The following is a 115343-nucleotide window of genomic DNA, read 5'->3' as shown; positions in this document are numbered from 1 at the left end:
GGAACGACAGCACGTCGCAGTTATGAAAGATCGCCGGCAGCGCCGCGGCGCAGTCGGCCTGCAGGCGCGCCATGCGGCCGACGGCCGGCAGCAGGCTGGCCATGCGGTCGTTGGCGCGCAAGAAGTCGGTGGCGGCGTGCGAGGTCTGCCGGGTGCTGGTCCCGAAAATATGGAAGGGACGCTTGGGAGGAGATTGCTGCATGCTTGGAACATACCACAGCGCCCGCGCTTTGGGCGGACCGGGTGGCGGATCCGCCGCCGTGGGAGCGCCATCGAAGCCAGTTTGATAACATTTCTGGCTCGGCAGGACTTGTTATCCTGCCTACCATCCCCAAGTGTGGCCGGATCGCATGATAAAATCAGTGGTTATTTGCCTAACGCGGTCTTTGGTGCTTATCGCTTTGATATCATCTTGGCTTCTCTTTGCGGCGTATTTTTCTAGAACACAGCATGTCATTCCTGACCCAGATTTTCGGCAGCCGTAACTCGCGTCTGCTCAAGCAGTACCAAAAGACCGTGCGTCAGATCAACGCGCTCGAGCCACAAATGGAGCAGCTTTCGGATACCGAGCTGCAAGCCAAGACCCCTGAATTCAAGGATCGCCTCGCCAAGGGCCAGACCCTGGACGACATCCTGCCAGAGGCCTTCGCCGTCTGCCGCGAAGCGGCCAAGCGCGTCCTCAAGATGCGCCACTTCGACGTCCAGCTGATCGGCGGCATGGTCCTGCACCAGGGCAAGATCGCCGAGATGGGCACCGGTGAGGGTAAAACCCTGATGGCGACCCTGCCGGTCTACCTGAACGGTCTGTCGGGCAAGGGCGTGCACGTCATTACCGTCAACGATTACCTGGCCCAGCGCGATGCGGACCAGATGGGCCAGCTGTACGGCTGGCTGGGCCTGACCACCGGCGTCAACCTGTCGCAGCTCGACCACGACAGCAAGCAGAAGGCCTACGGTTCCGACATCACCTACGGCACCAATAACGAATTCGGCTTCGACTACCTGCGCGACAATATGGTCTACGAGGCGCGCGAACGCGTGCAGCGCACCCTGAACTTTTCGGTGGTCGACGAGGTCGACTCGATCCTGATCGACGAGGCGCGCACCCCGCTGATCATTTCGGGCCAGGCCGAGAACCACACCGACCTGTACCACCGCCTGAACGAAGTCCCGCTCAAGCTGACCCAGCAGATCGGTGAAGAAACCCCGGACGGCAAGGGCAAGATCGAAGTCCCGGGCGACTACCTGAAGGACGAGAAGGCGCACACCGTGCTGCTGACCGAGGCCGGCCACGAGCATGCCGAAGCGATCCTGACCGAGATGGGCCTGCTGCCCGAAGGCGCCTCGCTGTACGACGCCGCCAACATCACCCTGATCCACCACCTGTATGCGGCGCTGCGCGCCCACGTCCTGTACCACAAGGACCAGCACTATGTGGTGCAGAACAACGAAGTCGTGATCGTCGACGAATTCACCGGCCGCCTGATGACGGGCCGCCGCTGGTCGGATGGCCTGCACCAGGCGGTCGAGGCCAAGGAAGGCGTGCGCATCCAGAACGAGAACCAGACCCTGGCCTCGATCACCTTCCAGAACTACTTCCGCATGTACGCCAAGCTGGCGGGCATGACCGGTACCGCCGACACCGAAGCCTTCGAATTCCAGGATATCTACAAGCTGGAAACCGTGGTGGTGCCGCCGAACCGCCCATCGCAGCGCAAGGACCGCCAGGATCAGGTCTACAAGACCTCGGACGAGAAGTACAACGCGATGGTCAACGACATCCGCGATTGCTACGAGCGCGGCCAGCCGGTACTGGTCGGCACCACCTCGATCGAGAACTCCGAGATGCTGTCCGGAATCCTGACCAAGGCCGGCCTGCAGCACAATGTCCTGAACGCGAAACAGCATGCCCGCGAAGCGGAGATCATCGCCCAGGCCGGCCGGCCGAAGATGATCACCATCGCCACCAATATGGCCGGTCGCGGTACCGACATCGTCTTGGGCGGCAATGTCGGCAAGCAGATCCAGCTGATCGAAGCCGACAGCAGCCTGTCGCCCGAGCAGAAGGCCGCCAAGGCGCAGCAGCTGCGCGACGAATGGCAGTCGCTGCACGACCACGTGGTCAATGCCGGCGGCCTGCACATCATCGGCACCGAGCGCCACGAATCGCGCCGGGTCGACAACCAGCTGCGCGGCCGTTCGGGCCGCCAGGGCGACCCGGGTTCCTCGCGCTTCTACCTGTGCCTGGACGACGCGCTGCTGCGCATCTTCGCCGGCGACCGCGTGCGCGCCATCATGGACCGCCTCAAGATGCCGGAAGGCGAACCGATCGAGGCGGGCATCGTGTCGCGCTCGATCGAGTCGGCCCAGCGCAAGGTCGAGGCCCGCAACTTCGACATCCGCAAGCAGCTGCTGGAATACGACGACGTCGCCAACGACCAGCGCAAGGTGATCTACACCCAGCGTAACGAACTGCTGGAGTCGACCGACATCAGCGAGATGATCAACTCGCTGCGCGTGGGCGTGTTCACCGACCTGGTGCGCGACTACGTGCCGGCCGAATCGGTCGAGGAACAGTGGGACGTCAAGGGCCTGGAAACCGCGCTCTCTTCCGAATGGAGCCTGGACGTGCCGCTGCAGCAGATGCTGCAGGACGAACCGAACCTGAACGACGACGACATCCTCGAGCGCGTGCTGGCCGCGGCCGACGCGTCCTATGGCGCCAAGGTCGGCGTGGTGGGCAAGGAATCGTTCGGCGGCTTCGAGCGCAACGTCATGCTGCAGAGCGTGGACACTCACTGGCGCGAACACCTCGCGGCGCTGGACCACCTGCGCCAGGGTATTCACCTGCGCGGCTATGCGCAGAAGAACCCGAAGCAGGAATACAAGCGCGAAGCCTTCCAGCTGTTCAGCAATATGCTGGACCTGATCAAGAACGAAGTGATCCGCACCGTGATGACCGTGCGCATCCAGTCGCGCGAAGAAGTCGAGGCGGCCGAGGCGGCGATGGCGGCCCAGGCTGCGCAGCTGGAAAACGTCAATTACCAGCACGCCGACTTCAACCCGTCGGCGGCGCCGGAAGAACTGCTCAATCCGAACCCGAACCGCAGCGGCGAAGGCGAGGCCGTATCGGCCGAAGACCACAGCAGCTATATGGGCGTGAAGGTCGGCCGCAACGATCCATGCCCTTGCGGCAGCGGCAAGAAGTTCAAGCAGTGCCACGGCAAGCTGGCGTAAGCGAGCGATCCGCAGCATGAAAAACGGCCAGGGAAACCTGGCCGTTTGCTTTTGTAGGGTGGATGGCTTCGCCATCCACGCGTTCAGCCAGCGCCGGAGCCCTCGATCATCCGTTTGTACCTCTCCCAATCCCAGCCCGCGCCCGGATCGGTGTGCGTCTGCCCGGCATGGTTCACATGCCCATTCACGTTGTAGTCGGCCTCCGCCAGCACTGCGTTCCAGCCACGGCTGCCGTCATACACGCGCGGCGGGATGCCGCGCGCCGCCAGGATGGCGCGCGCCACGCCGCTCGAGGCCAGCAGCATCGCCTCCGAATACCAGGCGTCCGGCTGCTCGACGAAGCCTTCGTGTTCGATCCCGACCGTGTGGCCGTTGGCGCTGCCCGCATGCCAGGCCTTGTCGCTTTCCCTCACCATCTGCGTGATCTGGCCGTCCGACGAACGCACCAGGTAGTGGGCGCTCACGCCGGCGCTGCAGTTGCGGAACCACGAGATGGCTCCCGCATACGAACCCTGGGTCGTGTGCACGGTCACGTGGCTGACCGCCAGCGTGCGGCCCGAATAATTGCAGCTGGCCGCCGGCAGCCATACCGCGTCCGGATAGTCGGCCAGCTGCAGCACCCGCGCCGACAGCACGTCGAGCCGCGCCTGGCCATAGATGCGCGCCAGGTCGACCGGCTGGTGTGTGACCGCGAAGTCCGGGCCCCGGCGTCCTTCGCGGACCGCCATATAGATGTCATAGGTGTGGATCTGCGCGATGTCGCGTTGCGCGATGCCGGACAGGCGCGCCAGCGCGGCTTCCCAGGCTTCCAGCGGCGACGTCCGGGTCAGTCCCGGGCCATACAGCGCGAGCAGGGCGGCCGCGCCGCGGATATTGCTGGGCGTGTCGAGCGCCAGTTGGCGCGACGGCATGCCGAGCAGGGCGGCGGCCAGGCGCAGCGAACGGCCGAAATGGGGATCGTCGCGCAAGCCCATGATGCCGTGGGGCAGCGGCATGCCATGGTGCGATTCGGACTGCGGCGATGGCGAATGCCAGCGCGTTTCGGCCCAGGCGACTGCTTCGAGCAGCGCGCGGGGGACGTCAAACTCGCGCGCGGCGTCCTCGAATATCTGGCGGTGGCGCCGGGCGGTGGCATTCAATTCGGTCGGCATCGCCCATGTTTTCCTAAAGGCATCCGCACGCGTTGATGTGTAGCAGAATCCTCGCAACATCGCCTTGGCGCTGGCGTTACAATAACGAATTCGACAATTTTTCCAACGAGATCACCATGGCCGTCAATTCCCCCCTGCCAGTCGCCGCCGACTTGAAGCCCGTCAACGGTGTCGAGATCGGCTTTGCCGAAGCCGGCATCAAGAAGCCGAACCGCAAGGACATCCTGATCATGAAGCTGGCCGAAGGCGCAACCGTCTCCGGCGTGTTCACCCTGAACCGCTTCTGCGCCGCGCCGGTGCAGGTGAGCAAGGCCAACCTGGAAGCCGTCAAGAACGGTGGCGCGCCGATCCGCACGCTGGTGGTCAACACGGGTAACGCCAATGCCGGCACCGGCGAGCAGGGCCTGGCCAACGCCAACGCCACCTGTGCCGAAGTGGCCAAGTTACTGGGCCTCGAGGCCAGCCAGGTGCTGCCATTCTCGACCGGCGTGATCCTGGAACAGCTGCCGATGCCCAAGCTGCTGGCCGGCCTACCTGCCGCCGCCACGAGCCTGAAGGCGGACAACTGGTTCAACGCCGCCGAGGCGATCATGACCACCGACACCCAGCCAAAGGCAGCTTCGCGCACCGTCACCATCGGCGGCCACGCCGTGACGATGACCGGCATCAGCAAGGGCGCCGGCATGATCAAGCCGAATATGGCGACCATGCTCGGCTACTTGGCGATCGACGCCAAGGTCGCCCAGCCGGTGCTGGACGAACTGGTCAAGCACGCGGCCGACCACTCGTTCAATGCGATCACCATCGATGGCGATACCTCGACCAACGATTCCTTCATCGTGATCGCCACCGGCACCGGCGGCCTGTCGATCGACGCCGCCAGCGGCGCCGACTACGAAGCGCTCAAGGATGCCGTCACCGACATCTCGCGCAACCTGGCGCAGCAGATCATCCGCGACGGCGAAGGCGCGACCAAGTTCATGACCATCACGGTCGACGAAGGCAATGACGTGGCCGAGTGCCGCAAGATCGCCTACGCGATCGCCCACTCGCCGCTGGTCAAGACCGCCTTCTTCGCGTCCGACCCGAACCTGGGCCGCATCCTGGCCGCGGTCGGCTACGCCGGCGTGGACGACCTCGACGTGACGAAGCTCGACCTCTACCTGGACGACGTCTGGGTCGCCAAGAGCGGCGGCCGTAATCCGGACTACAAGGAAGAAGATGGCCAGCGCGTGATGAAGCAGTCCGAGATCACGGTGCGCGTCAAGCTGGCCCGCGGCGAGGCCACGGCCACCGTCTGGACCTGCGACCTGTCGCACGACTACGTCTCGATCAACGCCGACTACCGTTCCTGATCGATGACGCCGCTCGATCAGTTTCTGCGCCGCGCCGAAGGCCTGCTCGAGCGCCTGGAGGCGGTGCTGCCGCTGGCCACCGCGCGCGAGCCGGACTGGAAGCGCAGTTTCGCCTTCCGCTGGCGCCGGCGTCCGGCTGGAGGCGGCAACTACCTGCAGCCGGTGCTGCACGCCTCGACCATCAAGCTCGAAGACTTGCACCACGTCGCGGCCCAGAAGCGCCAGATCGAGCAGAACACGCGCCAGTTCGTGGCGCGCCGCCCGGCCAATAATGTGCTGCTGACCGGCGCGCGCGGCACCGGCAAGTCTTCCTTGATCAAGGCCTGCCTGAACGCCTTCGCCGACCAGGGCCTGCGCCTGATCGAGGTCGACAAGGCGGATCTTGCCGACCTGCCCGACATCATCGACCTGGTCGCGGGCCGGCCCGAGCGCTTCGTGGTCTTTTGCGACGACCTGTCGTTCGAAGAGGGCGAGGCCGGCTACAAGGCGCTGAAGGTGGCGCTCGACGGCAGCATCACGGCGCAATCGGACAATGTGCTGATCTACGCCACCTCGAACCGGCGTCACCTGATGCCCGAGAAAATGTCGGACAACGCCAGCTATCGCCACGGCGAGGATGGCGACCTGCACCCGGGCGAGACGGTCGAAGAGAAAATCTCGCTGTCCGAGCGCTTCGGCCTGTGGCTGTCGTTCTACCCGTTCCGCCAGGACGACTACCTGGACATCGTCGGCCACTGGCTGACGGACTTCGGCTGCACGCAGCAACAGATCGAGGCCGCGCGGCCGGAAGCCCTGCAGTGGGCCTTGCAGCGCGGCTCGCGCTCGGGCCGCGTGGCCTGGCAATTCGCGAAGGACTATGCCGGCAAGCTGCCGGATGCATCATCGAATGACTGAAACGCATACCAATAAACCACCGGTCGACGTCGCCGTCGGCGTCCTGATGCGGCCCGACGGCGACGTCTTGCTCGGCCAGCGTCCCGACGGCAAGCCGTATGCCGGCTACTGGGAATTCCCGGGTGGGAAAGTCGAAGCGGGCGAAGACATCTTCGCCGCCCTGCAGCGCGAGTTCATGGAAGAACTGGGCGTGCAGGTGGTGAGCGGCGAGGCCTGGTGCTGCGTCGAGCACGTGTACGAACACGCCCACGTGCGCCTGTATTTCTATATCTGCCGCGAGTGGCTGGGGGAGCCGCAAAGCCTGGAAGGCCAGGCCTTCGCCTGGCAGGGCGCCTTCGGCGTCAGTCCGCTGCTGCCGGCCACCATCCCGCTGCTCGAGTGGCTCGACCGGGTCCGCTATCCAGAACGTCAAGCGGACCGTCTATCTTAAGGAGAACGTGTGAAGGTCATCATCCTCGGCAGTGGCGTCATCGGAACCGCATCGGCGTATTTCCTGGCCAAGGCCGGGCATGACGTCACCGTGATCGAGCGCCAGCCGGGCGCGGGGATGGAGACCAGTTTCGGCAATGCCGGCGAGATCTCGCCCGGCTATGCGACGCCCTGGGCCGGCCCCGGCGTGCCGCTCAAGGCCGTCAAATGGCTGGCGATGCAGCACAGCCCCCTGGTGATCCGGCCGCGGATGGATCCGCAGCAGTGGCGCTGGATCCTGCAGATGCTGGCCAACTGCAATACCCGCAGCTACCAGGTCAACAAGGGCCGCATGGTGCGCCTGGCCGAGTACAGCCGCGACGTGCTGGTCCAGCTGCGGCTTGACACCGGCATCGCCTACGACGAGCGCAGCAAGGGCACCCTGCAGCTGTTCCGCACCCAGAAGCAGTTCGATGGCGCGCACACCGATACCGAGGTGCTGGAGCGTTCCGGCGTGCCCTATCAACTGCTCGACCGGCAAGGCTGCACGCAGTACGAACCGGCGCTGGCGCGCGTGCCCGGCAACTACCTGGGCGGCCTGCTGCTGCCCAACGACGAAACCGGCGACTGCTTCAAGTTCACGCAGGCGCTGGCAGGGCTGGCCAAGGGCCTGGGTGTCAAGTTCCGGCACGAGGTCAAGATCGAACGCCTTAACGTCGAGGGCGACCGCGTGACCGGCGTCGTCACGGATAAAGGTGAACTGAAGTCCGAGGCGTTCGTGCTGGCGCTGGGCAGCTACTCGCCGCTGATGCTCAGGCAGATCGGCATCCACATCCCGGTCTATCCGGTGAAGGGCTATTCGATCACGGTGCCGATCACCGATGCGTCGGGCGCGCCCGAATCGACCGTGATGGACGAAACCTATAAGGTGGCGATCACGCGCCTGGGCGACCGCATCCGCGTCGGCGGCACGGCGGAGCTGTGCGGCTACGACCTGCGCCTGCACCAGGCGCGGCGCGATACGCTCGAGCATTCGGTGACGAACCTGTTCCCCGACGGCGGCGACGTGCGCAAGGCTTCGTTCTGGTGCGGCCTGCGGCCGATGACGCCGGACGGCACGCCGGTGATCGGGCCGACGCCGTATCGCAACCTGTTCCTGAACACGGGGCACGGCACGCTGGGCTGGACCATGTCGTGCGGGTCGGGCCGGGTGCTGGCCGATATCCTGTCGGGACGCCAGCCCGAGATCGGGCTGGAAGGGCTGTTCATGGACCGCTATGGGCGGCGCAACAGGCCGGTTGTGGTGCCGGCGGGGATCAGCCGTTAAGCTCGATGCCGGCCAATAGATTAAGCACGTCGTTCCCGCGCAGGCGGGAACCCAAGTTTGCCGGCGCTACGGTGTAGTTTGAAGGAGTGGCAGCGCGAAGGACTTGGGTTCCCGCCTCCGCGGGAACGACGTATGTGGTGAATCAGCGTTCCGGAGGCGGTTCGTCGAGAGGATCCGCGGGCGCGGCGCCGGGGATCACGAATTTCTCTTCGGCCCAGGCGCCCAGGTCGATCTTCTTGCAACGCTCGGAACAGAACGGGCGAAACTTGTTCGCTTCGATCCATTCGACTTGTTTGCCGCAGGTGGGGCAGGCGACTACGGTCATCGGTACTACCAATCAAAAATCAGAAATTGCAGAGGGTCAGGTCGAACGGCACGTCTTCTTCCAGCGGCTTGGGCTTGCAATCGCCATCCTGCGTAGTGAAGCGTACCCACAGCATGTACTTGTTGGCCGAGATCTCGGGGATCGCTCCCGTCGACTCGTCCAGGGTCAAGCGCAGCATCTGGTAGATTTTACCCTGTAACATCTGTTGATAGCTGCCCGCCACGGCGATCATCTTGACCGGAGCGCCCGAATTGCGCAGCAGGCGCAGCACCAGGGACAGCGCCTCGAGCAGCGGAGCGAGCGGCCCGAACCAGCCCATGATGTCGGCATGGCGCTGCTCGGCCGGGCGTTTTTGCCAGGCGTAGTAGGAGGGCAGGTCGAACTCGCAGGCGCCGCCCGGGATGATGGTGCGGCCGCGGATGCTCATCAGCCATTCGTTTTCGCGCACGTTCTGGCCGGTCTTGCCCTGGCTGGTCACCAGCGCGCTGCTGGCCTTGTCGAGTTCCGCCAGGACGGCGTCGAGCGTGTCGGCCGCGACCGCGGGATTGCTGCGGTAGGCCAGCAGCGATTGCTTCTGCCGTTCGAGTTCCTGCAGCAGGTCGGATTTCAGGTCGGCGCGGCCGGCCACTTCCAGCATGTCGAAGATCGTCGCGAGGGCGACATGATGCTGCATTGGGTGTTCCTGCTGCACGAAGAACTTGAACTTCTCGTACAGGTCCTCCAGCCGCAACAACGTGCGAATCCTCTCGTTGAAAGGGTATTCGTAGACGATCAAAATGACATTCCTCTGAATGTAGGCTGGGGAGCAACTAGGTGATTCTGAACCATACGAAGCAAAATTACAAACACTGCATCAATCTTGTTACATACTCAATGACAGATACCGCTCGTGCAAGCGTTTTACCTGGGGGAACAGGGCTTCTAGGCCATCGTCGTTGTCGATCACGTCGTCGGCCGCGGCCAGGCGCTGGGCCCGCGTGACCTGGGTCGCCATGATGGCGCGCACCTGGTCGGCGGACAGGCTGCTGCGCTGCATGACACGCGCGACCTGGGTCTCTTCCGAGCAGTCCACGGCCAGCACGCGCGACACTCGCTCTGCCCATGTCCCCGACTCGATCAGCAGCGGCACCGCATAGACCACGTAAGGGCCAGTGGCGATGGCCGCCGCCGCCGCGGTGGCGTCGCGGATGCGCGGATGCAGGATCGCTTCCAGCCGGCCGCGCGCCCCGGCATCGGCAAACACCAGGCTGCGCATGCGCGCGCGGTCCAGGGCGCCGTCCGGCGTGGCGAAGTCGGGTCCGAATTCGGCCAGGATGGCCGGCATCGCCGCGCCATGCGGGGCGGTCAGGGAATGGGCGATGGCGTCGGTGTCGACGATCGTGGCGCCCAGGCTGGCGAACAGCTCGGCCACGGTGCTCTTGCCGCAGCCGATGCCGCCGGTGAGGCCGACCGAGAACGCCGCGCCGCGCGCCGTGTTCATGCGCCGCCCAGCAGGCCGGCGCTGAAGCGGCCCAGCTGCTCGCCATACAGCATGGCGATCAGGCCGGCCGCCGCCAGGTAGGGCCCGAAGGGAATCGGCTTGTCGCGGCCGCGTTTGGCGAACACGATCAGGCTGATGCCGACGATCGCCCCCACCACCGACGACAGCAGGATGATGGTCGGCAGGGCGGTCCAGCCCAGCCAGGCGCCGAGCGCCGCCAGCAGCTTGAAGTCGCCATATCCCATGCCCTCCTTGCCGGTGGCTAGCTTGAACAGCCAATAGACGGCCCACAGCACCAGGTAGCCGGCGGCGGCGCCGATTACGGCGTCCTGCAGCGGCACGAAGGTGGCGTCGATGTTCATGAGCAGGCCGGCCCACAGCAGCGGATAGGTCAGGTCATCCGGCAGCAGCTGGGTATCGAAGTCGATGAAGGTCATCGCGATCAGCAGCCAGGCGAACAGCAGGCTGCTCATGCCTGCCGCGCCGCTGCCGAAGGTCCACACCAGCAGGCCCGAAACGATGGCGGTGAACAGCTCGATCGCCGGATAGCGCGCCGAGATGCGCGTCTTGCACTTGTGGCACTTGCCGCCCAGGGCGAGCCAGCTGATGACCGGGATGTTTTCGATGGCCGTGATCTGGTGGCCGCAGCAGGGGCAGGCCGAGCGCGGCACCATCAGGTTGAAGCGGTCGGTATGCGGCGGCTCCTTGCCGCTTTCCTGCGCCACGTAATTGTCGGACTCGCGCTGCATCATCTTCGGGATGCGGTAGATGACCACGTTCAGGAAGCTGCCGACCAGGAGGCCAAGCAGGGCGGCCACGAGGGTAGGGCCCAGCAGGGCGGGTGGCGCAAACAACAACGATTCCAGGGGCATGTCGATCCGGTCCGAGACGAAAAGGCGGCGCCATCCGGGTACCGACGGCCTGCCGCAGAGTGATTCCTTACATCAACCTCATTGTAGGGGTTTTCCTCGCATTTGGCGAAGGCGTTCTCCTGACACTGCTGCATCGCAAAAATCATACGCATATATGTTATATCGAAAGATTTCGAAAGTTATTTGATATTTCGAAAGCCTTCCATTACTATCTGCTTATAACGAAGAAACCTGAGGAGGACGACGACGATGAAATCCCACTGGCTTGGCTATGCCCTGGTGACCACCCTGCTGTGGGGCGTGTGGGGCGCCTTCGCCGGGCGTCCGGTGCAGAACGGCTTTCCCGAGACCCTGGTGTATGTGGTGTGGGCGCTGACCATGATTCCGCCGGCGCTGTTCGCGCTGGCGCGCATCGACTGGCGCGTGCGGCGCGACGGCCCGGCAATCGCCCATGGCCTGGCCATTGGCCTCCTGGGCGCGGGCGGACAGATGATCCTGTTCCACGCGGTCAAGGAAGGCCCCACTTACCTGATCTTCCCCCTGATCTCGCTGTCGCCGGTGATCACGATCGCCCTGTCGTATGCCTTCCTGCGCGAACGCACCGGCGCCATGGGCGTGGCCGGCATCGTGCTGGCGCTGTGCGCGCTGCCGCTGTTCGACTACGCGCCGGAACAGGGCGGCGTGGCCTATGGCTGGTGGTTCGTGCTGGCGCTGGGCGTGCTGGTGGCCTGGGGCCTGCAGGCCTACTTTATCAAGCGCGCCAACGCCATCATGGATGCCGAAAGCATCTTCTTCTACATGACCGTCAGCGCACTGGCTTTCATTCCGGTCGCGCTGGTCATGACCGACTTCTCGCAGCCGATCAACTATGGCCTGGATGGCCCGTGGCTGGCCGCGATCACGCAGGTGCTCAATGCTGTCGGCGCGCTGACCCTGGTGTACGCGTTCCGGCATGGCAAGGCGCTGGTGGTGTCGCCCCTGGTCAATGCCGGCGCGCCGCTCTTGACCACCATCATTTCGGTGGCGATGGCGGCGACCCTGCCGAACGGTTTCAAACTGGCCGGCATCGGCCTGTCGCTGGCGGCGGCGCTGTTCCTGGCGCTGCAGCCCGACGAACCGAGCGCCGCCTGAAGTCCCTCTATCTGGAGTCAACGACAATGCAAGTGCTTCTCGACCTCGTCCAACGCCATCACGCCGGTCAGCCTGCGGGCATCCATTCAGTGTGTTCGGCGCACCCGCTGGTGATCGAGGCCGCCTTCGAGACCGGCCTGGAATCTGGCCAGGGCGGCGACGGCCCGGTGCTGATCGAGGCCACCTCGAACCAGGTCAACCAGGATGGCGGCTATACCGGCATGACGCCCATCGCCTTCCGCGACTTCGTGTTCGGCATCGCCGACAAGGTAGGTTTTCCACGCGAACGCATCCTGCTGGGGGGCGACCACCTGGGCCCGAACTGCTGGCAGGGCGAGCCCGCCGCCAGCGCGATGGCCAAGTCCGAGGTGCTGATCGACCAGTACGTAACCGCGGGCTTCCGCAAGATCCACCTCGATTGCTCGATGTCGTGCGCGGGCGACCCGGTGCCGCTGCCGGACGAAGTCGTGGCCGAACGCGCCGCACGCCTGGCCGTGGTGGCCGAGCGCGCCTGGCAGCGCGCGGGCGGCGAGGCGCCGGTGTATATCGTCGGCACCGAGGTGCCGGTGCCGGGCGGCGCCCACGAAGAGCTGGCCGAGCTGGCCGTGACCACGCCCGAAGCGGCGGCGCTGACCATCGCCGCCCATCGTGCTGCGTTCAATGCGGCCGGCCTGGAAGCCGCGTGGCCGCGCGTGATCGGCCTGGTGGTGCAGCCGGGCGTGGAATTCGACCATCACAAGGTGATCGACTACCGCCCGGAAAAGGCGCAGGCGCTGAGTCGCTTCATCGAGGGCGAGCCGACCATGGTGTTCGAGGCCCACTCGACCGACTACCAGACGCCCGGCCTGCTGCAGGCGCTGGTGCGCGACCACTTCGCCATATTGAAGGTCGGCCCCGGCCTGACCTTCGCGCTGCGCGAGACCTTGTGGGCGCTGGCCGACATCGAGACTGAAATGGGCATGCAAGGCGAGAGCGGCTTCAAGGAAGTCGTGCTGGACGTGATGCGCAGCGAGCCGGATTACTGGCGCAAGTACTACCACGACGCCGGCAGCCTGCTGTTCGACCAGCAGTACAGCCTCTCCGACCGGATCCGCTACTACTGGCCGCATCCGCGCATCCAGGCCGCCCAGGCGGCGCTGGTCGCGAACCTGGAACGCCGGCCGGCGCCGCTCACCTTGTTGAGCCAGTACCTGCCATTCCATTACGAAGCGGTGCGCGAGGGCCGGGTGCGCAATGCGCCGCTCGCGATATTGAAAGAAGGGGTAGCCCGCGTGCTGCGCCAGTATATGCGCGCCTGCCAGCCGGGCGCCGAACCTAGGGAGCAGTGAACATGCAAGCAGTACAGGATGCCGTGCAAGGCGGCAGTGAATTATTTGGACAGGATCTGGCCCGCCTCGATGCGCTGGGCGGCGGCGTGACGGCGCGCGAGATCGCGCAGCAGCCGGCCGTGTGGCCGCAGATCGATGCGCTGGTGAGCGCGCAGCGCGCGCAGATCGACGCCTTCCTGGCGCCGCTGCTGGCGCGCCCGGATCTGCGCATCGTGATGGCCGGCGCCGGCACCTCGGCCTTCATCGGCGAGTGCCTGGCGCCCGGCCTGCTGCGCCAGGGCCGGCGCGCCGACGCCGTGCCGACCACCGACCTGGTGTCGGGCCCGGACCGCTATTTCCAGCGCGGCGCGCCGACCCTGGTGGTGTCGTTCGGCCGGTCCGGCAGCAGCCCGGAAAGCGTGGCGGCGGTGCAGCTGGCCGACCAGCTGGTGGACGACGTCTACCACCTGGTCATCACCTGTAATGAAGAGGGCCAGCTGTACCGCATGACCCAGGACCGCGCCAATGCGCTGGCGATCCTGCTGCCCGACGCCACCCACGACCGTGGCTTCGCGATGACGACCAGCTTCACTTCGATGCTGCTGGCCGCGGCGCTGGCGTTCCGGGTGCTGGCGCCGGGCGTCGGTGCCCGCGTGGCGCCGGCGGCGACGCAGGTGGGCGAGCGCGCGCTGCCGCTGCTGACCCAGCTGGTGGCGCAGGACTTCAAGCGCGTGGTCTACCTGGGCAGCAATGAACTGCGCGGCCTGGCGCGCGAAGCCTCGCTCAAGCTGCTGGAGCTGACCGACGGCCAGGTGGTGGCGATCCACGATTCGCCGCTGGGCTTCCGCCACGGTCCCAAGACCATCGTCGACGACCAGACCCTGGTGGTGGTGCTGCTGTCGAACGATCCGCAGGCGCGCCGCTACGATCTCGACTTGCTGCGCGAGCTGCGCGGCGACCGCCGCGCCGGCCGCGTGCTGGCCTTGAGCGCCCAGGGCGATGCGGCGCCCGACGACGACACGTTCGTGTTCACGGGGGCGGACACTGCGCAAGACCTCGAACTCGCGCTTCCCTTTATCGTGTTCTGCCAGGGATTCGCCTTCCTGCGCTCGCTGTCGATGGGCGTGCGCCCGGATACGCCGAGCATGTCCGGCACCGTCAACCGGGTGGTGCGCGGCGTGACCATCTATCCCTTCATGTCCCCCGTCGATAGCGAGGCCGTCCATGTTCCTCGGGGTTGACGGCGGCGGCACCAAGACCGCTTTCGCGTTGATCGACGCGCACGGCAGCGTGCTGGCGCGCCATGAAGAAGGCAGCACCTACCACGTCGACCACGGCATGCCCGCCGTGGCGGCGACCCTGCAGCGCGGTGTCCAGGCGCTGCTGTCCACGGCCGGCGTCGATGGCGGCGCGGTCACCTACGCCTTCTTCGGCCTGCCGGCCTATGGCGAGGACCGCGCGGCCCAGCGCGAACTCGATGCGGCGGCCGGCGCCATCCTCGGCCCTGACCGCACGCTGTGCGGCAACGACATGGTGTGCAGCTGGGCCGGTTCGCTGGCCTGCATGGACGGCATCAGCGTGATCGCCGGCACCGGCTCGATGGCGTATGGCGAAGTCGCCGGCCGCCAGGCGCGCGCCGGCGGCTGGGGAGAGCTGTTCAGCGACGAGGGCTCGGCCCATTGGATCGCGCGCGCCGGCCTGACCTTGTTCTCGCGCATGAGCGACGGCCGCGCGCCCAAGGGCGCCCTGTACGGCCTGGTGCGCGAGCGGCTGGCGCTGGAGGACGATCTCGACCTGTGCGCCGTGGTGTATGGCGAGCTTGGCGGCGATCGCAGCCGCATCGCCCAGCTGGCGCGCCTGGTGTCCGAGGCGGTGGCCCTGGGCGACGAACAGGCGCGCGCCATCTTCGTCGATGCCGCGCGCGAACTGGCCGCGATGGTCGATGCGGTGCGCGACCGGCTCGACGTCGATCCGACCTTCTCGCTACCGGTGTCCTATACGGGCGGCCTGTTCGGCGACGGCAGCCTGCTGCGCGCGCCATTCGAGCAGGCGCTGGCGGCCTGCGCCAGGCCGTATCGGCTGCAGGCGCCGCGGCTGGCGCCGGTGCTCGGCGCCGCCCTGTACGCCGCCCGCAGCGCCAGGCAGCCATTGAGCGAGGCCGCGCTGGAGCGCCTCGCCTCCCAGACCCGATAGACAGGAGCACACATGCGCATCCGTTTTCTTTGCACCATCTTCCTTGCCGCGCTGGCAGCGCCAATCGGCGCGCTGGCCGCCGACAGCTACACCATGCAGGATTACGAGAGCGTGGCCAAGATCGACGCCCACCTGCACTTGCACGGCCTCGAGCAGGGCCCGTTCCTGGAGCTGGCGCGCAAGGCCAACTTCCGTGCGCTGACGATCAACGTCGATTATCCGGTGTTCCCGGCGCTGGAGCAGCAGCAGCGCGTGGCCAGCAAACTGCACCACGAGCATCCGGCCACCGTCGGCTGGATCGCCAGCTTCAGCGCCAATAACCTCATGCAGCCGGCCTGGATCCCGGCGACCCTGCACCGGCTGGATGCGGCGCTGCAGGATGGCGCGGTGGGCGTCAAGGTGTGGAAGAACATCGGCATGTCGGAACGCGATGCGCAGGGCAAGCTGGTGATGGTCGACGACGCCCGCATCAAGCCGCTGTTCGACGCTTTTGAAGAGCGCGACGTGCTGCTGGTGGGGCACCAGGGCGAGCCGCACAACTGCTGGCTGCCGCTCGAGAAGATGACGACCAAGAACGACCGCGAATACTTCAAGAACCACCCGCAGTACCACATGTACAAGCAGCCGACGATGCCGAGCTACGAAGACCAGATGGGCGCGCGCGACCGCCTGCTGGCCAGCCATCCGCGCCTGCGCTTCGTCGGCGTGCACATGGCCTCGCTGGAGTGGAACGTGGACGAGCTGGCGCGCTTCCTGGACCGCAATCCGACGGCCAATGTGGACATCGCGGCGCGCATCGGCCAGATCCAGTACCAGTCGCAGCGCGACCGCGAGCGGGTGCGGCAGTTCTTCATCGCCTATCAGGACCGCCTGATGTACGGCTCGGACCTGGCCCAGTCGGCACAGCAGAGCCAGGCCGACTTCGTCTCCGATCTGGACGGCGTGTGGCGGCGCGACTGGCGCTACTTCAATACCGAGGACGAACTCACCACGCCGGACCTGGACGGCGTCGTACGCGGCCTGGCGCTGCCGAAGGCGGTGGCCGACAAGCTGTTCCGCCTGAACGCCGAGCGCGTATTCCAGGGCGCCTGGAAGGCATGATCATGCTGGCTTCATACCGGGCTTCCGACCGGGCTTCCTACGTAAGTGAGATGGGGAGCAAAAAATAGTCTGAACTTTCGTTTCTTGCATTTTCATCCTGTATCATCGATCCGTTAATGAAGCAATGATCACGTATATAACGGAGCCGCGGCGGGGAACCGGCGCGGAGGGATGAAAATGAAGCAGACAAAAAAAACAGAAACGAAAGTTTCGAACGATAACGAAGGCAAGCCCCCGGAAGCGGTGGCCGATCAGGATCTGCTGGTGGCGGAACGGCGCCGCAAGATCCGCGAAATGGTGGCCGAGCGCGGGCGGGTGACGGTGGCCGAGCTGTCCGAGATGTTCGGCATCTCGCTGGTGACGGTGCGCGCCGACCTGAACGTGCTGGCCGAGATCGGCGCGGTGGTGCGCACCCGCGGTGGGGCCCTGGCCCAGCGCGCCGACGAGGACTTGCCGATCGGCGTCAAGCAGTCGCTGCACCGCGCCGAGAAGGTGCGCATCGCGGAAGAAGCGGTCAAGCTGATCGGGGAAGGGCAGACCATTGTGCTCGACTCGGGCACGACGACCGCCGAAATCGCCAAGCAGATCCGCGGCCTGAAGCTGCAGTCGGTGAACGTGATCACCAATGCGCTGAACATCGCCGTGCTGCTGGCCGGCGCGCCGCACGTGACCCTGATCATGCTCGGCGGGGTGCTGCGTCCCAGCTCGTATTCGCTGGGCGGCCCGCAGGCCGAGCAGGGGCTGGAAGGACTGCACGCCGACATCCTGTTCCTGGGCTTCGACGGCCTGGATCCGGAGATCGGCGTGATGACGCCGCACCTGCTCGAAGCGCGCCTGAATTCGCGCATGCTGGGCATCGCGCGCCGCGTGGTTGCGGTGGGCGACTCGTCGAAGATCGGACGGCGCAGCCTGTCCATGATCGCGACGATCGAACAGATCGACCAGATCATCACCGATGCCGGCGTGCCGGCGGAGATGGTCGAGGCGCTGCGCTCGCGCGGCGCGCAAGTGGTGCTGGTGTAGGGCGGCTCGGCCGGCCGGCGCCGGCTGTGTAGTCCTACCAAGCAAGGAGACAAGATGACCGAAGTGCATAGCGAGCGTCGCCGCACCCTGTTGCAGTGGCTGGCCGGATCGGCCGTGGCAAGCGGCATGGGCGCCGGCGCCGGCGTGGCGATGGCCGCACCTCAGGGGAAAGAAGCGGGTAAAAACGTGGCGCGCATCGGCGACGCCGCCCTGGGACTCGAATTCGACGGCCAGATGCGTAGCCGCCTGCTGGCGCGCAAGGGCGGCGCGACGGTCGCGGTCACGGGCTTTCACGCCAGCGAACGGCTGCGCGTGACGGGTGGGCGCTGGATCGACAGCTTTGCGCTCGGCGCGCAGGCGGTCGACCGCGTCGATGGCCCGCACGGCGCGGGCGTGCGCCATCGCCTGACGGGAGCGTCGAAGGACGGCGTGGAGAAGACCGTGATGGTTACCTTCTACGAGCGCCACCCTGGCCTGGCCCTGCTGCGCGTGAGCTACCGTAACAATGGCCAGACCGCGCTGCCGGTCGAGGCCTGGTCGAACAGCGGCTATACGCTGCTGCCGGCCAAGCGCGCGCCAGGCCGCGGCTTCTGGACTTTCTCGGGCTCGTCGCACGCCGACCGGCGCGACTGGGTGCAGCCGCTCAAGGACGGCTTCGAGCAGCGCAACTTCATGGGCATGAACTCGTCCGACTACGGCGGCGGCACGCCGGTGGCCGACGTCTGGCAGCCCGAGCACGGCATCGCCGTGGGCCATCTCGACACCGTGCCGCGCCTGGTGGCGCTGCCGGTGCAGCAGGTGAAAGCCGGCGCCGCGCTGGCGATCGAGTTCGACCAAGCCGTCGTGCTGCAACCGGGCCAGGAGCTGACCACCCTGGACACCTTCGTCACCGTGCACACGGGCGACTACTTCGCAGCCCTGGACCGCTACCGCCTGGTGATGGCCGAGCGTGGCCTGGCGGCGCCGCAGGCGGGCGATGAATCGTACGAGCCGATCTGGTGCGCCTGGGGCTATGAGCGCGACTTCACGATCCCCCTGATGACCGGCACCCTGGCCAAGGCCAAGGAACTGGGCCTGGAATGGGCGGTGCTGGACGATGGCTGGCAAACCAATGAAGGCGACTGGAAGATCGACCGCAAGAAGTTCGCGCGCGGCGAAGAAGACATGAAGAAGCTGGTGGACGATATCCACGGCGCCGGCCTGAAGGCGCGCCTGTGGCTGGCGCCGCTGGCGGCCGATCCGGGCACCGACCTGCTGCACCAGCACACCGACCAGCTGCTGCTGGACGCGAACGGCGCGCCGCAATTCGTCACCTGGTGGAACGCCCTGACCCTGTGCCCGGCCTACGAACCGGTGATCGAGCAGACCCGCGCGCTGGTGCGCAAGATCATCGGCGAGTGGGGCTACGAGGGCCTGAAGCTGGACGGCCAGCACCTGAACGGCGTGGCGCCTTGCTACAACCCGGCGCACAATCACGCGCGTCCTGAAGAATCCTTCGAAAAACTGCAGGACTACTGGAAGATGGTGTACGACACCGCGCGCGAGATCAATCCCAAGGCCGTGGTCGAGTTCTGCCCCTGCGGCACCTCGTATGCCTTCCATACGCTGCCTTACACCAACCAGGCGCCATCGTCCGACCCGCTGTCCTCGTGGCAGGTGCGGCACAAGGGCAAGACCCTGAAAGCCCTGATGGGGCCGACCGCGGCCTACGCCGGCGACCACGTCGAGCTCAGCGACGGCGGCGACGATTTCGCGTCGTCGGTGGGCATCGGCGCGGTGGTCTCGACCAAGTTTACCTGGCCCGAAGACCCGAAGCCGAAGGATAGCTACCTGCTCACGGCAGTGAAGGAAGCGAAGTGGCGCAAGTGGATCGGCATCTACAAGGACAAGATGCTGCCCAAAGGCCAGTATCGCGGGGAACTGTACGACATCGGCTTCGACAAGCCGGAAACCCATGCGGTCGAAAAGGATGGCCGGCTGTACTTTGCCTTCTATGCGAAGGAGTGGTCGGGCCAGGTCGAGCTGCGCGGCTTGAAGGAAGGCCGCTATCGGGTGCGCGACTATGTGGAAGACCGCGATCTGGGCGAAGTGAGCGCGTCCAGCAACAAGCTCAAGATCGGGTTTGAACAGGCGCTCTTGCTCGAGGCAATTCCGGTCTGATCCGGCATGGACGGCATCGCAACACGATTGCGGTGCCTCATGGATAGCGCATGGCGAGGGACTAGGCTGAAGCCGAGTCTACCCCTGCCATGCCGCCATGCCGAGTCCGACCTTCACATTCCTGAACCACGCCGGCTTCCTGCTGCGCACCGATAATGCGCTGCTGCTGGCCGACCCCTGGCTGGACGGCACGGTGCTGAACGATGCATGGAGCCTGCTCGACCGTTCCACCAGCAGCGCCCGGCTGATCGCGGAGCTGAATGCGAGCGGCTTGCCGGTGTTTATCTGGTGCTCGCGCGCCCAGCCCGACCGCCTGTCGACGCCTTTCCTGCGCCGCTTTCGCGCCGAGTTCCGCGGCATCGCCACCTTCCTGTACCGCCAGGGCCGCGACTGGCGCCTGCACGGTGAGTTGCGGCGCAATCGCTTCGCCGTCGCCGAGTGCGCCGATGGACAGGCGCGGACCCTGGCGCGCGACCTGCGCCTGACGGCGTTTGCGAACGGCGAAGGCGACTCCTGGTGCCTGATCCGCTGCGGCCGGCGCACGCTGCTGCACCTGGGCGAGTGCGCGCTCGCCACCCGCGCCGCCTGCCACGCCGCCGCCGAGCGCCTGCGCAGGGCCAATATACGCGTCGATGTGTTGTTGACGGGATTCGCCGACATGGCCTGGTGCGGCAATCCCGACAATTTTTCCCGGCGCGAAGCGGCGGCCGAGCAGGGCATCGAGCGCCTGGCCTTGCAAGCCGAAACCTTCAAGCCGCGCCTGATCGTGCCTGTCGCGTCCTTTGCCCGCTTCAGCCGGGTCGACAATGCCTGGCTCAACCACGGCCGCCGCACACCGCTGGGCGTGCTGGAGGCGCCGCGGCTGGAAGCGCAGCGCGGCATCATCCGCTTCTTGCAGCCGGGCGCGCGCTTCGACCTCGAATTCGACAGCCCGGCCAGCCTGGCGGCCCGGCACGAGCAGGCGCTGGCGCACTGGATGGGCTGCTGGCGCGATCGGCCCGAGCCGCTGGCGCGTCCGGCGCAGGCGACGGTGGCGGAGTTGAAGGATGCTTTCCTACGGTATCGCGAGCGGGCGGGGGAGCGGTTGCATGGCTTGCCGCGGCTGCTGGAACGCTTGCGTTTGCTTCGCCCGCTCGTGCTTGCGCTGCCCGATCTGCGGCAGACGCTTGAGTTGTCTTATTTACGCGGCCTGCGACTGCTGGCGCGCGATGCGCAGGCAGACGTGGCGATGTGTTCGGGGACGGCGCTTTATCTGCTGAGGGCGGAGGATGGGTTCGATACGACGTATGCGGGCGGGTGTTTCTGGGTCATGCGGGGGAGTGGACTGTCGGCGTTCGGGCGATTTTTCCTGCCTCAGCGGATGGGGCGGCGGGGGTTGGATCGGCAACGGCCGTGGGCGACAGGAAACATGCTGCTGCGCGCGATGCTGGAGTGGGCAGTGCGAGGAATCAGAACCGCGCTGAGGTAATGCGAACAAATTCTCCCGGCTCAGCGCTGCGCTGTGAGGGCGTCTCGGTCCAGTGCGGGTATTTGTTGGGCGAATGCACTAATGTGGGCGAGACCCGATCAAAAGCGTTTAAATATGCCGGGTCTCGCGTGAAAACGTTTTTGTCAGAGAAAAAACGTTAAAAAACCGTGTTATTGATCAAAAATGATCAGAAATATGCAGGCGCCACACGCGCAGTCAGGTCTACGCGCCCGGATCGCCTTCTGATCACACCACCGACCCCAGCTTGAAGATCGGCAAATACATCGCAATCACCAACCCGCCAATCAACACCCCAAGAATCACCATGATGAGCGGCTCCATCAACGACGACAACGCCGCCACCGCCTCATCGACCTCATCCTCGAAGAAATCCGCCACCTTGCCCAGCATCGCATCGAGCGACCCCGACTCTTCGCCAATCTGCACCATCTGGATCACGAGGTTCGGGAACACGTCCGCATTCTGCATCGACGCAGTCAGGCTGGTGCCCGTGCTCACCTCATTCTGGATCTTGCGCGTGGCCTCAAGATAAACCGCATTGCCCGACGCCCCGCCGACCGAGTCGAGCGCCTCGACCAGCGGCACGCCGGCCGCGAACATGGTGGACAAGGTGCGCGTCCAGCGCGCGATGGTGGCCTTGCGGATCACGCTGCCGAAGATCGGCAGGCGCAGCAGCACCCGGTCCATCACCTGCTGCATCTTGAGCGAGCGGCGCCAGGCCTGGAAGAACAGGTACAGCCCGGCGAACAGCGAGCCGAAGATGATGTACCACCATGCCACGACGAAGTCCGAGATCGCCATCACCACCACGGTCGGGGTCGGCAAGTCGGCGCCGAAGCTCGCGAACACCTGCTTGAAGGCCGGCACCACCCAGATCATGATCACGGCGGTGACGACCAGGGCCACCGCCAGGATCGCGATCGGATAGGTCAGGGCCGACTTGATCTTGCCCTTGAGCGCCAGCGTTTTTTCCTTGTAGATCGCCAGGCGCGTGAGCAGGTCTTCCAGGATGCCGGCCTGTTCGCCGGCGCCGACCAGGTTGCAGAACAGCGGATCGAAGTACAGCGGGAACTTGCGGAAGGCGCGGTTCAGGCTGGTGCCGGTCTCGACGTCGTTGCGCAGGTCCTGGATCAGCTTGGCCATCGACGGGTTGCTGTGGCCCTTGCCGACGATGTCGAACGATTGCAGCAGCGGCACGCCGGCCTTCATCATGGTCGCGAGCTGGCGCGTAAACATGGTCAGGTCCTTGTCGGTGATTTTCTTGCCCCTGCGGTAGACCTTCTTCTTGACCTTGGTGACCATGATGCCCTGGCGGCGCAGGGTCACGTTGACGATTGCCTCGCCGCCGGCGCGCACTTCGCCGCGCACGACGCGGCCGGTCTTGTCCTTGCCTTCCCAGGCGTACACGTTCTCCTTGACCTGTGCGCCACGGCTCTTGGGTTGGGGGGCTGTTGCCATTGTTCGTGTTCCTGTCCGGTCTTATTCGTTGGTGCAGCCAAGCACTTCTTCGAGGCTGGTCAGCCCCTGTTTCACTTTCAGCAGGCCCGAGCGGCGCAAGGAGTTGACGCCTTCCTTCTCGGCCTGGGCCGCGATTTCCATGGAATTGCCGTTGGCCAGGATCAGTGCCTCGATACTAGGGGAGATCGGCATGATCTGGTAAATGCCGACGCGCCCCTTGTAGCCCGAACCCAGGCAGCGGTCGCAGCCGATCGGGCCATAGGGCCGCCAGTCGCCGTCCAGGTCGCTGTCGCGGTAGCCGGCGGCCTGCAGGGCTTCGCGGCTGATCTCGAGCGGCTGCTTGCAGCTGCACAGGCGCCGCGCCAGGCGCTGGGCCGTGATCAAAATGACCGACGAAGCGATATTGAACGGGGCCACGCCCATGTTCATCAGGCGCGTCAGGGTCGATGGCGCATCGTTGGTGTGCAGGGTCGAGAACACCATGTGGCCGGTCTGGGCGGCCTTGATCGCGATGTCGGCCGTTTCCAGGTCGCGGATCTCGCCGACCATGATGATGTCGGGATCCTGGCGCAGGAAGGATTTCAGCGCCACCGGGAAGGTCAGGCCGGCCTTGTCGTTGACATTGACCTGGTTCACGCCCGGCAGGTTGATCTCGGCCGGGTCTTCCGCGGTCGAAATATTAATCCCTGGCTTGTTCAGCAGGTTCAGGCAGCTGTACAGCGACACGGTCTTGCCCGAACCGGTCGGGCCCGTCACCAGCACCATGCCGTAGGGACGGGTGATCGCGTCCAGCAGCAGCGCCTTCTGGTCCGGGTCGTAGCCGAGCGCGTCGATGCCCATCTGGGCCTGGGTCGCGTCCAGGATACGCATCACGGTCTTTTCGCCGAACAGCGTCGGCAAGGTGCTGACACGGAAATCGATGGCGCGCGTGGCCGACAGGATCAGCCGCATGCGGCCGTCCTGCGGCACCCGCTTTTCGGCGATGTCCAGCCGTGCCAGCACCTTGATGCGCGACACCAGCTTTTCGCGGATCGACAGCGGCGGCATCGCGTGGTCGCGCAGCACGCCGTCGACCCGCAGGCGGATCCGGTAATACTTTTCGTAGGGCTCGAAGTGGATGTCCGACGCACCCATCTGCACCGCATCCATCAGGATCTTGTTCAGGAAGCGCACGATCGGCGCGTCCTCGACGTCGCTGGCGGCCTCGGACGGTGTTGCCGACTGCTGGTCTTCCTCGGCGAATTCGATGTCGGCGTCGTCGCCTGCCAGCTCGCTCAAATCCTGTTCGGCGCCCTTGGCGATCGCGGCCAGCAGATTCAATAGTGCGTCGTGCGGCACGATCACCGGCTCGACCGTCGCCTCGCTCTGGAACTTGATCTGGTCCAGGGCCTGGGTATTGGTCGGGTCGGACAGCGCGACCGACAGCTTGTTGCCGCGCTTGGCCAGCGCGATCACGCGCTGGGCCTGCATCAGCCTGGCGTCGATGGCGCTGGTGGGCAGGAACTCCGGCGCGAAGGCCGACAGGTCGAACAGCGGATAGCCGAAGGTTTCGGCGCAGAAGGCGGCCAGTGCGCGCGGCTCGATCGCGCCGCTGGCGAGCACGGCGTCAATGAAGGCGGTCTTCTCCTGGACCGCCTTCTTGTGCAGCATGTCCGCCTGCGCGGCGCTCAGGCGATTGGCCTGTACCAGCGCGCGCGCCAGTCCCGACAATTGCGTGCCGGTGGTCGTGTTGGGGAGGACTGCTGCCATATGCGCCGTGTGTGGGAACCTCAGGGGAAACGACAAGGGCGCCGGGCGGGCCGGCGGACCAACGGATCATGCCTACAGGCACTAACTTTGTAAAGGATTTGGTGCTGTCCAGATGCGTCCATACCACGTGGACGAATTGGCATTCCGGGCAGGATCGCCCGGAATGGATGGGCCGGTATTGCGGTGCTTCGCGTGTTGGGCGTTAAGCTCGATGTAACAGTCTTGGCAAAGCCTTCACGGTCGTGGTCGGTTCGGAAACCTGCAGCCTGAACACCGCCAGCGCGTTGGTCAGTTGTCCGGTCTGGTCGGTCAGCGACTCTGCCGCCGCCGACGCCTCTTCGACCAGGGCCGCGTTCTGCTGGGTCATCTCGTCGATGCTGCCGATCGCGCGGCCGATGTCTTCGATGCCCGCGTGCTGGCGCGCGCCGGCGTCGGCGATCTCGCGCATGATGAGCTGCACCTTGCGCACCGCGTCGACGATCTGTTCCATCGTGGCCCCGGCTTCGCCCACCAGCGCGCTGCCGGCGCCGACCTTCGCCACCGAGTCGCCGATCAGTTCCTTGATTTCCCTGGCGGCCGCCGCCGAGCGCTGGGCCAGGGTGCGCACTTCGCTCGCCACGACCGCGAAGCCGCGGCCCTGCTCGCCGGCCCTGGCCGCTTCCACCGCCGCGTTCAGCGCCAGGATATTGGTCTGGAAGGCGATGCCGTCGATGGTCGCGATGATGTCGACGATCTTCTTTGACGAAGCATCGATGTCGCCCATTGTCGCCACCACATTGCCCACGACCTCGCCGCCGCGGGTGGCGATGCTGGTGGCGCTGGCCACCAGCTCGTTGGCCTGGCCGGCGCTGGCGGCGTTTTCCCGCACGGCGCCGGTCAGCTCTTCCATCGCGCGCGTGGTGCGGTCCAGGTTGGCGGCCTGCGATTCGGTGCGCTGCGCGAGGTCGGCGTTGCCGCTGGCGATCTCGGTGCTGGCGCTGGCGATGGTGTCGGCCGAGCCCTTGATGCCCGCCACCAGCGTCGCCAGGCGTTCGCGCATGTCCTTCAGCGCCACCAGCAGGCTGTCGTTGTCGCCCGCTTCGATCCGGATGTCCATCGACAGGTCGCCGGCGGCAACCGCCTGCGCGATCTCGCGCGCATAGGCCGGCTCGCCGCCCAGCTGGCGCCAGATGGTGCGCACCACGAACCACGACGTGATCGCCAGCGCGGACAGCACCGCCAGGGCGCTGGCGACCATCGCCACCAGCGTGTTGCGCACGCTATCCTGGCTGGCGGCGATGCCGGCCGCGAACTGGCGCTGGGCGCCATCGACGGTCTTGGCCAGGTCGGCGTTCAGGGACGCCAGCGCCGCCTGCATCTTGCCGACCGTCGCTTGCGGGTCGCCCTGTTCCATCTCGAGCATGATGCGGGCCGACGACAGGGCAGGCGCGTAATAGGCGTCGAATTCTTGTTTGAGGCGTGCGCCGGTGGCCGCATGGCCGGGGATCTGGCCGAGCTTGTCGAGGTCGGCGCGCACCTTGGCCGCCTGCGTGCCGATCTGTTCGATACGCGCCTTGTCGCCTTCGGTGACGGCATCGGTCAGGCCTTCGGTGACGGCGGCGATGTCGAGGGTGACCGCCTTGACGGCATCCATCAGCGGATAGTCCACGGTTTCGGTGGTGGTGATCGATGCCAGCGCACCGTTCGCGATCGTCACGCTGGCGCCGGCCCCGAGGCCGAAGATGATGGCGGAAATGACGGGCAGTGCCCAGATCCTGCGCTTGATGCTCATGTTGTTCTTCCGGATATGCGAGACCCGCCGGCGGCGTTTGCCGCGGCGGGTCGACTGGGCAGGCGCGGAAAAGCCGCCTGCCTGGTAAATACCGCTACTGTGCGGTGTGGACGACCTTGACCGTCGCGTCGACCGCGCTCTTGTCGATATAGCCGATCGCTTTCGGGTTGGCGGCGACGGCCGCCTTGACGGCCGCGCTGTCGGCGACTTCCTTCGGCATCGTGGCCTTGCCGGTGAACACCAGCTTGGACCACAGGGCCTTGGCCTGGGCCGCGTCCTTGTCAGCCACCTTCTTGTAGAAGTCCGCGCGGAGCGGCGCGCCATCCGGCTGGTCGATCGGCGTCATGGCCGTCGATTTACCGAGGAAGAACTGGGCGACTTGCTCCTTGGTCATGCTGCTCTCGGCCGCCTTGGGATTGACGACCACGACCACCTGGGCCAGCGCCGGGACGGCGGTGAAGCTTGCTGCCGCGCATGCGGCAAGAATCCATTTATTCATGCTCGCTCCCTCAGAACACGAAGTCGAGGGCCACCGCGCCCACGGTCACGGGACCGGAGAAGCCCGGCTGTGCATTGATGAACAGACCGTTTCCACTTGGCTTGATGCGGTCGACCTGGACCTTGAGCGCCACCGAGCTGGCGAAATCCCAGCGCACGCCGATGGTGTCGGTGGTCTGCTCGCCCTGGCCCACGCCCGAGAACGGGATGCGGCGCACGGCGCCGCCCAGCTGCAGGAGGGTCGGGGTGCAGGCCGCGGGATAGCCCGCCGGGCAGGCCGCAGGCACGGTGTTGTTGATGGCGCCGTCGATCTTCAGTTCAGACCGCGTGTAGTAGGGCAAGAACTTGCCGATGCGGTAACCGCCCATCACGTACCAGGAGGTGGTGTCGTTGATATAGGTCTCGGTCTTGCGCTTGGCGAACTCGGTCTGGAGCACGAAGTTGTTCCAGTCGGCGGTCAGGCCGATCGAATTGAAGGTGCCTTTGGCATCCTTGGCTTCGATCCGGCCGGCCAAATCGGTCAGCTGTGGCAGGCGGTAGCCGGCGCCGGCGGCGCGCAGCGAACCGACCAGGGTGTTGAGCGATGCCAAGTCGTCCACCGTGATCTTGGTGCGGGCGTGGCCGATGCGCAGGGTGAACGGGCCGTTTTCGGCCACGATGTTCAATGCCAGGATGTCCTTGCCGCGCACGTGGAAGTTGCTGACCGGTGTCTTGATCTTGCCAGCCGCCAGTTGCGAGGTGATGCTGGTGTTGCCGTAGTCGTGGCGCCAGGTGATGTCGGCGCCGTCGACGCTGTTGAACGGCACTTGCGAGTACAGCTCGGATGGCGGACGCAGCATGGTGTTGGCGTAGCCGACGTTGCGGTAGTCCGAGATCATGAAGATCGGCAGGCCGACGCGGCCGACGCGCACGCTCAGCTCGTCCGAAATGCGGAACTTGGCGAATGCCCAGCTCAGCTCGGCGCCGTAGTGCTCTTCGGCATCCTGGCGCACCAGGCCCTGGGCGGTCAGGGACAGCCAGTTGTTGACGGTGTAATCGGCTTGCAGGCCGAGGTTGGAATCGACGCCGGTGCGGAAGTTGTCGGCGGCGCCGCTGGCCTGGTTCGGGCGACCGAACTGTGCGCGGTCATCGTCCGACCAGGTGAGGGCGGCGGTGCCGAAACCACTGACTTTGACGGCATTATCTTGCGCCTGGGCCATCGCAGGGACGACCAAGGCGAGCGCCAGCAGACTGGCGAGAATCTTTTTGTTCATTGCGGAGGTGTGACTGAATCTGTTACGTGAGCTGCTAGGGAAGATGCGCTTGCAAGGGCAGCAGGCATGAGCGCTGGAAATTATTCTATCCAGACGGGAATTTTCGCGGCAACAGATTTATGACAATTGGAGAGATTTCCAGATGTAATGACGTATTTTGTGGCTGGATTGACACATAGCGTTGTCAGTATCAGTTCCACCAATGACAAGTCGGTCCCGCTGTCGGCAATCTGGCCTGCACCGCTTCGTGGACGATGCCGGCGCCAACCGCTTCCTCGGCGGTATAGATCCGGGCCTGGCCGGTCAGGTGCGGCCGGATATCGGTTTCATGGCCTGCCTCGCGGGTGGCCTCGCGGTAAATGTTGGCATAGCGTTCGGCATCGAAATCCAGGCACTCGCGCCATTCCGACACGCGCGCATGGTCGGCCGCCACCAGATTGCCGAAACCCCAGTGCATTGGATGGATCAGGAAGCGCGTGCCGGGGCAGGCATAGCGCTTCTGGCCGGCCAAGAAGATCACGACGCCGACCGACTCGACGCTGCCGATATTGTGGGTGGTGAGCGGGATCGGCAGGGACTTCAGGAAGAAATAGAGCGCGAAACCGGCCGTCATATTGCCGCCCTCGGTCGACATGTGCAGCGCGATCTCGGTCGCGCCTTTCTGCAGCGCCTCCAGGCAACAGTTGCGCACCGTGCAAGCGGAGTTATGGTTGATCGGGCCGATGAAATGAACGATGTGCAATGCCATGTGCGCGCCTCTCCTCCAGCGGTAGTATCCGGCACCCAAGCATAGCAATTTTCGTCAGCGTGGCGCGTCTTCCTGAGCATTGGACACCTCGGCCGCTTGTCCGTACATGGCTGCGCAATCGGGCCTGGTAGCGGACCGCTCGAGCGGGACGTGCCGGCCGCCGATGTCGAGGTCGGCCAGCGGTGGCGGCGCCGCGCGCACCCGGCCCGCGCGCAGGGCGTCCAGCATGGGCGCGCAGGCGGTCAGCGATGCGGGCAGGCTGCCGGCGATTTGCCATCCGCCCTGGTCGTCCTGGCGCAGCACGGCATTGCCGTGGTCGGGGGCGCCGACCACGATCACTTCGAGCCTGGCATCGCCGCCGAGATCGATCACGTAGGCGTCGCACGGCGTCTGCTGGCTTCGCAGGCAGAGCGGCAGGTCGTAGTGCGCCTCGACCTTCTTCCAGTCGAATTGCGCGAAGCCGGCGGGCAGGGCGGCGCCGGCCGGCCAGACCTTCAGGTTGCGCTCGATCTGCGCCGGCGTGTCGGCATCGAGTGGGCGCGGCTGGCGCAGGCGCGCCAGTTCGGCGCGCAGCCAGTCGGCGTCGGGGCCGGTGGCGCTTCCCTCCAACTGTACCAGCGCGGCGCGGCCATGGCGTGCGCCATGGTGATGGAGGTAGGCCACGTCCAGCTGGCGCAGCGCGATCTGGCCGGACGCCAGGCGCGCCAGCTGGCTGTTCACCGCGATGCGGCCCGGATCGAGGACGGGCGACAGCAGCAGCGCCAGCACGGCCAGCACCACGAAGGCGGCGGCGATATTGACGCCGGCCAGGGTGCGCAGCCAGCCGCGGCGCAGCGCCGCTGCCGCATAGCCGCCGGCATAGCAGGCCGCTACCAGCAGGCTGGCGGCGGCGATGACGCGGTCGGCCGACCAGCCGTGGTCCGCGACGCGCAGCGCGAGGGCATAGGCGGCGAGCAGGGTCAGCGGCACCAGCAGCAGGCAGGCGATGCGCGCGGCGATGGCCAGCACGCGTGCCGGCGGACTGGCGCCGTCCTGGTAGGCCGCATTGATCAGCACGACGAAGGCGGCCGCCGCGCTGAGCAGGATGCCGCCGGCGCTGCGGGTGGCCCATAGCGGGTCGAGGCCGGTGAAGGGCAGGCTGGCCAGGAAGCCGCCCACCAGCAGCGTCAGCACCGGCAAGATCCAGGACAGCAGCACGTGCAGCAGGTTGCGGATACCGCGCACGATGGCGGGCTTGACGTCGGTCAGGTGCATTGCCACCGAAAACGCGAAGGCGGTGACGGGGATGAAGAACCAGGCCTTGCCGATGGCCTGGCTCAGAAAATTCAGTTTTACCAGGTCGAACAGCGCGGCGCCCAGCTGCAGCACCATCCAGGTGGCGCCCACGAACACGAGGCAGAACAGGATCTGCAGGTTGAGCTTCCAGGCGACCTCGAAGTAGCTGGCGTAGGCCGCGATGCGGCGCCCTTCGCGGCTGGCCGCGAGCACCAGCGCATGGGCGATGAAGAAGCCGACCGCCAGGCAGAAGGTGAGCATGCCGGACGGCTTGCCGCCCTCCCACGAGGTCCCGCCGAGCCGGCGCCACATATCGTAGGCGGCCAGCAGTGCGATGACGGCGGCCGCGCTCAGCGCCCACGCGGTCAGCTGGCGGCGCGACAGGTGGCCCAGGCCGCTGATCAGGATCACCGGCAGCAGCAGGCCGAGCATGGCGAGCGGCCCGAACAGCAGCGGAACGGTGGCCGGCCAGGACTTGTCCTGCGCCGCCGTGTACAGCAGGTAGAGCAGCAGGCCCTGGGCCAGGCCGATGACGATGCGCGTGGGGCCGAGCCAGGTCGGGACGAGGTCGTCGTCCGGCGAAGGTGCGGGAAAAGCGGCGGCGGGCGCGGGCTGCTGCATGGGCGTCAATCCTTGATTGTGGTCTTGACGGGTATCTTACTTCCGATCAACGCACAATGACGCCCACAAGTCTGCTAGCTTCCGCGGTAGGTCGAATACGACCACGGCGTCATCACCAGCGGCACGTGGTAGTTCTGGGCGGGGTCGGCGATGCCGAAGCCGAGTGTGATGCGGTCCAGGAAGCGGGGAGATGGAAGGTCGACGCCGCGCACCGCGTAGTAGTCGCCGGCGTGGAATACCAGTTCGTACTGGCCGGCCTGCAGCGCGGCCGCCTCCAGCAGGGGCGCATCACAGCGGCCGTCGTCGTTCGTCAGCGCGCTCTTGAGCAGCGTGCGGCCGTCGGCGTCGATCGCGTACAGCTCGACCCGGATGCCGGCGCCGGGGCAGCCGTGGGCGGTGTCGAGTACGTGGGTGGTCAGTTTTCCCATCGTGGTCCTTGTCAGCAGATGTGGGTGGAAGCCCATCATAACGCCAGTACGGGCAGATATAAGCGCCAGCTGGTTCTGGATATCACCCGCGTGATTTCGTGATGCGAGGCTCGGCTTCATACTCACGAAATATTGCATCTTTAGGCTATCGGCTTGCCAAATCCGCACCAGCAGGTCGGAAAGTGGCAGCTCTTTCATCCAACCTGAAGACCGCAATGATCATCAAACGACATCAGATCGCCAGCGCCGCCGCGCTGTGCGTGACCCATGCACTGGTTGGCGTGCATGCCCAGAATACTTCCGCCGCAGCGGCGCCCCTGCTGGCCGCCGCCGAACCGCAGGCCGTGATCGTCACCGGCACCCGCGCCAGCAACCGCACCCAGTTCGATACCCTGGCGCCGGTCGACGTCTTCAGCCGCGAAGAGATCGCGGCCGTCGAGTCGGACGACCTGAACGACGTGCTGGCGCAGCTGGTGCCATCCTATGTGGTGCAGCGCCTGCCGATGGCCGACGGCCAGGTCTTCGTGCGGCCCGCCACCTTGCGCGGCTTGTCGCCGGACCAGACCCTGGTCCTGGTCAACGGCAAGCGCTTCCACCGCAGCGCCTTCCTCGGCGCACGCGGCTCGCAGGCGGCCGACATGGCGCAGATCCCGACCAGCGCCATCAAGCGCATCGAGGTGCTGCGCGACGGCGCCTCGGCCCAGTATGGTTCCGACGCAATCGCCGGCGTCATCAACATCATCCTCGACGACACGGCCGGCGGAGAAATCAACGCCCAGCATTCGCAGTACGGCGAAAACGACGGCAAGACGAATACCGTGCGCGCCAAGTATGGCTTCACGTTCGGCGAGTCGGGCCGGATCAACCTGTTCGCCGAAGCGGCGGACGCCGACCCTACCTCGCGTACCCGCCAGCGCCAGGATGCGATAGCCTTCCAGGCGGCTCACCCCGAGCTGCAGGTGCCGAACCCGGTCCAGCGCTGGGGCCAGCCGGAGCTGGAAAGCCAGCGCATCGGCTACAACGCCAGCGTGGGCCTGGGCGGCGAGCTGGAAGCCTACAGCTACGGCCTGTTCGGCCGCAGCGAAGGCGTGTCCGACTTCAACTGGCGCAACCCAGACACCAGCGGCAGCGTCTACAAAAAGACCGCGGCCTTCCCCGGCTGGGATGTGCGCAGCATCTACCCGACCGGCTTCAGCCCGCAGTACACCAACGAGCAGGACGACCTGCAGGTGCTGGCCGGCGTGCGCGGCCGCTTTACCGAGGCGCTGGGGTGGGACCTGTCTGCCTCGTATGGCCGCAACCGCATCGACTACGGCCTGCACAACTCGATTAACGCCTCGCTCGGGCCGAGCAGCCCGACGTCGTTCGACCTGGGCCGCCTGACCCAGGAAGAAAAGCTGGTCAACGCCAATTTCAACTACGAGTGGAACGTGGCCGCGCTGGCGCGGCCGGTCAACGTCGGCTTCGGCCTCGAGTACCGCAACGAACGCTATGGCGTGCGCGCGGGCGAGGCGGCCTCGTATGCGGTCGGTCCCGGCGCCGCGTTCGGCCTCGATCCGAGCGCCAACGGCGCGCCGGGCTTCAGTGACCGCCAGGCCGGCCGCTGGGACCAGGACAGCTACGCTGCCTATGTCGACGTCGAAGCGCCGCTCACCGAGCGCTTCTCGGTCGGCGCCGCGCTGCGCTACGAGGACTTTTCGGAATTTGGCGACAGCGTCAACGGCAAGCTGTCGGCGCGCTATGAGGTCACGCCCGACCTTGCCGTGCGCGGCTCCTTCTCGACGGGCTTCCGTGCCCCGACCCCGGGCCAGCTGAATACCAGCAGCACCAGCCAGGGGCTCGACACCCGCACCCTGCTGGTGTTCACCAGCGGCCGCCTGTCGACCAGCGATCCGATCGCCGTGGCGCTCGGCGCCAAGGCCCTGACGCCAGAGGAATCGAACAACCTGTCGCTGGGCCTGACCTGGAAGGGCGCCATGGGCCTGTCGGGATCGGTCGACCTGTACCAGATCAAGCTGCGCGACCGCTTCAGCACCTCGGCCTCGTTCCCGGTGCCAGCCGGGATGGCCAATCCGCTGCGCTACACCTCGGTCAACTACTTCACCAACGACTTCGACACCACCACACAGGGCATCGATATCGTGGCGAACCACCTGAGCCGCATCGCCGACGGCCGGCTCAACCTGACCCTGGCCTACAACTACAACAAGACGCAGGTCGACGACGGCAGCACCGCGGTCGCATCCAACCTGACCCAGCGCACGATCTTCGAAGACCGCCTGCCGCGCCAGAAGGCCACCATCGGCGCTACCTACGAGCGCGGCGCCTGGAGCGCGCTGGGACGGATGCGTCACTACGGCGCCTGGACCGACAGCACCGGCAACGCGACCGGCGACATCTTCCAGCGCTTTGGCGCGATGCGCTTCTTCGACGCGGCGCTGAGCTACAAGGTCACGCCGAAACAGACCCTGCGCTTTGGCGTCGACAATGTGTTCGACAAGTATCCCGACGAAGCGGTATTCCAGGCCAGCCGCGGCCTGATCTACTCGCGCAACGCGCCGTACGACACCGATGGCCGCAACCTGTATGTCGACTACACGGTGAAGTTTTGAGCCGGCCCGACCCGCAGCGGCGGGCCTGGCTGCGGGCCGGCCTGAGCTTGCCGCTGGTGCCGGGGAGCGCGCTGGCGGCGGCGCCAGCGCTGCCAGCGCTGCGCGACATTGCGCCGCCGGCGCTGACACCGGCCGCGCTGGCGCGTGACAACGCCTATTGGGCCCGCGTGGCCGCGCACTACGACGTCACCGGCGAAGTAGCGATGCTCGACAACGGCTACTGGGGCTCGATGGCGCGTCCCGTGGTCGCGGCCTACCAGCGTCAGGTGGCCGAGGTCAACCACGGCAACGCCTTCTATGGCCGCCTGCGCTTTCCGCCCGAGTACGAGGCGGCGCGCGCAGCGGTCGCCACGGCGCTGGGCGTGGAGCGCGACGAGATCGTGCTGACGCGCGGCGCCACCGAGGCGCTGCAGGCGCTGATCGGCGGCTATAACCGGCTGCGACCGGGCGACACCGTGCTGTGCGCCGACGTCGACTACGACAATATGATCACGACCATGGGCTGGCTCAAGGAGCGGCGCGGCGTCGAGGTAGTCAAGATCGCGGCGCCCGATGCCGCCACGGCAACCGTCGAGTCGCTGATCGACTGCTATGCGCAGGCGATGCAGCGCCATCCGAAGCTCAGGATGATGTTGCTCACCCACGTCAACCACCGCAACGGCATGGTCATGCCGGTGGCCGAGATCACGCGCATGGCGCGCGACCGCGGCATCGGCGTCATCGTCGACACGGCGCACGGCTTCGGCCAGCTCGACATGCGCATCCCCGATCTCGGCTGCGACTACGCCGGCATCAACCTGCACAAGTGGATCGGTGCGCCGGTGGGCGTGGGCGCGATCTACATCCGGCGCGGCAGGGTGGCCGATATCGATCCGTATATGGGCGAGAAGGACGGCGACGACATCCGCACCCGGGTGCATACCGGCACCGTCAACTTCGCCGCCTACCTGGCGCTGCCGCTGGCGCTGGAGATCCACGCGCGGATCGGCGTGGCCAACAAGCAGGCGCGCCTGCACCACCTGCGCAACCGCTGGGTGGAGGCGGCGCGGGGGATTGCCGGCATCGAGGTGCTCGCCTCACCCGACCAGCGTCTGACCAGCGCGATCGCCTCGTTCCGCCTGCGCGGCAAGATCTCGGTGGCCGACAATGTCGCGCTGTCGAAGCGGCTGTTGCAGGAACACGGCGTGTTCGCCGTCATGCGCGACGGGTTGGCGTCCGGCGCCTGCGTGCGGGTCACGCCGGCGATCTTCACCCAAGAGGCGCAGGTCGATCGCCTGGTGTCGGCCTTGCGCGCCTGAGGCCTATATCGGCGCAATGAGCCGGCGTATGCGTCCGGTCATATACTGTTGTGGCCGTTGCAATATATGATCGGACGTATTCTTCCTTGTAAAGGGACGCCATGGCAGCTTCCTATCCGCGCGACCTGGCCGGCTACGGCCGCAATCCGCCGCATGCGCGCTGGCCCGGCGGCGCGCGCATTGCCCTGCAGTTCGTCCTGAACTACGAAGAGGGCGCCGAGAACTGCGTGCTGCACGGCGACCCGGCCTCCGAAACCTTCCTGTCCGAGATCGTCGGCGCCAGCGCCTTCCCGGCGCGCCACATGAGCATGGAGTCGCTCTACGAATACGGTTCGCGCGCCGGCCTGTGGCGTTTGCTGCGGCTGTTCGAGGAGCGCCGGCTGCCCCTGACCGTGTTCGGCGTGGCGCAGGCGCTCGAGCGCCATCCCGAGGCCGTCGCCGCGTTTCGCGAATTGGGGCACGAGATCGCCTGCCACGGCCTGCGCTGGATCTCCTATCAAAACGTCGACGAGGCGACCGAGCGCGCCCACATGAAAGAGGCCGTCGAGATCATGCGCTCCCTGCTTGGTGCCGCGCCGCAGGGCTGGTACACGGGTCGCGACTCGCCCAACACGCGCCGGCTGGTGGTCGAGCATGGCGGTTTCGCCTATGACGCCGACCACTACGGCGACGACCTGCCGTTCTGGCAGCGGGTAGACGCGCGCGATGCGGACGGTTTGATCCGCAGTATGCCGCACCTGGTGGTGCCGTACACGCTCGACACCAACGACATGCGCTTCGCCACCGCCCAGGGCTTCAATTCCGGCACCCAGTTCTTCGACTACCTGAAGGACGCCTTCGACGTGCTCTATGCGGAAGGCGATCCCGCCGGCCTGGACCGGCCCAAGATGCTGTCGGTCGGCCTGCACTGCCGCCTGGTGGGGCGGCCCGGGCGCACGGCGGCGCTGGCGCGCTTCCTCGACTATGTAATGCAGCATGACCGTGTCTGGGTGACGCGCCGCATCGATATCGCCAATCACTGGAAAGCGGTGCATCCTTACGTGGAATGACGAGCGAAAGCGCGCGCCTGAGATATTCGAAATTGATGATAATCAATATCAGAAGTTGATGATATGAGGAGGGCCGCCGGATGGTAGCCTTCCGCCCTTGGCGAACACTAAAGTTTCACTCCGAGACAGGCATGTCAGAACCGATCCGATTCCTCTTCCGTGGCGAAGTGCGCGAACTGCGCGATGCGCCGCCCACGCAAACCATCCTGCAGCACCTGCGGGAGGACTTGCGCTGCACGGGCACCAAGGAAGGCTGCGCCGAAGGCGACTGCGGCGCCTGCACCGTAGTGGTCGGCTCGCTGGAAGACGGCCACCTTGCACTCAAGTCCATTAACGCCTGCATCCAGTTCACCCCGACGCTGGACGGCAAGGCGCTGTTCACGGTCGAAGACCTGGCCGCGGCCGACGGCGCGCTGCATCCGGTGCAGCAGGCGCTGGTCGAGTGCCACGGTTCGCAATGCGGCTTCTGCACGCCGGGCTTCGCCATGTCGCTGTGGGGCATGTACATCAAGCAGGAGGGCCGCGCGCCGGCGCGCTGCGAGATCGACGATGCGCTGTCCGGCAATCTGTGCCGCTGCACCGGCTACCGTCCCATCATCGACGCCGCGCGCCGCATGGTCGAACTCCCGCCTGTTGCTTTCGACAAACCTGCGCTGGCCGAGCGCCTGCGCGGCCTGCAGCGCAGCCACGGCTTCAGCTACACGGCCCACGGCCAGCGCTTCCACGTGCCGCGCACGCTGGACGAGGTGGTGGCCTTGCGCGCCGCGCACCCTGAGGCCGTGCTGCTGGCCGGTTCGACCGACGTCGGCCTGTGGGTCACCAAGCAGCTGCGTACGCTGGACGACGTCATCTACCTCGGCCAGGTCGAGGCGCTCAAGAGCGTGCGTATAGATGCCGGCATGCTGGAGATCGGCGCCGGCGTATCGCTTCAGGATGCCTATGCGGCGCTGTGCGAACGTTATCCGGCCGAATTGTCCGAACTGTGGCAGCGCTTCGCTTCGCTCCCGATCCGCAACGCCGGCACCCTGGGCGGCAATGTCGCCAACGGTTCGCCGATCGGCGACTCGATGCCGTGGCTGATCGCGCTGGGCAGCCAGGTGGTCTTGCGCAGCAGCGAGGGCAGCCGCGTGCTGGCGCTGGAAGATTTTTATCTGGGCTACCAGCAGAAAGACCTGCGCGCGGGCGAATTCGTGCAAGCCGTGCGCGTGCCGCTGCCGGTCGCTGGGCTGCGGTTCCGCACCTATAAGCTGGCCAAGCGCTTCGACCAGGACATCTCGGCGGTGTGCGCGGCCTTTGCCGTGACGCTCGACGGCGACACCATCCTTGATGCGCGCATCGCCTTCGGCGGCATGGCGGCCACGCCGAAACGCGCTCACGAAGCCGAAGCGGTGCTGCGGGGCCAGGCCTGGAGCGAAGCCACGCTGCGCACGGCGATGGCGGCGCTCACGCGCGACTACGCGCCGCTGAGCGACGCGCGCGCCTCCGGCAGCTACCGCATGCGCACCGCGCAAAACCTGTTGCACCGCTTCTGGCTGGAGACGCGTCCGGAAAATCCGCTGCCGGCCAGCGCCGTCAATGCCTTTGCCAGCCTGTGAGGGATTGATCATGAACGATGCCGGCTTGAACCGCGTGGACGCCTGGGCCGAAGTCGGCCGCGCCCGCAAGCACGAATCCGCCGAGCTGCACGTGCGCGGCCAGGCCACCTATACCGACGACATCGCCGAACTGGCCGGCACCCTGCACGCAGCCCTCGGCCTGTCGGCGCGCGCGCATGCGCGCGTCAAAGGGATCGACCTGTCTCCGGTCCGCGCCAGCCGCGGCGTGGTCGCGGTGCTGACGGCGCGCGACATCCCCGGCCTGAACGATTGCGGACCGATCATCCACGACGATCCGATCCTGGCCGATGGCCTGGTCCAGTACGTGGGCCAGCCGATCTTCATCGTCGTCGCCGACAGCCATGACAATGCGCGCCGCGCGGCGCGCCTGGCCGTGGTCGACTACGACGACTTGCCTGCCATTCTGACGCCGCAGGCGGCGCGTGCCGCCGCATCGTACGTGCTGCCGCCGATGCGCCTGGCCCGCGGCGATGCGGCGCAGGCGTTCGCAAGCGCGCGGCACGTCGTCAGGGGCGAACTGCACGTGGGCGGCCAGGAACAGTTCTACCTCGAAGGGCAGATCGCCTATGCGATCCCCGGCGAAGACCGCGGCATGCACGTGTACTGCTCGACCCAGCATCCGAGCGAAATGCAGCACGTGGTGGCGCATGCGCTGGGCCTGCACTCGCATCACGTGACGGTCGAGTGCCGCCGCATGGGCGGCGGCTTCGGCGGCAAGGAATCGCAGTCGGCGCTGTGGGCAGCGGCGGCATCCATCGCTGCGGTGCGCACGGGCCGCCCGGTCAAGCTGCGCGCCGACCGCGACGACGATATGCTGGTCACCGGCAAGCGCCACTGCTTCCACTATGAATACGAAGTCGGCTACGACGACGATGGCCGGATCCTGGCGGCGAAGGTCGACATGGTTACCCGCGCCGGCTACTCGGCCGACCTGTCGGGGCCCGTCGCCACGCGCGCGGTCTGCCACTTCGACAACGCCTATTACCTGTCCGACGTCGAGATCCGCGCCGCCTGCGGCAAGACCAATACCCAGTCGAACACGGCATTTCGCGGCTTCGGCGGACCGCAAGGCGCGATTGCCATCGAATACGTGCTCGACGAGATCGCGCGCAATCTCGGGCGCGATGCGCTCGACATCCGGCGCCTGAACCTGTATGGCAAGACGGAGCGCAACGTCACGCCCTTCGGCCAGGAAATCGTCGACAACGTGCTCCCCGAGCTGTTGGCCGAGCTGGAAGCCGACAGCGATTATCGCGCCCGGCGCGCGGCGATCGGCGAGTACAACCGCGCCAGCCCGGTGCTCAAGAAGGGCCTGGCGCTCACGCCGCTCAAGTTCGGCATCGCCTTCAATGTCACTCACCTGAACCAGGCCGGCGCGCTGGTGCACGTGTACGTAGACGGTTCCATCCTGGTCAACCATGGCGGCACCGAGATGGGGCAGGGCATCAACACCAAGGTGATGCAGGTGGTGGCGCATGAGCTGGGCGTGGAACTGGGGCGGGTGCGCGCCACCGCCACCAATACGTCCAAGGTCGCCAACACCTCCGCCACGGCGGCGTCCACCGGCGCGGACCTGAACGGCAAGGCGGCCCAGGATGCGGCGCGCAAGATCCGTGCGCGCCTGGCCGATTTCGCCGCCAGCCAGTACGGCGGCGCAGCCAGCGAGGTGCGCTTCGCGGCCGGGACCGTGTTCGTCGCCAGCTTGACGCTGCCGTTCGAGGAACTGGTGGCGAAAGCCTACCTGGCGCGGGTGCAGCTGTGGTCCGACGGTTTCTATGCGACGCCCGGCCTGCATTGGGACGCCAAGACGATGACCGGCCGGCCATTCTCCTACTTCGCCTATGGCGCGGCGGTGTCCGAAGTCGTGATCGACACGCTCACCGGCGAATGGAAACTGCTGCGCGTGGATGCGCTGTACGACGCCGGCCGCTCGCTGAACCCCGCGATCGACATCGGCCAGGTCGAAGGCGCCTTCATCCAGGGCATGGGCTGGCTGACGACGGAAGAACTGTGGTGGAACCCGGCCGGCAAATTGATGACGCATGCGCCGTCCACCTACAAGATCCCGGCCGTCTCGGATTGTCCCGAGGATTTTCGCGTGCGCCTGTTCGACAACGCCAACGTCGAGGACAGCATCCACCGCTCGAAGGCGGTCGGCGAGCCACCGCTGCTGCTGCCGTTCTCGGTTTTCTTCGCCATCCGCGACGCCATCTCGAGTGTGGGCGATCACAAAATCAATCCGCCGCTAAATGCGCCGGCGACGTCGGAAGAGATCCTGGATGCGATCGCTTTTGTCGAGGCGGCGCGCGCATGACGAACGACTGGCTGCACCCGCACGCAGGCACGGCCGCCGTCCTGGTCACGGTCGCGGCCGTGAAAGGCTCCGTGCCGCGTGAACCGGGGGCGAAGATGCTGGTGCGGGCCGGGGATTTTGACGGCACCATCGGCGGCGGCCACCTCGAGCATCGCGCCCTGGACATCGCACGTGCGATGTTGCAGCTCGGCGAAGCGCGCCGCTTCGAACGCTTTCCACTTGGCCCAAGCCTGGGCCAGTGCTGCGGCGGCGTGGCCTGGCTCGCATTCGAGCGCATGGAAGTTGAACAGATGGACATCCTGCGCGCGCGCCGCCACCAGGACACGTGGCGCCTGGTCGCCCTCGACGGCGCCAGCGAATGGACGCTGCTCGACGAAGCGGGCCGTCACCTCGCCGGCGCGGTCACGACGCCAGCCCTGGAAGCGCAAGGCGGCACGCGCGTCGTCGAAGGCGAGGGCGGCCGCCGCTGGCTGCTGGACGCCGTCCTCGCTCCGCGCGATCACCTGATGCTGTTCGGCGCCGGCCACGTCGGCGCCGCCATCGTGCGCGCGCTGGCGCCTTTGCCTTGCCGCGTCACCTGGGTCGACGAGCGCGACGACCTGTTTTTGGCCGACATTCCCGCCAATGTGACGGTGGAAGCGACCGACACCCCGGAAGCACTGGTTGAGAAAGCCGCCCCCGGCACCAGCTTCCTGGTCATGACCCACAGCCACGCGCTGGATCTGCGCCTGTGCCACGCAATTTTGTCCCGATCAAGCAAGGATTGGTTCGGCCTGATAGGATCGAGTACCAAACGCAGCCAGTTCGAGGCGCGCCTGCGCGAACGCGGCATCGATGCCGCGCGCATCGACGATATGGTGTGCCCGGTCGGCCTGCCCGGCATCGAGGGCAAGGCCCCGGCCGTGATCGCCGCCTCCGTCGCGGCCCAGCTGCTGTCCGTCTGGGAAGCAGCTCACCACCCTGAAGAACAACCGGAACTCTCGTAATGTCCACCGCATCACCCAATCTGCAAGCCTACCGTGCCAGCTTGCTGCACTTTCGCGCCGACCCGGCTTTCGACGACCAGGCCGCGTTGTGGCACGAAGACGGCCTGCTGGTCGTCGAAGATGGCCGCATCAAGGCCGCCGGCGATTACGCTGCGCTGGCGCCGACCCTGCCGCCCGGCCTGGAGCCGGTCGACTACCGCGGCAAGGTGATCGCCCCCGGCTTCATCGACACCCACCTGCATTACCCGCAGACCGACATGATCGCCTCGCCGGCGCCCGGCCTGCTGCCATGGCTGGAGACCTATACCTTCCCGAGCGAGCGTCGCTTCGAGGACCCGGCGCATGCACGCGCCACCGCCGAGTTCTTCCTGGACGAGCTGCTGCGCTGCGGCACCACCACCGCCGTGGTGTACTGCACCGTGCATCCGCAATCGGTCGATGCCTTCTTCGAGGCGAGCGAAGCGCGTAACCTGCGCATGGTGGCCGGCAAGGTGCTGATGGACCGCAACTGCCCGGACTTCCTGCGCGACCTCGAGGGCGACCTGGGGCAGAGCGAAGACCTGATCAACAAATGGCACAAGCGCGGACGGTCGCTGTACGCGATCACGCCGCGCTTCGCCCCGACCTCGACCGACGTCCAGCTGCGCCTGACCGGCGAACTGGCGGCGCGCTACCCGGACACCTTCATCCAGACCCACGTCTCGGAAAACAAGGACGAGTGCACCTGGGTGAAAGAATTGTTTCCGCAGGCCCGCAGCTACCTCGACGTGTACGAACGCTTCGGCCTGATGCGTCCGCGCGCGTTGTTCGGCCACTGCATCTGGCTCGACGACGAAGACTTCGCGCGCATGGCGGCCACCGGGTCGGCCGCCGCCGTGTGCCCGACCTCGAACCTGTTCCTGGGCAGCGGCCTGTTCGACTTCGAACGCGCCGACAGCGCGCGTGCGCTGCTCTCGCTGGGCACCGACGTCGGCGCCGGCACCTCGTTCTCGATGCTGCAGACCATGAATGAAGCCTACAAGGTGGCGCGCCTGAAGGGCAGCTACCTGCCGGCGCTGCGCATGTTCTATCTCGCCACCCTGGGCGCGGCGCGCAGCATGCGCCTGGAAGACACGATCGGCAGCTTCCAGCCCGGCCTGGAAGCCGACTTCGTGGTGCTCGACCGCGAGGCGACGCCGCTGCTGGCGCGCAGGACGGGGCATTGCGACTCGCTGGAGGAACTGCTGTTCGCGCTGGCACTGCTGGGAGACGACCGTACGATCGCCGCGACGTACTCGGGCGGACGCAAGGTGCACCAACGTTGATTTGGCAATATTGCCAATGGTGAACGAAGCAGTTAGAGTGGCGCGATTCAATATTCACCCAGAAAGCACACCATGCACAAGACATTGACCGGCAGCGCGCTGCTGGCGCTGGCCGTGGCCGGCGCCCCGGCCTGGGCCAAGGAGCCCGCCGCCAACGCCAATGAGGCGGCCACCGCCCGCCACTACGCGAGCCTGATCGCGGGCGAGCAGCCGAAGCTGTCCGAGCTGACGATGTTCTTCACGCAGATGCCGAAGGGCGGCGACCTGCACCACCATTATTCGGGTTCGGTGTATGCCGAGACCTATACCGAATTCGTTGACAAGCAGGGCTTCTGCATCAACACGCAGACGTACCGCATCGAGACCGACAAGGCCGTGGTGGCGCGTGAGCTCGCGCGGCCGGCGGCCCAGCGCACCTGCAAGTCGGGCGCCGAGGTGCGCGCCGACGAAGACACCTGGCGCGAAGTGGCCAAGCGCTGGTCGAACAAGGATTTCCACAACCACACCAATCTGCAGCCGGCGCCCGACCAGCGCTTCTTCCAGACCTTCGGCTACTTCGGCCCGGTGGCCAACGACAACCTGCGCGAAGGCCTGCAAGAGATCAAGCAGCGCGCGATCGCGGAAAACGTCGGCTACATCGAAACGATGTTCCTGCTGTCGCCCTTCATCGCCAACCCGGACTTCGACAGTCAGGCCTGGGCCAATGTGAGCGACGACAAGGCGCTCGACAATGCGTTGCGTGCGAAACTGGCTGCACTGGATAAGGATGCTGCTTTCAACAAGTCGATCGACGATTTCGTCCAGCAGATCCATACTGCCTCCGAAGGCATCGACGACGAGCGCTTCACCATGCGCTACCAGAACTACACGCTGCGCCTGCTGAATCCGTCGCAGGTGTTCTCGGCCATGGTGTCGAGCTTCAAGGCGGCAGCCAAGGGCGGGCGTGTCGTCGGACTGAACATCGTGGGCCAGGAAAGCACCCACGTCTCGATGCGCGACTACACCCTGCACATGAAGATGTTCCGCTTCCTGAAGTCGGTCTATCCGGACGTGAAGGTGGCGATGCACGCGGGCGAACTGGCGCTGGGCGACGTGCCGCCGGAAGGCCTGCAGTTCCACATCGACCAGGCGCTGGCGGTGGCGGGCGCCGACCGCATCGGCCATGGCCTGGACCTGGCGCACGAGGCGAATGCCCTGGGCATCATGAAGACCATGCGCGAGAAGGACATCCCGGTCGAGATCAACCTGACCTCGAATGCCTTCATCAGCGGCGTGTCGACCACGAACCATCCGCTGAACCTGTACCGCAAGTATGGCGTTCCCTACGTGATCTCGACCGACGACACCGGCGTGACCCGCCACACGCTGTCGCATGAATACATGCAGTTCGCCAGCCAGTTCAAGCCGAGCTACGCGGAAGTGAAGAAGGCGTCCTACAACAGCATCCGTTATGCTTTCCTGCCCGTGGCGGAAAAGCAACGACTGACCCGGCAGCTGGACCAACGTTACACGGAATTCGAAGCAAAGATCGCGGCGCTCGGCGCCTCGGCGGTCCGCGGTAAATAAAGTGTGACATCCACGGCCCGGCGCCCGCCGGGCCGCTACCTTGTCATAATTCCCTGGTGACTCTTTGGTAATAAGTTAATGCAAAATTAACTTATGTCGCCTTCTCGCTACAAAAATCTTCGTTCCCTACGCACTTCCACTGAATTTTTATCAAAAAAATTCCGTGGGAGAACGCCGCACATATAATCCCGCCTTGTCATATTCCGGCCGGCAGCACTCCGATTATGTCGCGTACAGACAACACTTGGGCGGTGATTTATACGTAAAAGCTCTGAATAACTAAGCCAAATCGAATTTGTCGGCTTGTTCAAAGCTCATGCATATTGGCGGAATTCCGCTGTATCTCATCACTCCGGCGTGTCACTTTGTTGAAACATTGTAACGATACAATCGCAGCCGCTTGCCGGCTGAAGCGCTGCCGCACCAAGCAAAAAATTCAAGCTGTAAATCGTAGGGGAGGGCGTCCGCCCGGGCGTCCAACAATAAATTGAAGTTCTTTTTGGGGTAATCAATGATCACTCAACAACAGATCCGGCTCACCAAGTTGGCGCTGGCTTTGTCGGTTGCGTTGGCGGCTGCGCCGTCGTTCGCACAGAACACCACTTCGGCCATCGGTGGCCGTATTTCGAACGCTGCCGGCGCACCAGCTGCCGGTGCACAAGTGCAGATCCTGCACGTCGAGTCGGGTTCTGTCAGCAATGTCGTCACTGACGCCGAAGGCCGCTACACCGCGCGCGGCCTGCGCGTGGGTGGTCCTTACACCATTACCATCACCAAGGATGGCGTCACCGAGACGCGCAACGACGTCTTCGTCGAGCTGGCGCAGACCGCGACCGTCGACGCGACCGTCGGCATCCAGACCGTGACCGTGGCCGGCTCGGCCGTTCGCTCGGAGATCTTCTCGAGCAACAACATGGGCGCGGGTACCTCGATCAGCAACACCCAGCTGCAGACCCAGGCGTCGATCAACCGCAACCTGCAGGACTACGCCCGCGCCGACCCGCGCGTGTCGCAGACCGACAAGGACCGCGGCGAAATCTCGGTGGCCGGCCAGAACTCGCGCTACAACTCGATGACCATCGACGGCGTCGCGATCAACGACACCTTCGGCCTCGAGTCGAACGGCAGCCCGACCGCACGCCAGCCGATCTCGATCGAAGCGATCCAGTCGGTGCAGGTCAACGTCGCCAACTACGACGTGACCCAGAAAGGCTATACCGGCGCCAACATCAACGCCGTGACCAAGTCGGGCACCAATACCTACAAGGGCGGCGTCTACTACGTCTTCCGCAACGACACCATGGCCGGCGACCGCTACGACGTGGTCACCGACAAATACAGCGACGCGCCGAAGTCGAAGGAAACCACCAAGGGTATCTGGGCATCGGGTCCGCTGATCCAGGACAAGCTGTTCATCTTCGCCCTGGCCGAAAACTTCGAGAGCTCGCGTTCGAGCCCTGACTTCGGACCGATCGGTTCCGGTGCCGGCACCACCGTCGGCATCACCCAGTCGGCCATCGCCGGCGCGCAGCAGATCGCTCAAGGCTACGGTCTCGACATCGGCACCCCGGCCGTCCCGACCGGCGCCATGCTGACCTCGAAAGAGCGCATGGTGAAGTTCGACTGGAACATCACCGACGACCACCGCGCCAACCTGCGCTACGCCAAGACCACCCAGGGCGAGCCGTTCTTCCCGGGCTTCTCGAACACCGGCGTCGGCCTGTCGTCGAGCTTCTACAACCAGGGCAAGGAAATCGAGACCGTCGTCGCCCAAGTGTTCTCGGACTGGACCCCGAACTTCTCGACCGAGTTCAAGTACTCGACCCGCGACTACGATTCGGCCCCGGTCAACGCAACCCGTACGCCATCGATGGCCCTGCAGTTCTCCGGCGCGCTGCCGGCCGACGCACCGGCCGGCCTGGCCAGCGGCAACCGCTTCCTGAACTTCGGTACCGAGCGTAGCCGTCACAACAACGTGCTGGGCAACAAGACCACCGACCTGTACGCCGGCGCCAACTGGATCAAGGGCGATCACGAGATCAAGTTCGGTGTCGACCACACCAAGACCGAGATCTACAACGCCTTCCTGCAAGGCGTGTTCGGCGAATACACCTTCGCCTGCCTGGATTCGGCCGACGCGAACTTCTACAGCTTCGGCGCGCTGCCGAGCTGCGCCCGCGCCACTAACGCGCAGGTCGAAGCCGCCGTGCTCGAGAACTTCCGTCGTGGCCGTCCGCTGAGCTACAGCGTGCAGCGCGCCCTGCCGGGCGCATCGATCGAGAACGCAATCGCCCAGTTCGAGACCAAGAACACCGGTCTGTTCCTGCAGGACACCTGGGCCGTCAACGACCAGCTGACCCTGACCTACGGCGTGCGTTACGACCGTAACGACATCGGCAACCGTCCGCTGTACAACGCCGCCGCGGCCCAGCCGATGGTTGCTGGCAACCCTGCAACCGGCGCGCGCCAGTCGGGCGGCTTCGGTCTGGACAACACCCGGACCATCGACGGCACCGACCTGATCCAGCCGCGTTTCGGCTTCAACTACCGCTTCGACAAGTCGCCGCGTCCGACCCAGCTGCGCGGCGGTTTCGGCCTGTTCCAGGGCGCTGCTGCTGCCGTCTGGATGTCGAACCCGTTCTCGAATCCGGGCGTCGCCACCGCGACCATCAGCTGCTCGGGCGTCGGCGCAACCCGTTGCCCGACCACCGGTGGCCTGATCAGCACGGATCCGGACAACCAGCCGAACGTGTCGGGCGCCGTGCCTGCCGCGAACGTCGACTTCCTGGATCCGGGCTTCCGCCAGCCGGCGATCTGGAAGACCAACCTGGCCTTCGATACCGAACTGCCTTGGGGCGGTCTCGTGTTCGGTGGTGAGCTGCTGTACACCAAGAACAAGCACGCCATCTATTACGAGCACCTGAACCTGGGTGCACCGACCGCGATCGGCGCCGCCGATGGCCGTCAGCTGTTCTGGAACGCAGCCGGCCTGGCAGCGGCCAGCTACGGTGTGTCGAACAATGCAGCGACCCTGATCAGCAACAGCGGCGCAACCAACCGCGCGCTGAGCAACCGCAGCTACAACAACGTGCTGGTGGCGCGCGATACCGACAAGGGCGACGCGAAAGTGATCACCATGTCGCTGTCGCAGCCAATGCAGAAGGGCCTCGGCTGGTCGGTGTCGTACACCTACACCGATGCCACCGAAGTCTCGCCGCTGACCTCGTCGGTGTCGAACTCGAACTTCAACGGCCGTTCGGTGTTCAACCCGAACGAAGAAGTCGCTGCGAACTCGAGCTACGCCATCAAGAACCGTGTGAACGCGTTGCTGAACTTCCAGAAGAAGTTCTTCGACAACTACAACACCCGTTTCGGCGTGTTCTACGAAGGTCGTGAAGGCCGTCCATACAGCTGGACGTTCAACAACGACATGAACGGCGACAACCTGGCCGGTAACGACCTGATGTACATCCCGACCGCGTTCGGTTCCGGCGAAGTCGTGTTCCACGGCGACACCGCGACCAACCACGCGAACGAGCAGCGTTTCTGGGACGTCGTCAACGCCAACAAGGGCCTGCATGGCGCCGCCGGTGGTGTTGTGAAGCGTAACAACAGCACCTCGGAATGGGTCAACACCTTCGACCTGCGCATCAGCCAGGAAATTCCAGGCCTGTTCAAGCGCAACAAGGCGACCTTCACCCTTGACTTCATGAACTTCGGCAATCTGCTGAACAAGAAGTGGGGCCGTACCGAAGAAGTCGCGTTCCAGTCGAATGGCGGCCAAGCACGTAGCTTCGTCGACTTCGCTGGTACCGATGCACAAGGCCGTTACATCTACGTCGTGCGTAACGACGTCGAGCGTCAAGACCTGAAGCAGTCGAAGGGCGAGTCGCAGTGGGCAATCCAGGCAACCCTCAAGTACGAATTCTAAGTATCGGGAATTCGTAGCGTGAGCTAGTCAAGAACGGCCGGTGGAAACACCGGCCGTTTTTCTTTAAAAAATGCGTAGCCCAGCAGCCGTAAGGATTTCCTGCACACAAGCCGCGTGGGATAATGTTGGCTGTCGAGCTAGCTCGAACTCCGTTTTTCCGGACCCGCCGTTCGCGCCGGTCCGCATCCAGTAAAGGTGTTCCCATGATCGTTTCGCGCCGCGCATGCGCCAGTCTTTCCACCCTCACCATGGCGCTGCTGCTGGCCGGCTGCGTCAGCGCGCCCCAGGGCCCGGTGACCCTCAATCTCGTGTCGCTGAACGACTTCCACGGCAACCTCGAGCCGAGCCGCTACGTCCTCAAGCATGCGGATGGCAAGGAAGAAGTCATGCGCGCCGGCGGCGCCGAAGCGGTGGCCGCGGCCCTGCAGGCCTGGCGCAAGGAAGACAAGGATCTGCTGCTGGTATCCACTGGCGACATCGTCGGCGCCAGTCCGGCGCTGTCGTCGCTGTGGGCCGACGAGCCGACGATCGAAGTGATGAATATGCTGAACCTGCGCGCCAGCGCGGTCGGCAACCATGAATTCGACGGCGGCCGCAAGGAACTGCTGCGCCAGCAGAACGGCGGCTGCGATTCGCCGCATCCGACCAAGGCGTGCAAGTTCACCCCGAACTTCGGCGGCGCCAAGTTCACCTACCTCGGCGCCAACGTGATCGACTCGGCCACCGGCAAACCGGTCATCCCGGGCTTCAGGATCGAAGACGTCAAGGGCATCAAGGTCGGCCTGGTCGGCGTGGTGCTGAAGGACACGCCGAACATGGTCGTGGCGTCGGGCATCGCCGGCCTGCGCTTCGGCGACGAGGCCGAGGCGATCAATGCCGCGCTGCCGGCCATGCGCGCCGCCGGCGCGCAGGTGATCGTGGCCCTGGTGCACCAGGGCGGCCGCACGGTGGAGTCGCCGCTGCAGGCCGGCTGCTCGCAGCTCAAGGGCGATATCGTCGACGTGGTAAAGAAGATCGACCCGTCGGTCAAGCTGGTGCTGACCGGCCACTCGCACCAGGGCTATCTGTGCGACGTCGACGGCCGCACCGTGACCCAGGCCGACACCGCCGGCCACCTGCTCACCCGCGTGTCGATGCAGGTCGAACCGAAGACGGGCGCGGTCAGCAATCTGGTCGTCAAGAACGTGGTGATGAAGCCGGGCGAATACCCGGCGGACGCGAAGATGACGGCATTCGTGGCGCAGGTGAAGGAGCGCAGCAAGGAAGCGCTGAATCGTCCAATCGCCAAGGTGGCCGGCGCGCCGGTGCTGCGCAAGACCAATGACTCCGGCGAGTCAGTGCTGGGCAATATGATCGCCGATGCGGCGCTCGATTCGGTCCGTGACTTGGGCGCGCAACTGGCCTTCATGAACAATGGCGGCATCCGCCGCGACCTCGAGGCCTGCCCTGACGGTATGGTGGCCTTCGGCCAGGTCCAGGTGGTGCTCCCGTTCGGTAATACGACGGTCGTGATGGACCTGACCGGCGCCCAGATCCGCGCCCTGCTCGAGCGCCAGTGGGCCGACGGCGTCGATTCGAATTCGTCGGTGCTGCAGATCTCCGAAGGCTTCAGCTATGCCTGGGACCCGAAACGTCCGGCGGGCAGCCGCCTGGTGCCGGGCAGCCTCAAGCTGAACGGCAAGGAGATGCAGGACAGCGCCACTTACCGCATCGCCACCAATAATTTCCTGGCCGAAGGCAGCGACGGCTATCCGGAATTCGGCAAGGGCACGGCGCGCATCGACACCGGCCTGCGCGACCTGGACGGCTTCATCACTTACCTGAAGAAGATCGAAGGGCAGGGCGCCGCCGTCGCCCCCGGGGTTGCCAACTCGACGCCACGCATCCGCAAGGTCAACTGAATCAACAAGGAATCACCATGAAAAAACTCGTATGCGTGCTGGCGCTGACCGGCGTCTTCGCATCGGTGGCCGCGCCCGACGCCGCCGCCTGGGGCCGCGACGGCCACCGCGCCATCGGCGCCATCGCCGACCGGCTGCTCAAGGGCAGCAACGCGCAAAAGGAAATCGCGCTGCTCTTGCAGCCGGGCGAATCGCTGGCGTCGATGGCCAACTGGGCCGACTGCGTCAAGGGCACCTTCTGCGGCCCGCAGACGCCCGAGATGGTCGAGTACGTGGCCGGCAATCCGCGCCACAGCGAATACCACTACACCAATGTGCCGTTCCAGCTGGACCACTACCATGCGCATGGCGTGGGCACGAGCGACGTCGACATCGTGCAGACGCTGGAGCAGTGCATTGCCGTCCTGCAGGGCAAGACCGACCCTGCGCTGAACCCGCACAAGTTCACCAAGCGCCAGGCCCTGATCCTGCTGGCCCACTTCGCAGGCGACATCCACCAGCCTCTGCACGTGGGTTCGGCCTTCGTTTCCAAGGACGGCAAGTTCGTGGTGCCGAAAAACCGCGCCGAGATCGACGAGACCCTGGTCTTCGATTCGCGCGGCGGCAACAACCTGCTGCTGGATAACGAGCGCCTGTCCACCCTGTCGGCTGGCGTCATCCCGGCCGGCGAGCCGGTCGTCGTCAAGGAAGGCGTGCCGGCGGCGCTGACCAAGCCGTTCCACTCCTATTGGGACACTACCACGGTCGACTACGCCTTCCGCCGCATCAAGACCCGCACGCCGGAGCAGTTCGCCGACGTCGCGGTCGCCAGCCAGCCGCAGCTGAAAAAAGCGCAGGGCGACGTCTCGACCTGGCCGGTGCAGTGGGTCGAAGATGGCCTGGTCTCGGCCAAGCTGGCCTACAAGGACGTGGTGCCGGGCAAGCTGACTCCGCAGACCAGCAAGAAGGGCGAGACCTATTACACCTTCGCGCTGGAAGTGCCGCAGAACTATCCGGTGCCGAGCTCCGAGATCGCCAAGACCCAGCTGATCAAGGGTGGCTACAACCTGGCGGCGATGCTGCAGGCGATCTGGCCGTAAGAGTTAGCTGGAAAACCGTCGTTCCCGCGAAGGCGGGAACCTAAGTTGCTCGAGTCGCCAAAAACCATCACGCTTAGTGGTGCTACGCGCAAACTTGGATTCCCGCCTGCGCGGGAATGACGTATCAAAGGTGCGGGCCTGTGTTGGCGTTAGAATCTGGTCAACCTGTGAACCGATTCCGAGGCCTCATGATCCCTCCCTACAAGGCTGCCGTCAGCGCCTGCTTGTTATTCACCGCTGCTGCGCATGCCAGCGCTCGATCGCCCGAACCGGCCGGCTTGCCGCTCTGGGAATTCGGCGTGGGCGCCTTCGGCCTCACCGCGCCGGCCTATCCCGGCGCCGACGATCGCAACAACCGCGTCCTGCCGCTGCCCTATCTGCTGTACCGCGGCGAAGTGCTGCGCGCCGACCAGTCGGGCATTGGGGCGCGCCTGTTCCGCTCCGACCGGCTCGAGTTCGACGTCGGCCTGGCGGGCGCCTTGCCATCCGATTCGGACGACGTCGAGATCCGCGCCGGCATGCCCGACCTGGGCGCGCTGTTCGAATTCGGCCCGCGCCTGAAGATCCGGGTGGCCGATTTCGACGATCGCAGCCGCCTGCGCGCCGAGTTGCCGCTGCGCGCCGTGATCGAGGCAAGGGGAGGATTGCGGCGCCAGGGCTGGACCTTCGAGCCCAAGCTGGCGTATGAGACCCGCGGCGAGCGCGGCTTGTGGAGCGTCGAGGGGAATGTGTCGGTCGTGTTCGGCGACAAGCGCATCAACCGTTATTTCTACGAGGTGCAGCCGCAGTATGCCAATGTGTCGCGCGCCGCCTATGGCGCCGACGCCGGCCTGATGCTGACGCGCGTCGGGCTGTTCGCCACGCGCCAATTGAATCCCGATGTGCGCCTGTTCGGCTTCGTGCGTTTCGAATCGTATGCCGGTAGCGCCAATCGCGACAGCCCGCTGCACCTCAAGAATACCGGCACCTCGGCCGGCATCGGCTTTGCCTGGACCCTGGCGCGTTCCAGCCGCCGTGCCGCGGGTTACGAGCCGGTCGATCCGGTCACGCCATAAAAAAACGCCGGGACTCGCCCGGCGGTAGGGTGGGCGGCTGTGCCGCCCACGCGGTGATGGTTGGCGGCCAGATCATCCGGCGCGAAATCGGAGCCGGTAACCATCACCGCGTGGACGGCGTAGCCGTCCACCCTACGCGTCAGTCTGTCTGGCGCATCGTCAGTGCCGGACGGCCGGCGTTCTTGAGCGAAGGGCGGCCAGCAACCGCTTCAGGCTCGAAACGGAAGGTCGACACCAGCTGCGACAGCAATTGCGCCTGTTCGCGCATCGAGGTCGACGCGGCCGCCGCTTCTTCCACCAGCGCCGCGTTCTGCTGCGTCACCTGGTCCATCTGGGCGATCGCCTGGTTCACCTGCTCGATGCCGGCCGACTGCTCCTGGCTGGCCATGGCGATGCCCGACATGATCGCGGTGACACGGCCGATGCTGTCCACGATTTCCTGCATGGTGCTGCCGGCGTCCGACACCAGGCGGCTGCCTTCCTCGACCTTGGCGCTCGAGTCGCCGATCAGGGTCTTGATTTCCTTGGCCGCCGCCGCCGAGCGCTGGGCCAGGTTGCGCACTTCGCTTGCCACGACCGCGAAGCCGCGGCCCTGCTCACCGGCGCGCGCCGCTTCCACGGCCGCATTCAGCGCCAGGATATTGGTCTGGAAGGCGATGCCATCGATGACGCCGATGATGTCCGAGATTTTCTTCGACGAATCGGTGATCGCATCCATGGTCTGCACCACGCGGCCGACGGTCTCGCCGCCGCGGCCCGCCACCTGCGAGGCGGTCTGCGCCAGCGCATTGGCTTCACGTGCATTGTCGGCGTTCTGCTTCACGGTCGAGGTCAGTTCTTCCATCGACGACGCGGTCTCTTCCAGCGCGCCGGCCTGCTGCTCGGTGCGCGACGACAGTTCGAGGTTGCCGGCCGAGATCTGGTCGGCGGCTTCGACGATGGTCTCGGTGCCGCTGCGCACCTGGCCGACGATGCCCACCAGGTTGTCGTTCATGTCCTTCAGGGCGCCCATCAGCACGCCGGTTTCATTGCGGCCTTGCGCGACGATGCGGCTGCTCAGGTCACCGGTGGCGACGGTCTGGGCCACGGCGACCGCTTCTTCCAGTGGCGCGGTGATGCGGCGGCCGATCCACCAGGCGAAGACGGCGCCGGCCACCAGGGCGACCACGGCCAGGATCAGCTGCAGGTTCAGGCTGGTCTTGAAGCCGTCGTCGATCGACTGCGCATCGGCTTCGACCACCTTCTTCTGGTACTCGACGATCGCGCGCAGGCTCTCGACGTACGACTTCACGCGCGGCAGCATGTCCTTGGCCAGGAATTCACGCACCGCTTCGTCGTCGCCAGCGGCCTTTTTCTCCAGCACGCTCTTGCGCGCGGCGCGGTAGCCTTCACGCTGCTCGTCGACCTTGTCGAACAAGGCCATCGCCGCGGCGTCGTCCTTCAGGCTTTCGATGAGCCCCTTGTGCAGCACGTCCGAACGCTTGGACGAGGAGGCGATATCGCCAAGGAAGTATTTCTCGTCCGCTGGATCGGCCATCTTGATAGCGGCGATCGTGCGCGCCGCATTGGTCTCGATGATGGCCTGCCATTCCTGCAGCATCGCCAGACGTTCCATGCTCTGGGTGGTCAGCTTGTCGGTCAGGTCTTCGGCCTTCTTGGTCTGGATCAGGCCGATGCCGACCAGGATCAGCATGGCCGCCAGCAGGGTGGCAAAGCCGCCAAACAGAAGACTGCGCAGCTTGATGTTCTCGATTGCCATAAGTTTCCTATAGAGAAAATTTGGACGCCAACGAGGAGAGTCTGTTCGTTGCCGTACGGAAAGTCGGTATTTTCTCAGACTCGACAGCAATTGCAGTACAAGATTGCATTTTGTATGCCAAATTTCTTGATATGTGTGGCAATGCAGTCACGTTCACTTGTCATCACAACAAGTTATAGCTGATTTTGAACAGGGAAGCGGGGAGGGATGAACAGCAAATACCTGCCCGCGAGCGCGGGCAGGTGAAGGTATTGCTTAACGCGACTTGACGAAGGGCTTGCCCAGCGCCTTCGGCGCCACCGACTTGGCCATCAGGCCGGCCAGCACGACCACGGTGACGATGTACGGGATCATCTGGATCAGCGAACCCGGGATGCGGCCCACGACCGGCAGGTCAACGCCTTCGATCTGGATTTGCACGGCCGAGAAGAAGCCGAACATCATGCAGCCCAGCACCGTGTACAGCGGACGCCAGTTGCCGAACACCAGGGCGGTCAGCGCCAAATAGCCGGCGCCGGCCGACATATCGCGCAAGAAGAAGCCGCTCTGGACGATCGACAGGTAGGCGCCCGAGAATGAGCACAGCACGCCGGCGATGATCATCGCCATGTAGCGGGTGCGCTGGACCGGGATGCCGGCGGCGTCGGCCGCGTGCGGGTTTTCTCCGCAGGCGCGCAGGCGCAGGCCGAAGCGGCTGTGGAACAGCACCCAGTGCACGATCGGCAGCAGGGCGAAGGCGAAGTACACCAGCGGCGAATGGCCGCCGATCAGGCGCGTCCAGACCCAGCCCAGGCCGGGAATGTCGGCCACCAGTTCCGAGCCGGGCAGCACCACGGTCGACAGGCGCGCCTCGCCCAGGTCCGGCGTGCGGCCGCCCTGCTGGAAGAAGTACTGGGCCACGACAAACGTCAGGCCGCTCATCGCGATATTGATGGCGATGCCCGCCACCAGCTGGTTGCCCTTCTGGGTGATCGAGACGAAGGCCTGGATCAGGGCCAGGGCGCAGGAGGCGAGGATGCCGGCGGCGATGCCGATCCACGGGTCCTGGTAGGTGTAGGCGACGCCGGCCGAGACAAAGGCCGAGGCCAGGATCTTGCCCTCGAGGCCGATGTCGACCACGCCGCTGCGCTCGGCGAACAGGCCGGCCATGGCCGCGAAGATCAGCACCGGCGCATTGCGGATGGTGGAGACGACGATGCTGGCGAACTGGAAGTCTTCCATGGCTTATCCCTTGCTGCTACGAGTGGCGTTGATCAGTTTCAGCAGCGCCGGTCCGTACATGTTTTCCATGGCGCCGCAGAACAGGATGATCAGGCCCTGGATGAAAATGAAGGTCTCTTGCGGGATGTTCGGCTTTTCCAGCGACAGGTCGAAACCGCCCTGGATCAGCGCGCCGAACAGCACCGACGACAGCAGGATGCCGACCGGATGCTGGCGGCCCATCAGCGCGATCGCGATGCCGATGAAGCCGGCGCCGGCCGGGAAGTTCAGGCTCAGGTAGTGGGTCGAACCGAGGATCGAGTTCACCGCCGCCAAGCCGGCGAGGGCGCCCGAGATCAGCATCGCGACGATGATGGTGCGGCTGATGCGCACGCCCGCGTAGTGGGCGGCGTGGGCATTCAGGCCGGTCGCCTGCAGTTTATAGCCCCAGCTCGAGCGCGACACTGCCACCCAGTAGACCACCAGGGCGATCAGGGCCAGGATGAAGGCGAGATTGAGCGGGGTGTTCTCGCCGAAGAACGGCAGCCAGGTCGACAGCTGCGGGATCATGGCGGCATCCGAGAACACGCGGCTGGCCGGGTTTTGGTCGCCCTCGGGGATCATGTACTTGACGATGATGAAGTTCATCAGGCCGGCGGCGATGAAGTTGAACATGATGGTCGTGACCACCACGTGGCTGCCGCGCTTGGCCTGCAGGTAGCCGGGCAGGAAGGCCCAGCCCGCGCCGAATACGGCGCTGGCGACGATCGCCAGCGGAATCAGGAGCCAGGCGGAGAGCGACGCGTCGAACGCCAGCATGGCCAGGGTCAGGCCCAGGCCGCCCAGGTACATCTGGCCTTCGGCGCCGATGTTGAACAGGCCCGCCTTCATCGCGATCGACACGGCCAGGCCCGTGAATACGAAGGTCGACGCGTAGAACAGTGTATAGGAGAGGCCCTCCGGATTGATGACGGCGCTGTTGACGAGGATCTGCAGCGATTCGACCGGGCTCTCGCCCAGCAGGTGGATGACCAGCGCGGCGACCAGCAGCGCGGACAGCAGGTTCAGGACCGGCAGGACGAAGCCCGAGGCCCAGCGTGGAAGTTCAGTCGTTTTCATGATTTGTGCATCCCGCCCATCAAGAGGCCAATGCGGGTGGTGTCGAATTCGTCAATATGGAGTTCGCCGGTGACGCGGCCGCCCGACATCACGACGATGCGGTCGGCCAGGGCGCGCACTTCTTCCAGCTCGGTCGACACCAGCAGGATGGCCACGCCTTCGTCGCGCAGGCGCAGCAGCTGGGTGTGGATACTCTCGATGGTGCCGATGTCGACGCCGCGGGTCGGCTGGCCGACCAGCATCAGCTTCGGCGCGGCCGACACTTCGCGCGCGATCACGACCTTCTGCTGGTTACCGCCCGAGAGCAGGCCGATGCGCACATTGGGGTCTTTCGGACGCACGTCGAATTGTTCGAGCAGGTGGGCGCAGCGCTGGGCGATGGCGTCGAAGTCGAACAGGCCGCGCTTCGTGACGCGGTCCTGGTAGCCGAACACGGTGTTCTGCATGACCGAGAAATCCTTGATCACGCCATCGCGCAGGCGGTCTTCGGGTACGTGGCCGATGCCGAGGTCACGGAAGGTGGCGGGCAGGCCGTCGGCGTTCGAGCGGCCGGCGAAGGGCAGCGGCGCGCCTTCCATCGTCACCGTGCCGGAGGTCGGGAGGCGCATTCCGGACAGGATTTCCATCAGCTCGCTCTGGCCATTGCCCGAGACGCCGGCGATGGCGACGATCTCGCCGGCGCGCACGTTAAGAAAGATGTCGGCCAGCAGCTGGACGCCGTTGGCGTCCTTCAGTTGCAGGTTCTCGACCTGCAGCACCGGCGCGCCGGGGGCGTGCGGCTTGCGCGGCAGGTTGCCCTCGATCGGGCGGCCCACCATCATGTTGGCCAGCTGCTCTTTCGAGGTGTCGCGGGTGGCGACGGCGCCGGCCACGCGGCCCGCGCGCATCACGGTCACCTGGTCCGTGATCTCCATGATCTCGCCCAGCTTGTGGGTGATCAGGATGATGGTCTTGCCCTGTTCCTTGAACAGCCGCAGGATGTCGAACAGCGAGGCGATTTCTTGCGTGGTCAGCACCGCGGTCGGCTCGTCCAGGATCAGGATCTCGGCGCTGCGGTAGATTTGCTTGAGGATCTCGACGCGCTGCTGGGCGCCGACCGACAGCGTCGAGATGACCGCCAGCGGGTCGACGTCGAGGTGGTAGCGGGCGCAGATCTCGCGCAGCTTCGCTTCCGTCTCAAGGCGCTTCTTCGACAATTTGAAGCCGCCCTCGGCGCCCAGCATCACGTTATCGAGCACGGTCATGTTCTCGACCAGCATGAAGTGCTGGTGGACCATGCCGATGCCCAGGTCGATCGCTTCCTGGCTGGAGCGGATCTTCTGCTCGGCGCCGTTGATGACGAGCTGCCCGCTGTCGGCATGATAGTAGCCGTACAGGATGCTCATCAGGGTGGATTTGCCGGCGCCATTTTCGCCGATCACGCCATGGATCGAGCCCTTGGCGATCGAGAAGCTGACATCGGCATTCGCCTGCACCGGCCCGAAGGCCTTGCTGATATTGCGAAATTCTACGGCTGGCTGCATTGCGATCTGTCGTAAATATGTGTGTGCTTATCATTCAAAAGCGCGCCGGGCCGGGATCAACCGGCGCGGCGCGCTTCGAATGGGAATTGGTCGATCAGACCGGGCAGCTGCTGCCTGCGCGGTAATCGATGACCTTGATCTTGCCGTTGATGATGTCGGTGCGCACGGCGTTGACGCGCTTTTCGATCTCTGGCGTAACGACCTTGCGGTTGTCCTTGTCCAGCACCCAGTCGACACCGCCTTCCTTCAGGCCCTTGTAATGCACGCCGGCTTTCCAGGTGCCGTTCTTGACGCCCATGAAGGAGTCGTACACGGCCACGTCGACGCGCTTGATCATCGAGGTCAGCATCGTGCCCGGGTGCAGGTAGTTCTGGTTCGAATCGACGCCGATCGCCAGCTTGCCTTGTTCCTTGGCCGCCTGCAGCGTGCCCATGCCGCTGCCGCCCGCCACTGCGAACACGACGTCGACGCCGCGCGCGAACTGCGCGCGCGCCAGCTCGCCGCCCTTGGCCGGGTCATTCCAGGCGGCGGCGGTGGTGCCGACCATGTTCTGGACGATCTCGATCTTCGGCGCTTGCGCCTTGGCGCCCTGGTTGTAGCCGCAGGCGAAGGCGCGGATCAGCGGGATATCCATGCCGCCCACGAAGCCGAGCTTCTTGGACTTGGACGCCATGGCGGCGGCGACGCCGACCAGGTAGGAGCCTTCCTGTTCCTTGAACATCACCGATTCGATATTGGCGCCTTGCGCCACGCTGTCGATCAGCACGAAGCGCACGTTCGGGAATTCACGGGCGACTTTTTGCACGGCCTGGGTTTGCGAGAAACCGATGGCGGCGATCATGTCGACCTTCTTGCGCGCCAGGCCGCGCATGACTTGCTCGGCCTGGGTATCGCTATTGGCCTGGACCTCGAACACCTTGACGCCGGTCTCTTTCGAGAAGCGTTGCAGGCCTTCGAAGGCCGACTGATTGAACGATTTGTCGAATTTGCCGCCCGCATCGTAGACCATGCCGAGCTTCGGCTGCGCGATCGGACCTGCTGCCGGCGCGGCGAAAGCACTGCCGGCGACGCACAGCGCCGCAATGGTCATGCTGAGTTGCTTAAATTTCATCAATGGGCTCCTGGAATAGCGGTATTGTACCCGCGGCATGGCGTCCGATGGGTAGGGGCTGCGCAATTGCTACCTCGAGCGGTAAGGCGGGAGAGGACACTTCGCGCTGCGCGATTGTGTCAGCCCGGCGATCCGCTGGGGGTTACGATTTGTTTCTGGCGACTATTTTCTCAGCAGATGGGCTTACGTGTAGCACGGCCACAACATGCTGGGAGGGTCGATTTGGCTGAAGTCAATACGAATTTGGCAAAATCATGAGCAAGCTCACGCCATTCCAGCGCAAGCTGTCAAATATGCATCAACCTACAAGTTGGTGACAAATACGATTTTACTTGCCAATTTATTCGTTGGAAATATAACTGCTGGCAACTTTCAGCAATTATTTTGTCGCGAGGTCGAAATCGGCAGGCGTAGGCACCGCCTCGGCGGGTGGTTCGGCATTGGCCACGGCGTCCGCGACGGCTGCCGCGGCGGCCGGCGTCACCGGCTGGCTGAACTGGCGGGTGAGGAAGCCGGCGATCAGGTCTTGCGTCGCTTCCAGGTAGGGGATGTTCATGTGGTCGGAATCGGGCACGACGTCGTCCGCCACCAGCTGGCCCAGCTTGGCCACCAGCAGGTCGGTATGCGTGTGCGGCACCACGTCGTCGCTGGCCGCGCGCAGCACATAGGTCGGCGCCTTGAGCGAAGGCGCGTACTTGATCGACTCGAAGCGGTGCTGCAGCATGTACTCGATCGGCATCACGCGGAAGCGCCGCTTGGCGATCGCCAGGATCGAATCGTAGGGCGTGATCAGGACCACGGAATGCGCGGGCCGTTCCTTGGCCACCTGCACCGCGACGCCGGAGCCCAGGCTGCGGCCGACCACGGCGATCCGGTGCGGATCGACCTGGCCGCGCGTGGCGAGCCAGTCGTACAGCAGGCAGCCGTCTTCGATCATGTGGATCTCGGCCGGCACGCCCTGCGATTCGCCATAGCCGCGGTAGTTCATCGCCAGCACGGTCATATTGGGGAACAGCTTGCCCGCATCGCGCACCACCCAGGACACTTCTTCGGAACGGCCGCCGAAATACAGCACCGCCGGGCGCGGACCGGGAATGGTCGGGGTCATCAGCCAGCCGGACAGGCGGGTGCCATCGTTGGCGCGCAAGACCACCGGACGGGTGCGGTGACCGCTGCTGCGCGGGCTTTTGACTTCGCGCTCGAGCGTCGGATTGAAGACCAGGCGGCGCTGGTTGGCGGCAACGGCCGCCGTCAGCCCCAGCCACAGCATGCTGGCAAAGCCCGTGATCCCCGCCGCCATTTTCTTCGACATATCCATGACTGATAGTCTACGCCAACCGTTGAGTTTTGTTCTGTGTGACAGCTCTCACTGTTGGGCAGCCCATGCGGAATGGGTTAAAAAGTTGTTTTAAACCAACATCGAGCACTGCCGTTGTGCTGGTGTTCCGATCGTGCAATTGCGGTTACGATGTGGATTCACCTTTAGCCAACGCCCCCCTGGAGACGCCGTGCATTATCTGCTCACCTATGACCTTGCCCCCGACTACCTCGAGCGCCGCGGCGAATTCCGCGATGAACACCTGAAGCTGGCCTGGGAAGCGCAGGAACGCGGTGAGCTAATCCTGGCCGGCGCGCTGACCGACCCGGCCGATCATGCGGTGCTGGTCTTCGATTGCGAGACGGCCGAACCGGTCCAGCTGTTCGCGGCACGCGACCCCTACGTGACGAACGGCCTGGTGCGCGCCTTCCACGTGCGCCAGTGGAATACGGTCGTGGGTGACCTGGCGAGCAATCCCGTCAGGCCGGCCTGAATTCTTGCCGGATTAACACACCAGATCGGGTAACATCCTCGGCTTGTCGAATATTGCCGGGGAATCCATGCAATCTGCTGTCAATCTGTGGCCACTGCTCGGCGTGGTCGTCGTCGTCGCCGGCTTCCTGCTGCGCGCCAATCCGGTGCTGGTCGCCGTTGCCGCCTGCGGCGTGACCGGCGTCGCGGCCGCCATGCCCGTCATGGCCCTGCTCGAGTCGCTCGGCACCGCCTTCGTCAAGACGCGCAACCTTCCCCTGATCCTGCTGCTGCCGCTGGCCGCGATCGGCCTGCTGGAGCGCTTCGGCCTGCGCGAGCAGGCGCAATCGGTGATCGCCAGGGTGCGCTCGGCCACCGCTGGCCGCCTGTTGATCGTCTACCTGTTCGCGCGTGAGAGCACTGCCGCGATGGGCCTGACCAGCCTGGGCGGCCATCCGACGATGGTGCGGCCGCTGGTCGCGCCGATGGCCGAGGCGGCCGCGGAAGCGCAGCACGGCAAGCTGCCCGAGCGCGTGCGCCACCGCATCCGCGCGATGTCGGCAGCCACCGACAATATCGGCCTGTTCTTCGGCGAAGACATCTTTGTCGCCTTCGGCGCCATCGTCCTGATGCACACGATCCTGCAGGCCGAGGGCATCGAGGTCAATCCGTTGCACATCGCGCTGTGGGGCATCCCGACCGCGATCACCGCCTTCGTGATTCATGCCTGGAACCTGCGCCGGCTCGATGCCGAAATCAAGCGTGAAGTGTCGGCAGCGAAGGAGGCGGCATGACCCTCACCATCGACCACTTCTACATCCTGGTCGGCCTGCTGCTCGCAAGCGTGGCCATCATGAGCCTGATGGACCGCAGCAATCCGCGCCGTGTCACCACCGCGCTGTTCTGGGGCCTGTATGCCTTGCTTTACCTGGCCGGCGAGCGCATGCCGCCGGCGGCGGTCGGCGCCCTGATGATCGTCATGGCCTTGCTGGCCGGCTTCGGCGGCGTCAAGGCCGGCGCGCCGAAGGCCCTGGAGCCGGAGGCGCGCCGCGCCAGCGCCGCGCGCCTGGGCAACCGCATCTTCATTCCGGCGCTGCTGCTGCCGCTGGTGACCGTGATCGGCGCCACCGTGCTCAAGGACGTGCAGATCGGCGGACTGCCGATGCTCGATCCGGCCCACCTGACCCTGGTCAGCATGGGTTGCGGCGCGATCGTGGCCCTGATCGCCGCCTGCTGGCTGACGCGCGCGACGCCGCTGCAGGGCGTGCGCGAGGCGCGGCGCCTGATCGACGCCATGAGCTGGGCGGTGGTGTTGCCGCACATCCTGGCGGTGTTGGGACTGCTGTTCTCGGAAGCCGGCGTCGGCAAGGCGGTGGCGCACCTGACGACCACGTATATCGGCCTGGATTCGGCATTCGTCGCGGTAGCGGTGTACTGTATCGGCATGGCGCTGTTCACCATCGTGATGGGTAACGGCTTTGCCGCCTTCCCGGTGATGGCGGGCGGCGTCGGCATCCCGGTGCTGATCGGCGTGTATGGCGCCAATCCGGCGGTGATGGCGGCGATCGGCATGTTCAGCGCGTACTGCGGCACCCTGATGACACCGATGGCGGCGAACTTCAATATCGTGCCGGCGGCGCTGCTCGAGCTGCCCGACAAGAACGCGGTGATCCGCGCCCAGATACCGAGCGCGCTGCCGATCCTGATAGCGAATATCTTCCTGCTGTATTTTTTGATGAACCTGTGAGGCCGCGATGATCAAGACCGTACTGCTTACCGGCTTCGAGCCGTTCAATGGCGCCAGCATCAACCCGGCCTGGGAAGCGGTGCGCGCGCTCGAAGGCTGGCGCGGCGAACACTTCCGGGTCGAGGTGCGCCAGCTGCCCTGCGTGTTCGGGCAGGCGATCGAAGACCTGGTGGCCATGGTCGACGAACTGCATCCGGATGTGGTGATTGCGGTCGGCCAGGCCGGCGGCCGGCCCGATATCTCGGTCGAGCGCGTGGCGATCAACGTCGACGATGCATCGATTCTCGACAACGGCGGCCAGCAGCCGGTGGATGCGGCCATTGCTTCGGATGGTCCCGCCGCCTATTTCTCGACCTTGCCGATCAAGGCCATCGTGCGTGCGCTGCGTGAGAAGGGGCTGGTGGCCGGGGTGTCGCAGACTGCCGGGACCTTCGTGTGCAACCACGTGTTTTATGGGTTGATGCACCACGCGTCTGTACAGCCGCAGCCAATCAAGGCGGGTTTCATCCACGTGCCTTTCTTGCCGGAACAGGCCGCGGCGCGTCCCGATGCGCCGCCGTCGATGGCGCTGGACGACATCATTGCCGGCATCAAGCTGGCGGTGGAAACGACCGTGAGCGTCGACGCCGACGTGCGCGAAACGGGCGGCGCCACGCACTAGTTCAACATCGGCCGGCCATCATGCTCAAGTCGCTCGCACTGACCGCGCTTACTGTATTGACGGCATGGCTGCTCATTCCGGTCTTCATCCTGCCGCCGCTGGCGTTTTATTACGGCTACCAGGGCTATCGGCGGCGCCACGATGGCAGGACACGCACGAGCATTGGCACGAAGCTCCTGTCATCGATCCCGATGCTGCTTGCCGCAGCTGTATTCTGCTTCGGGATATTCCTGATCACGACCCAGTATCGGGCTTGAGAACACCACTTCATGCGCTGTGGGTACGAGAAATCCGACAAGCGGACAGTCTTCGCGCTGGCACTATTGCTGAGCACTCGGTGAATAAAATACGTTCACCATGTGCTCAAGCGAGGGATGATGCCGTTGCGGATACCGAACCAATCGAGAAGGCGGAGGGAAGGCTGTTACTGTGGGCGATGCAGCGCCTCCAGCGGCCGGCGAAAGCACGTGCACAGCAAAACCTGCGTCGGCCATCCTCCCGGGTCGGGAAGCGCCGAGCTGGAGGTGGCCTGCCGGCGCATCCGTCGCGAGCAGGCCGGCTGATGCGGCCCCCCGGTCGTCGGCACTTCAAGGTCGTGGCTGGGCGAGCAGGAACAGCAGCGGGATGTCCAGCCTGGCCGACCAGGCCTTCTCGCTGTGATCGGTGCCCGGGAATACCCGCTCCAGGTAATTCGCATCCGTGTAACCGCGTTCGCGGATGACTTCACCGCCGAACTCGAAGCTGGGGCCATACAGCGCATCCAGTGTCTCGGTACCGCGGTCCAGGTACAGGCGGTGTCCGGCCGGATCCGGCAGGTGCTTGCTCAGGTAGGCGAAGGTGGCCATCGGGATCGCGGCGTTGCGCTCGAACGTGCCGATCCAGTGGACGGACAGCCCGGCAGCACCGCCGAATACCTGAGGATACTCGCTCATGGCATAGACCGACAGGACGGCGCCCCGGCTCGAACCCATGATGAACGTCGACTCCCGCTCGCGCCGGGTGGCATAACGGCTGTCGATCATCGGCTTGAGCTCATCGACGAGATAGCGCAGGTAGTCGTCCGACCGCGCCCCTTGTTTCATATAGCTCTCGAGCGTTGACTTGTATTTTCCCGGAGCCAGGCGCTCCAGCACTTTCCGTGGAAAGTATTCCGCGTCCCGGAACTCGCCCCGGTTCCAGATGCCGACAACGATCGTCGGCGGAATCCGGCCGCTGCGCATCAGCTGATCGAGTGCGATGTCAACGTGCCAGGACTGCTGGTTCATGGTGATCGTGGGGTCGAACAGCATCTGGCCATCATGCATGTACAACACCTGGAAACGCTGGCCCTGGCCGGCACGCTCGGCGTAATCGGCGGGCAGCCATACGTCCACCGGTCGCTGCTCGATATGGCGCGAGGGCAGGTCGATGCGTTCCAGTCGGCCGGTCGAAGGCTTGGGCTGTGGACCTTGTGCCAGGGCGGAAGGCAGCGTCAGGGCGGTGGCCATGCAAACGATCGCGGCGAGGATGAATAGAGGGCGGGACTGCATGAATGTTCTAACCGGTTATCAGGAAGTTCTATGAGGTGCTCATTATGCCGTGGCGCAGCGTCTCCTCTGCCTGGTATCCATGAAGTCCGGCCTGGTTCAAGAAAAAATACTCATCGTTGACCATAGGAAATTTAAGTAGTATTGTATGTGCATGTTTTCGACATCTGCCGAATGCAGCAAGTCGACAGATGTTCAACCTACAGGGAGCCTGAAATGAATGCGCTTGATAAAACAAAGCCCGTGAATGACCATCGCACCGCCCGCAATGTTTCCGACCACGTCGCACTTGGGCTGACGCTGATGCTGCGCTTCTTTGCGGATACATTTTTTGCTAAACGCTACGGCAACCGGGCGATCGTGCTGGAAACCGTGGCCGCCGTGCCAGGCATGGTTGGCGGCATGCTGGTGCACCTGCGTTGTCTGCGCTGGATGGTCGAGGACCAGGGCTGGATCCGCACCCTGCTCGATGAAGCGGAAAATGAACGCATGCACTTGATGACCTTCGTACAGATCGCAAAACCAAACTGGTTCGAGCGTCTGGTCATCCTGATGGTGCAAGCCCTGTTCTTCGTCGCGTTCTTCCTGCTGTACCTGACTTCACCAAAGACCGCGCACCGCCTGGTGGGGTATTTCGAAGAGCAGGCAGTCATCAGCTACACGCTGTATCTGGCGGAGATCGATGCCGGCCGCGTGGAAAATGTCGCGGCGCCAGAGATCGCGATTGCGTACTGGAACCTGCCTGCCAATGCCCGCTTGCGCGACGTGGTGCTGGTCGTGCGCCAGGATGAGATGGGCCATCGCGATGTCAACCACGGATTCGCCGACGCCCTGACTCCGGTAGAGGTCAATCAGAACGCATGAGCATGGCGTCTTGCCCGGTCGCGGCCAGCCGGATCCTGGCGCTGACGCTACCGGAGACGCGCGAAGAACCGCTTCAGCAAGCCGGCTAGCCGTCGCAACATCCGTGCCTCGAAGGCGAGCACGCGCATCAGCCAGGGCGGCAAGGGAACATCCCTGGCCAGCTTGTCCGCGATGTCTTCCGGTGTCGAGTCGGACGTGAACACCGCCTTGTAGAAGCTGAACAGGATTTTCACTTCGAACAGGACGATCACGGCGATGGCCAGCGTGCGCAGCCAGGCGATGGAACCGAGCAGGTGCTGGTGCTCGGCGGGAATCAGGTGGGAAGTCGCCCAGATGCCGAGCGAAGCGAGACCGATCATGGGCAGGATCACCGCCGTACCGCGGGCCCGGTAGCACCAGAGATAGAGCAGCGGCAGGACGATGGTGAAGTCGAACAGGACGGCGCTCTCGAACAGGCGTGGCTGGCTCCAGTCCTGGAAGTGAAGCGCGCCGACGTCACCCAGCGCGATCGCGATCGCCAGCGGGATGAACCAGTGCTGACGCAGCCACCCAACCGTCCTGTGTTCGTGCGAGAGAAAATTCGTCATCGATTCTTTCCTTGACGGGGCATGCCGTAGAGGCCGAAGGTGGCCGTCCAGGCCGCATAGTAGCTCGCGCCGCCGGGGCTGCGAGACTGAAAACAGGATCAGCGCAATTTGATATAGCTGACCGCCTTCTCGTCACGCAGCACGAAGGCCGCATCCTCGAAGCTCGGCGGCCCGAAGCGGCCGCGCGCATCGCGGCTGAACGCATACCGTTCCTTCGGAATGCCCAGCGCGTTGCGGTCGAGCTTTCCATTGTCGTTCTCGTCCTGGAACGACAGCACGGCCCACGTGCCGGGCGGCAGGTCGTCGACGGTGACCACGGTCTCGCCCACGCGCGCCGCGGCCGACGCCGCATACGGACAATCCTTCAGGAAGGTCGCCTTGTCGCAGATCGCGACCCGCACCGTACCCTTGGTACTCGTAATGCCCTGGACCCTCACCTCGATCGAGGCGGCCGAAGCGAGACCGGCGGCGCCCACGCTTGATGCCAGCAAAAGGGAAACACCCAGGGTGCGAAAGATCGACTGCATGAAAACTCCATTAGGTTAAGTGTGAATCGTGTTTGACCGCTTTTGACCGGTCCAGGGCAGCCCCGCGCAACCGTGCGCATGGGCTGCCATGGTAGGCTGCTGGCATCCCGTCAACGCGCTCTCGCAGCCTTCATTATGCTTTCCAACGCGCTCATCGTATTGGCCACCATCGCGTTCATGGAAGTGTTTTCCATCGTCGCGCACAAGTACGTGATGCACGGCTTCGGGTGGGGCTGGCACCGCTCGCACCACGAGCCGCGCACCGGCTGGTTCGAAAAAAACGACCTGTACGCCGTGGTGTTCGCCGGTGTCGCCATCGCCCTGATCTGGTTCGGCACGCGTGGCTACCACCCGCTCGAATGGATCGGCGCCGGCATGACCGCTTACGGGCTTCTCTACTTCATCGCCCACGACGGCCTGGTGCACCAGCGCTGGCCGTTCCGCTACGTCCCCAAAAGCGGCTACCTCAAGCGCCTCTACCAGGCCCACCGCATGCACCATGCGGTGGAAGGTAAAGAGGGCGCCGTGTCCTTCGGCTTCCTGTACGCGCCGCCGGTCGCCCGGCTCAAGCGCCAGTTGCAAGCGCAGCAGGGCCAGGTGCGCCGCCCGCGCGGCCAGGACGCAGCCACAGATCGCGCCGCCGCGGCGCCATCGCTGCCCGACCAGGGCTGAGGCGCGAGGCCAGCGCCTGGATCCCGCCCAGGGCCAGCAGGCGCAGCTTGGTCGCCTTCGAGGTGCCCACCCGTTCGTCCCAGGCATGCGCCCCGCGCCGTTTGACTTCGATCCCGATCTGGCGGTACACATTGCGCGCGGTAGCGATCGCCCAGGCCGAGCGCAGGGGCAGGGCGGCGAGGCCGAGCGTGGCCGATTCATAATACGGCTCGGCGTGATCGACCAGGCGCGCTGCGACGCGCGCCAGCGCCGCGCGGTGGCGCGGCAGGGCCACGTGGTCGGGCGGGATGCCGGCCTCCAGCAGCCATTCGGCCGGCACGTAGCAGCGCCCGATCTTCGCATCGTCGATGATGTCGCGCGCGATATTCGTGAGTTGGAAGGCCAGCCCCAGGTCGCAGGCGCGGTCCAGCACCAGCTCGTCGCGCGCGCCCATGATCGACGCCATCATCAGGCCGACCACGCCGGCCACGTGGTAGCAGTAGCGCATGGTGTCGTCGATGGTGGTGTAGCGCGCCTCGTTGACGTCCATCGCGAAGCCGGCCAGGTGGTCGAAGGCATAGCGCGGCGCGATCGCGTGGCCCAGCGCCACTTCCTGGAAGGCGGCGAAGGCCGGGTCGCGCATCGGCTCGCCCGAATAGGCGCGCCGGGTGTCGTCGTACAGGCGATCGAGCTCGAAACCGGCGCCATAGGCGCTCGGTGCGGCGGCGGCGAAGCCCAGCTCCTGGCCGTCGACCACGTCGTCGCAATGGCGGCACCAGGCGTACAGCATCAAGACGCTGCGCCGGGTCGCCGGCGGGAATAGCCGGGCGGCGGCCGCGAAGCTTTTGGAGCCGACCTCGATGGTCTGGGTCGCGTGCTGCATCAGGTCGGTGCTCACCTGGGTGTTCATGCGTGGACTCCTTCCAGCATCAGGCCGGCGGTCGCCTTGGCCGAGCCGATCACGCCCGGCACGCCGGCGCCGGGATGGGTGCCGGCGCCGACCAGGTACAGGTTGGGCAGCTCGGCGTCGCGGTTGTGCGGGCGGAACCAGGCGCTCTGGGTCAGGATCGGCTCCAGCGAGAAGGCCGAGCCCAGGTGGGCATTGAGCTGGTCGCGGAAGTCGTGCGGCGTGAAGATGCGGCTGGTGACCAGCTGGCTGCGCAGGCCCGGCATATAGCGCCGTTCGAGGTAGTCGAAGATGCGGTCGCGGTAGCGCGGGCCTTCGGTCTCCCAGTCGATCGGTGCGTTGCCCAGGTGCGGCACCGGCGCCAGCACGTAGTGGCTGCCGCAGCCGGGCGGCGCCAGCGAGGGATCGGTGACGCAGGGGGCGTGCAGGTAGAGCGAGAAATCGTCGGCGAGCGTCTGGCCGTTGAAGATGTCCTTGATCAGCTCACGGTAGCGCGGGCCGAAGCAGACCGTATGGTGCTGCAGCTGCTCGTGGTGTTTATTCAGGCCGAAGTACAGGACGAACAGCGAATTGCTGAACCGTTTCTTCTTGAGCGCCTCGCCGTTGCTGCTGCCGCGCCCGTGGTTTTTCAGCAGGTCGGCATAGGTGTGCACTACGTCGGCATTCGACGCCACCGCGTCGGCTGCGAACCAGCGGCCGTCTTCCAGCCGTACGCCGCTGGCGAGATTGCCGGCGGTCTCGATGCGCGCCACCGATGCGTTCAGTTCCAGCTTGCCGCCCATGTCCTCGAACAGCCGCACCAGGCCTTTCACGAGCGCGCCGGTGCCGCCGCGCGGGAACCACACACCCCAGCGCCGCTCCAATGCGTGAATGAGAGTGTAGATCGACGAGGTGGCGAACGGGTTGCCGCCCACCAGCAGCGAGTGGAAGGAGAAGGCCTGGCGCAGCTGCTCGTCCTTGACGAAGCGCGACACCATGCCGTACACGCTCTTCCACGCTTCCAGCCGCGCCAGTTGCGGGCCGGCCTGGATCATGTCGCGAAAGGACAGGAACGGCACGGCGCCCAGCTTCAGGTAACCCTCATCGAACACCGCCTTCGAATACGCCAAAAAGCGCTGGTAGCCGGCGACGTCGGCCGGGTTGCGCGCATGGATCTGGCGGTCCAGCGCCTCCTGGTCGTTGGCGTAGTCGAAGTGGCTGCCGTCTTCCCAGCACAGGCGGTAGAAGGGCGCGACCGGCAGCATCTCGACGTAGTCACTCATCTTCTTGCCGCACAGGGTGAACAGCTCCTCGATCGCCGATGGATCTGTGATCACGGTGGGACCGGCGTCGAACACGAAGCCCTGGTCCTCGTAGACGTAGGCGCGGCCGCCCGGCTTGTCGCGTTTTTCGAGCAGGGTTGTTTGCATGCCGGCGGCCTGCAGGCGGATGGCCAGCGCCAGGCCGCCGAATCCGGCGCCGATCACGACGGCGCGCTTTTGTTCGATTCTCGGCTTGAAATTCATCTGGTTCATTCTGCGGTCCTGATCTGATAGGGGTGGGTCTTGCGTACGGCGTCAAACGCTTCCATGACGGGCACCGGCGGTTTGCCGGTCAACAGGCGTACCTTGTCGCCCAGGGTGGGGCAGCCGGCGTAGAAGCGCGCGATCAAGGGCGCGGGCAGGCCATAAAAACGCTGCATCACGCGCCAGCGGTGATCGGGGCTGCCGGCCAAAAACAGCATGCGGTTGAGCATGCGGAAAAAGCGTTGTTCGTCCCAGGCTTGCCGCGCCTGCTCGCGAATGGCGGCGAACAGCGTCGGGGCCGACAGCTCGGGCAGCGCGGCAATGCGCTCGGCCAGGCGCACCGCATGCGGCAGCGAGTAGCCGGTGGTCGGGTGAAACAGACCGGCGCGCAGGCCGACGCTGGGCTGGCCCTGCAACTCGTCCCAGAAGCCGTCGAAGTCGCCGGCCAGCACGATCGGCAGCGAGCCTTGTTCTTCGCGCAGCATGTCGCGCACGCGCCAGCCGCGCGCGGCCACGTAGGCGGCGATGTTGGCGCGCAGCCGCTCCGGTTCCCAGGCGGCGCTGTCGACGTAGTGCGTATCTTCGACCAGCACGCGGTCGGGCCCGAAGGGCAGCAGGTAGACGAAGCGGTAGCCTCCCTGCTGGGGCACGCTGGCGTCCATGATCACGGGCGCGCTCAAGCCGTGGGCGGCGTCGAGCCGCAATTCCTGGCCAAGAAAGGTCTGGTAGCCGAGCGCGAGATGGCTGCTGGTGCGCATGCCGCGGCCGTCGATGACGGCGCGTGCGCGCAGGGTTTCGCCATCGGCCAGCCGCACGCTGGTGGGTGTGACGTCGTCGATCCAGACGCCGGTGCGCAGCGTCGCGCCCAGCGCCGGTTCGACCACGTGGGCCAGGTCGAGCGCGGCGATGCTGGCGTAGCCTCCCGCCAGGGTACGGGCCAGGTCGGGAAACACCACGTCGTAGCGCGGCCAGCGGTGCGTGACCAGCGGCGCGATCCAGCGCAGCTGCGCGGGATCGAGATCGCTGTCGTGGAACGACCAGGTATGGTTGCCGCCAAGGCGCTTGCCTTGCTCGAGCACCAGGATGCGCAGTTCGGGACGCTCGCTGCGCAGGCGCCACGCGATCAGGCTGTTGGCCAGGCCGCCGCCGGCCAGAATCAGGTCGTAGTCGACCTTGTAGTGCTCATTGCTATGCTCATCCATGGCTGGCCACGCGTCGGGACTCGGGGACCAATCCGAGCGCGGCTTCGATGACGTCGGCCGCGCGCGGCGCGCCACCGGCCTGCCGGATCTGCTCGGCCAGCGGTTCCATGCGCTGCCGGAAGCCTGGCTCGTCCAGCAGGCGGCGCAGCTTGCGCGACAGTTCGGAGACGGTCGCGAAGCGCGGCGAGGCGCGCAGGCCGACGCCGGCATATTCCACCCGGGCGGCGGCGCCCGGATGGTCGAAGGCGATCGGCAGCGCCAGGATCGGCGTACGGGTGGCGATGGCTTCCATCACGGTGTTGGCGCCGGCATGCGAGATGACGGCGTCGGCGCGCGCCAGCACGGCCAGCTGGGGCACGAAGGCATGCACGCGGGTGTCGCCGATGCGTTCGAGCGCGCGCACCTGCCCGTCATCCAGGCCGCCGCAATGGGCGACCAGCAGCTGTGCGTCCTGGTGTTTGCAGGCTTGCGCGATGCGCTTGAACAGGCCGAAGCGCTGGCTGACCAGGGTGCCGAGCGAGGCGTAGACAAAGGGGCGCGTGCTCGATGCGGGCGGCAGCAGCGCGGCTAGTTCGGCTGGGCTCGAGGCTGGCGCTGCGGCCCCGCTATGCAGCGGCCCGACGTGATGAAAATGCGGCGGCAGTGCGCGCCGTGGAAAATCGAAGCCCGGCACGATCTGGCCGACCTGGGCCAGCGGCGACAGGCATTCGTGCAGTTTTGCGCGCGGGCTCAATCCTAGCTGCTGGGCTGCGGCAACAATCGCGCGCTCGTGCGGCCGCATCATCCAGTCGTAGACCATCGTGCTGCCTTCGACCATCTTGAAGGCGCGCTCGCTGTCTTCATACATGAAGGGCATGACGGGCAGCGGGATGCCAGGTTCGCGGTTGACCGGCAGCGCGCAGGCGACCGAGACGAAGGGCATGCCGATGCCTTCTGCCACCAGGCCGCCGGCCGCTTCCATCTGGTCGGCGACAATAAAATCGACCTGCAGCCGGCGCAGCGCGGCCGGCAGTTCGCGGCACAGCATCGTGGTGCTGGCCGCCATGTCGAGGATCACGCGGCGCAGGCCCAGCGGCGAGCCGGGGTTGGCCACGCGAGCCAGCATCGCCGGCAGCGAACCGGCCGGGTGCGAGTCCATGCCGACGGCGTGGAAGCCGATCCGTTCGTCCTTCACATAGGCGGCGGCATCCTTGCGATGCACGAAGGTGACGCGGTGCCCGCGGGCGACCAGTTCGCGCGCGAGCACCGTCAGCGTATTGAAGTGGCTGTAGAGCGCCGGGGCCACGACCGCGAAATGCGCCATGCGAAGCGCCGTCCTCAGGAGAGGCGCAACTCGGCCAGGTGCGCGCCCGAACGCAGCTCGCGCGCCTTGGCCAGCTCGGGCACGAAGCGCTTGCCCTTGGCTTCCTTCGCGAACAGCGCGCCGACGAAGCGGCGTGTGCGGCCGTGGGCGCCGACGGCGGCGCCGAGACAGCGGTCGGCTTCGACCAGGCAGGCCGCCAGGCGGCGCTGGGCTTCGTCGCGGCCCACCGTGTTGATCAGGGTGGCCTTGCCGACGTCCTTGCCAGTGTCCTTGCCCGTGACGGCGCTGTCGTTGCCGGCGCCGTCGAGGAAGTCGTCCTTGATCTGGAAGGCCTGGCCGGCCGCCAGCGCGAAGGCGCGCAGCTGCTGCGCAACCGACTCGTCGGCATGGCAGACGATGCAGGCCATATCAACCGCCACGCCCAGCAGCAGGCCGGTCTTGAGTTCATTGGTGGTGGCGATCGCCTCGGGCGAACGGGCGCCGCCGTGCAGGTCTTCGAACTGGCCGCGCACCAGGCCCTGGTCGCCGACCGTCTGCGCCAGCGTCGCGACCAGGCGCGCGCGGGTAGCGGGGGCAATGTCCTGGGCCTGCGACAGCACGCCAAAGGCGCGGCTGAGCAGGGCCACCGAGGCGAGGATGGCGACGTCTTCGCCATACTGGATGTGGATCGCGGGCTTGCCGCGGCGCAGGCTGGCATCGTCCATGCACGGCAGGTCGTCGAGGATCAGCGAGGCCGCGTGCACCAGTTCGACCGCGCAGGCGACGTCGATCAGGGCGGGCGATTTGCAGCCGAGGTCACGCGCGACCAGCATCAGGAGCAGCGGACGCATGCGCTTGCCGGCGCTGAGCGCGGACGAGCGCATGGCCTTGGTCAGATGGTCGTGGGGACCGCCGGACAGCAACTGGTCGATCCTTTCGTCCACCGCCCGGCGCAGCGATGCGATGTCATCGAAGGCGGCGTCGTCGCCCGTTTCCACGCCGATCCCATCGTACCGCCGCGTCGCTGTAGTCATACGGAATCCTGTAGAAATTGATGAACTTGATAACCATCATACCGGAGACAAAGTTGAGAAATAGTTAATTGAACTCAATCGTGCGGGGGTTTTTTGCTCAAAAAATGCGCAATTTACGCTAGGACTCATGGGAAGGCGGTACAAAAACGGTTCGGCCCGCACATGGCGGGCCGAGCAGGAAAAGATAACCGGAAGTCGTCAGGCCGGCTGCTCTTCGGGGAACAGGATCTTGAGGAAGGCGCGCACCACCGGCGCATCGTCCTGCGCCGGGTAGCTGATGTACAGGTTGGCCGATGGCGCGTGGGCGTGGATCGGCAGGAAGCGCACGCCCGGCCAGCCGATGCGGCTGGTGGTCTCCGGCATCAGGGCCACGCCCAGGCCGGCGCCGACCATGGCCAGCAGGGTCTGCGGCTCGGCCGCCTCCTGGAAGATGGTCGGCTGGAAGCCGGCATTCACGCAGCACTGGATCAGGTAGCGCGGCTCGGCCGACTGGTCCAGGTGCAGGGTCAGCATGGGTTCGCCCGCGATTTCGGGCAGGGCGATGGAGTCGCGTTCGGCCAGCGGATGGCGGGCGTTGACCGCCACACAGAACTGCTCCCTGAAGCAGAGTTCCTGGCGCAGGTTGGCCTGCTTGAGCACGTCCTGCTCGATGCGCGGCTCGCGCCAGAAGCCGACGTCGATCTGCTTGCTGCGCAGCGCTTCCCACTGGTCGTTCGGGCCCAGCTCATGGATGGTCCAGGTCACGCGCGGAAACTGGCTCTGGAACTGCTCCAGCAGGCCGGGGATCGGGCCCCACATCGCCGAGCCGACGATGCCGACCCGCAGCCGCCCGACCTCGCCGCGGTCGATCTGGCGAATCGTGTCGATCGTCATGCGCATCTTGCCCAGCAGCTCGGCCGCCTCCACCATCAGCGCGCGGCCGGCCACGGTCAGCTCGAAGCTGCGCGTGGTGCGGGTGAACAGCTTCACCCCCAGCTCGCTCTCGAGCTTCATGATCTGCTGCGACAGCGGTGGCTGCGAGATGTGCAGGCGCTCGGCGGCGCGGCTGAAGCTTTTTTCTTCGGCTACCGCCAGGAAGTATTTGAGCTGTTTGAGGTCGATCGACATGGCGGCCCGGTCTGGTCAGGCAGCCTTGTGCTGCAGCGCCACGGCCAGGCGCGCGCCGACCAGGGCGTTGTGCTTGACCAGCGCGATATTGGTGGCCAGGCTGCGCCCGCCCGTCAGCTCCTTGATGCGGGCCAGCAGGAAGGGCGTGACCTGCTTGCCGGTCACGGCCTGCTGCTGCGCCTCTTGCAGGGCCTGGTGGATGATGGCGTCGATCTCGTCGGGCGCCATCGCGGACTCGGCCGGCACCGGATTGCTGACCACCACGCCGCCCTTCAGGCCGAGTTGCCACTTGGTGCGGATGAAGGCGGCCTGCTCCTCGGGCGAATCGAGCTGGAAGTCGGCCTTGAAGCCGCTGTCGCGGGTGAAGAAGGCGGGGAAGCCCGGCTGGCCGACGGCCAGCACCGGCACGCCATGGGTCTCGAGGTATTCGAGCGTCAGGCCGATGTCGAGGATCGACTTCACGCCGGCGCACACCACGGCCACGCTGGTCTGGCTGAGCTCCTGCAGGTCGGCCGAGATGTCGAAGCTGGTTTCGGCGCCGCGGTGCACGCCGCCGATGCCGCCGGTGACGAACACCTCGATGCCGGCCAGTTCGGCGCAGATCATGGTGGCGGCGACGGTGGTCGCGCCCAGGCGGCCCTGCGCCAGCACGTAGGGCAGGTCGCGGCGGCTGACCTTGATAGCGTCCGGCGAGGAACCCAGCGTCTCGAGCTGGTCTTCCGACAGGCCGACGCAGATCTTGCCTTTGATGATGGCGATGGTGGCCGGCACGGCGCCGGCGTCGCGGATGACCTGCTCGACTTCGCGCGCGGTGTGCACGTTCTGCGGGTAGGGCATGCCGTGCGAGATGATGGTCGATTCGAGGGCGACGATCGGCTTGCCGGCGGTGCGGGCGGCCGCCACTTCGGGCGAAAACAGGAGGAAGGAATGCATGGTCAAATCTCTATTCAGTCGGTAACGATGTCCTGGACCGGGGCGTCGAACAGCCCCGGCGCCAGTTGCGGGCAGACGGTCTGCGTGCAGGCGATGGTCATGGCGGCCAGCATCTGGCCGCGGCGGCAGGCCGGTTCCAGGTTTGGCTCGGGCTGGCCGCTGTACAGGGTCCAGCAGACGGCGGCGGCGAAGGCGTCGCCGGCGCCGGTGACGTCGACCAGGTCCACGGCATCGACGGCTTGTCCTTCAAGCGCTTGCATGCCGGTGGCGGTCGTGAACATGACGCCCAGCGAGCCGCGCGTGACGATCACGTCCTGGACGCCGGCGCGCCGCAGTTCGGCGCAGGCCGCGGCGATGTCGGCGTCGGTCTCCAGTGGCCGGCCGACGCGCGCCGCCAGTTCGCCCACGTTCAGGATCAGCAGGCGCAGGCCGGTCAGGTCGCGCGGCAGGCGGTCGATCTTGGGTTCCGAGACGGCGACGATCACCATCGGCACGCCGTCGCGCCGGCTGCCTTCCAGCAGGGCGGCGACCGCCTCGCGCGGCAGGTTCAGGTCGGCGACGATCAGGGCGGCGCCGGCGCGCTGCTGTTCGCGGGTCGCGAAGAACTCGGGCGTAAGCGACTCGTTGATCTCCATATCGGCCAGCGCCACGCGCATGTCGCCGTCCTCGTCGAGCACCGCGGTATAGGTGCCGCTGGCGGCGCCGTCCACGCGCAGCGCGCCGCGGGTATCGATGCCGGTTTCGTCGGCGTAGGAGAGCAGGGCGCGCCCGGACGAGTCACCGCCGACCGCCGTGACCAGCGCCGTGGGGACGCCCAGGCGCGCCAGGTTCTCGGCAATGTTACGTGCGACGCCGCCGAAGGATTCGGTCTGGCGCGCCGGGTTCGAGGTGCCGAGCGCCAGCCTGGCCGTCGTGCGCAGCTTGCGATCGAGGTTGGCGGCGCCGATGCACAGCACCGGCCGGTGGTCGGGCAGCACGTAGGCACGGCCGAGGATGCGGCGCTCACGCACCAGGGTGGCGATGTAGTTGGCGACCGCGGAGCGCGACAGGCCGAGATGGCCGGCCAGGTCTTGCTGCGAGATGAAGGGGTTGGAACGGATCAGCTCGTATAACTGTTCTTTTTTCGGCATCGCGTTCGTGTGCGCCGTCAGGCGGCCAGGACAATTGTTTTATCATACTAGACAATTGTTTAAAACCTGTCAACGAATCTTTCCTTCAGTGTAAGCAGCTCTGTAGCACCACGCACAATTTATCTGTAAAAGATATAAATCGGGAAGAAAAAGTGTATTTGCCATACATATCGGCATTCATGCATAGTTATAATATCCAGTTGTCCAAATGCGCTGCACGCGCGCGCGTTGGGCATTTGCCTCTCTCATCCGCGACCCACATCACCCAGTTTTCAACAAGGAATATCATGTCCAGCAATACCCCATTCGAAGCCGCCGACATCATCCGTGCCCGCAAGCCGGGTTTCGCCCCGCGTGTGGCGCTGATCCTCGGTTCCGGACTGGGCGTGCTGGCCGAACAACTGGTCGATGCGGTGTCGATCGGCTATGCCGACCTGCCGGGCTTCCCGATCTCCACCGTGCACGGCCACGCCGGCGAACTGGTGCTGGGCACCCTGGCCGGCGTGCCGGTCGCCTGCATGAAGGGCCGCGGCCACTTCTATGAAGGCTATGGCCCGGGCGTGATGACTTCGGCCATCCGCACGCTCAAGGAAATCGGCTGCGAACTGCTGTTCGTCACCAATGCCGCCGGCTCGCTGCGCGTCGAAGCCGATGCCGGCAGCCTGGTCGCGATCACCGACCACATCAACTTCCTGCCGGGCAGCCCGATGTCCGGCCCGAACGACGAACGCTTCGGCCCGCGCTTCTTCAGCATGTCGAACGCCTATGACGCGGAGACCCGCGAGCAGGTCAAGGCCGTCGCCGCGGAAAAGGGCATCGTTCTGCACGAAGGCGTGTACCTGGCGGCCGCCGGTCCGCACTTCGAGACCGTCGCCGAAATCCGCGCCTTTAAAACGCTGGGCGCCGACGTGGTGGGCATGTCGCTGATCCCGGAAGTGATCGCCGCGCGCCACTGCGGCCTGAAGGTCACCGCCGTCTCGGCCATCACCAACCTGGCCGAAGGCCTGTCGCCGTTCGCGCTGTCGCACGAGCAGACCCTGAAGTACGCGGCGATCGCGGCCAAGGATATGGTCACGCTGATCCACGCCTACATTGAACGCGTCGGTTCGACCCCACGCGCCTGAGCCCTGAATTCCTAGAATCGAAGAAAGCGAAGACCATGTCACGCGCATTCATCCTCCTGCTTGATTCCTTCGGCCTGGGCGCATTGCCCGACGCCGATAAATACGGCGACACGGGCGCCAACACCTTCGGCCACATCGCCGAGTGGGCCGCGAAAGAGGGCAAGCCGATGTCGCTGCCGAACCTCGAGAAACTGGGCCTGGCTGCTGCTGCGCATAAAGCCAGCGGCGAATGGGCGCCCGGCTTCGACCTGCGCGACGGTTTCACCGGCGCCTGGGGCGTCGCCCGCGAACAGTCGACCGGCAAGGACACGCAGAGCGGCCACTGGGAAATCGCCGGCGTGCCGGTGCTGTTCGACTGGGGATACTTCCCCAAGACCGTGCCGTCGTTCCCGCAAGAGCTGACCGACAAGCTGCAGGAATTGACCGGCGTGCCGGGCTGGCTGGGCAACTGCCACGCCTCGGGCACCACCGTCATCAACGAGCTGGGCGACGAGCACGTCGCCACCGGCAAGCCGATCCTGTACACCTCGGCCGACTCGGTGCTGCAGATCGCGGCGCACGAGGAACACTTCGGCCTGGATCGCTTATATCAGGTGTGCGAAGCCGCCTATGAGCTGGTCAAGCCATACAATATCGGCCGCGTGATCGCGCGTCCTTTCGTGGGCGCCAATGGCGACTACAAGCGCACCGCGAACCGTCACGACTACGCCGTGCCGCCGATCGCACCGACCCTGCTCGACCACGTCAAGGACGCGGGCGGCGAGATGATCGCCCTGGGTAAAATCAGCGACATCTTCGCGGCGCAAGGCGTGACCCGCCTGGTCAAGGGCCCGGACAATATGGCGCTGTTCGACCGCCTGCTCGAAGTAGCCGACGAGGCGGGCGACAAGTCGCTCACTTTTGTGAACTTCGTCGACTTCGACATGCACTTCGGCCATCGCCGCGACGTCGCCGGCTATTCGAACGCGCTGCACGAACTCGATGCGCGTCTGCCGGAATTCATGGCCAAGCTGAAGGACGGCGATCTGGTCGTGATCACCGCCGACCACGGCTGCGACCCGACCGCGCCCGGCTCGGACCACACCCGCGAGCACATCCCGATGATCTTCTTCGGCCCGAACGTCAAGGCGCAGGAACTGCCGACCGCCGACACCTTCTCGAGCATCGGCGCCACCCTGGCCAAACACCTCGGCGTCAAACCACTTTCGAACGGAACCGCACTGCTATGACCCAGCCCCTGGATTTCAAACGTAATGCCGGCATGGCGCTGGACCTGGGCCTGGTCAACAGCGTCAAGGTCAACCGCAATGCGGCCGACCGCCGCGCCGCCAGCCTGGCGAACCGCCGCACGGTCAAGAAGGAATACCAGGCCGCCTGGCTGGTGCGTGCGATCGAATGCATCGACCTGACCACCCTCGGCGGCGACGACACCCCGGGCCGCGTCGAGCGCCTGTGCATGAAGGCGATGCGCCCGCTGCGCGCCGACCTGATGCAAGCCCTGGGCCTCGAGACGCTGACGACTGGCGCGGTCTGCGTGTACCACGAGATGATCACCCCGGCCGTCAAGGTGCTGAACGGCCGCCTGCCGATCGCCGCCGTGTCGACCGCTTTCCCGGCCGGCCTGTCGAGTATGGAAACCAAGGTGCGCGAGATCGAATTGTCGGTGGCCGCAGGCGCGACCGAGATCGACATCGTCATCACCCGTCAGCATGTGTTGACCGGTAACTGGCAAGCGCTGTACGACGAAATGGTGGCCTATCGCCAGGCTTGTGGCGAAGCGCACGTCAAGGCCATCCTGGCCACCGGCGACCTGGTGACCCTGGAAAACGTGGCCAAGGCATCAATGGTCTGCATGATGGCCGGCGCGGACTTCATCAAGACCTCGACCGGCAAGGAAGGCGTCAACGCCACTATCCCGGTGTCGCTGGTGATGGTGCGCGCGATTCGCGACTACTACGAGCTGACCGGCTTCCAGGTCGGCTACAAGCCGGCCGGCGGCGTGTCGAGCGCCAAGTCGGCGCTGCAATACCTGACCGTGATGAAGGAAGAACTGGGCAACGACTGGCTGCAGCCGCACCTGTTCCGCATCGGCGCTTCCAGCCTGCTGACCGACATCGAGCGCCAGCTGGAGCACTACGTGACCGGCAACTACTCGGCCGCTCATCGCCACGCGCAACCTTAATTTCGGACTTCGTCATGCCAACTATTAAAGAAATCCTGCAGACCATGGACTACGGCCCCGCAGCAGAAAGCACCAAGGAAGCCCTCGCGTGGCTGGACCAGCACGATCGCCGTTTTGGCCTGTTCATCGATAACGCCTGGTCGGACGCCGCCGAGACCTTCGCCACCAACAATCCTGCCGACGGCAGCGAACTGGCGCAGGTCACGCAGGCGAGCAACGACGACGTCGAACGCGCCGTCGCCGCCGCGCGCCGCGCCCAGCCGGGCTGGGTCGCCCTGGGTGGCCATGGCCGCGCCAAGATCATGTACGCGCTGTCGCGCCTTCTGCAAAAGCATGCACGCCTGTTCGCGGTGCTCGAGACGCTCGATAACGGCAAGACCATCCGCGAAACCCGCGATGCCGACCTGCCGCTGGCCGCGCGTCACTTCTATCATCACGCCGGCTGGGCGCAATTGCAGTCGGAAGAATTCGCCGACTACCGCGCCGTCGGCGTGGTGGGCCAGATCGTGCCGTGGAACTTCCCGCTGCTGATGCTGGCATGGAAAATCGCGCCGGCGCTGGCTGCCGGTAACACCGTTGTGTTCAAGCCGGCCGAGTACACGCCGCTGACCGCCTTGCTGTTCGCCGAGATCTGCCAGCGCGCCGGCGTGCCGGCCGGCGTCGTCAACATCGTGACCGGCGACGGCCGCGTGGGCGAAGCCATCGTGAACCACCCTGGTATCGACAAGATCGCCTTCACCGGCTCGACCGAAGTCGGCCGCCTGATCCGCAAGGCCACCGCGGGCAGCGGCAAGAAGCTGTCGCTGGAGTTGGGCGGCAAGTCGCCGTTCATCGTCTTTGACGATGCCGACCTGGATGCGGCGGTCGAAGGCCTGGTCGATTCGATCTGGTTCAACCAGGGCCAGGTATGCTGCGCCGGTTCGCGCCTGCTGGTGCAGGAATCGGTCTATGAGCGCTTCATCGGTAAAGTGAAGGCACGCATGCAGAACCTGCGCGTCGGCTCGCCGCTGGATAAATCGAACGATATCGGCGCGCTGGTCGATCCGGTGCAGCAGCAGCGCATCCACGGTCTCGTGGAATCGGCGCGCGCCGAAGGTTGCGAAGTGTGGCAGCCGAACGTGGAACTGGCAGCGACCGGTTCGTGGTATCTGCCGACCCTGATCACGGGCGCCTCGACATCAAACGCCGTGGCCCAGGCCGAGATCTTCGGACCGGTGCTGGTGGCGATGAGCTTCCGCACCCCGGCTGAGGCAGTGCAACTGGCCAACAACACCGTGTACGGCCTGGCGGCCTGCGTGTGGAGCGAGTCGATCAGCCTGGCGCTGGACGTGGTCCCGCAGATCAAGGCCGGCGTGGTGTGGATCAACACCGCCAACCAGTTCGACGCGGCCTGCGGCTTCGGTGGCTACAAGGAATCGGGTTATGGCCGCGAGGGCGGCAAAGAGGGCATGTACGAGTACCTGACGCCGCTGGCGGAAGATGCGCGTCCATCGGCGCCGGTCGTGGCCGACAAAGCCAAGGCCAAGCCGGCGCAGGAAGACAGCCCGTTTGCGGTCGACCGCACCGCCAAGCTGTACATCGGCGGCAAGCAGGCCCGCCCCGACGGCGCCTACAGCCGCGCCATCAATGGCGCCAATGGCGACTTCCTGGCCGATATCGGCGAAGGCAGCCGCAAGGACATCCGCAATGCCGTGGAAGCGGCGCACAAGGCCGCCGGCTGGACCAAGGCGACCGCGCACAACCGCGCGCAGGTGCTGTACTACATCGCCGAGAACCTGGCGATCCGCGCCGACGAATTCGCGCAGCGCATTGCGCAGCAGACCGGTTCGAAGGATGCGGCGCGCGAAGTGGCCGCCTCGATCGAGCGCCTGTTCTACTGGGCGGCGTGGGCCGACAAGTACGACGGCGCGGCGCACCAGCCGCCGATGCACGGCATCACCGTGGCGCTGAACGAAGCGGTCGGCGTGATCGGCATCGTGTGCCCGAACGAGAACCCGCTGCTGGGCTTCATCTCGCTGGTGGCGCCGGCGCTGGCGCTGGGCAACCGCGTGGTGGCGGTGCCGTCGGAGCAGCATCCCCTGTCGGCGATCGACCTGTACCAGGTGCTGGATACGTCCGACCTGCCGGGCGGCGCGCTGAATATCGTCACCGGTTCGGCCGACGAGCTGGCGCGCACGCTGGCGACGCATGGCGATATCGATGCTGTGTGGCGTCATGACGGTTCGAAAGAAGGCTGCGCTGAAGTCGAGCGTTTGTCGGCCGAATCGCTCAAGCGCACCTGGACCGGCGGCGCCAAGGGCCGTGATTGGTTCGATGCCAAGCAGGCCTGCGGCCGCACGGTGCTGCAGCATGCGAGCCAGGTCAAGAATGTCTGGATTCCGTACGGCGTGTAATTAAACAGCCCGGAACCTCAAATCCCCGTCATTCCCGCGCAGGCGGGAATCCAAGTCGTTCGCGTTACGCTAGCTCACTTGGATTCCCGCCTCCGCGGGAATGACGTTTTCAAGCTATTAGTGAGAACGGACACAATCATGTTCCTCCCCCAAGAAATCGTCCGCAAGAAGCGCGACGGCGGCGTCCTCTCCGCCGAAGAAATCCAGTTCTTCGTGCGCGGCATCCCTGACGGCAGTGTCACCGAAGGCCAGATCGCGGCGTTCGCGATGGCGGTCTACTTCAATGACATGACGATGGACGAACGCGTTGCCTTCACCCTGGCGATGCGCGACTCGGGCCAGGTCATGGAATGGAAATCCCTGAACCTGCCCGGCCCGGTGGTCGACAAGCATTCGACCGGCGGCGTCGGCGACGTGGTCTCGCTGATGCTGGGACCGATGATCGCGGCCTGCGGCGGCTTCGTGCCGATGATCTCGGGCCGCGGCCTGGGCCACACCGGCGGCACGCTCGACAAGTTCGATTCGATCCCGGGCTACAGCACCGTGCCGGAACCGGAAAAATTCCGCCAGGTGGTGCAGGACGTGGGCGTGGCCATCATCGGCCAGACCGCCCAGCTGGCGCCGGCCGACAAGCGGTTCTACAGCATCCGCGACACCACGGCGACCGTGGAATCGGTGGCCATGATCACCGGCTCGATCCTGTCCAAGAAGCTGTCGGCGGGCCTGGACGCGCTGGTGATGGACGTGAAGGTCGGCAGCGGCGCCTTCATGCCGACCCCGGCGAAATCGCTGGAGCTGGCCGAATCGATCGTCAACGTCGGCAACGGCGCCGGCACCCGTACCTCGGCCATCCTGACCGGCATGGACGAATCGCTGTGCCACGCCGCCGGCAATGCCGTCGAAGTGCGCGTCGCGATCGACTACCTGAGCGGCAAGTCGCGTCCCGCGCGCCTGCACGAGGTGACGATGGCGCTGTGCGCCGAGATGCTCGTCATCTCGGGCCTGGCGTCGAGCGAGCAGGAAGCGCGCGCCAAGCTGCAGGCAGCCCTCGATTCGGGCGAAGCCGCCGAACGTTTCGCACGCATGGTCAGCGCCCTGGGCGGCCCGGCCGACCTGATGGACAAGCCCGACGCGCACCTGGAAACGGCGCCGGTCATCGTGCCCGTGCCTGCGCTGCAGGCCGGCTATGCGAGTGCGGTCGATACCCGCGAACTGGGCTTGGCCGTGGTGGCGCTGGGCGGTGGCCGTGTGCGTCCGCAGGATGCGATCGACTTCGCCGTCGGCCTGACCGGGCTGGTGGAACTGGGCGATGCGATCGTCGTCGGCCAGCCGCTGGCGATGGTGCATGCGCGCAGCCAGGAGGCGGCCGAGCAGGCGATCCGCCAGGTGCAGGCCGCCTATCGCATCGCGTCTGAAAAGCCGGCCGTCGAGCCGATGATCCACCGCACCGTTCGTCCGTGAGCCACACCATGAAATACGCGAAACTGATCGATGAAGCACGCGCCGCGCGCGAACTGGCCTATGCCCCGTACTCGAAATTCAAGGTAGGCGCAGCGCTGGAGTGCAGGGATGGCCGCATCTTCCGCGGCTGTAATGTGGAGAATGCCGCCTATGGCCTGTGCAACTGTGCCGAGCGCACCGCCTTGTTCAGCGCCATCGCCAGCGGCTACCAGCCGGGCGATTTCGCGGTCCTGGCCGTGATCGGCCAGACCGAAGGCCCGATCGCACCCTGCGGCGCCTGCCGCCAGGTGATCCTGGAACTGGGAGGCAACGAATTGCCGGTGGTGCTGACCAACCTGGAGGGCGACGTATTCGAGACCACCGCAGCGGCGCAGTTACCGAATGCCTTCGGGGGCCGTGACCTGGGAGTGTAAGCAGGCCTTGTGATCCGGGATTCGGTCTCCACCATGATGACATCCTTATATGCTTAACCTGGAATTGGAGGTAGTCATGAAGAAAGTCATCGTGCTGTTGAGTGGTGTGATCATCGCGGCGAGTGCTGCGGCCCAGGCGGACAAGACCAGTTCGAATACAACCCAGGCTGAACGGACGGGAACTGTCGATCGGCAGATCCCGGCCAATACCGACCGCGACAAGCGAGAGAACCCGGCAGCGGAAGGGCCGGAAAGCGCGAACATCGTCGACCCTGACTTCCAGGGCAGCAGCAAGCAGGAGACGACCGCATCCGGCATGGGTCAGCCGAAGAAGGAGGGCGAGCGGTCGGACAAGACCCGTTCGGACGTGCAGGACGTTGAAAACAAGACGAAGCAATAAGCTCGTCTGGCGGCCCCGTCTGGATATCGGCGGGGCCGCCTTCTGATTACCACATCAGGTCGTCCGGAATCTTGTAATCCGCGTACGGATCGTCTTCTTCCACTTCCTGCACCTTCTTCTTGATCTGGACCACAATCGAGGCATCGCGCTGGGCGATCTTCTCGCCGATCACGCGCGGCACCAGTTCGAAGCTGCCATTCATGTGGACGATCACCAGGCGTCCCGCCACCAGGTGCTCGACAATCTGCGACGTCACGTGGATGCGCTCGATCTTGGTGCCGAAGGTGAAGTTGTAGGGCACGTCGCCCTTGCCCTTCGATTGCTTGTTCTGCTGCACCAGCTGGGCGATCTGCGCCAGGATGGCTTTCTGGGCGGCGTCGGCGTCGCGCTGGGCGTTCAGCTCGCGCGCCCGCTCCGCGTTCTTGCGCTGCATCTCGAGCGCCGCTTCACGCGACTGGTTGACCTTTTCCACGCCGGTGCGCAACACTTCCTTGTGTTGCTTGCTCTTGTCCTGGTTGACCTGCTTGACCTTCTTCTTGTCGACCAGGCCGGCTTTTAGTAACTGCTCTTGCAGCGAGACCATGTTGTGCTTCCTTGAAATGATGAATGCCGCTCGCGGCAAATAGTGAGCGGCGACCGGTCGCTAGCATAGCAAACTAGGAGTCCACCGGCGAGCATCAGGCCTGCCATGGATTATATGTGCCGACCTGCCACACATGGCCTTCCGGGTCCCGGCACGCAAAGGCCCGGCCACCCTGGGGCACGTCGTCGATCTGCATGATGATCGTCGCGCCGCTCTCTACCACACGCGAATAGACGTCGTCGGCACTGTCGACGTGGATCCAAATGGTCTGGGTCTGCAGGCCGCCGGACTGCTCTGGCGTTGTCAGCAGTTGACCGTAAGAATCATCTGCGTGGCTACCGATCATGACCATGCCGTCACCGAGGGTGAGTTCGGCGTGGCTGATCTCTGCATTCTTGCCAGGTATCACCAGTCGTTTTTCGAAACCTAGATTTCTGCAGAGCCATTCTATGATTGCGGGCGTATCGCGGTAGCGCAGGCAGGGCACAACGGTCGAGCTCATTGCAATCTCCTGGAGGTGGCAGACCTCCGATGGTAACGCAGGTGGAGCTGGCGCTTGAAATTTGGATAACTGATCCACAACATAAGGGATAGCAATTCTTCAAACAGGAGCCCGTTATGAATCCGTCAGACGAAAAAACCTTGCAGGACTTCCTCGGCCAGCTCGTCCAGGCCAGGGGCGTCACCAAGGACCCCGATGCCGACGCGCTGATCCAGCGCGCCGTGGCCCAGCAGCCGGACGCCGCCTACCTGCTCGTGCAGCGCGCGCTGCTGGTGGAGCAGGCGCTGGGCAATGCCAAGGCGCGCATTTCGGAATTGGAGAACCAGGGCAGTAAAGGTGGTGGGGGCTTCCTCGACGCCAATCAATGGGGCAACTCCGCGCAAGGCCAGCCATCGAATCCCGTCCCGGGCATTGGCCAGGGGGCGTACCAGCAAAACGGACCGACCGGTTCCGCACCGCAAGCCCAGCCGGCGAAAAGCGGCGGCTTCCTGGGCGGCGCTGGCGGCAGCATGCTGGGCACGGTGGCGGCCACGGCGGCCGGCGTGGCGGCCGGCAGCTTCCTGTTCCACGGCATTGGCAACCTGCTGGGCAATGACGGGCAGGGCGCCTCGAATCACTTGTTGGCGGACAATGCCGCAGAAGGCGGGGCAGCCGAGGCCGCGGACGGTGGTGCGCTGGCGGACCAGGCTGGCATCGGCGCGATCGACGAACCGGGCGGCGGCGACAGCCTGGCCGACAACAACAACGACGACAGCCTGGGTGGTTTCTTCGACGGCGACGGCTCGGACGAGGGATTATTCGGCTAAGCGCCTGCCAGCATGACCCCTGCCGCCGCCGCCAGAATTACGACGATCCATGGCGGCGCTTTCCAGACCACCAGCAGCAGGAAGCCGGCCAGCGCGATGCCGGCATCGCGCATGTCGAATACGGCGCCCGTCCACACCGGATCGGCCAGCGCGGCGGCGAGGATGCCGACCACGGCGGCGTTGGCACCCATCATCGCGTGGCGCGTGGCGGCATGACCGCGCAGGCGGTCCCAGAACGGCAGCATCCCGTAGACGAGCAGCAGGCCGGGCAGGAATAGCGCCAGCAGGGCAATCGCGGCGCCAGCGAGCGTGCTCGCCGTCATGCCGGCCTGAGCGCCGAGGAAAGCGGCAAACGCGAACAGGGGCCCGGGCAGCGCTTGGGCAAGTCCATAGCCGGCCAGGAAAGTCTCGTTCGGGATCCAGCCGCTGGCGACTGCCTCGGCCTGCAGCAGTGGTAGCACCACGTGGCCGCCGCCAAAGACCAGCGCGCCGGAGCGGTAGAACGCATCGAACAGCGCCAGCGGAGAATATGCCGCCACGCCGGCCGCCAGCGGCAGCCCAAGCAGCAGGACGCCGAACAGCACGAGCGCCGCGATGCCGGCATGGCGGCCGATCGGCATCGACAGTTCCGCACCGGGCTGCGCGACCGGACCCCGGCACAGCCAGTATCCGGCGCCAGCGCCCGCGGTGATGGCGGCCAGTTGCCCGGCCGGCCCGTCGACCAGGACCACGATCGCGATGGCGGCGAGCGCGATCGCAATGCGCCGGCGGTCCGGCGTGAGCGTGCGCGCCATGCCCCACACCGCCTGCGCCACCACGGCCACCGCCACCAGCTTGAGGCCGTGCACGACGCCCGCCGCAGTCGGTCCTGCAAGCGTTGCGGCGCCCAGCGCGAAAGCGAACATCAGCAGCGCTGAAGGCAGCGTGAAGCCGATCCATGCCGCGAGGCCGCCACGCAGCCCGCCGCCGCGCAGGACGCCCAGTGCAAAGCCGACCTGGCTCGACGCCGGCCCGGGCAGGAACTGGCACAGCGCCACCAGGTCGCCATAGCGCGCATCGTCGAGCCACTGGCGGCGCAGGACGAACTCGTTGCGAAAGTAAGCTAAATGGGCGATCGGACCGCCGAATGATGTCAGGCCGAGTTTCAGGAAGATCCAGAAGATGGGCCACACGGAGGAGGCAGGAGCTGCTGGGTGTGGTGGCATGGGCGGACCGAGGGCAGGAGCGGCCCAGCATAGCAGCAAACGATGTCGCGCCCATGACGCGGCCGAGGGATTGCCCAAGCCCGCGCAAACTGGATAAGATGGCGGCCATCATGCCAATCGCTCCCTACCTCGACGCCCTCCCGCAACTCGCCGACGGCGTCTATCTCCACCCATCGGCCCAGGTCATCGGCAACGTACGCATCGGCGCCGATTCCTCCATCTGGTGCAACGCCGTGCTGCGCGGCGACGTCAACGACATCGTCATCGGCAGCTGCACCAATATCCAGGACCTGACGATGGGCCACGTGGCCCACCGCACGCCGCACAAGCCGCAGGGTTCGCCCCTGCTCATCGGCGACTACGTCACGGTCGGCCATTCGGTCATCCTGCACGGCTGCCGCATCGGCAACGACTGCCTGATCGGCATGGGCAGCATCGTGATGGACGATGTGGTGGTCGAAGACCTGGTGATCCTGGGCGCAGGCAGCCTGGTCCCGTCGGGCAAGCGCCTGGAAAGCGGATTTTTATACATGGGCCGGCCGGCCGAGAAGGTGCGTCCGCTGACGGACGACGAAAAGGCCTGGCTGCGCTACTCGGCCGAGCACTATGTGCGGGTCAAGAACAACTACCAGAACACGCCGCCGCAGCCCTGACGTCGCATCACATCTGCTGGAACAGCGCGCCGTGGTTGCGGCTCACTTCCAGCTCTTCCGGGTAGCCGCGCAGGCTGAGCATCTGGCGCCCGCGCAGGTCGCGCCGCACTTCCGCGATCGCATCCACGCGCACCAGGGTCGAGCGGTGGATGCGCCAGAACTCGTCCGGGTCCAGCTCTTCTTCCAGTTCCTTGAGCGTCTTGCGGATCAGGTGCTGGGCGGTAGCGGTCTGCACCCGCGTGTACTTGTCGTCCGACTGGAAGAACAGCACTTCGCGCGTGCTCACCATGCGCAGGCTGTTGCCTGACTGGGCCTGGATCCAGCGCATGTAGGCCGGCTTCGCGGCAGTGGTCCCGTTCTGTACCAGCAACTGGTCGCCCAGCTGCGCCAGGCGGGCCAGTTGCGCGCCGATGTCCTGCGGCGTGTGCTCCAGCCGGCGGCGCAGGCGCGCCACCGTGGTTTCCAGGCGCGCCAGGGTGACCGGCTTGAGCAAATAGTCGATGGCGCCCTGCTCGAAGGCCTCGACCGCATACTGGTCGTAGGCGGTGGCGAACACGATGTGGCAGTGCTCGTACATCTGGCGCGCCGCATCGATGCCGCCCATCCCCGGCATGCGGATGTCGAGGAAGGCGATGTCGGGCTTGTGCTCGAGCGCCAGCGCCACCGCTTCGACGCCGTTGGCTGCCTCGGCCACGATGCGCAGCTCGGGCCACGCCTCGTGCAGGCGCGCGCGCAGCTGGTCGCGCATCGGCGCTTCGTCGTCGGCGATCAGGGCCGTCGGTTGCGGGTGCGCCATCAGCCGTCTTCCGTCATGCGATAGGGCAGGTGGATCGACACGCAGGCGCCGCCGCCGGGCAGGGCTTCGATCACCAGTTCGGCATCCTTGCCATACAACAGCGCCAGCCGCTCGCGGATATTGGCCAGGCCGACGCCGCTGCCGGCATGCAAGTTGAAGCCGACGCCGTCGTCGCACACGTCGACGCACAGGGTGGCGCCTTCGACCCGGGAACGCACCGTGATCGTGCCGCCGGCGACTTTCGGCTCCAGGCCGTGCTTGATCGCGTTCTCGATCAGCGTCTGCAGCATCATCGGTGGGAACGGCGCGCTGCCGAGGAAGTCGGGCACCTCGAAGCGCACCGCCAGTCTTTCCTTCATGCGCGCCTGCATGATGGACAGGTAGGCGCGCGACAGTTCGACCTGCTTGCCCAATGTGCCACCGGCGCCTTTGGTGTTGCGCATCTGCGGCAACGAGGCGCGCAGGTATTCGATCAGGTGGCCGTGCACGCGCGCCGCTTCTTTCTGGTCGGTCTCGATCAGCTGGCCGATCAGGGCCAGGGTGTTGAACAGGAAGTGCGGCTCGACCTGGGCCTGGAGCGTGGCCATCTGCGCCTCGGTCAGGCGCCGCTCGAGATTGGCGACGTCGGCCTTGGTCGAGGCGTCGCGCGCCAGCAGTTCGGCGCGACGCTTGCCGCCGGCCAGCACCTTGACCCCGAACGAGATCAGGATGAACCAGATCGCCGGCTCCGTCAGCTTGACGAACATGCCCGTGACGAACACCAGGAACCAGACCAGATAGAGCTGGCGCCACTCGATCAGGGCGAGCCAGTCGAAGAAGCGCCACCACAGCACGCCCGCTTCGCGGAAAGCGTCGCGGACGAAGTCGAGTGCGCGGTTGATCTGGGCGGCGGCCATGGTTTTACTCTTGCGTGTAGTGCTTGATGCGGCGTGGCTCGCGGCCGAAGATGGCGATGGCGAGGAATTTGAGCAGCAGCAGGCCGACGAACAGCGCCAGCACGATCGGCACGATGGTGATCAGGGCCGCCAGCACGATCGCGATCACCAGCAGCACCGGCCACGGCATGCGGCGCAGCGAACGGGCGCTGGACTTGGCCAGGCGCCAGGTAGTGCGGCCAGCAACTTCCATATTACGCAGGATCGATTGGAAGCGACTGGTGGGCGTATGAATGGTTTTCATTCGTGCAAGTCCTTTCTAACAATGATGACCCTACTGTAGGGATGCACCCATGTTACGCCAAGAGCGATCCGATAAACGGGGCGAATCCGGGGACGAGCGGTCGTGGGGGCGGACGAACGGGGACGATTTCGCCCCCGTCCCTAGCGGTAAATACGCCTATTGCTCGATCAGCTTGAGCGCTTCTTGCCGCATCACGTCGAGCATGCCGGCCTCGGGCGTGCGCGCGCAGGCCGCCACGGTGGCGTTCAGGACCGGTTCCATGGCCGGGAAGGCCTGGCGCGCCGAGCCCTCGCGGTGCATGCTGTAAATCAGGGTGCCGATGCTTTCGTAGGTCACTGGCAACTCGCGCAGGCTGCGCTCCGGGAAGGTGGCGGCTTGCCAGGCGGCGTCGACGTTGAAATCGGCGCAGCTCTTGGTGGCGATCGTAGTGCTGTGGTCTTTTTTGAACTTGAAGATCACCAGGCCACTGCGGTGCGCGCCGCTGGCGGGGATGTCCAGCCGCCTGGCCATGGCCAGCGCCAGTGCATCGAGTTCGGCCGAGCGCGAGGAGTCGCGCACCGAGACTACCCCTTTGCGGCCCTTGTCGTCGAGGGCCAGTTCGACCGTCACATTACCCTGCACGCCGCGCTGCGAGAGCGCCGCTGGGTAGCCGGCGTCGGTTGCATAAATCATGATCTCGCGCCAGGTCGGCAGCGTGGCCTGGGCTGCGGCCGATTGCGGCGCCATGGCCAGCAGGGACAGCGCCAAGGTCGAGCCTGCTGCCAGGGCCTTCATCGTGTGATTCCGTGTTGCCATCAGTGGGCCGTCCTGTCGTTCCAGTAGTCGCGTAGCAGGCCGTAAAAGACGGTGTCGGCATACTCGCCGTGCACCAGCCAGCGCTGCGGCATGAAGCCTTCCTTGCGGAAGCCCAGTTTTTCCAGCAGGCGGCCGGAGGCCTCGTTGCGTGGATCGATGTCGGCCTCGACCCGGTTCAGGTCGACCTCGCGGAAGCCATGGTCCAGCGCGGCCCGCAGCGCTTCGAAGGCATAGCCCTTGCCCCAGTGCGCGCTGCCCAGCGCGTAGCCGAGTTCGCAGCGCTTGTTCTGGTTGAAGAAGTGGTGCAGGCCCACGGTACCGATCAGCTCGCGGCTCGCGGCGAGTTCGATCGCGAAGCGCAGCTCGGTCTCGTCGCGGTAGGCCTCCTGCGCGCGGGCGATGGCCGCTTCGGCGAAGGAGATGTCGGTCCACGACTCGGTGCTCCAGTAGCGCACCACGGCCGGGTCGGAAAAGATGGTGTACAGGGCCGGCGCGTCGCTTGCGGCCAGCGGGCGCAACACCAGGCGTTCGGTGGTCAGGACAGGGGTGATATAAGTCGACATGGTTCGCATTGCCAGTGTGATAAGCGCTAGCATACCACTGCTGTGAGGCCTGTAGACAGGCTGCGACCGACGGGTTCTTCCTGGCGCCGACACGATGCGCCATGCATGTTTTTTGCGGATGCGCATGCCGCCAACCGTGTGCCTGTTGCAAGACTCGTCATTCTTGTTCAAACTTCAATGCTTCAGAGCGCCATCGAGAGGGAGCGCATCATGTATGAGTCCAGGCCTTCCGCGATGTCATCCTTCTGGATGCCATTCACCAATAACCGCGACTTCAAGCGCGATCCGCGCCTGCTGGTCTCCGCCAAAGGGATGTATTACCGCGACGTCGACGGCCGCGAGCTGCTCGACGGCGCCGCCGGCCTGTGGTGCGTGCCCTGCGGCCACGGCCAGCCGAAGATCGCCGAAGCCATCGCCGCCATGGCCGGCCAGCTCGACTACGCACCCACGTTCCAGATGGGCCACCCGGCCGCCTTCGAACTGGCCGAACGCCTGATGGCGTTCAGCGGCCACCGCTTCGGCCACGTGTTCTATACGGGCTCGGGATCCGAAGCCGTCGACACCGCGCTCAAGATGGCGCTGGCCTACCACCGCGCGCGCGGAGAGGGCGGACGCACGCGACTGATCGGCCGCGAGCGCGGCTACCATGGCGTGGGCTTCGGCGGCATCTCGGTCGGCGGCATCGGCGCCAACCGCAAGCATTTCGGACCGCTGCTGCCGGGCGTCGACCACCTGCGCCACACGCATGACCTGGAGCGCAACGCCTACGCACGCGGCGAGCCCGAACACGGCGTCGAACTGGCCGACGACCTCGAGCGCATGGTGGCCCTGCACGACCCGTCGACCATCGCAGCCGTGATCGTCGAACCCGTATCCGGCTCCACCGGCGTGCTGATTCCGCCCAAGGGTTATCTCAAGCGCCTGCGCGAGATCTGCGACCGCCACGGCATCCTGCTGATCTTCGACGAAGTCATCACGGGCTTTGGACGCCTGACGACGCCGTTCGCCGGCGACTGGTTCGGCGTCGAGCCCGACCTGATGGCCACGGCCAAGGGCATCACCAATGGCGCGGTGCCGATGGGTGCGGTGTTCAGCAAGGCTTTCATCCATGACGCCTTCATGGAAGGGCCGGCCGGGATCGAGCTGTTCCACGGCTATACCTATTCCGGCCACCCGCTGGCCTGCGCCGCCGCGCTGGCCACACTGGACGTGTTCCGCGAACAGGGGGTGATAGAGAACGCGGCGCGCATGCAGCCGTATTTCGAGGAAGCGCTGCAATCGCTGCGCGGCCTACCGCACGTGATCGACCTGCGCTCGATCGGCATCATCGCCGCCGTCGAGCTGGCGCCGATCGCGGGCCAGCCCGGCGCGCGCGGCTATGCGGCGCTCAAGCAGGCATTCGCCGATGGCCTGCTCATCCGCATCACGGGCGACATCATCGCGCTGTCGCCGCCGTTGGTACTGGAAAAAAAACACGTCGACGAATTGTTCGGAAAGCTGGCCAGGGTCCTGACGCAACTGGCTTGATACTAAAGAGGGCCACCATGCCCCGCCTGAGAAGAAAGAGAGACCGATGACCGCCACCACCGACGCCCTGGACTTGTCCGCATCCGAAGAATCTTCCCTCCTGGCCGGCGAACCGGCGCCGCCGACCGGCAAGCAGGTGGCCGTGGTCGGCGCCGGCATGGCCGGCATGACTTGCGCCATCCGGCTGGCGCTGCTCGGCAATGGCGTCGTGCTGTACGAAGCGCGCTCGCGCGAGCGCATGTGTGAGACCGCTCCAGCGTGCGCCTCCGAACAGGCGCTATTCGAGCGCCTGGTGGCGCAGGGTCGCATCCGCTGCGAATACGGCCGCAAGCTGGGCGTCGACCTCGAGCTGGCCGACCTGCACCTGTGGCACGACGCCATCTTCCTCGGCGTCGGCCTGGCGTCCAGCCGCGTGCTGGCGCTGTCCGGCAGCGACCCGGCCGGCCTGGTCGATGCCGGCCGCCGGCTCGCCGCCGTGTATGCGCTGGACGACTTGCTGGCGCTGCCGGTGCCGCAGCGCGCGATCGTGATCGGCGCCAGCCGCGGCGCGGTGGGGATGGCGGCGCGCCTGAAACAGCTGGGCGCCCAGGACGTGACGCTGGCGCTGCGCCACGCCCTAATCCCCGACGGCCGCGAAGAAGAAGTCGCGCGCGCCTGCTTCGTGCGGGTGCGCGGCTGGGTCGCGCCGCTCGAGGTGTTGCGCGACGAACGGGGCGCGGTCGGGTCGGTGCGCTTCGAGCAGACCCGCCTCTTGGGCGACCGCGTGGTCGATACCGGCGGCTTCACCGAGATCGCCGCCCACGCCGTGTTCAAGGCGGTGGGCCGCGCGGCCGGGGCCGAACGCGATTCGCTGGTGCGCCAGCAGTCGCGCGAGGGCGACCGGGTCGAGGTCGACGGGTGCTTTCGCACCGCGCTGCCGGGCATCTATGCCGGCGGCGACTGCGTGGCGGCGCGCCTTGAATCGACGCAGGCGCGCCGCCATGGCCTGCAGGCGGCGCAGGCGATCCATGCCGACTTGCAGGCCTGAGGTTTTCGCGCCGTATTGACGTTTGCGTTACACTCGCGCGCATCGATTCAACCGAAGCGCACCGTGACTCATCCGACCTTTACCGACAACGACCTCTGGAACGACGACCTCGCTCCGACCACCGCAGCGCACCGCACCTGGCGCTGGTACCACTTCGCCGCCTTGTGGGTAGGCATGGTCATGTGCATTCCCGCCTACACGCTGTCGGCGAGCCTGGTGGAGGCGGGCATGTCGGGCTGGCAGGCGGTGCTGACCGTCTTTTTGGCGAACGCCATCGTGCTGGTGCCGATGCTGCTGATCGGCCATGCCGGCGCCAAGTACGGCATTCCCTACGCGGTGCTGGCACGCACCTCGTTCGGCACCAAGGGGGCCAAGCTGCCGGCGCTGATGCGCGCCATCGTCGCCTGCGGCTGGTACGGCATCCAGACCTGGTTCGGCGGCAGCATGATCTATACCTTGCTGGGCGTGATGAACGGCGCCCCGATCGGCGGCGAAGTGCTCGGCTGGCTCGGCATCAACCTGGCGCAGCTGGCCTGTTTCCTCGCGTTCTGGGCGATCCAGCTGTACTTCGTAGTGCACGGCATGGAATCGATCCGCCAGCTCGAGACCTGGACCGCGCCCTTGAAAATCGCGATCTGCTTCGTGCTGCTGTGGTGGGTGCACAGGCAGGTCGGCGGCGACGGTTTCGGGCCGCTGCTCGAACAGCGTTCGCAGTTCGTGCCCGGCGGGCCGAAGGAAGGGCAGTTCTGGTCGACCTTCTGGCCGTCGCTCACCGCCATGATCGGCTTCTGGGCGACCCTCGCGCTGAACATTCCCGACTTCACCCGCTTCGCCAAATCGCAGCGCGACCAGGTGATCGGCCAGACCGTCGGCCTGCCGCTGCCCATGGGCCTGTTGGCGGCGCTGGCGGTGATCGTCACCTCGGCCACCGTGGTCCTGTACGGCAAGGCGCTGTGGGACCCGGTCGACCTGGCCAGCCGCATGACCGGCATCGCGGTGCTGGTAGCCCTGATCGTGCTGCTGGTCGATACGGTCAGCGTGAACCTCGCGGCCAACCTGGTCGGCCCGGCCTACGATTTCTCGGCGCTGGCGCCGCGCCGCATCAGCTATCGCACCGGCGGCTACATCACGGCCGGGCTGGCGCTGCTCATGATGCCGTGGAAGATCCTGGAGTCGACCCAGAACTACATCATGACCTGGCTGGTCGGTTACTCGGCCTTGCTGGGACCGATCGCCGGCGTGCTGGTAGTCGACTACTACCTGGTGCGCAAGACCGCGCTCGACGTCGACCAGCTGTATCGCCACGATGGCATCTATTCTTATGGGGATGGCTGGAACAAGGCCGCGCTGGCGGCTTTCGTGCTGGGCGTGCTGCCCAATATCCCGGGCTTCCTGAATGCGGCCTTCCCGGCCAGCTTCCCCGATGTCGGTGACGTCTTCAAGACGATTTATACCTATGCGTGGTTCGTCGGCGTTGCGATTGCCGCCGTGGTCTACGGCCTCATGATGCGGGGGCGGGGCGCGCGATGACGGTGCGCTTCCGCCCTGGACAATTCTATGGCGTGCGGCATGACCGCACCCAGGGCGGAATCTTCGAACTCGGCGTGCTGGAGGCAAACGCGCCCGAGCACGACGTTCATCTGCACCTGCACGAGGAAGCGCATTTCGTGCTGGTGCTGGCCGGGACCTATATCTCCAGCGCCCATGGCGCGCCGAGCCTGGCGCCAGCGCCGGCGCTGGTCTACAACCCACCCGGCACGGTGCACCGCGACCGCTTCCTGGGCGGGAAGGGGCGCTTCATGACGATCTCGATCGAGCCAGCGCGCCTCGACGCGGGCGACGCGCTGCATCGCATTCCGACCTTCTCCAGCTACTTGCAGCATGCCGCCTGCCTGCGCACCGCATTCTCGCTCGCGCGTGGCATGCAGGGCCGGCCGGACGTCTTCCTGCTCGAAGCCGGCGTGTGGGAGCTGTTGGCCCATACCGACACGCGGCCCGGCGTGGCGGTGCGCCGGCCACCCTCGTGGATGCGCCACGCCTACGGGGCGGTGATGGATGGCGCCGTCGACCCCGGCCTGTCGATCGCCGATGTGGCGGCCAGCAGTGGCGTGCATCCGGTGCACCTGGCGCGTGTATTCCGTGAGCTGTTCGGCTGTTCGCCCGGCGAGCTGCTGCGCTGGCGCCGCATCGAGCGCGCCTGCGCCATGCTGCGTCAGCAGGGCCGCAGCGTGGCCGAGGTCGCGCTGGACGCCGGCTTCGTCGACCAGAGCCATATGAGCCACGCTTTCCGCCAGCGTTTCGGGATGCCGCCCGGCGCCTGGCGCCGCCGGATGTTTGATGGATACAAGACGGCGCCGCCGGCGCCGGATTAGAGTGGCGATTTCCATGACGAGGAGGGGTGCATGTTTAGATATGCGATAGCCATGGCTTTCCTGCTTGCGGCAGGCGGCGCCGGCGCCGCGAGCTTCGATACGGTCACTAGCGAGATCAAGGCCGGCAACTTCAAGCAGATCACCAGCGTGGTGGTGGCGCGCCACGGCAAGGTGCTCTATGAGCAGTACTTCGATGGCGAAGGCGCGCAAGGGCTGCGCAATACGCGCTCGGTGACCAAGACCGTGGGCGGCATGCTGGTCGGGGTGGCCATCGAGCGCAAGCTGCTCACGGTCGATGCGCCGGTCATGCCCTTCTTCAAGGACAAGATGCCGGTCGCGCACCCCGACCCGCGCAAGGACCGCATCACGGTCGAAGACCTGCTCACCATGAGTTCCATCGTCGAGTGCGACGATTTCAATGAGTTCTCGCGCGGGCACGAGGAGCGCATGTACCTGATCGAGGACTGGAGCCGCTTCTATCTCGACCTGCCGGTGCGCGGCTTCCCCGAATGGACGCCACCGCCCGCCAAACAACCCTATGGCCGCGCCTTCAGCTACTGCACCGCGGGCACGGCCTTGCTCGCGCCGCTGCTGGAGCGCGCGACGGGACGCAGCGTGCAGGACTTCGCCGACGAGGTGCTGTTCAAGCCGCTCGGCATCGAGCCGGTCAAGTGGCAGGTGCAGCCATCGGGTGCGGCGATGACCGGCGGGAGCCTGAGCCTGCGCAGCCGCGACTTGTGGAAGCTGGGCCAGCTCTACCTGAACGGCGGCAAGTGGGCCGGCAGGCAGGTGCTGCCGCAGGCCTGGGTCGAGCGCTCGATCAAGCCGCATGCGCAGGTGCGCGAGGGCGTCGACTACGGGTATCTGTGGTGGCTGCAGCCTTTCACCGTGGGCGACCGGAAGGTGGCCACCTATGCGATGTCGGGCATGGGCGGCAACAAGGTCTATGTGCTGCCGGAGTGGGATACGGTGGTGGTCATCACCACCACCAACTTCCGCGTGCCGGGGCCGCATCCGCTGACCGAGAAGCTGCTTACGACGCTGATCCTGCCGGCGCTGCCGCCGGAGTAAAACCACGCAGGAAGTCGAGCAACACCGCGCCGGCGATTTCGGCATCGTCGGCGCTCATGGTCTCGAGCGGATTGTGGCTGATGCCGCCGTTGCCGCAGCGGACGAACAGCATCGCGACCTCGGTCAGCTGCGCCATGCGCATCGCGTCATGGCCGGCGCCGGAGGGTAGGGCGAAGGAAGGCAGGCCGGCGCGTTCGACCGCGGCCCCCAGTTGCGCCATCAGCCGCGGCGCGCAGGGCACGGCGTCGATCTCGAGCAGCTTGTACAGTTTTTCCTGGATGCCGCGCCGCGCGCAGATGGCGCTGATCCCAGCCAGGATGTCGTCCACCGCCGCCAGCCGGGTTGCGTCGTCGGCGGCGCGGATGTCGAGTGACAGGCGGCAGGCGCCGGGCACCACATTGACCGAGCCGGCCGGCACCTCCAGCTGGCCGACCGTGCCCACCAGCGATGCCGGTCCGCTGCAACGGCGTTCCACCAGCAGCACGATCTCGGCTGCTGCCGCCGCCGCATCGCGCCGCATGTCCATCGGCGTGGTGCCGGCGTGGCTGGCCACGCCCTTCAGTTCGACCAGGTAGCGCGAGCTGCCCGCGATCGCGCTCACCACGCCCAGCGCCAGGCCGCGTTCGAGCAGCACCGGTCCCTGCTCGATATGCACCTCGACGAAGCCGAGCACCGTAGCGGGAACGCGCGCGATGGCGGGGATGGTGGCCGGATCGTGGCCGGCCGCCGCCAGGGCGTCGCCCAGGCGGACGCCGTCGGCGTCGCGCGCATCGAGCAGGGCCAGGTCGAAGCCGCCGGCCACCGCGCTGCTGCCGAGGAAGGTGCTGCGATAGCGCACGCCTTCTTCTTCAGCGAAGGCGATCACTTCGAGGTCGTAGGGCAGGCGCTCGCCGCGTGCATGCAGTCGGCCGACCAGGGCGATCGGCAGCAGGATGCCGAGCCGGCCGTCGTACTTGCCGCCGTTGCGCACGGTGTCGTAGTGCGAGCCGGTGATCAGGGTCTTGGCGCCCGGCCGCGCGGCGGCGTAGCGGCCGACCACATTGCCGACGGCGTCGATGTGCACCGCCATGCCGGCCTCGCGCATCCAGCCGGCGATGGTCGCGGCGGTGCGCTGGTGGGCCGGCGTCATGTAGGCGCAGGTGAGGTCGGCGTCGCTGTCGCTGATGGTGCCGAGGGTCTCGCACCAGTCCATCACGGTGACGCCGATGGAGGGTTCGATGCCCAGCAGGGCATTGAGCCGGATCTCGGCGATGCGGTGCACCTGGCGCAGCGCTTCGCACAGCTCGTCATCGAGCGTGTTGTCGAGGCGGCGCACGAAGGTGTCGATGATGGCTTGCCGTGTCAGGCCGCGTCCCGTCGGGCCTTTCACGGCCAGGATGAAGGGGAAGCCAAAGCGTTCGTTGTACTGCGCGTTGAGCGCGTGCAGCCGGGCGTATTCGTCGGGTGTGCAGCGATCGAGGCCCGAACTGGCCTGTTCGCCGGTCGATTCGAGCGTCAGCTCGCCGGCGATGGCGGCCTTGCCGGCCAGCTCCGGGTGGGCGCGCAGCAGGGACAGCCGTTCTGCATCGGTTGCGCCGTCGACCGCCGCCTGCAAGGCCAGCTTGAGCGCCGCCAGGGTGGAAAAGGGGCGCGCGGCGGCGGCGCGCGCCGCGACCCAGGGTGAATGCTCGTAGATGCCATGCAGCGCTTCGGTAAAAGCGTCGACATCGATTTCGTTCAGCTCCTGCATCGTCCGCATCGTCTATTCCTTGCTATTCTTGATTGAGGGCCCTGGCCGCGCTGCTTATCTGGTCGCGCAGCCATTTGTGTTCGGTCGACTGGTGCACGCGCTGGTGCCACAGCTGGTAGAAGCGCATCGGCGGAAACTTGACCGGCACCGTGAAGCTCTTGAGCGGTAGCGTCTTTTCGAAGGCGCGGATGAACTGGCGACCGGTCGTCAGCACCAGGTCGCTCTGGGTCAGCATATAAGGGATCACGCCGAAATAGGGCGACTCGACCGCCACCCGGCGCTGCAGGCCGTGGCGTTCGAGCCAGGCGTCGATCACGCCGTGGTAGCCCGGCAGCATCTGGGTCGGGGCCACGTGGGGCAGGTCGAGGTAATCCTCGAGCGTCATCGCGTACGGCGCCGTGCGCCTGGCGTAGGGGCTGTCGGCGCGCATGGTGCAGATGATTGGGTCCTCGAACAGCTTGGACATGTGCAGGTGGGCGGGCGGCTCGTCCCAGTTGGCGATGACCAGGTCCATGTCACCGTCGGACATCATGCGCAGGTAGTCCAGGCCGGGGCCGAGGGCGTGGATGACCACCTTGCTGCCGGGCGAGCCGCGCCGCAGCAGCGCCACCACGTTCGGCAGGAAGCGCGCGTCGAGATAGTCGGGGGCGGCGATGTGGAAGGTGCGCGTCGCCTGCTCGGGCACGAACGGCGCCTTGCGCACGAACAGGCTCTCTGCTTCGTCGAGGATGCGCTTGGCCGGTTTCAACAGGCTCTCGCCATGCTGGGTCGGCACCATGCCGCGCGCGCCGCGCACCAGCAGCGGGTCGCCGGTGAGCTCACGGAGTTTACGCAGCGAGGCCGAGATCGAGGGCTGCGGCTGGTTCAGCTTGAGCGCCACCCGCGAGACGTTCTTCTCCACCAGCAGCAGGTAGAGGATGCGGATCAGGTGCAGGTCGAGGTTGCGGGGCAGGCTGGACATCGCAGGGCGAAACGTATATCAAGGTGGATATGTTGAATATACGCTAAATTTCATGTCGCAGAAATTGGAATCAGCGTATCTTCGATCCATCTCAGCCGCACTGCGTTGATTCTTAAGGGAAGCCCATGTTCGACACCGGATACCTGGCGCCATATGCTCTGGAGTGGTTCAACCTGCTGCTGCGCTGGCTGCACATCATCACCGGCATCGCCTGGATCGGCGCCTCCTTCTATTTCGTCTGGCTCGACAACACCATCAAGCCGCCGGCGCCCGGCTCGGAGCTCGAGCGCAAGGGCGTGTCCGGCGAACTGTGGGCCGTGCACGGCGGCGGCTTCTACAACCCGCAGAAATACCTGGTGGCGCCCGCCGAGCTGCCGCCGGAGCTGCACTGGTTCAAGTGGGAAGCCTATTCCACCTGGCTCTCGGGCTTTGCGCTGCTGACCGTCGTCTATTACCTGAACGCGAAGGCGATGATGGTCGACCGCAGCGTGGCCGACCTCACCAGCTGGCAGGCGGTCGGCATCGGCATCGGCAGCCTGGTGGTCGGCTGGATCGTCTACGACCTGCTGTGCCGGTCGAAGCTGGTGCAGCACCAGCTGGCGTTCGGCGCCACCATCTGGCTGCTGCTGGTCGGCAGCAGCTGGGTGCTCACCCACCTGCTCAGCGGACGCGCCGCCTACCTGCACGTGGGCGCGATGATCGGCACCATCATGGTGGCCAATGTGGCGATGCTGATCATCCCCGGCCAGCGCAAGATGGTCAACGCCATGCTGGCGGGCGAGAAGCCCGATCCGAGCCACGGCATCAAGGCCAAGCAACGCAGCGTCCACAACAATTATTTCACGCTGCCGGTGCTGTTCATCATGATCAGCAACCACTATGCGATGACCTACAATCATCCGCATGCCTGGGCCGTACTGGGCGTGATCATGCTGGCCGGGGTCTTGATCCGCCACTTCTTCAACCTGCGCCACAAGGGCCGCGTCGAATGGCGGTATCCGGCCGCGGGCGTGGCGCTGCTGCTGGCATTGGCGGTCGTGCTGGCGCCGGCGCCGCGCGCGAGCGCCGATCCGGCGGCCGCCGCCGGTATCGACGCCGCCGCGCGCTTCGCCGCGGTGCGCACGATCATGGACCAGCGCTGCGTGTCCTGCCATGCGCAGCAGCCGACGCAACCCGGTTTCGCCGCGGCGCCGGGCGGCGTGATGCTCCACACGCCGGAGCTGGTGAGCCAGCATGCGGCCCGCATCTACCAGCAGACGGTGCAATTGAAGGCCATGCCGCTGGCGAATCTTACCCATATGACCGATGCCGAGCGCGCCCAGGTGGGGGCATGGTTCGAAGCCGGCGCTGGCACAGGAAAGGCTCCATGAACAATCCCTTGCATGACCGCATTACCAGCTGGATCGACGCCCACTTCGACGAACAGGTCGCCTTCTTGCAGGAGGTGGTGCGGATCCCGACCGATACGCCGCCAGGCAACAACGCGCCGCATGCCGAGGCGGTGGCTGACATGCTGGAGGCCGCCGGCTGGCCGGTCGAGCGCCATGCGGTGCCGGCGCAGGAGGTGCGTGACCACGGCCTGGAGAGCATCACCAACCTCATCGTGCGCCGTCCGTACAGCGCCGGCGGCCCGACGCTGGCGCTGAACGCCCACGGCGATGTGGTGCCACCGGGTGAGGGTTGGAGCAAGCCGCCCTACGGCGCCGTGATCGAGGACGGCTACCTGTACGGGCGCGCGGCGGCGGTATCCAAGAGTGACTTCGCCACCTATGTGTTTGCGGTGCGCGCGCTGGAGGCGCTGGGCCTGCCTCTATCGGGCGCCGTCGAACTGCACTTCACCTACGACGAGGAAGTCGGCGGCCTGCTGGGGCCGGGCAGGCTGCTGGCCCAGGGCCTGACGCGGCCCGACTACGTGATCGCGGCCGGCTTCGGCTACGGCATCGTCACCGCCCACAACGCCTGCCTGCAGCTGGAAGTGACCGTGCACGGCAGGGCGGGGCATGGCGCGATGCCGGAGACGGCGGTCGACGCGCTGCAGGCCGCGACGAAGGTGCTCAATGCGATCTATGGCGAACTGCCCGCGCTGAAGAAGATCCGCAGCAACGTGCCCGGAATCGGTTCGCCGACCATGATCGTCGGGCGCATCGACGGCGGGACGAATACCAATGTGGTGCCGGGGAAGGTCGTGCTGCGCATGGATCGGCGCATGATCCCCGAAGAAGACCCGGTGGCGGTGGAGGCGCGGGTGCGCGCCCTGATCGAGGAGGCGGTGCGCGGCTTGCCCGGCATCCGCCTCGAGATCCGGCGCCTGCTGCTGTCGCAGGCGCTGCGGCCCTTGCCGGGCGTGGCGCCGCTGGTGGAAAGCCTGCAGCGTCATGGTCGCGCGATCATGGGCGAGGAGATTCCCGCGCACGGCACGCCGCTGTATGCGGATGCGCGGCTGTACGGCGAATATGGCATCCCGGCGGTGCTGTATGGCGCCGGGCCCCGTACGGTGGAAGAATCGAACGCCAAGAAGGCCGACGAACGCCTGCTGCTGGAAGACTTGCGCAAGGCGACCAAGGTAGTGGCCTTGACCTTGCTGGATTTTCTCGACCCGAGGTCTTAGAACATCGCAGAGCCGAATTTATTGTTAGCCCCAAAACGTCGTTCCCGCGGAGGCGGGAACCTAAGTCATTTAGCGCGCCACATAGTCAAGCGAAGCGGCAAAGCTGAAGACTTGGGTTCCCGCCTGCGCGGGAACGACGTGTCAGCGGTGCGGATTATTTCTGCTTGAGCGAACGCTCGAACAGCTCCTGAATCCGGCGGTACTGGTCATACCACGCCTCCGGCTGCACATAGCCGTGACGTTCCAGCGGATAGCTCGCCAGTTCCCACTTGTCCTTCTTCATCTCGATCAGGCGCTGCGCCATGCGCACCGAGTCCTGGTAGAACACGTTATCGTCGATCATGCCGTGCGAGATCAGCAGGTGGCCTTTCAGGTTCTGCGCGTACTCGATCGGCGACGACTTCTTGTACGCCTCGGGATCGATGTCCGGGGTGTTCAGGATGTTGGCGGTGTACTCGTGGTTGTAGGTGGTCCAGTCGGTCACCGGGCGCAGCGCGGCGCCGGCCTTGAAGGTGTCCGGTGCGCGCATCAGGGCCATGAAGGTCATGAAGCCGCCGTAGCTGCCGCCATAGATGCCGACGTTGGCGGCGTCGCCCTGGTGCTGGTTCACCATGTATTTGACGCCGTCGACGTAGTCTTCCAGTTCCGGATGGCCCATCTGGCGGTAGATCGCGGTGCGCCACTTGCTGCCGTAGCCTTTCGAGGCGCGGAAGTCCATGTCGAGCACCACGTAGCCATTCTGCACCAGCAGGTTGTGGAACATCTGCTCGCGGAAGTAGTTCGGATAGCGCTTGCTGACGTTCTGCAGGTAGCCGGCGCCGTGCACGAACATCACGACCGGATACTTCTTGCCCGGCTCGAGCTGGGCCGGACGATACAGCTTGGCCCACACCGGATCGCCGCCGGCGCTGGAAGGCACGGCCACGTACTGCGGCTCGATCCACTCGCGCGCCTTGAATTCCGGGGTGCGGGTGTCGGTCAGCTTGCTCGCTTCGCCGCCGGAGACCGGCACGGTCGCGATCTGGATCGGAGTGTAGCTGGACGACCAGTGCACCAGCAGCTTCTTCTCGTCCGGCGACAGGGCGAACTTCTCGACGCCATCGAGCTTGGTCACTTCGCGGACGTTGCCACCGTTGGCGTTGACTGCGCAGACTTCGTAGTCGCCCGGGGTCTCGCGGTTGCACAGCATGTAGGCGGTGCTGCCGTCATAGGTCCAGCGCACGTCGCTGGCTTCCCACTTGCCGGTGGTCAGGGCGCGCGGCGCGGCTGCACTGGCGCTGTCCTTGGTGTACAGGTGCGAGTAGCCGCTTTCTTCGGACAGGTACCACAGCGTGCGGTTGTCCGGCAGCCAGCCGAATTCGGCGTTGTCGTAGTTGACCCAGGCGCCGTCGGTCAGGCGGTGCAGGGGTTTGAGCGTCGCGGCGCCCAGGTCGACGCTGGCGATCCAGCGGTCCTTGTTGTCCACCGCGCGCAGCATGACGGCGACGTTGGCGCCGTTGGCGCTCCAGTCGATCGCGTTGCGGCCGCCAGAGACCACCACCGAACGGTTGCCCTTCAGTGGATCTTTTTTAGCGGCGGCGCGCAGCTCGGCCAGCGGGTCGGTGGTGATGCCCGGCAGGGCGTCGAAGGCGATGTCCTGCACCTTGTTGGTGCGCAGATCGACCAGTTTCAGTGCATGCGGCACCGGCATGTTGCGGCCGACGCGGGTGCGCACGTCTTCGGTCTCCTCGAAGCCCGACTCGTTCACGTAGCGCGGCATCTTGCCGGCGCGGCCCTTGTCGGCGCCTTTGGCGGCGGTAACCACCAGCAGCCAGCGGCCGTCGGGCGACAGCGAGCTGCCTTCGATGGTGACCTTGTCGCCCAGGTAGATCTGGTTCGGCGCCATCGAGGCGTCGGCGCGGCGCAGTTCATCGGTGCGGGCGCGCAGGGCGTCGCGGTCATCCTTCTGGCGCTTGAGGTGCTCGATCAGGCGCAGCTCGGTCGAACGGTAGGGATCTTCCTCAGGCGCGTTCGGGTCCTTGGCGGCGCGCGGCAGGGCGGCCGGGCCGGTAACCTTGCTGGTACGGTCCCACACATACCAGTCGTTGCCGACGCGGTACTGGACCGCGCGTTCGTCCGCCGTGTACTGGGCGGCGGTGATGCGGCTGGCGCCGCGCGTCACCTGGACCAACTGGCCCGACTTGAGGTCGCGCTCGAACAGGTCGTTATTGCGCAGGACCAGCATGCGGCTGTTGTTGCGGTTGTAGACGACGTCGGCGCTGTCGACCTTCGGCAGCTCGGCGTCCTTTACCAGCTGGGCCTTGCCGGCCGCGACCTGGAACACGTCACGCACCGGCGAACCGGTGCGCTTCTGCTTGTAGTACACCTGCTTGCTGTCCCAGCTGAACCAGGCGTCTTCCACCGGGGTGCCGATCCAGTCTGGATGGCTCATGGCCTGGTCGAGGGTGATTGGAGTGGATGCCGCCGCCGGCAGCGCGATCAGTGCGGCGAAGGAGGCCGCAAACAGGGTAAGTGCAGGTGTTCGCATGTAGAGTCTGATGAGTGAAGAGTGGCTTGGTTGCCAGTAATGCTCGCGAGAAATGCGCATGCATTCTAGCGCAGGCACTCATCAGGACTGCGAAATGTGACAGGTTTTTTTTGCTGTAAAGACAAGCGCCGGCGGTACGTAAGTACGGCCGGCGCTGGATTTGGAGCGGGTATCGCGGCGCTGGTGCGCCGCAATGAGGCCCTGTATTACATGGCCTTGAACGGGCCTTTTGGCGGACGCGGCAGGAACATGGAGACACGTGCGGCCACGGCGACGACGGCCAGGGCGATGGTAATGTATTCGAGCGGGTGCATGATTAACCCCGCACTGCCGGAGCGTAGCCGCCGTGGGCGACGTACAGGTCTTGCGAGAAGCTGCGGATGGCCGAGATGGCTGCCGCGAAGAAGCTGGTGCGTTGGATAGCTGCAGTCATAATTGTTCCCCTGAGATAAATACTTCGATGTTGCGTTGCAGTATAGGGGCGTCCTCGTCATAAACAAACTTTAGATTTGTGATTCCAGCGATGCGTTTGGTGAATAGCTGTAAAGTTGCTCTCACGCAAGATATTCGCTTTGCGAATATCTTAAGCAACGGGTTTTGCATAAGAAGGGCATGGGCGCTTATCGATGCTCGCGCCTGGTGCGAATCTTGCATATCGTAAGCACATGAAATCGCGAGACAGTGCTTCACCACACCTGCGGATCGTCGTCGTGCTTTCCGCCACAGCACCCGGGATCGACCCGGATGCCGCCCAGGCCGCGCAGACGCGGCGCAGCACCGCGCTGCGCATCGGCCTGCTCGAATCGGGATACGACCTGATCGCCTCGCTGCCGGCCGACGTCTTCCTGCCCGAGCGCATCGCCCAGCTGCAGCCCGACCTGATCATCGCCGACAGCGAGTCCGACGCGCGCGACGTCCTCGAGCACATCGTGATCGCTACCCGCGACGCGCGGCGGCCGATCGTCCTGTTCACGGAAGACGATGCGCCGGCCAGCATGGACGCGGCGATGGATGCCGGCGTCTCGGCCTATATCGTGGCCGGCCTGCAGGCGGAGCGCGTCAAGCCGGTGCTGGACGTGGCGCTGGCGCGTTTCCGGCGCGAGCAGAAGCTGCTCGATGAGCTGAGCGACACGCGCCAGAAGCTGGCGGAGCGCAAGACCGTCGACCGCGCCAAGGGCCTGCTCATGAACCGCTACAGCCTGACCGAGGAGCAGGCCTACCAGCGCCTGCGCACCCTGGCGATGAACAAGAACCTGAAGCTGGCGGAAGTCGCGCAGCGCCTGATCGACGTGGAAGACCTGCTGGGCTAGGCCACGCCGATTCTATATACAAGACAAGGAGACGTATGACATTGGCAGGCAGAGGCGCCTGGATCGCCGGCACCGACCGCCCCGAGATCGAGACCGTCCGCATCGGCTTCATGCCGCTGGCCGATTGCGCGCCGCTGGTGATGGCGTCGGTGCTGGGCTTCGACGAACAGTACGGGGTGCGCTTCGAGCTCACCCGCGAGCTGTCCTGGACCGCCATGCGCGACCGCCTGATCGGCCAGCAGCTCGACGCGGCCCATGCGCTGTACGGGATGGTCTATGGCATCCAGAACGGTATCGGCACCCAGCAGTGCGATATGGCGGTGTTGATGAACCTGCACCAGAACGGCCAGAACATCACGCTGTCGCGCGCGCTCGCCAACGCCGCCCTCGACCCCGGAATGCTCAGGCGCGAGGTGGACGAGAAAGGGCGCAAGCTCACCCTGGCCCACACCTTCCCGACCGGGAATCACGCGATGTTCCTGTATTACTGGCTGGCCGCGCACGGCATCGATCCGCTGGTGGACTGCCAGGCGGTGACGGTGCCCCCTAGCCAGATGGCGAGCAGCCTGGCCTCCGGCCATATGGATGGCTTCTGCGCCGGCGAGCCATGGGGCCAGCGCGCCCAGCGCGAGGGCGCCGGGGTCCAGGCCGCGTCGAGCGAACAGATATGGCCGAACCATCCGGGCAAGGCGCTCGGCACGCGCGCCGACTTCGCCGCCAGCCACCCGAATACCTGCCGCGCCATGATCTCCGCGTTGCTGGAGGCGACACGCTGGCTCGACGCCTCGCGCACCAACCGCGAAGCGGCGGCCGAGGTGCTGGCCAGTCCCGCCTACGTCAATGCCAGCCGCGAGACGCTGCAGTTCTGCCTGGCCGGCAGCCATATCGACGAGCACCGGGAAGGCGGCGGCTGGCGCGGCCACAACGGCCTGCGCTTCCATGCCGACGGCGAGGCCAACTTCCCGTGGCTGTCGGACGGCATGTGGTTCATGACCCAGCACCGGCGCTGGGGCCTGCTGCGCGAAGCGCCCGCTTACCTGGCGCTGGCGGCCCAGGTCAACCGCATCGACCTGTATCGCGAGGCGGCCGAACGCACCGGCACGATGCTGCCCAGCTCACCGATGCGCAGTTCGACCCTGCTCGACGGCCGGGTATGGGACGGCAGCGACCCGCAAGCCTGGGCCGGCGCACCATCCGGATCTTGAACGCAGTGCAGGCGGGTGCATCATCGTGGGGAGCGATGCACCGCAATGCAGCATCCGGATGTGATCCATTTGCGTACGCTCCCTGAAGCCCCGGTGGCACGCCTCTTGCTCATACCAATGACAGGATCAATGGCGATTCTTCTCACGAACATTTTCACTTAGCTGGCCCAACGCGGGGACGGCAACAGGACAACGGCGTCCGCAGCTACTGCCCCCGGCAGCAAGCGCGGACGCCTTTTCGTTTTTCAAAGGAAGAACAATGGCCAGCAAAGCAGACAGCATCAAGCTCTTTTCCTTCCAGGGGGCGCCGATGCGCGCCTTCCACCTGACCTGGGTCGCCTTCTTCATCTGCTTCTTCGCCTGGTTCGCCTGCGCGCCGCTGATGCCGGTCATCAAAGGTGAATTCGGGCTCTCGATGGAGCAGATCGCCAACATCAATATCGCGGCGGTCGCGATCACCATCTTCGTGCGTCTGCTGGTCGGCCCGCTGTGCGACCGCTACGGCCCGCGCAAGACGTACACCGGTTTGCTCCTCATCGGCGCGATTCCCGTGCTGGGCGTGGCGATGGCGCAGAGCTACGAGGCCTTCCTGCTGGCGCGCCTGGGCATCGGCGCGGTCGGCGCCAGCTTCGTCATCACCCAGTACCACACCTCCGTCATGTTCGGACCCAAGGTCGTGGGCACCGCCAACGCGGCGGCCGCCGGCTGGGGCAATGCGGGCGGCGGCGCGGCGCAGGCAGTGATGCCGCTGATGCTGACCGCGATCGTGATGCTGGGCGTGAGCCAGTCGCTGAGCTGGCGCCTGGCGCTGGTGGTGCCCGGCGTGATGATGATCGTCATGGCCTTCTTCTACTGGCGCTACACGCAGGACTGCCCGGCCGGTAACTACGACGACTTGCGCAAGACCGGCCTGATGCCCGAGGGCGGCGGCAAGGGCGGCTGGGCGAGCTTCGTCGCCGGCTGCCGCAACTACCGCGCCTGGCTGCTGTTCGTCACCTATGGCGCCTGCTTCGGCATCGAGATCTTCATCCACAACATCGCCGCCGTGTACTACGTCGAGCACTTCGACCTGTCGCTGGCGCAGGCCGGCATGGCGGCCGGCAGCTTCGGCCTGCTGGCGCTGTTCGCCCGCGCGCTGGGCGGCTGGCTGTCGGACAAGGCCGCGCTTTCCGGTGACCTGAACCGCCGCGTGACCGTGCTGTTCGTGCTGATGATCGGCGAAGGCCTTGGCTTGCTGTGGTTCGCCCAGGCTGAGGGCGTGGTGTTCGCGGTGGTCGCGATGCTGGTGTTCGGCCTGTTCACCCACATGGCTTGCGGCGCCACCTATGCACTGGTGCCGTTCATCGCACCGAAGGCGCTGGGCGGCGTGGCCGGCATCGTCGGCGCCGGCGGTAACGTCGGCGCGGTGGCAGCCGGCTTCCTGATGAAGGGCACGGGCGACATCAAGCAGACGCTCACGATCCTCAGCGGCCTGGTGCTGGTCGCCAGCGTCTGCGCCATCGCAGCCCGATTCACCGCGACCAGCGCTGACACGGCGCCGGCAGCCGCAGCAGCTTAAATTAGGAGCAGCAAATGCATATCGTCGTCATCGGCCACGGCATGGTGGGCCACAAATTCCTCGAAACCCTGGCTGCCAGCGGCCGGCCAGACTTGCGCATCACGGTGCTGGGTGAAGAACCGCGGCCGGCCTACGACCGCGTGCACCTGTCGGAATTCTTTGCTGGTAAAAGTGCGGACGACCTGTCGCTGGTGGCGCCAGGTTTCTTCGATCGCGCGGATACTGAAATGAGCATGGTGCTGCGCCTGAATGCGAAGGTGGTCGGGATCGATCGCGCGGCGCAGAGCGTGACGCTGGCCGATGGTTCCTCCGTTGCTTACGATCGGCTGGTGCTGGCGACCGGCTCCTATCCTTTCGTTCCCCCGGTCCCGGGGGCCGATCGCAAGGACTGCTTCGTCTATCGCACCATCGAAGACCTGGAAGCGATGCAGGAATGCGGAGCACGCTCGAAGTCGGGCGTCGTGATCGGCGGCGGCCTGCTGGGCCTCGAATGCGCCAAGGCGCTGCGCGACCTGGGCCTGAACGCCCACGTGGTCGAATTCGCGCCGCGCCTGATGGCGGTGCAGGTCGACGATTCCGGCGCGCGCGTGCTGCGCACCCGCATCGAGGAACTCGGCGTCGGCGTCCATACGGGCAAGAACACGCTGGCCATCGTGGATGGCGAAGACACCACCCACCGCATGCAGTTCGCCGACGGCAGCCACCTGGATACCGACATGATCGTGTTCTCGGCCGGCATCCGCCCGCGCGACGAGCTGGCGCGCGCGTTCGGGCTGGAGATCGGTGCGCGGGGCGGCATCGTGATCGACGACCGCTGCCAGACTTCGGACCCGCACGTCTACGCCATCGGCGAATGCGCGCTCTGGAACGGCCAGCTGTATGGCCTGGTAGCGCCGGGCTACGATATGGCGCGCACCGCGGCGCGGCATCTGCTGGGTACGGAATGCGGGTTTGTCGGCGCCGACATGAGCACCAAGCTGAAACTGATGGGCGTGGACGTGGCCAGCATCGGCGACGCGCACGGCGCCACGCCGGGCAGCCGCAGTTACCAGTTCATGGACGAACGCAAGCAGGTCTATCGCAAGATCGTCGTGTCCAGCTGCGGCAAATACCTGCTGGGCGGCGTGCTGGTGGGCGAGGCGTCCGCCTATGGCGCGCTGCTGCAGACGATGCTGAACAAGATCGAGCTGCCCGAAGCGCCGGAATACCTGATCCTGCCCGAGAGCGGCGGCGCGGCCCGGCCGGCGATCGGCGTCGACAAGCTGCCGGCAACGGTCCAGGTCTGCTCGTGCAACGATGTCAGCAAGGGAGCGTTGTGCGAGGCGGTCGCCGGCGGCGCCACCACCCTCGGCGCCCTCAAGAGCTGCACTTCGGCCGGCACCGCCTGCGGCGGTTGCGTGCCCTTGGTGACCCAAGTCCTCAATGCCGAGCTGAAGAAACTGGGCGTGGCCGTCAACAACCACCTGTGCGAACACTTCCCGTACTCGCGCCAGGAGCTGTACCACCTGGTGCGCGTGGAAGGCATCAAGGACTTCGGCGAACTGCTGGCGCGCCACGGAAAAGGCCTCGGCTGCGACGTCTGCAAGCCAACCGCCGCCAATATCCTGGCCTCGGTGTGGAACGACTTCGTGTTGAAACCGAAGCACGCCAGCCTGCAGGATTCGAACGACTACTTCCTCGGCAACATCCAGAAGGACGGGACCTATTCGGTGGTGCCGCGCATGCCGGGCGGCGAAGTCACGGCCGACGGCCTGATCGCGGTGGGGATGGTGGCCAAGAAGTACGGCCTGTACACCAAGATCACCGGCGGCCAGCGGGTCGACCTGTTCGGCGCCCGCGTGGACCAGCTGCCCGCGATCTGGGAAGAGCTGATCGCGGCCGGCTTCGAATCGGGCCACGCCTATGGCAAGTCGCTGCGCACCGTGAAATCCTGTGTCGGCTCGACCTGGTGCCGCTTCGGCGTCGGCGACAGCGTGGGCTTCGCCATCGCGCTGGAGAACCGTTATAAAGGCTTGCGCGCGCCGCACAAGATCAAGTTCGGCGTCTCGGGCTGCACCCGCGAATGCGCCGAGGCCCAGGGCAAGGACGTCGGCCTGATCGCCACCGACAAGGGCTGGAACCTGTACGTGTGCGGCAACGGCGGCATGAAGCCGCGCCACGCCGAGCTGATCGCCTCGAACCTCTCCGAAGAAGAAGTGGTACGCCTGACCGACCGCTTCCTGATGTTCTACGTGCGCACCGCCGAACGCCTGCAGCGCACCAGCACCTGGCGCGAAAACCTCGAAGGCGGTCTCGATTACCTCAAGGCCGTGGTGCTCGACGACAGCCTCGGCATCGCGCAGGAACTGGAAGCGCAGATGCAGCACGTGGTCGACACCTATGCCTGCGAATGGAAGGAAGCCGTCACCGATCCGAACGTGCGCCGCCGCTTCCGCCATTTCGTCAACAGCACGCAGGTCGACGAGAACGTCGTGTTCGTGCCCGAACGCGGCCAGGTGCGTCCGGCCACCTTCGACGAACGCCGCCGCGTCATCCCTATCGCCACCGCAGCCTAATGCAGTCTTACCAGGAGAGCAGCCATGCACCGTGATCTTCAACTCGAACGCTGGACCGCCGTCTGCCTACTTTCCGACATCGTGCCCGATACCGGCGTGTGCGCCTTGCTGAATGGCCGCCAGGTGGCCGTGTTCCGCGTCGGCGGCGATGAGCCGAGGGTATTCGCCATCGATAACTACGATCCCAATTCGCAGGCCGCCGTGCTGTCGCGCGGGCTGGTGGGCAGCATCGGCGAGCGCATCGTTGTTGCGTCGCCGATCTACAAGCAGCATTTCGACCTGCAGAGCGGCGAGTGCCTGGAAGCGCCGGCGCAATCGGTCGCCAGCTATCCGGCGCGGATCGACGGCGGGCAGGTCTGGGTCGCCGCATGAAGCCGTCTTTGGTCGTAGTCGGTAACGGCATGGCCGGCATGCGCACTGTCGAGGAGCTGCTGGCGCTGGCGCCCGATTTGTACGACATCACCGTGTTCGGCGCCGAGCCGCGCGTAAACTACAACCGCATCATGCTGTCACCGGTGCTGGCAGGCGAGAAAACGGCGGACGAGATCGTGCTGCATCCGCGCAGCTGGTATGAGGAGCACGGCATCACGCTGTACGCGGGAGATCCGGTGGTGGCGATCGACCGCAAGCGGCGCATCGTGCGTGCACGGTCGGGCAAGGAGGTGCAGTACGACCGCCTGCTGCTGGCCACCGGTTCGCAACCGTTTATCGTGCCGGTGCCGGGCGCGGATCTGCCGGGCGTCGTGGGCTTTCGCGACCTGGACGACGTCGACACCATGCTGCAGGCGGCGCGCGACGGCAAGCACGCGGTCGTGATCGGCGGCGGCCTGCTAGGGCTGGAAGCGGCCAATGGCCTGCTGCGGCAGGGCATGGACGTCACCGTCGTGCACCTGACCGGGAGCCTGCTCAACCAGCAGCTCGACGTCGACGCCTCGCTGCTGCTCAAGATCGCGCTGGAGGGCCGCGGCCTGCGCATCCTGCTGGGCGCCGAGACCGAGGCCATTCTCGGCAATGGCAAGGTGGAGGGCGTGCGCTTCAAGGACGGCACAGAGGCGCCGGCCGACCTGGTGGTGATGGCGGCCGGCGTGCGTCCGAATGTGGCGCTGGCGCGCGCTGCGGGACTGCACGTCGAGCGCGCCATCGTGGTCGACGACACCTTGCAGAGCTATGATCCGCGCGTGTACGCGGTGGGCGAATGCGTCCAGCACCGCAAGGCGACCTTCGGCCTGGTGGCGCCGATCTGGGACCAGGCGCGGGTATGCGCCGCCCATCTGGCCGGCCTGGGCCATCGCCGCTACGTGCAGCAGGCCACCGCCACCAAGCTGAAAGTCACCGGCATCGACCTGTATTCGGCCGGCGACATCGTCGGCGGACCGGGTACGCAAGACCTGGTGCTGCGCGACCGCCGCGCCGGCATCTATAAGCGCCTGGTGCTCGAGGGGAACCGCATCACGGGCGCCGTGCTGTATGGCGACGTGCTCGACGGCCCTTGGTATTTCGACCTGATCCAGCGTGGAGCCGACGTATCGGCGCTGCGCGATCGATTGTTGTTCGGGCCTGCAATGTGTGAAGCGCAGGCCGCGTAGAAGAGAGTCATTTATGGCGCACATGCCGATCCCGCTGCAAGAAGTCCGCACCACCTGTCCTTATTGCGGCGTCGGCTGCGGCGTGAAGGCCACGCCGCTGGGCGATGGCGGTGCGCTGATCGAGGGCGACGCCGATCATGTCGCCAGCCGCGGGCGCCTGTGCGTCAAGGGCTCGGCCCTGGGCGAGACGCTGGGCCTGGACGGACGGCTGCTCCATCCAGCCGTCCGCCGCGATGGCGTCATGGCGCGCGCCAGCTGGGACGAGGCGCTGGATACCGTCGCCGATGGCTTCAGGCGCATCATCGCCGAGCACGGGCCGGATGCGGTGGCGCTGTACGTCTCGGGCCAGATCCTCACCGAGGATTACTATGTCGCCAACAAGTTCATGAAGGGCTACGTCGGCAGCGCCAATATCGACACCAACTCGCGCCTGTGCATGTCGTCCGCCGTGGCCGGCCACAAGCGCGCCTTCGGCGAAGACGTGGTGCCGGGCTGCTACGAGGATTTCGAACTGGCCGATGCGATCGTGCTGGTCGGCTCGAACGCCGCCTGGTGCCATCCGACGCTATTCCAGCGCATCGTCAAGGCGAAGGAGGCGCGCCCCGAACTGCAGATCATCGTGCTCGACCCGCGCCGCACGGCCACCTGCGAACTGGCCGACCTGCACCTGCCGCTCAAGCCGGGCAGCGACGTGCGGCTGTTCAACGGCCTGCTGGCCTATCTGGCGCGAGGGGGCGCGGTCGACCATGACTTCGTTGCGGCGCATACGCATGGGCTGGAAGCGGCGCTGGAAGTGGCCGGGGTGGATGGCGAGGTGGATGACGTGGCGCGCGACTGCGGCGTCGATCCGGTCCAGCTGCGCGCATTCTACGAGCTGTTCGCGCGCACCGAAAAAGTGGTGACGGCGTTCTCGATGGGCGTAAACCAGTCCTCGAGCGGCACCGACAAGGTCAACGCCATCATTAACTGCCACCTGCTCACCGGCCGTATCGGCCGTCCCGGCATGGGCCCGTTCTCGCTGACCGGCCAGCCGAATGCGATGGGCGGACGCGAAGTGGGCGGCCTGGCGAATATGCTGGCGGCCCACCTCGACCTGGACAACGCCAACCATCGCGAGGCGGTGCGCGGCTTCTGGGGCGCGCCGCGCATCGCCGACAAGCCGGGCCTCAAGGCGGTCGACCTGTTCCGCGCGGTGGAGGCGGGCAAGGTCAAGGCGGTATGGATCATGGCCACCAATCCGGTGGTCAGCATGCCGGATGCCGATCAGGTGCGGCGCGCTCTGGCTGCCTGCGAACTGGTGGTGGTGTCGGACGTGGTGGCGAACACCGACGTCGGGGTGTATGCGCATGTGGCGCTGCCGGCGCTGGCCTGGGGCGAGAAGGATGGCACAGTGACCAATTCAGAGCGCTGCATCTCGCGCCAGCGCGCCTTTTTGCCGGCGCCGGGCGAGGCCCGCGCCGACTGGCAGGCGCTGTGCGAGGTCGCCAGGCGCATGGGCTTTGCCGGCTTCGATTACGACGGCGCGCACGCGATCTTCGACGAGCACGCACGCCTGTCCACCTGGAAGAACGGAGAGGAAGGCTATCGCCGCGCTTTCCGACTCGATCCGCTGGTCGGCATCGAACGCGCGGCCTACGATGCGCTGGAGCCGATCCAGTGGCCGCTGCGTTCGCCGACCGACGGCACCGCACGCCTGTTCGGCGACGGCCGCTTTTCTCATCCCGATGGCAAGGCGCGCTTCATCGCGACCACGCCGCGCGGACCCGTGCACGCGCCGGGCGGCGAGTTCCCGTTGGTGCTCAACACGGGGCGCATGCGCGACCAGTGGCACACGATGACGCGCACCGGCAAGTCGCCGCGCCTGGCCGGCCATGCGGCGGAACCTTTCGTCGACCTGCATCCGCACGACGCGCTGCTGGCCGGCGTGCGCGAGGGAGAGCTCGCCCGCGTCAGTTCACAGTGGGGCGCGATGGTGGCGCGCGTGGCGCATGGCGGCGGCATCGCGCGCGGCGCGGTGTTCGTGCCGATCCACTGGAATGGGCAGACCGCATCCGATGCGCGCGTCGGTGCACTGGTCAATCCCGAAGTCGATCCGGTGTCGGGTGAGCCCGAGTTCAAGCACA

At 65.8% G+C, this 115343-nt stretch carries 97 protein-coding genes (2 of these 97 running past the window's edge); 55 read left to right on the top strand and 42 right to left on the bottom strand.

Going from position 1 to position 115343, the window contains the following annotated elements; genetic code table 11:
* Positions 1 to 202 carry the 5' end (the start) of a DciA family protein gene (locus SOM28_RS12115; protein WP_320468267.1) on the bottom strand. It extends 290 nt beyond the left edge of the window, so the window shows 202 of its 492 coding nt (coding positions 1–202); the start codon lies at positions 200 to 202; its stop codon lies off the left edge, out of view.
* 248 nt (positions 203 to 450) lie between these two features.
* Between SOM28_RS12115 and secA the strand changes: the two genes are divergently transcribed.
* Complete coding sequence (gene secA / locus SOM28_RS12110; RefSeq protein WP_320468266.1) at positions 451 to 3237, top strand: preprotein translocase subunit SecA; 2787 nt, start codon at positions 451 to 453, stop codon at positions 3235 to 3237.
* An 83-nt stretch (positions 3238 to 3320) separates the two neighbouring features.
* Here the strand turns inward: secA and SOM28_RS12105 are convergent, their stop codons facing one another.
* Positions 3321 to 4388, bottom strand: a complete 1068-nt coding sequence (locus SOM28_RS12105; protein WP_320468265.1) for an N-acetylmuramoyl-L-alanine amidase — start codon at positions 4386 to 4388, stop codon at positions 3321 to 3323.
* 116 nt (positions 4389 to 4504) lie between these two features.
* On the opposite strand from SOM28_RS12105, the gene argJ reads away from it, so the two are divergent.
* The 4 genes from argJ to SOM28_RS12085 are packed head-to-tail and all read left to right on the top strand — an operon-like array spanning position 4505 to position 8372.
* Entirely contained in the window at positions 4505 to 5743 is a 1239-nt protein-coding gene (gene argJ / locus SOM28_RS12100) for a bifunctional glutamate N-acetyltransferase/amino-acid acetyltransferase ArgJ (protein ID WP_320468264.1), read from the top strand.
* Between the two features lie 3 nt (positions 5744 to 5746).
* Positions 5747 to 6637, top strand: a complete 891-nt coding sequence (locus SOM28_RS12095; protein ID WP_320468263.1) for an ATP-binding protein — start codon at positions 5747 to 5749, stop codon at positions 6635 to 6637.
* Positions 6630 to 7067 carry an NUDIX domain-containing protein gene (locus tag SOM28_RS12090; protein WP_320468262.1) on the top strand — a complete coding sequence of 146 codons (438 nt, stop codon included), beginning with the start codon at positions 6630 to 6632 and terminating at the stop codon, positions 7065 to 7067. Before SOM28_RS12095 ends, SOM28_RS12090 begins: the two co-directional genes overlap by 8 nt.
* Positions 7068 to 7076: 9 nt before the next feature.
* Complete coding sequence (locus SOM28_RS12085) at positions 7077 to 8372, top strand: D-amino acid dehydrogenase (protein WP_320468261.1); 1296 nt, start codon at positions 7077 to 7079, stop codon at positions 8370 to 8372.
* A gap of 142 nt (positions 8373 to 8514) precedes the next feature.
* Here SOM28_RS12085 and SOM28_RS12080 read toward each other — a convergent pair whose 3' ends face one another.
* The 4 genes from SOM28_RS12080 to SOM28_RS12065 form a co-directional block, all read right to left on the bottom strand.
* Complete coding sequence (locus SOM28_RS12080; RefSeq protein WP_123068287.1) at positions 8515 to 8697, bottom strand: DNA gyrase inhibitor YacG; 183 nt, start codon at positions 8695 to 8697, stop codon at positions 8515 to 8517.
* Between the two features lie 19 nt (positions 8698 to 8716).
* A complete protein-coding gene (gene zapD, locus SOM28_RS12075; protein WP_123068288.1) occupies positions 8717 to 9472 on the bottom strand; it encodes a cell division protein ZapD in 756 nt (251 codons plus the stop codon).
* An 87-nt stretch (positions 9473 to 9559) separates the two neighbouring features.
* The gene (coaE, locus tag SOM28_RS12070; RefSeq protein WP_320468260.1) at positions 9560 to 10177 is read right to left on the bottom strand and encodes a dephospho-CoA kinase; all 618 of its coding nucleotides are present in this window, start codon (positions 10175 to 10177) and stop codon (positions 9560 to 9562) included.
* Positions 10174 to 11049: a prepilin peptidase gene (locus SOM28_RS12065; protein WP_320468259.1), complete on the bottom strand. Its 876-nt coding sequence runs from the start codon at positions 11047 to 11049 to the stop codon at positions 10174 to 10176. Before SOM28_RS12065 ends, coaE begins: the two co-directional genes overlap by 4 nt.
* A 249-nt stretch (positions 11050 to 11298) precedes the next feature.
* Here SOM28_RS12065 and SOM28_RS12060 point away from each other — a divergent pair, with 249 nt between their 5' ends.
* From SOM28_RS12060 to SOM28_RS12025, 8 genes are all read left to right on the top strand, one after another.
* Positions 11299 to 12180 (top strand): DMT family transporter, encoded by an 882-nt coding sequence (locus SOM28_RS12060; RefSeq protein WP_320468258.1) that lies wholly within the window; start codon positions 11299 to 11301, stop codon positions 12178 to 12180.
* Between the two features lie 26 nt (positions 12181 to 12206).
* Positions 12207 to 13508: a D-tagatose-bisphosphate aldolase, class II, non-catalytic subunit gene (locus SOM28_RS12055; RefSeq protein ID WP_320468257.1), complete on the top strand. Its 1302-nt coding sequence runs from the start codon at positions 12207 to 12209 to the stop codon at positions 13506 to 13508.
* Positions 13509 to 13510: 2 nt separating this feature from the next.
* The gene (locus SOM28_RS12050; protein ID WP_320468256.1) at positions 13511 to 14728 is read left to right on the top strand and encodes an SIS domain-containing protein; all 1218 of its coding nucleotides are present in this window, start codon (positions 13511 to 13513) and stop codon (positions 14726 to 14728) included.
* A complete protein-coding gene (locus SOM28_RS12045) occupies positions 14712 to 15680 on the top strand; it encodes an N-acetylglucosamine kinase (protein WP_320468255.1) in 969 nt (322 codons plus the stop codon). The genes SOM28_RS12050 and SOM28_RS12045 overlap by 17 nt, the downstream gene beginning before the upstream one ends.
* A 12-nt stretch (positions 15681 to 15692) precedes the next feature.
* Positions 15693 to 16781 (top strand): amidohydrolase family protein, encoded by a 1089-nt coding sequence (locus SOM28_RS12040; RefSeq protein WP_123068295.1) that lies wholly within the window; start codon positions 15693 to 15695, stop codon positions 16779 to 16781.
* A gap of 177 nt (positions 16782 to 16958) precedes the next feature.
* Entirely contained in the window at positions 16959 to 17804 is an 846-nt protein-coding gene (locus SOM28_RS12035) for a DeoR/GlpR family DNA-binding transcription regulator (RefSeq protein ID WP_320468254.1), read from the top strand.
* A gap of 54 nt (positions 17805 to 17858) precedes the next feature.
* Positions 17859 to 19964 carry a glycoside hydrolase family 36 protein gene (locus SOM28_RS12030; protein WP_320468253.1) on the top strand — a complete coding sequence of 702 codons (2106 nt, stop codon included), beginning with the start codon at positions 17859 to 17861 and terminating at the stop codon, positions 19962 to 19964.
* A gap of 97 nt (positions 19965 to 20061) precedes the next feature.
* Positions 20062 to 21432, top strand: a complete 1371-nt coding sequence (locus tag SOM28_RS12025; protein ID WP_320468252.1) for an MBL fold metallo-hydrolase — start codon at positions 20062 to 20064, stop codon at positions 21430 to 21432.
* A gap of 246 nt (positions 21433 to 21678) precedes the next feature.
* On the opposite strand, the gene SOM28_RS12020 is transcribed toward SOM28_RS12025, so the two are convergent.
* The 8 genes from SOM28_RS12020 to uraH form a co-directional block, all read right to left on the bottom strand.
* Entirely contained in the window at positions 21679 to 22911 is a 1233-nt protein-coding gene (locus tag SOM28_RS12020; RefSeq protein ID WP_320468251.1) for a type II secretion system F family protein, read from the bottom strand.
* A 21-nt stretch (positions 22912 to 22932) separates the two neighbouring features.
* Positions 22933 to 24660, bottom strand: a complete 1728-nt coding sequence (pilB, locus tag SOM28_RS12015; RefSeq protein WP_123068299.1) for a type IV-A pilus assembly ATPase PilB — start codon at positions 24658 to 24660, stop codon at positions 22933 to 22935.
* A 202-nt stretch (positions 24661 to 24862) separates the two neighbouring features.
* Entirely contained in the window at positions 24863 to 26431 is a 1569-nt protein-coding gene (locus SOM28_RS12010; RefSeq protein WP_320468250.1) for a methyl-accepting chemotaxis protein, read from the bottom strand.
* A gap of 94 nt (positions 26432 to 26525) precedes the next feature.
* On the bottom strand, positions 26526 to 26930 hold the full coding sequence (locus SOM28_RS12005; RefSeq protein ID WP_320468249.1) for a hypothetical protein: 405 nt from the start codon (positions 26928 to 26930) through the stop codon (positions 26526 to 26528).
* Positions 26931 to 26940: 10 nt separating this feature from the next.
* Positions 26941 to 28182, bottom strand: a complete 1242-nt coding sequence (locus SOM28_RS12000; protein WP_320468248.1) for a hypothetical protein — start codon at positions 28180 to 28182, stop codon at positions 26941 to 26943.
* 190 nt (positions 28183 to 28372) lie between these two features.
* Positions 28373 to 28930, bottom strand: a complete 558-nt coding sequence (locus SOM28_RS11995) for a ClpP family protease (RefSeq protein ID WP_320468247.1) — start codon at positions 28928 to 28930, stop codon at positions 28373 to 28375.
* Positions 28931 to 28984: 54 nt separating this feature from the next.
* Positions 28985 to 30826 (bottom strand): DUF4153 domain-containing protein, encoded by a 1842-nt coding sequence (locus tag SOM28_RS11990; protein ID WP_320468246.1) that lies wholly within the window; start codon positions 30824 to 30826, stop codon positions 28985 to 28987.
* Between the two features lie 74 nt (positions 30827 to 30900).
* The gene (gene uraH, locus SOM28_RS11985; RefSeq protein WP_320468245.1) at positions 30901 to 31254 is read right to left on the bottom strand and encodes a hydroxyisourate hydrolase; all 354 of its coding nucleotides are present in this window, start codon (positions 31252 to 31254) and stop codon (positions 30901 to 30903) included.
* A gap of 215 nt (positions 31255 to 31469) precedes the next feature.
* On the opposite strand from uraH, the gene SOM28_RS11980 reads away from it, so the two are divergent.
* The 12 genes from SOM28_RS11980 (at position 31470) to SOM28_RS11925 (ending at position 51965) form a co-directional block, all read left to right on the top strand.
* Complete coding sequence (locus SOM28_RS11980) at positions 31470 to 33866, top strand: TonB-dependent receptor plug domain-containing protein (protein ID WP_320468244.1); 2397 nt, start codon at positions 31470 to 31472, stop codon at positions 33864 to 33866.
* Entirely contained in the window at positions 33863 to 35164 is a 1302-nt protein-coding gene (locus SOM28_RS11975; RefSeq protein WP_320468243.1) for an aminotransferase class V-fold PLP-dependent enzyme, read from the top strand. Before SOM28_RS11980 ends, SOM28_RS11975 begins: the two co-directional genes overlap by 4 nt.
* A 101-nt stretch (positions 35165 to 35265) precedes the next feature.
* The gene (gene puuE / locus SOM28_RS11970; protein WP_320468242.1) at positions 35266 to 36213 is read left to right on the top strand and encodes an allantoinase PuuE; all 948 of its coding nucleotides are present in this window, start codon (positions 35266 to 35268) and stop codon (positions 36211 to 36213) included.
* A 131-nt stretch (positions 36214 to 36344) separates the two neighbouring features.
* A complete protein-coding gene (xdhA, locus tag SOM28_RS11965; RefSeq protein WP_320468241.1) occupies positions 36345 to 37808 on the top strand; it encodes a xanthine dehydrogenase small subunit in 1464 nt (487 codons plus the stop codon).
* A gap of 10 nt (positions 37809 to 37818) precedes the next feature.
* Positions 37819 to 40143 (top strand): xanthine dehydrogenase molybdopterin binding subunit, encoded by a 2325-nt coding sequence (gene xdhB / locus SOM28_RS11960; protein ID WP_320468240.1) that lies wholly within the window; start codon positions 37819 to 37821, stop codon positions 40141 to 40143.
* Positions 40140 to 41129, top strand: a complete 990-nt coding sequence (xdhC, locus tag SOM28_RS11955) for a xanthine dehydrogenase accessory protein XdhC (RefSeq protein WP_320468239.1) — start codon at positions 40140 to 40142, stop codon at positions 41127 to 41129. The genes xdhB and xdhC overlap by 4 nt, the downstream gene beginning before the upstream one ends.
* The gene (gene guaD, locus SOM28_RS11950) at positions 41129 to 42433 is read left to right on the top strand and encodes a guanine deaminase (RefSeq protein WP_320468238.1); all 1305 of its coding nucleotides are present in this window, start codon (positions 41129 to 41131) and stop codon (positions 42431 to 42433) included. The genes xdhC and guaD overlap by 1 nt, the downstream gene beginning before the upstream one ends.
* A 72-nt stretch (positions 42434 to 42505) precedes the next feature.
* Complete coding sequence (locus SOM28_RS11945; protein ID WP_123068313.1) at positions 42506 to 43999, top strand: amidohydrolase family protein; 1494 nt, start codon at positions 42506 to 42508, stop codon at positions 43997 to 43999.
* Positions 44000 to 44510: 511 nt separating this feature from the next.
* On the top strand, positions 44511 to 47930 hold the full coding sequence (locus tag SOM28_RS11940; protein WP_320468237.1) for a TonB-dependent receptor: 3420 nt from the start codon (positions 44511 to 44513) through the stop codon (positions 47928 to 47930).
* 203 nt (positions 47931 to 48133) lie between these two features.
* A complete protein-coding gene (locus SOM28_RS11935; RefSeq protein WP_320468236.1) occupies positions 48134 to 49831 on the top strand; it encodes a bifunctional metallophosphatase/5'-nucleotidase in 1698 nt (565 codons plus the stop codon).
* A 17-nt stretch (positions 49832 to 49848) separates the two neighbouring features.
* Positions 49849 to 50910, top strand: a complete 1062-nt coding sequence (locus tag SOM28_RS11930; RefSeq protein WP_320468235.1) for a S1/P1 nuclease — start codon at positions 49849 to 49851, stop codon at positions 50908 to 50910.
* A gap of 188 nt (positions 50911 to 51098) precedes the next feature.
* Positions 51099 to 51965 carry a MipA/OmpV family protein gene (locus SOM28_RS11925; RefSeq protein ID WP_320468234.1) on the top strand — a complete coding sequence of 289 codons (867 nt, stop codon included), beginning with the start codon at positions 51099 to 51101 and terminating at the stop codon, positions 51963 to 51965.
* Between the two features lie 139 nt (positions 51966 to 52104).
* Here SOM28_RS11925 and SOM28_RS11920 read toward each other — a convergent pair whose 3' ends face one another.
* The 6 genes from SOM28_RS11920 to SOM28_RS11895 form a co-directional block, all read right to left on the bottom strand.
* On the bottom strand, positions 52105 to 53724 hold the full coding sequence (locus SOM28_RS11920) for a methyl-accepting chemotaxis protein (protein ID WP_320468233.1): 1620 nt from the start codon (positions 53722 to 53724) through the stop codon (positions 52105 to 52107).
* Positions 53725 to 53979: 255 nt separating this feature from the next.
* Positions 53980 to 54945, bottom strand: coding sequence for an ABC transporter permease (locus SOM28_RS11915; protein WP_123071613.1), 966 nt, complete (start codon positions 54943 to 54945; stop codon positions 53980 to 53982).
* 3 nt (positions 54946 to 54948) lie between these two features.
* Positions 54949 to 56043 carry an ABC transporter permease gene (locus SOM28_RS11910; RefSeq protein WP_123071614.1) on the bottom strand — a complete coding sequence of 365 codons (1095 nt, stop codon included), beginning with the start codon at positions 56041 to 56043 and terminating at the stop codon, positions 54949 to 54951.
* The gene (locus SOM28_RS11905; protein WP_123071615.1) at positions 56040 to 57566 is read right to left on the bottom strand and encodes an ABC transporter ATP-binding protein; all 1527 of its coding nucleotides are present in this window, start codon (positions 57564 to 57566) and stop codon (positions 56040 to 56042) included. The genes SOM28_RS11910 and SOM28_RS11905 overlap by 4 nt, the downstream gene beginning before the upstream one ends.
* A 94-nt stretch (positions 57567 to 57660) precedes the next feature.
* Positions 57661 to 58677, bottom strand: a complete 1017-nt coding sequence (locus SOM28_RS11900; protein WP_123071616.1) for a BMP family lipoprotein — start codon at positions 58675 to 58677, stop codon at positions 57661 to 57663.
* Positions 58678 to 59056: 379 nt separating this feature from the next.
* Positions 59057 to 59995: an alpha/beta hydrolase gene (locus tag SOM28_RS11895; protein WP_320468232.1), complete on the bottom strand. Its 939-nt coding sequence runs from the start codon at positions 59993 to 59995 to the stop codon at positions 59057 to 59059.
* A 190-nt stretch (positions 59996 to 60185) separates the two neighbouring features.
* On the opposite strand from SOM28_RS11895, the gene SOM28_RS11890 reads away from it, so the two are divergent.
* The 5 genes from SOM28_RS11890 (at position 60186) to SOM28_RS11870 (ending at position 63131) form a co-directional block, all read left to right on the top strand.
* On the top strand, positions 60186 to 60488 hold the full coding sequence (locus SOM28_RS11890; protein ID WP_320468231.1) for a YciI-like protein: 303 nt from the start codon (positions 60186 to 60188) through the stop codon (positions 60486 to 60488).
* Between the two features lie 67 nt (positions 60489 to 60555).
* Entirely contained in the window at positions 60556 to 61260 is a 705-nt protein-coding gene (locus SOM28_RS11885; protein ID WP_320468230.1) for a DUF969 domain-containing protein, read from the top strand.
* Positions 61257 to 62213: a DUF979 domain-containing protein gene (locus SOM28_RS11880; protein ID WP_320468229.1), complete on the top strand. Its 957-nt coding sequence runs from the start codon at positions 61257 to 61259 to the stop codon at positions 62211 to 62213. The genes SOM28_RS11885 and SOM28_RS11880 overlap by 4 nt, the downstream gene beginning before the upstream one ends.
* 10 nt (positions 62214 to 62223) lie before the next feature.
* Entirely contained in the window at positions 62224 to 62874 is a 651-nt protein-coding gene (pcp, locus tag SOM28_RS11875; RefSeq protein ID WP_491715951.1) for a pyroglutamyl-peptidase I, read from the top strand.
* A 20-nt stretch (positions 62875 to 62894) separates the two neighbouring features.
* Complete coding sequence (locus SOM28_RS11870) at positions 62895 to 63131, top strand: hypothetical protein (protein WP_320468227.1); 237 nt, start codon at positions 62895 to 62897, stop codon at positions 63129 to 63131.
* 330 nt (positions 63132 to 63461) lie between these two features.
* On the opposite strand, the gene SOM28_RS11865 is transcribed toward SOM28_RS11870, so the two are convergent.
* On the bottom strand, positions 63462 to 64361 hold the full coding sequence (locus SOM28_RS11865) for an alpha/beta hydrolase (RefSeq protein ID WP_320468226.1): 900 nt from the start codon (positions 64359 to 64361) through the stop codon (positions 63462 to 63464).
* A gap of 255 nt (positions 64362 to 64616) precedes the next feature.
* On the opposite strand from SOM28_RS11865, the gene SOM28_RS11860 reads away from it, so the two are divergent.
* A complete protein-coding gene (locus tag SOM28_RS11860; RefSeq protein WP_123071624.1) occupies positions 64617 to 65264 on the top strand; it encodes an alternative oxidase in 648 nt (215 codons plus the stop codon).
* 47 nt (positions 65265 to 65311) lie between these two features.
* Here the strand turns inward: SOM28_RS11860 and SOM28_RS11855 are convergent, their stop codons facing one another.
* Together SOM28_RS11855 and SOM28_RS11850 are read right to left on the bottom strand one after the other, a co-directional pair.
* Entirely contained in the window at positions 65312 to 65851 is a 540-nt protein-coding gene (locus tag SOM28_RS11855) for a hypothetical protein (protein ID WP_320468225.1), read from the bottom strand.
* A gap of 98 nt (positions 65852 to 65949) precedes the next feature.
* Positions 65950 to 66378 carry a DUF2141 domain-containing protein gene (locus tag SOM28_RS11850; RefSeq protein ID WP_147933792.1) on the bottom strand — a complete coding sequence of 143 codons (429 nt, stop codon included), beginning with the start codon at positions 66376 to 66378 and terminating at the stop codon, positions 65950 to 65952.
* Positions 66379 to 66513: 135 nt separating this feature from the next.
* Here SOM28_RS11850 and SOM28_RS11845 point away from each other — a divergent pair, with 135 nt between their 5' ends.
* Entirely contained in the window at positions 66514 to 67050 is a 537-nt protein-coding gene (locus tag SOM28_RS11845) for a sterol desaturase family protein (RefSeq protein ID WP_123071627.1), read from the top strand.
* Here SOM28_RS11845 and crtB read toward each other — a convergent pair.
* The 8 genes from crtB to SOM28_RS11805 all read right to left on the bottom strand — a co-directional run bounded on the left by crtB (position 66944) and on the right by SOM28_RS11805 (position 76129).
* Positions 66944 to 67939, bottom strand: a complete 996-nt coding sequence (gene crtB / locus SOM28_RS11840) for a 15-cis-phytoene synthase CrtB (protein ID WP_320468224.1) — start codon at positions 67937 to 67939, stop codon at positions 66944 to 66946. The genes SOM28_RS11845 and crtB overlap by 107 nt on opposite strands.
* On the bottom strand, positions 67936 to 69450 hold the full coding sequence (locus SOM28_RS11835) for a phytoene desaturase (protein ID WP_320468223.1): 1515 nt from the start codon (positions 69448 to 69450) through the stop codon (positions 67936 to 67938). Before SOM28_RS11835 ends, crtB begins: the two co-directional genes overlap by 4 nt.
* Positions 69447 to 70643 carry a lycopene beta-cyclase CrtY gene (gene crtY / locus SOM28_RS11830; protein WP_320468222.1) on the bottom strand — a complete coding sequence of 399 codons (1197 nt, stop codon included), beginning with the start codon at positions 70641 to 70643 and terminating at the stop codon, positions 69447 to 69449. Before crtY ends, SOM28_RS11835 begins: the two co-directional genes overlap by 4 nt.
* Entirely contained in the window at positions 70636 to 71946 is a 1311-nt protein-coding gene (locus tag SOM28_RS11825; RefSeq protein ID WP_320468221.1) for a glycosyltransferase, read from the bottom strand. Before SOM28_RS11825 ends, crtY begins: the two co-directional genes overlap by 8 nt.
* A gap of 14 nt (positions 71947 to 71960) precedes the next feature.
* Positions 71961 to 72959, bottom strand: a complete 999-nt coding sequence (locus SOM28_RS11820; protein WP_123071632.1) for a polyprenyl synthetase family protein — start codon at positions 72957 to 72959, stop codon at positions 71961 to 71963.
* Between the two features lie 198 nt (positions 72960 to 73157).
* Positions 73158 to 74066, bottom strand: a complete 909-nt coding sequence (locus SOM28_RS11815; protein ID WP_320468220.1) for a LysR family transcriptional regulator — start codon at positions 74064 to 74066, stop codon at positions 73158 to 73160.
* Positions 74067 to 74081: 15 nt separating this feature from the next.
* A complete protein-coding gene (locus SOM28_RS11810) occupies positions 74082 to 74999 on the bottom strand; it encodes a pseudouridine-5'-phosphate glycosidase (RefSeq protein WP_320468219.1) in 918 nt (305 codons plus the stop codon).
* Between the two features lie 14 nt (positions 75000 to 75013).
* Positions 75014 to 76129: a carbohydrate kinase gene (locus SOM28_RS11805; RefSeq protein ID WP_320468218.1), complete on the bottom strand. Its 1116-nt coding sequence runs from the start codon at positions 76127 to 76129 to the stop codon at positions 75014 to 75016.
* Positions 76130 to 76416: 287 nt separating this feature from the next.
* Here SOM28_RS11805 and xapA point away from each other — a divergent pair, with 287 nt between their 5' ends.
* From xapA to SOM28_RS11770, 7 genes are all read left to right on the top strand, one after another.
* Positions 76417 to 77253, top strand: coding sequence for a xanthosine phosphorylase (gene xapA / locus SOM28_RS11800; RefSeq protein WP_123071636.1), 837 nt, complete (start codon positions 76417 to 76419; stop codon positions 77251 to 77253).
* Positions 77254 to 77288: 35 nt separating this feature from the next.
* On the top strand, positions 77289 to 78482 hold the full coding sequence (locus SOM28_RS11795) for a phosphopentomutase (RefSeq protein WP_123071637.1): 1194 nt from the start codon (positions 77289 to 77291) through the stop codon (positions 78480 to 78482).
* Complete coding sequence (gene deoC / locus SOM28_RS11790) at positions 78479 to 79435, top strand: deoxyribose-phosphate aldolase (RefSeq protein ID WP_147933804.1); 957 nt, start codon at positions 78479 to 78481, stop codon at positions 79433 to 79435. Before SOM28_RS11795 ends, deoC begins: the two co-directional genes overlap by 4 nt.
* A 14-nt stretch (positions 79436 to 79449) precedes the next feature.
* Complete coding sequence (locus SOM28_RS11785; RefSeq protein ID WP_414675174.1) at positions 79450 to 81828, top strand: aldehyde dehydrogenase family protein; 2379 nt, start codon at positions 79450 to 79452, stop codon at positions 81826 to 81828.
* A gap of 138 nt (positions 81829 to 81966) precedes the next feature.
* Positions 81967 to 83289, top strand: a complete 1323-nt coding sequence (gene deoA / locus SOM28_RS11780) for a thymidine phosphorylase (protein ID WP_320468217.1) — start codon at positions 81967 to 81969, stop codon at positions 83287 to 83289.
* An 8-nt stretch (positions 83290 to 83297) separates the two neighbouring features.
* Complete coding sequence (locus tag SOM28_RS11775; RefSeq protein ID WP_320468216.1) at positions 83298 to 83702, top strand: cytidine deaminase; 405 nt, start codon at positions 83298 to 83300, stop codon at positions 83700 to 83702.
* A 76-nt stretch (positions 83703 to 83778) separates the two neighbouring features.
* A complete protein-coding gene (locus tag SOM28_RS11770) occupies positions 83779 to 84102 on the top strand; it encodes a hypothetical protein (protein WP_148044123.1) in 324 nt (107 codons plus the stop codon).
* A gap of 46 nt (positions 84103 to 84148) precedes the next feature.
* On the opposite strand, the gene SOM28_RS11765 is transcribed toward SOM28_RS11770, so the two are convergent.
* Both SOM28_RS11765 and SOM28_RS11760 read right to left on the bottom strand, forming a co-directional pair.
* Complete coding sequence (locus tag SOM28_RS11765; protein WP_123071643.1) at positions 84149 to 84685, bottom strand: DUF2058 domain-containing protein; 537 nt, start codon at positions 84683 to 84685, stop codon at positions 84149 to 84151.
* A 94-nt stretch (positions 84686 to 84779) separates the two neighbouring features.
* The gene (locus SOM28_RS11760; protein ID WP_320468215.1) at positions 84780 to 85187 is read right to left on the bottom strand and encodes a VOC family protein; all 408 of its coding nucleotides are present in this window, start codon (positions 85185 to 85187) and stop codon (positions 84780 to 84782) included.
* A gap of 116 nt (positions 85188 to 85303) precedes the next feature.
* On the opposite strand from SOM28_RS11760, the gene SOM28_RS11755 reads away from it, so the two are divergent.
* A complete protein-coding gene (locus tag SOM28_RS11755) occupies positions 85304 to 85993 on the top strand; it encodes a DUF2076 domain-containing protein (RefSeq protein WP_320468214.1) in 690 nt (229 codons plus the stop codon).
* On the opposite strand, the gene chrA is transcribed toward SOM28_RS11755, so the two are convergent.
* Positions 85990 to 87198, bottom strand: coding sequence for a chromate efflux transporter (chrA, locus tag SOM28_RS11750; RefSeq protein ID WP_320468213.1), 1209 nt, complete (start codon positions 87196 to 87198; stop codon positions 85990 to 85992). The genes SOM28_RS11755 and chrA overlap by 4 nt on opposite strands.
* 110 nt (positions 87199 to 87308) lie before the next feature.
* On the opposite strand from chrA, the gene SOM28_RS11745 reads away from it, so the two are divergent.
* Positions 87309 to 87851 (top strand): gamma carbonic anhydrase family protein, encoded by a 543-nt coding sequence (locus SOM28_RS11745; RefSeq protein ID WP_320468212.1) that lies wholly within the window; start codon positions 87309 to 87311, stop codon positions 87849 to 87851.
* A gap of 7 nt (positions 87852 to 87858) precedes the next feature.
* On the opposite strand, the gene SOM28_RS11740 is transcribed toward SOM28_RS11745, so the two are convergent.
* The 5 genes from SOM28_RS11740 to SOM28_RS11720 form a co-directional block, all read right to left on the bottom strand.
* The gene (locus tag SOM28_RS11740) at positions 87859 to 88647 is read right to left on the bottom strand and encodes a LytR/AlgR family response regulator transcription factor (protein WP_320468211.1); all 789 of its coding nucleotides are present in this window, start codon (positions 88645 to 88647) and stop codon (positions 87859 to 87861) included.
* Complete coding sequence (locus SOM28_RS11735) at positions 88647 to 89543, bottom strand: sensor histidine kinase (RefSeq protein WP_123071648.1); 897 nt, start codon at positions 89541 to 89543, stop codon at positions 88647 to 88649. The genes SOM28_RS11740 and SOM28_RS11735 overlap by 1 nt, the downstream gene beginning before the upstream one ends.
* Positions 89544 to 89547: 4 nt before the next feature.
* Positions 89548 to 89826, bottom strand: coding sequence for a hypothetical protein (locus SOM28_RS11730; RefSeq protein WP_123071649.1), 279 nt, complete (start codon positions 89824 to 89826; stop codon positions 89548 to 89550).
* Between the two features lie 156 nt (positions 89827 to 89982).
* Positions 89983 to 90621: a TonB family protein gene (locus SOM28_RS11725; RefSeq protein WP_123071650.1), complete on the bottom strand. Its 639-nt coding sequence runs from the start codon at positions 90619 to 90621 to the stop codon at positions 89983 to 89985.
* Entirely contained in the window at positions 90621 to 91184 is a 564-nt protein-coding gene (locus tag SOM28_RS11720; protein ID WP_123071651.1) for a GNAT family N-acetyltransferase, read from the bottom strand. The genes SOM28_RS11725 and SOM28_RS11720 overlap by 1 nt, the downstream gene beginning before the upstream one ends.
* 210 nt (positions 91185 to 91394) lie before the next feature.
* Between SOM28_RS11720 and aptA the strand changes: the two genes are divergently transcribed.
* The 5 genes from aptA (at position 91395) to SOM28_RS11695 (ending at position 97181) form a co-directional block, all read left to right on the top strand.
* Positions 91395 to 92711 (top strand): omega-aminotransferase AptA, encoded by a 1317-nt coding sequence (gene aptA / locus SOM28_RS11715; protein WP_123071652.1) that lies wholly within the window; start codon positions 91395 to 91397, stop codon positions 92709 to 92711.
* Positions 92712 to 92757: 46 nt separating this feature from the next.
* The gene (locus tag SOM28_RS11710) at positions 92758 to 93738 is read left to right on the top strand and encodes an FAD-dependent oxidoreductase (RefSeq protein ID WP_320468210.1); all 981 of its coding nucleotides are present in this window, start codon (positions 92758 to 92760) and stop codon (positions 93736 to 93738) included.
* 63 nt (positions 93739 to 93801) lie between these two features.
* Positions 93802 to 95268: an NCS1 family nucleobase:cation symporter-1 gene (locus SOM28_RS11705; protein WP_320468209.1), complete on the top strand. Its 1467-nt coding sequence runs from the start codon at positions 93802 to 93804 to the stop codon at positions 95266 to 95268.
* Positions 95265 to 96110, top strand: a complete 846-nt coding sequence (locus SOM28_RS11700) for a helix-turn-helix transcriptional regulator (RefSeq protein WP_320468208.1) — start codon at positions 95265 to 95267, stop codon at positions 96108 to 96110. Before SOM28_RS11705 ends, SOM28_RS11700 begins: the two co-directional genes overlap by 4 nt.
* 51 nt (positions 96111 to 96161) lie before the next feature.
* Positions 96162 to 97181, top strand: a complete 1020-nt coding sequence (locus SOM28_RS11695) for a serine hydrolase domain-containing protein (protein WP_320468207.1) — start codon at positions 96162 to 96164, stop codon at positions 97179 to 97181.
* Here SOM28_RS11695 and SOM28_RS11690 read toward each other — a convergent pair.
* Positions 97144 to 98919, bottom strand: coding sequence for an allantoate amidohydrolase (locus tag SOM28_RS11690; protein WP_320468206.1), 1776 nt, complete (start codon positions 98917 to 98919; stop codon positions 97144 to 97146). The two genes, SOM28_RS11695 and SOM28_RS11690, sit on opposite strands and share 38 nt — an antisense overlap.
* A gap of 13 nt (positions 98920 to 98932) precedes the next feature.
* A complete protein-coding gene (locus SOM28_RS11685; protein WP_320468205.1) occupies positions 98933 to 99871 on the bottom strand; it encodes a LysR family transcriptional regulator in 939 nt (312 codons plus the stop codon).
* Between the two features lie 125 nt (positions 99872 to 99996).
* Here SOM28_RS11685 and SOM28_RS11680 point away from each other — a divergent pair, with 125 nt between their 5' ends.
* Together SOM28_RS11680 and SOM28_RS11675 are read left to right on the top strand one after the other, a co-directional pair.
* The gene (locus SOM28_RS11680; RefSeq protein WP_320468204.1) at positions 99997 to 101241 is read left to right on the top strand and encodes a urate hydroxylase PuuD; all 1245 of its coding nucleotides are present in this window, start codon (positions 99997 to 99999) and stop codon (positions 101239 to 101241) included.
* Positions 101238 to 102479 carry a M20/M25/M40 family metallo-hydrolase gene (locus tag SOM28_RS11675; RefSeq protein WP_320468203.1) on the top strand — a complete coding sequence of 414 codons (1242 nt, stop codon included), beginning with the start codon at positions 101238 to 101240 and terminating at the stop codon, positions 102477 to 102479. Before SOM28_RS11680 ends, SOM28_RS11675 begins: the two co-directional genes overlap by 4 nt.
* A gap of 154 nt (positions 102480 to 102633) precedes the next feature.
* Here the strand turns inward: SOM28_RS11675 and SOM28_RS11670 are convergent, their stop codons facing one another.
* The gene (locus SOM28_RS11670) at positions 102634 to 105006 is read right to left on the bottom strand and encodes a S9 family peptidase (protein ID WP_320468202.1); all 2373 of its coding nucleotides are present in this window, start codon (positions 105004 to 105006) and stop codon (positions 102634 to 102636) included.
* Positions 105007 to 105671: 665 nt separating this feature from the next.
* Between SOM28_RS11670 and SOM28_RS11665 the strand changes: the two genes are divergently transcribed.
* The 7 genes from SOM28_RS11665 to SOM28_RS11635 all read left to right on the top strand — a co-directional run.
* Entirely contained in the window at positions 105672 to 106316 is a 645-nt protein-coding gene (locus SOM28_RS11665; RefSeq protein ID WP_147933826.1) for an ANTAR domain-containing response regulator, read from the top strand.
* A 35-nt stretch (positions 106317 to 106351) separates the two neighbouring features.
* The gene (locus SOM28_RS11660) at positions 106352 to 107521 is read left to right on the top strand and encodes a CmpA/NrtA family ABC transporter substrate-binding protein (protein WP_320468201.1); all 1170 of its coding nucleotides are present in this window, start codon (positions 106352 to 106354) and stop codon (positions 107519 to 107521) included.
* A gap of 259 nt (positions 107522 to 107780) precedes the next feature.
* The gene (locus SOM28_RS11655; protein WP_320468200.1) at positions 107781 to 109079 is read left to right on the top strand and encodes an MFS transporter; all 1299 of its coding nucleotides are present in this window, start codon (positions 107781 to 107783) and stop codon (positions 109077 to 109079) included.
* A 14-nt stretch (positions 109080 to 109093) separates the two neighbouring features.
* The gene (gene nirB / locus SOM28_RS11650; protein ID WP_320468199.1) at positions 109094 to 111634 is read left to right on the top strand and encodes a nitrite reductase large subunit NirB; all 2541 of its coding nucleotides are present in this window, start codon (positions 109094 to 109096) and stop codon (positions 111632 to 111634) included.
* A 24-nt stretch (positions 111635 to 111658) separates the two neighbouring features.
* Positions 111659 to 112006: a nitrite reductase small subunit NirD gene (nirD, locus tag SOM28_RS11645; protein ID WP_123071665.1), complete on the top strand. Its 348-nt coding sequence runs from the start codon at positions 111659 to 111661 to the stop codon at positions 112004 to 112006.
* Positions 112003 to 113220 (top strand): NAD(P)/FAD-dependent oxidoreductase, encoded by a 1218-nt coding sequence (locus tag SOM28_RS11640; RefSeq protein WP_123071666.1) that lies wholly within the window; start codon positions 112003 to 112005, stop codon positions 113218 to 113220. Before nirD ends, SOM28_RS11640 begins: the two co-directional genes overlap by 4 nt.
* A 13-nt stretch (positions 113221 to 113233) precedes the next feature.
* Positions 113234 to 115343: the 5' portion of a molybdopterin-dependent oxidoreductase gene (locus SOM28_RS11635; protein ID WP_320468198.1), read on the top strand. 581 nt of this gene lie beyond the right edge of the window; the window shows 2110 of its 2691 coding nt (coding positions 1–2110); it begins with the start codon at positions 113234 to 113236; its stop codon lies beyond the right edge, outside the window.

Source organism: Massilia sp. CFBP9026 (assembly GCF_034045165.1).
Classification (GTDB): Bacteria; Pseudomonadota; Gammaproteobacteria; order Burkholderiales; family Burkholderiaceae_D; genus Telluria; species Telluria arenae.
Note: the sequence above shows the minus strand (reverse complement) of the source record. Positions and strands in the feature narration are given on the sequence as shown.

Excerpts from the sequence above, each read along its gene's own strand:
- SOM28_RS12045 (WP_320468255.1), top strand. The coding sequence starts at position 14,712 with ATGTTCCTCGGGGTTGACGGCGGCGGCACCAAGACCGCTTTCGCGTTG.
- SOM28_RS11880 (WP_320468229.1), top strand. The coding sequence starts at position 61,257 with ATGACCCTCACCATCGACCACTTCTACATCCTGGTCGGCCTGCTGCTC.
- chrA (WP_320468213.1), bottom strand. The coding sequence starts at position 87,198 with ATGCCACCACACCCAGCAGCTCCTGCCTCCTCCGTGTGGCCCATCTTC.
- SOM28_RS11665 (WP_147933826.1), top strand. The coding sequence starts at position 105,672 with ATGAAATCGCGAGACAGTGCTTCACCACACCTGCGGATCGTCGTCGTG.
- SOM28_RS12050 (WP_320468256.1), top strand. The coding sequence starts at position 13,511 with ATGCAAGCAGTACAGGATGCCGTGCAAGGCGGCAGTGAATTATTTGGA.
- SOM28_RS11795 (WP_123071637.1), top strand. The coding sequence starts at position 77,289 with ATGTCACGCGCATTCATCCTCCTGCTTGATTCCTTCGGCCTGGGCGCA.
- SOM28_RS12060 (WP_320468258.1), top strand. The coding sequence starts at position 11,299 with ATGAAATCCCACTGGCTTGGCTATGCCCTGGTGACCACCCTGCTGTGG.
- SOM28_RS11815 (WP_320468220.1), bottom strand. The coding sequence starts at position 74,066 with ATGTCGATCGACCTCAAACAGCTCAAATACTTCCTGGCGGTAGCCGAA.
- SOM28_RS12090 (WP_320468262.1), top strand. The coding sequence starts at position 6,630 with ATGACTGAAACGCATACCAATAAACCACCGGTCGACGTCGCCGTCGGC.
- guaD (WP_320468238.1), top strand. The coding sequence starts at position 41,129 with ATGTCCACCGCATCACCCAATCTGCAAGCCTACCGTGCCAGCTTGCTG.
- SOM28_RS11695 (WP_320468207.1), top strand. The coding sequence starts at position 96,162 with ATGGCTTTCCTGCTTGCGGCAGGCGGCGCCGGCGCCGCGAGCTTCGAT.
- SOM28_RS11870 (WP_320468227.1), top strand. The coding sequence starts at position 62,895 with ATGCTCAAGTCGCTCGCACTGACCGCGCTTACTGTATTGACGGCATGG.
- xdhC (WP_320468239.1), top strand. The coding sequence starts at position 40,140 with ATGACGAACGACTGGCTGCACCCGCACGCAGGCACGGCCGCCGTCCTG.
- SOM28_RS12035 (WP_320468254.1), top strand. The coding sequence starts at position 16,959 with ATGAAGCAGACAAAAAAAACAGAAACGAAAGTTTCGAACGATAACGAA.
- xapA (WP_123071636.1), top strand. The coding sequence starts at position 76,417 with ATGTCCAGCAATACCCCATTCGAAGCCGCCGACATCATCCGTGCCCGC.
- SOM28_RS11670 (WP_320468202.1), bottom strand. The coding sequence starts at position 105,006 with ATGCGAACACCTGCACTTACCCTGTTTGCGGCCTCCTTCGCCGCACTG.
- coaE (WP_320468260.1), bottom strand. The coding sequence starts at position 10,177 with ATGAACACGGCGCGCGGCGCGGCGTTCTCGGTCGGCCTCACCGGCGGC.
- SOM28_RS11680 (WP_320468204.1), top strand. The coding sequence starts at position 99,997 with ATGTTCGACACCGGATACCTGGCGCCATATGCTCTGGAGTGGTTCAAC.
- SOM28_RS11855 (WP_320468225.1), bottom strand. The coding sequence starts at position 65,851 with ATGACGAATTTTCTCTCGCACGAACACAGGACGGTTGGGTGGCTGCGT.
- xdhA (WP_320468241.1), top strand. The coding sequence starts at position 36,345 with ATGTCAGAACCGATCCGATTCCTCTTCCGTGGCGAAGTGCGCGAACTG.
- SOM28_RS11940 (WP_320468237.1), top strand. The coding sequence starts at position 44,511 with ATGATCACTCAACAACAGATCCGGCTCACCAAGTTGGCGCTGGCTTTG.
- xdhB (WP_320468240.1), top strand. The coding sequence starts at position 37,819 with ATGAACGATGCCGGCTTGAACCGCGTGGACGCCTGGGCCGAAGTCGGC.
- puuE (WP_320468242.1), top strand. The coding sequence starts at position 35,266 with ATGGCAGCTTCCTATCCGCGCGACCTGGCCGGCTACGGCCGCAATCCG.
- SOM28_RS12065 (WP_320468259.1), bottom strand. The coding sequence starts at position 11,049 with ATGCCCCTGGAATCGTTGTTGTTTGCGCCACCCGCCCTGCTGGGCCCT.
- crtB (WP_320468224.1), bottom strand. The coding sequence starts at position 67,939 with ATGAACACCCAGGTGAGCACCGACCTGATGCAGCACGCGACCCAGACC.
- SOM28_RS12055 (WP_320468257.1), top strand. The coding sequence starts at position 12,207 with ATGCAAGTGCTTCTCGACCTCGTCCAACGCCATCACGCCGGTCAGCCT.
- SOM28_RS11865 (WP_320468226.1), bottom strand. The coding sequence starts at position 64,361 with ATGGCCACCGCCCTGACGCTGCCTTCCGCCCTGGCACAAGGTCCACAG.
- SOM28_RS11755 (WP_320468214.1), top strand. The coding sequence starts at position 85,304 with ATGAATCCGTCAGACGAAAAAACCTTGCAGGACTTCCTCGGCCAGCTC.
- SOM28_RS11655 (WP_320468200.1), top strand. The coding sequence starts at position 107,781 with ATGGCCAGCAAAGCAGACAGCATCAAGCTCTTTTCCTTCCAGGGGGCG.
- uraH (WP_320468245.1), bottom strand. The coding sequence starts at position 31,254 with ATGGGAAAACTGACCACCCACGTACTCGACACCGCCCACGGCTGCCCC.
- SOM28_RS12095 (WP_320468263.1), top strand. The coding sequence starts at position 5,747 with ATGACGCCGCTCGATCAGTTTCTGCGCCGCGCCGAAGGCCTGCTCGAG.
- SOM28_RS11760 (WP_320468215.1), bottom strand. The coding sequence starts at position 85,187 with ATGAGCTCGACCGTTGTGCCCTGCCTGCGCTACCGCGATACGCCCGCA.
- SOM28_RS11895 (WP_320468232.1), bottom strand. The coding sequence starts at position 59,995 with ATGGATATGTCGAAGAAAATGGCGGCGGGGATCACGGGCTTTGCCAGC.
- SOM28_RS12000 (WP_320468248.1), bottom strand. The coding sequence starts at position 28,182 with ATGAACAAAAAGATTCTCGCCAGTCTGCTGGCGCTCGCCTTGGTCGTC.
- SOM28_RS11745 (WP_320468212.1), top strand. The coding sequence starts at position 87,309 with ATGCCAATCGCTCCCTACCTCGACGCCCTCCCGCAACTCGCCGACGGC.
- SOM28_RS11805 (WP_320468218.1), bottom strand. The coding sequence starts at position 76,129 with ATGCCGAAAAAAGAACAGTTATACGAGCTGATCCGTTCCAACCCCTTC.
- SOM28_RS12020 (WP_320468251.1), bottom strand. The coding sequence starts at position 22,911 with ATGGCAACAGCCCCCCAACCCAAGAGCCGTGGCGCACAGGTCAAGGAG.
- SOM28_RS11835 (WP_320468223.1), bottom strand. The coding sequence starts at position 69,450 with ATGAACCAGATGAATTTCAAGCCGAGAATCGAACAAAAGCGCGCCGTC.
- SOM28_RS11690 (WP_320468206.1), bottom strand. The coding sequence starts at position 98,919 with ATGCGGACGATGCAGGAGCTGAACGAAATCGATGTCGACGCTTTTACC.
- nirB (WP_320468199.1), top strand. The coding sequence starts at position 109,094 with ATGCATATCGTCGTCATCGGCCACGGCATGGTGGGCCACAAATTCCTC.
- SOM28_RS12005 (WP_320468249.1), bottom strand. The coding sequence starts at position 26,930 with ATGAATAAATGGATTCTTGCCGCATGCGCGGCAGCAAGCTTCACCGCC.
- SOM28_RS11685 (WP_320468205.1), bottom strand. The coding sequence starts at position 99,871 with ATGTCCAGCCTGCCCCGCAACCTCGACCTGCACCTGATCCGCATCCTC.
- SOM28_RS11720 (WP_123071651.1), bottom strand. The coding sequence starts at position 91,184 with ATGTCGACTTATATCACCCCTGTCCTGACCACCGAACGCCTGGTGTTG.
- SOM28_RS11675 (WP_320468203.1), top strand. The coding sequence starts at position 101,238 with ATGAACAATCCCTTGCATGACCGCATTACCAGCTGGATCGACGCCCAC.
- SOM28_RS12105 (WP_320468265.1), bottom strand. The coding sequence starts at position 4,388 with ATGCCGACCGAATTGAATGCCACCGCCCGGCGCCACCGCCAGATATTC.
- SOM28_RS11920 (WP_320468233.1), bottom strand. The coding sequence starts at position 53,724 with ATGGCAATCGAGAACATCAAGCTGCGCAGTCTTCTGTTTGGCGGCTTT.
- SOM28_RS11945 (WP_123068313.1), top strand. The coding sequence starts at position 42,506 with ATGCACAAGACATTGACCGGCAGCGCGCTGCTGGCGCTGGCCGTGGCC.
- SOM28_RS11995 (WP_320468247.1), bottom strand. The coding sequence starts at position 28,930 with ATGGCATTGCACATCGTTCATTTCATCGGCCCGATCAACCATAACTCC.
- SOM28_RS11860 (WP_123071624.1), top strand. The coding sequence starts at position 64,617 with ATGAATGCGCTTGATAAAACAAAGCCCGTGAATGACCATCGCACCGCC.
- argJ (WP_320468264.1), top strand. The coding sequence starts at position 4,505 with ATGGCCGTCAATTCCCCCCTGCCAGTCGCCGCCGACTTGAAGCCCGTC.
- SOM28_RS12010 (WP_320468250.1), bottom strand. The coding sequence starts at position 26,431 with ATGAGCATCAAGCGCAGGATCTGGGCACTGCCCGTCATTTCCGCCATC.
- SOM28_RS11900 (WP_123071616.1), bottom strand. The coding sequence starts at position 58,677 with ATGAAATTTAAGCAACTCAGCATGACCATTGCGGCGCTGTGCGTCGCC.
- SOM28_RS11765 (WP_123071643.1), bottom strand. The coding sequence starts at position 84,685 with ATGGTCTCGCTGCAAGAGCAGTTACTAAAAGCCGGCCTGGTCGACAAG.
- deoC (WP_147933804.1), top strand. The coding sequence starts at position 78,479 with ATGACCCAGCCCCTGGATTTCAAACGTAATGCCGGCATGGCGCTGGAC.
- SOM28_RS11735 (WP_123071648.1), bottom strand. The coding sequence starts at position 89,543 with ATGGCCGCCGCCCAGATCAACCGCGCACTCGACTTCGTCCGCGACGCT.
- SOM28_RS11990 (WP_320468246.1), bottom strand. The coding sequence starts at position 30,826 with ATGCAGCAGCCCGCGCCCGCCGCCGCTTTTCCCGCACCTTCGCCGGAC.
- SOM28_RS11825 (WP_320468221.1), bottom strand. The coding sequence starts at position 71,946 with ATGGCGCATTTCGCGGTCGTGGCCCCGGCGCTCTACAGCCACTTCAAT.
- SOM28_RS12080 (WP_123068287.1), bottom strand. The coding sequence starts at position 8,697 with ATGACCGTAGTCGCCTGCCCCACCTGCGGCAAACAAGTCGAATGGATC.
- SOM28_RS12040 (WP_123068295.1), top strand. The coding sequence starts at position 15,693 with ATGCGCATCCGTTTTCTTTGCACCATCTTCCTTGCCGCGCTGGCAGCG.
- SOM28_RS11660 (WP_320468201.1), top strand. The coding sequence starts at position 106,352 with ATGACATTGGCAGGCAGAGGCGCCTGGATCGCCGGCACCGACCGCCCC.
- SOM28_RS11725 (WP_123071650.1), bottom strand. The coding sequence starts at position 90,621 with ATGGCAACACGGAATCACACGATGAAGGCCCTGGCAGCAGGCTCGACC.
- SOM28_RS11905 (WP_123071615.1), bottom strand. The coding sequence starts at position 57,566 with ATGCAGCCAGCCGTAGAATTTCGCAATATCAGCAAGGCCTTCGGGCCG.
- SOM28_RS12030 (WP_320468253.1), top strand. The coding sequence starts at position 17,859 with ATGACCGAAGTGCATAGCGAGCGTCGCCGCACCCTGTTGCAGTGGCTG.
- SOM28_RS11775 (WP_320468216.1), top strand. The coding sequence starts at position 83,298 with ATGAAATACGCGAAACTGATCGATGAAGCACGCGCCGCGCGCGAACTG.
- SOM28_RS11850 (WP_147933792.1), bottom strand. The coding sequence starts at position 66,378 with ATGCAGTCGATCTTTCGCACCCTGGGTGTTTCCCTTTTGCTGGCATCA.
- SOM28_RS11910 (WP_123071614.1), bottom strand. The coding sequence starts at position 56,043 with ATGAAAACGACTGAACTTCCACGCTGGGCCTCGGGCTTCGTCCTGCCG.
- SOM28_RS11740 (WP_320468211.1), bottom strand. The coding sequence starts at position 88,647 with ATGGCGCACCCGCAACCGACGGCCCTGATCGCCGACGACGAAGCGCCG.
- SOM28_RS11885 (WP_320468230.1), top strand. The coding sequence starts at position 60,556 with ATGCAATCTGCTGTCAATCTGTGGCCACTGCTCGGCGTGGTCGTCGTC.
- SOM28_RS11770 (WP_148044123.1), top strand. The coding sequence starts at position 83,779 with ATGAAGAAAGTCATCGTGCTGTTGAGTGGTGTGATCATCGCGGCGAGT.
- SOM28_RS11640 (WP_123071666.1), top strand. The coding sequence starts at position 112,003 with ATGAAGCCGTCTTTGGTCGTAGTCGGTAACGGCATGGCCGGCATGCGC.
- SOM28_RS11980 (WP_320468244.1), top strand. The coding sequence starts at position 31,470 with ATGATCATCAAACGACATCAGATCGCCAGCGCCGCCGCGCTGTGCGTG.
- SOM28_RS11915 (WP_123071613.1), bottom strand. The coding sequence starts at position 54,945 with ATGGAAGACTTCCAGTTCGCCAGCATCGTCGTCTCCACCATCCGCAAT.
- SOM28_RS11700 (WP_320468208.1), top strand. The coding sequence starts at position 95,265 with ATGACGGTGCGCTTCCGCCCTGGACAATTCTATGGCGTGCGGCATGAC.
- SOM28_RS11925 (WP_320468234.1), top strand. The coding sequence starts at position 51,099 with ATGATCCCTCCCTACAAGGCTGCCGTCAGCGCCTGCTTGTTATTCACC.
- nirD (WP_123071665.1), top strand. The coding sequence starts at position 111,659 with ATGCACCGTGATCTTCAACTCGAACGCTGGACCGCCGTCTGCCTACTT.
- SOM28_RS11820 (WP_123071632.1), bottom strand. The coding sequence starts at position 72,959 with ATGACTACAGCGACGCGGCGGTACGATGGGATCGGCGTGGAAACGGGC.
- secA (WP_320468266.1), top strand. The coding sequence starts at position 451 with ATGTCATTCCTGACCCAGATTTTCGGCAGCCGTAACTCGCGTCTGCTC.
- aptA (WP_123071652.1), top strand. The coding sequence starts at position 91,395 with ATGTATGAGTCCAGGCCTTCCGCGATGTCATCCTTCTGGATGCCATTC.
- SOM28_RS11930 (WP_320468235.1), top strand. The coding sequence starts at position 49,849 with ATGAAAAAACTCGTATGCGTGCTGGCGCTGACCGGCGTCTTCGCATCG.
- SOM28_RS11845 (WP_123071627.1), top strand. The coding sequence starts at position 66,514 with ATGCTTTCCAACGCGCTCATCGTATTGGCCACCATCGCGTTCATGGAA.
- SOM28_RS12025 (WP_320468252.1), top strand. The coding sequence starts at position 20,062 with ATGCCGAGTCCGACCTTCACATTCCTGAACCACGCCGGCTTCCTGCTG.
- pilB (WP_123068299.1), bottom strand. The coding sequence starts at position 24,660 with ATGGCAGCAGTCCTCCCCAACACGACCACCGGCACGCAATTGTCGGGA.
- SOM28_RS11710 (WP_320468210.1), top strand. The coding sequence starts at position 92,758 with ATGACCGCCACCACCGACGCCCTGGACTTGTCCGCATCCGAAGAATCT.
- crtY (WP_320468222.1), bottom strand. The coding sequence starts at position 70,643 with ATGGATGAGCATAGCAATGAGCACTACAAGGTCGACTACGACCTGATT.
- SOM28_RS11730 (WP_123071649.1), bottom strand. The coding sequence starts at position 89,826 with ATGAAAACCATTCATACGCCCACCAGTCGCTTCCAATCGATCCTGCGT.
- SOM28_RS11810 (WP_320468219.1), bottom strand. The coding sequence starts at position 74,999 with ATGCATTCCTTCCTCCTGTTTTCGCCCGAAGTGGCGGCCGCCCGCACC.
- SOM28_RS11935 (WP_320468236.1), top strand. The coding sequence starts at position 48,134 with ATGATCGTTTCGCGCCGCGCATGCGCCAGTCTTTCCACCCTCACCATG.
- deoA (WP_320468217.1), top strand. The coding sequence starts at position 81,967 with ATGTTCCTCCCCCAAGAAATCGTCCGCAAGAAGCGCGACGGCGGCGTC.
- SOM28_RS11785 (WP_414675174.1), top strand. The coding sequence starts at position 79,450 with ATGCCAACTATTAAAGAAATCCTGCAGACCATGGACTACGGCCCCGCA.